At 38.0% G+C, this 115,343-nt stretch carries 100 protein-coding genes and 1 pseudogene (2 of these 101 only partly in view); 31 read left to right on the top strand and 70 right to left on the bottom strand.

Translation table 11 applies throughout. The features are described from left to right. A protein-coding gene (locus BN6556_RS11060; protein WP_066191069.1) for an APC family permease crosses the window boundary here: on the top strand, positions 1–485 show its final stretch. Its footprint begins 979 nt before the window's first position; 485 of the gene's 1,464 nt are visible here — the last part of the coding sequence; the start codon falls outside the window, past its left edge; the stop codon is at positions 483–485. 105 nt (positions 486–590) lie between these two features. On the opposite strand, the gene BN6556_RS11055 is transcribed toward BN6556_RS11060, so the two are convergent. The 5 genes from BN6556_RS11055 to BN6556_RS11035 are packed head-to-tail and all read right to left on the bottom strand — an operon-like array spanning position 591 to position 6,897. Beyond that, a complete protein-coding gene (locus tag BN6556_RS11055) occupies positions 591–1,382 on the bottom strand; it encodes a response regulator transcription factor (protein ID WP_066191067.1) in 792 nt (263 codons plus the stop codon). Then, complete coding sequence (locus BN6556_RS11050) at positions 1,375–3,072, bottom strand: sensor histidine kinase (RefSeq protein WP_078060050.1); 1,698 nt, start codon at positions 3,070–3,072, stop codon at positions 1,375–1,377. Before BN6556_RS11050 ends, BN6556_RS11055 begins: the two co-directional genes overlap by 8 nt. A gap of 41 nt (positions 3,073–3,113) precedes the next feature. Further along, entirely contained in the window at positions 3,114–4,766 is a 1,653-nt protein-coding gene (locus BN6556_RS11045; protein WP_066191059.1) for an ABC transporter permease, read from the bottom strand. Then, on the bottom strand, positions 4,756–5,847 hold the full coding sequence (locus BN6556_RS11040) for an ABC transporter ATP-binding protein (RefSeq protein WP_066191055.1): 1,092 nt from the start codon (positions 5,845–5,847) through the stop codon (positions 4,756–4,758). Before BN6556_RS11040 ends, BN6556_RS11045 begins: the two co-directional genes overlap by 11 nt. Positions 5,848–5,883: 36 nt before the next feature. Next, positions 5,884–6,897, bottom strand: coding sequence for an ABC transporter substrate-binding protein (locus BN6556_RS11035; protein ID WP_066191053.1), 1,014 nt, complete (start codon positions 6,895–6,897; stop codon positions 5,884–5,886). A 579-nt stretch (positions 6,898–7,476) separates the two neighbouring features. Here BN6556_RS11035 and BN6556_RS11030 point away from each other — a divergent pair. The 3 genes from BN6556_RS11030 (at position 7,477) to BN6556_RS11020 (ending at position 9,107) form a co-directional block, all read left to right on the top strand. Beyond that, positions 7,477–7,764 (top strand): hypothetical protein, encoded by a 288-nt coding sequence (locus BN6556_RS11030; protein ID WP_066191049.1) that lies wholly within the window; start codon positions 7,477–7,479, stop codon positions 7,762–7,764. A gap of 13 nt (positions 7,765–7,777) precedes the next feature. Continuing rightward, on the top strand, positions 7,778–8,140 hold the full coding sequence (locus BN6556_RS11025) for a DUF3021 family protein (protein WP_066191044.1): 363 nt from the start codon (positions 7,778–7,780) through the stop codon (positions 8,138–8,140). Positions 8,141–8,318: 178 nt separating this feature from the next. After that, positions 8,319–9,107, top strand: a complete 789-nt coding sequence (locus BN6556_RS11020) for a PAS domain-containing protein (RefSeq protein ID WP_066191039.1) — start codon at positions 8,319–8,321, stop codon at positions 9,105–9,107. Here the strand turns inward: BN6556_RS11020 and BN6556_RS21915 are convergent. Next, on the bottom strand, positions 9,033–9,440 hold the full coding sequence (locus tag BN6556_RS21915) for a hypothetical protein (RefSeq protein WP_148436740.1): 408 nt from the start codon (positions 9,438–9,440) through the stop codon (positions 9,033–9,035). The two genes, BN6556_RS11020 and BN6556_RS21915, sit on opposite strands and share 75 nt — an antisense overlap. Positions 9,441–9,584: 144 nt before the next feature. Here BN6556_RS21915 and BN6556_RS11015 point away from each other — a divergent pair. Further along, positions 9,585–10,758: pseudogene (locus BN6556_RS11015) on the top strand (IS256 family transposase). A 129-nt stretch (positions 10,759–10,887) separates the two neighbouring features. On the opposite strand, the gene BN6556_RS11010 reads toward BN6556_RS11015, so the two are convergent. The 5 genes from BN6556_RS11010 to BN6556_RS10990 form a co-directional block, all read right to left on the bottom strand. Continuing rightward, on the bottom strand, positions 10,888–11,100 hold the full coding sequence (locus BN6556_RS11010; RefSeq protein WP_066191032.1) for a hypothetical protein: 213 nt from the start codon (positions 11,098–11,100) through the stop codon (positions 10,888–10,890). A 29-nt stretch (positions 11,101–11,129) separates the two neighbouring features. Further along, positions 11,130–12,176 carry an ABC transporter permease gene (locus BN6556_RS11005; RefSeq protein WP_066191029.1) on the bottom strand — a complete coding sequence of 349 codons (1,047 nt, stop codon included), beginning with the start codon at positions 12,174–12,176 and terminating at the stop codon, positions 11,130–11,132. A 17-nt stretch (positions 12,177–12,193) separates the two neighbouring features. Beyond that, entirely contained in the window at positions 12,194–13,696 is a 1,503-nt protein-coding gene (locus tag BN6556_RS11000) for a sugar ABC transporter ATP-binding protein (RefSeq protein WP_066191026.1), read from the bottom strand. Positions 13,697–13,761: 65 nt separating this feature from the next. Continuing rightward, positions 13,762–14,754, bottom strand: coding sequence for an ABC transporter substrate-binding protein (locus tag BN6556_RS10995; RefSeq protein WP_235817494.1), 993 nt, complete (start codon positions 14,752–14,754; stop codon positions 13,762–13,764). A gap of 506 nt (positions 14,755–15,260) precedes the next feature. Continuing rightward, positions 15,261–16,010 carry a DUF6270 domain-containing protein gene (locus tag BN6556_RS10990; RefSeq protein ID WP_066191020.1) on the bottom strand — a complete coding sequence of 250 codons (750 nt, stop codon included), beginning with the start codon at positions 16,008–16,010 and terminating at the stop codon, positions 15,261–15,263. Between the two features lie 369 nt (positions 16,011–16,379). Here BN6556_RS10990 and BN6556_RS10985 point away from each other — a divergent pair, with 369 nt between their 5' ends. The 6 genes from BN6556_RS10985 to BN6556_RS10960 all read left to right on the top strand — a co-directional run bounded on the left by BN6556_RS10985 (position 16,380) and on the right by BN6556_RS10960 (position 23,847). After that, positions 16,380–18,305: a CDP-glycerol glycerophosphotransferase family protein gene (locus BN6556_RS10985; protein WP_235817493.1), complete on the top strand. Its 1,926-nt coding sequence runs from the start codon at positions 16,380–16,382 to the stop codon at positions 18,303–18,305. Between the two features lie 280 nt (positions 18,306–18,585). Beyond that, on the top strand, positions 18,586–19,290 hold the full coding sequence (locus BN6556_RS10980) for a FadR/GntR family transcriptional regulator (RefSeq protein WP_066191017.1): 705 nt from the start codon (positions 18,586–18,588) through the stop codon (positions 19,288–19,290). A gap of 202 nt (positions 19,291–19,492) precedes the next feature. Beyond that, positions 19,493–20,812: an ABC transporter substrate-binding protein gene (locus BN6556_RS10975; RefSeq protein WP_066191012.1), complete on the top strand. Its 1,320-nt coding sequence runs from the start codon at positions 19,493–19,495 to the stop codon at positions 20,810–20,812. A 90-nt stretch (positions 20,813–20,902) separates the two neighbouring features. Continuing rightward, a complete protein-coding gene (locus BN6556_RS10970; protein ID WP_066191009.1) occupies positions 20,903–21,796 on the top strand; it encodes a carbohydrate ABC transporter permease in 894 nt (297 codons plus the stop codon). Further along, the gene (locus tag BN6556_RS10965) at positions 21,783–22,625 is read left to right on the top strand and encodes a carbohydrate ABC transporter permease (protein ID WP_205410323.1); all 843 of its coding nucleotides are present in this window, start codon (positions 21,783–21,785) and stop codon (positions 22,623–22,625) included. The genes BN6556_RS10970 and BN6556_RS10965 overlap by 14 nt, the downstream gene beginning before the upstream one ends. A 22-nt stretch (positions 22,626–22,647) precedes the next feature. Beyond that, positions 22,648–23,847 (top strand): enolase C-terminal domain-like protein, encoded by a 1,200-nt coding sequence (locus BN6556_RS10960; RefSeq protein WP_066191006.1) that lies wholly within the window; start codon positions 22,648–22,650, stop codon positions 23,845–23,847. A gap of 270 nt (positions 23,848–24,117) precedes the next feature. On the opposite strand, the gene BN6556_RS10955 is transcribed toward BN6556_RS10960, so the two are convergent. The 7 genes from BN6556_RS10955 to BN6556_RS10925 all read right to left on the bottom strand — a co-directional run bounded on the left by BN6556_RS10955 (position 24,118) and on the right by BN6556_RS10925 (position 34,181). Beyond that, on the bottom strand, positions 24,118–26,358 hold the full coding sequence (locus tag BN6556_RS10955) for an FAD-dependent oxidoreductase (protein ID WP_066191003.1): 2,241 nt from the start codon (positions 26,356–26,358) through the stop codon (positions 24,118–24,120). Positions 26,359–26,379: 21 nt separating this feature from the next. Next, positions 26,380–27,255: a carbohydrate ABC transporter permease gene (locus BN6556_RS10950; protein WP_066191001.1), complete on the bottom strand. Its 876-nt coding sequence runs from the start codon at positions 27,253–27,255 to the stop codon at positions 26,380–26,382. Between the two features lie 14 nt (positions 27,256–27,269). After that, complete coding sequence (locus BN6556_RS10945) at positions 27,270–28,151, bottom strand: carbohydrate ABC transporter permease (protein ID WP_066190997.1); 882 nt, start codon at positions 28,149–28,151, stop codon at positions 27,270–27,272. A 47-nt stretch (positions 28,152–28,198) separates the two neighbouring features. Next, on the bottom strand, positions 28,199–29,494 hold the full coding sequence (locus BN6556_RS10940) for an ABC transporter substrate-binding protein (protein WP_066190995.1): 1,296 nt from the start codon (positions 29,492–29,494) through the stop codon (positions 28,199–28,201). A 215-nt stretch (positions 29,495–29,709) separates the two neighbouring features. Then, positions 29,710–31,164 (bottom strand): response regulator, encoded by a 1,455-nt coding sequence (locus tag BN6556_RS22105; protein WP_066190992.1) that lies wholly within the window; start codon positions 31,162–31,164, stop codon positions 29,710–29,712. Further along, entirely contained in the window at positions 31,164–32,918 is a 1,755-nt protein-coding gene (locus tag BN6556_RS10930) for a sensor histidine kinase (protein ID WP_066190986.1), read from the bottom strand. Before BN6556_RS10930 ends, BN6556_RS22105 begins: the two co-directional genes overlap by 1 nt. A 354-nt stretch (positions 32,919–33,272) precedes the next feature. Next, on the bottom strand, positions 33,273–34,181 hold the full coding sequence (locus BN6556_RS10925) for a D-alanyl-D-alanine carboxypeptidase family protein (RefSeq protein ID WP_066190983.1): 909 nt from the start codon (positions 34,179–34,181) through the stop codon (positions 33,273–33,275). 513 nt (positions 34,182–34,694) lie between these two features. On the opposite strand from BN6556_RS10925, the gene vanR reads away from it, so the two are divergent. From vanR to BN6556_RS10910, 3 genes are all read left to right on the top strand, one after another. Further along, positions 34,695–35,402: a VanR-ABDEGLN family response regulator transcription factor gene (vanR, locus tag BN6556_RS10920; RefSeq protein ID WP_066190982.1), complete on the top strand. Its 708-nt coding sequence runs from the start codon at positions 34,695–34,697 to the stop codon at positions 35,400–35,402. Next, positions 35,395–36,495 (top strand): sensor histidine kinase, encoded by a 1,101-nt coding sequence (locus BN6556_RS22835; protein WP_066190979.1) that lies wholly within the window; start codon positions 35,395–35,397, stop codon positions 36,493–36,495. The genes vanR and BN6556_RS22835 overlap by 8 nt, the downstream gene beginning before the upstream one ends. 165 nt (positions 36,496–36,660) lie before the next feature. Continuing rightward, entirely contained in the window at positions 36,661–37,281 is a 621-nt protein-coding gene (locus BN6556_RS10910; protein ID WP_066190977.1) for a YesL family protein, read from the top strand. 61 nt (positions 37,282–37,342) lie between these two features. Here the strand turns inward: BN6556_RS10910 and BN6556_RS10905 are convergent, their stop codons facing one another. The 12 genes from BN6556_RS10905 to BN6556_RS10850 form a co-directional block, all read right to left on the bottom strand. Next, positions 37,343–38,500 (bottom strand): N-acetylglucosamine-6-phosphate deacetylase, encoded by a 1,158-nt coding sequence (locus tag BN6556_RS10905; RefSeq protein ID WP_205410322.1) that lies wholly within the window; start codon positions 38,498–38,500, stop codon positions 37,343–37,345. After that, a complete protein-coding gene (locus BN6556_RS10900; RefSeq protein ID WP_066190972.1) occupies positions 38,490–39,263 on the bottom strand; it encodes a glucosamine-6-phosphate deaminase in 774 nt (257 codons plus the stop codon). The genes BN6556_RS10905 and BN6556_RS10900 overlap by 11 nt, the downstream gene beginning before the upstream one ends. Positions 39,264–39,316: 53 nt before the next feature. Then, entirely contained in the window at positions 39,317–40,177 is an 861-nt protein-coding gene (locus BN6556_RS10895) for a sugar phosphate isomerase/epimerase family protein (protein WP_235817492.1), read from the bottom strand. Between the two features lie 53 nt (positions 40,178–40,230). After that, positions 40,231–41,130 (bottom strand): Gfo/Idh/MocA family protein, encoded by a 900-nt coding sequence (locus BN6556_RS10890; protein ID WP_066190969.1) that lies wholly within the window; start codon positions 41,128–41,130, stop codon positions 40,231–40,233. A 19-nt stretch (positions 41,131–41,149) separates the two neighbouring features. Next, positions 41,150–42,199, bottom strand: a complete 1,050-nt coding sequence (locus BN6556_RS10885) for a Gfo/Idh/MocA family protein (protein WP_066190967.1) — start codon at positions 42,197–42,199, stop codon at positions 41,150–41,152. A 32-nt stretch (positions 42,200–42,231) separates the two neighbouring features. Next, a complete protein-coding gene (locus BN6556_RS10880) occupies positions 42,232–43,743 on the bottom strand; it encodes an extracellular solute-binding protein (protein WP_066190965.1) in 1,512 nt (503 codons plus the stop codon). A gap of 62 nt (positions 43,744–43,805) precedes the next feature. Beyond that, the gene (locus BN6556_RS10875; RefSeq protein ID WP_066190959.1) at positions 43,806–45,305 is read right to left on the bottom strand and encodes an extracellular solute-binding protein; all 1,500 of its coding nucleotides are present in this window, start codon (positions 45,303–45,305) and stop codon (positions 43,806–43,808) included. Positions 45,306–45,401: 96 nt separating this feature from the next. After that, complete coding sequence (locus BN6556_RS10870) at positions 45,402–46,262, bottom strand: carbohydrate ABC transporter permease (RefSeq protein ID WP_066190956.1); 861 nt, start codon at positions 46,260–46,262, stop codon at positions 45,402–45,404. Positions 46,263–46,275: 13 nt separating this feature from the next. Further along, complete coding sequence (locus tag BN6556_RS10865; protein WP_066191316.1) at positions 46,276–47,229, bottom strand: ABC transporter permease; 954 nt, start codon at positions 47,227–47,229, stop codon at positions 46,276–46,278. Positions 47,230–47,324: 95 nt separating this feature from the next. Continuing rightward, positions 47,325–48,383 carry a LacI family DNA-binding transcriptional regulator gene (locus BN6556_RS10860; RefSeq protein WP_066190954.1) on the bottom strand — a complete coding sequence of 353 codons (1,059 nt, stop codon included), beginning with the start codon at positions 48,381–48,383 and terminating at the stop codon, positions 47,325–47,327. Between the two features lie 67 nt (positions 48,384–48,450). Further along, positions 48,451–49,203: a sugar isomerase domain-containing protein gene (locus BN6556_RS10855; RefSeq protein WP_066190951.1), complete on the bottom strand. Its 753-nt coding sequence runs from the start codon at positions 49,201–49,203 to the stop codon at positions 48,451–48,453. A 23-nt stretch (positions 49,204–49,226) separates the two neighbouring features. Continuing rightward, a complete protein-coding gene (locus tag BN6556_RS10850; protein WP_066190949.1) occupies positions 49,227–51,167 on the bottom strand; it encodes an alpha/beta hydrolase family protein in 1,941 nt (646 codons plus the stop codon). A gap of 330 nt (positions 51,168–51,497) precedes the next feature. Here BN6556_RS10850 and BN6556_RS10845 point away from each other — a divergent pair, with 330 nt between their 5' ends. Continuing rightward, positions 51,498–52,700 (top strand): Gfo/Idh/MocA family protein, encoded by a 1,203-nt coding sequence (locus BN6556_RS10845; protein WP_066190946.1) that lies wholly within the window; start codon positions 51,498–51,500, stop codon positions 52,698–52,700. A 351-nt stretch (positions 52,701–53,051) separates the two neighbouring features. Further along, a complete protein-coding gene (locus tag BN6556_RS10840; protein WP_066190944.1) occupies positions 53,052–57,212 on the top strand; it encodes a heparinase II/III domain-containing protein in 4,161 nt (1,386 codons plus the stop codon). Positions 57,213–57,354: 142 nt separating this feature from the next. Here BN6556_RS10840 and BN6556_RS10835 read toward each other — a convergent pair whose 3' ends face one another. Beyond that, positions 57,355–58,401, bottom strand: coding sequence for a dihydrodipicolinate synthase family protein (locus BN6556_RS10835; RefSeq protein ID WP_066190942.1), 1,047 nt, complete (start codon positions 58,399–58,401; stop codon positions 57,355–57,357). Further along, on the bottom strand, positions 58,402–59,418 hold the full coding sequence (locus tag BN6556_RS10830; RefSeq protein WP_066190939.1) for an NAD-dependent epimerase/dehydratase family protein: 1,017 nt from the start codon (positions 59,416–59,418) through the stop codon (positions 58,402–58,404). It lies immediately after the preceding gene. A gap of 279 nt (positions 59,419–59,697) precedes the next feature. On the opposite strand from BN6556_RS10830, the gene BN6556_RS10825 reads away from it, so the two are divergent. Then, a complete protein-coding gene (locus BN6556_RS10825) occupies positions 59,698–61,053 on the top strand; it encodes a GGDEF domain-containing protein (protein ID WP_066190937.1) in 1,356 nt (451 codons plus the stop codon). A gap of 165 nt (positions 61,054–61,218) precedes the next feature. On the opposite strand, the gene BN6556_RS22655 is transcribed toward BN6556_RS10825, so the two are convergent. The 18 genes from BN6556_RS22655 to BN6556_RS10740 form a co-directional block, all read right to left on the bottom strand. After that, a complete protein-coding gene (locus tag BN6556_RS22655) occupies positions 61,219–61,344 on the bottom strand; it encodes a hypothetical protein (protein WP_262361292.1) in 126 nt (41 codons plus the stop codon). Between the two features lie 528 nt (positions 61,345–61,872). Then, positions 61,873–63,759 (bottom strand): glycoside hydrolase family 127 protein, encoded by a 1,887-nt coding sequence (locus BN6556_RS10820; RefSeq protein ID WP_262361306.1) that lies wholly within the window; start codon positions 63,757–63,759, stop codon positions 61,873–61,875. Between the two features lie 52 nt (positions 63,760–63,811). Next, positions 63,812–65,116: an ABC transporter substrate-binding protein gene (locus BN6556_RS10815; RefSeq protein ID WP_066190931.1), complete on the bottom strand. Its 1,305-nt coding sequence runs from the start codon at positions 65,114–65,116 to the stop codon at positions 63,812–63,814. A gap of 69 nt (positions 65,117–65,185) precedes the next feature. After that, complete coding sequence (locus tag BN6556_RS10810; RefSeq protein ID WP_078060047.1) at positions 65,186–66,070, bottom strand: carbohydrate ABC transporter permease; 885 nt, start codon at positions 66,068–66,070, stop codon at positions 65,186–65,188. Further along, on the bottom strand, positions 66,063–66,947 hold the full coding sequence (locus tag BN6556_RS10805; RefSeq protein WP_066190928.1) for a carbohydrate ABC transporter permease: 885 nt from the start codon (positions 66,945–66,947) through the stop codon (positions 66,063–66,065). Before BN6556_RS10805 ends, BN6556_RS10810 begins: the two co-directional genes overlap by 8 nt. 129 nt (positions 66,948–67,076) lie before the next feature. Next, the gene (locus BN6556_RS10800) at positions 67,077–68,621 is read right to left on the bottom strand and encodes a response regulator (RefSeq protein WP_066190926.1); all 1,545 of its coding nucleotides are present in this window, start codon (positions 68,619–68,621) and stop codon (positions 67,077–67,079) included. A 31-nt stretch (positions 68,622–68,652) separates the two neighbouring features. Further along, positions 68,653–70,428 carry a cache domain-containing sensor histidine kinase gene (locus BN6556_RS10795; protein ID WP_066190923.1) on the bottom strand — a complete coding sequence of 592 codons (1,776 nt, stop codon included), beginning with the start codon at positions 70,426–70,428 and terminating at the stop codon, positions 68,653–68,655. Between the two features lie 743 nt (positions 70,429–71,171). After that, a complete protein-coding gene (locus BN6556_RS10785) occupies positions 71,172–72,020 on the bottom strand; it encodes a metallophosphoesterase family protein (protein WP_066190918.1) in 849 nt (282 codons plus the stop codon). A gap of 262 nt (positions 72,021–72,282) precedes the next feature. After that, the gene (locus tag BN6556_RS21605) at positions 72,283–72,864 is read right to left on the bottom strand and encodes a four-carbon acid sugar kinase family protein (protein ID WP_078060045.1); all 582 of its coding nucleotides are present in this window, start codon (positions 72,862–72,864) and stop codon (positions 72,283–72,285) included. A gap of 508 nt (positions 72,865–73,372) precedes the next feature. Next, a complete protein-coding gene (locus tag BN6556_RS10775; protein ID WP_066191310.1) occupies positions 73,373–74,170 on the bottom strand; it encodes a BtpA/SgcQ family protein in 798 nt (265 codons plus the stop codon). A 9-nt stretch (positions 74,171–74,179) separates the two neighbouring features. Then, positions 74,180–75,160 carry an IF-2B domain-containing protein gene (locus tag BN6556_RS10770; RefSeq protein WP_066190913.1) on the bottom strand — a complete coding sequence of 327 codons (981 nt, stop codon included), beginning with the start codon at positions 75,158–75,160 and terminating at the stop codon, positions 74,180–74,182. Between the two features lie 197 nt (positions 75,161–75,357). Then, positions 75,358–76,317 (bottom strand): ribokinase, encoded by a 960-nt coding sequence (locus BN6556_RS10765; RefSeq protein ID WP_066190911.1) that lies wholly within the window; start codon positions 76,315–76,317, stop codon positions 75,358–75,360. Positions 76,318–76,383: 66 nt separating this feature from the next. Next, a complete protein-coding gene (locus BN6556_RS10760; RefSeq protein ID WP_066190909.1) occupies positions 76,384–77,184 on the bottom strand; it encodes an energy-coupling factor ABC transporter ATP-binding protein in 801 nt (266 codons plus the stop codon). After that, complete coding sequence (locus tag BN6556_RS10755; protein ID WP_066190907.1) at positions 77,175–78,035, bottom strand: energy-coupling factor ABC transporter ATP-binding protein; 861 nt, start codon at positions 78,033–78,035, stop codon at positions 77,175–77,177. Before BN6556_RS10755 ends, BN6556_RS10760 begins: the two co-directional genes overlap by 10 nt. After that, positions 78,032–78,568, bottom strand: a complete 537-nt coding sequence (locus BN6556_RS10750; protein WP_235817507.1) for an energy-coupling factor transporter transmembrane component T — start codon at positions 78,566–78,568, stop codon at positions 78,032–78,034. Before BN6556_RS10750 ends, BN6556_RS10755 begins: the two co-directional genes overlap by 4 nt. After that, positions 78,532–78,816: a hypothetical protein gene (locus BN6556_RS22520; protein WP_235817512.1), complete on the bottom strand. Its 285-nt coding sequence runs from the start codon at positions 78,814–78,816 to the stop codon at positions 78,532–78,534. The genes BN6556_RS10750 and BN6556_RS22520 overlap by 37 nt, the downstream gene beginning before the upstream one ends. A 25-nt stretch (positions 78,817–78,841) precedes the next feature. Then, positions 78,842–79,429, bottom strand: a complete 588-nt coding sequence (locus tag BN6556_RS10745; RefSeq protein WP_066190905.1) for a hypothetical protein — start codon at positions 79,427–79,429, stop codon at positions 78,842–78,844. A gap of 94 nt (positions 79,430–79,523) precedes the next feature. After that, a complete protein-coding gene (locus tag BN6556_RS10740) occupies positions 79,524–80,036 on the bottom strand; it encodes an ureidoglycolate lyase (protein ID WP_066190902.1) in 513 nt (170 codons plus the stop codon). Positions 80,037–80,377: 341 nt separating this feature from the next. On the opposite strand from BN6556_RS10740, the gene BN6556_RS10735 reads away from it, so the two are divergent. Then, on the top strand, positions 80,378–81,148 hold the full coding sequence (locus BN6556_RS10735; RefSeq protein WP_066190899.1) for a DeoR/GlpR family DNA-binding transcription regulator: 771 nt from the start codon (positions 80,378–80,380) through the stop codon (positions 81,146–81,148). A 404-nt stretch (positions 81,149–81,552) separates the two neighbouring features. Here the strand turns inward: BN6556_RS10735 and BN6556_RS10730 are convergent, their stop codons facing one another. Both BN6556_RS10730 and BN6556_RS10725 read right to left on the bottom strand, forming a co-directional pair. Continuing rightward, on the bottom strand, positions 81,553–82,869 hold the full coding sequence (locus BN6556_RS10730) for an MFS transporter (RefSeq protein WP_066190896.1): 1,317 nt from the start codon (positions 82,867–82,869) through the stop codon (positions 81,553–81,555). Positions 82,870–83,077: 208 nt separating this feature from the next. Further along, entirely contained in the window at positions 83,078–84,580 is a 1,503-nt protein-coding gene (locus tag BN6556_RS10725) for an L-fucose/L-arabinose isomerase family protein (protein WP_066190894.1), read from the bottom strand. Between the two features lie 138 nt (positions 84,581–84,718). On the opposite strand from BN6556_RS10725, the gene BN6556_RS10720 reads away from it, so the two are divergent. Both BN6556_RS10720 and BN6556_RS10715 read left to right on the top strand, forming a co-directional pair. Further along, positions 84,719–85,582: an AraC family transcriptional regulator gene (locus BN6556_RS10720; protein WP_066190891.1), complete on the top strand. Its 864-nt coding sequence runs from the start codon at positions 84,719–84,721 to the stop codon at positions 85,580–85,582. A gap of 674 nt (positions 85,583–86,256) precedes the next feature. Next, positions 86,257–87,105 carry a CvfB family protein gene (locus tag BN6556_RS10715; RefSeq protein WP_066190889.1) on the top strand — a complete coding sequence of 283 codons (849 nt, stop codon included), beginning with the start codon at positions 86,257–86,259 and terminating at the stop codon, positions 87,103–87,105. 272 nt (positions 87,106–87,377) lie between these two features. On the opposite strand, the gene BN6556_RS10710 is transcribed toward BN6556_RS10715, so the two are convergent. Together BN6556_RS10710 and BN6556_RS21600 are read right to left on the bottom strand one after the other, a co-directional pair. Further along, the gene (locus tag BN6556_RS10710) at positions 87,378–89,186 is read right to left on the bottom strand and encodes a glycoside hydrolase family 127 protein (RefSeq protein WP_078060041.1); all 1,809 of its coding nucleotides are present in this window, start codon (positions 89,184–89,186) and stop codon (positions 87,378–87,380) included. A 30-nt stretch (positions 89,187–89,216) separates the two neighbouring features. Then, positions 89,217–90,092, bottom strand: coding sequence for a LysR family transcriptional regulator (locus BN6556_RS21600; protein WP_078060040.1), 876 nt, complete (start codon positions 90,090–90,092; stop codon positions 89,217–89,219). Between the two features lie 179 nt (positions 90,093–90,271). Between BN6556_RS21600 and BN6556_RS10705 the strand changes: the two genes are divergently transcribed. The 4 genes from BN6556_RS10705 to BN6556_RS10690 all read left to right on the top strand — a co-directional run bounded on the left by BN6556_RS10705 (position 90,272) and on the right by BN6556_RS10690 (position 94,524). Beyond that, the gene (locus BN6556_RS10705; RefSeq protein ID WP_066190887.1) at positions 90,272–91,642 is read left to right on the top strand and encodes an FAD-dependent oxidoreductase; all 1,371 of its coding nucleotides are present in this window, start codon (positions 90,272–90,274) and stop codon (positions 91,640–91,642) included. A 49-nt stretch (positions 91,643–91,691) separates the two neighbouring features. Next, positions 91,692–92,705: a TRAP transporter substrate-binding protein DctP gene (gene dctP, locus BN6556_RS10700; RefSeq protein WP_066190883.1), complete on the top strand. Its 1,014-nt coding sequence runs from the start codon at positions 91,692–91,694 to the stop codon at positions 92,703–92,705. Between the two features lie 62 nt (positions 92,706–92,767). Further along, entirely contained in the window at positions 92,768–93,244 is a 477-nt protein-coding gene (locus tag BN6556_RS10695) for a TRAP transporter small permease (protein WP_161485694.1), read from the top strand. After that, complete coding sequence (locus BN6556_RS10690) at positions 93,241–94,524, top strand: TRAP transporter large permease (protein WP_066190877.1); 1,284 nt, start codon at positions 93,241–93,243, stop codon at positions 94,522–94,524. Before BN6556_RS10695 ends, BN6556_RS10690 begins: the two co-directional genes overlap by 4 nt. Before the next feature lie 95 nt (positions 94,525–94,619). On the opposite strand, the gene BN6556_RS22830 is transcribed toward BN6556_RS10690, so the two are convergent. Continuing rightward, entirely contained in the window at positions 94,620–94,988 is a 369-nt protein-coding gene (locus tag BN6556_RS22830; RefSeq protein WP_392388591.1) for a MurR/RpiR family transcriptional regulator, read from the bottom strand. Between BN6556_RS22830 and BN6556_RS22515 the strand changes: the two genes are divergently transcribed. The 4 genes from BN6556_RS22515 (at position 94,894) to BN6556_RS10670 (ending at position 97,551) form a co-directional block, all read left to right on the top strand. Then, entirely contained in the window at positions 94,894–95,130 is a 237-nt protein-coding gene (locus BN6556_RS22515; protein WP_066190873.1) for a hypothetical protein, read from the top strand. The two genes, BN6556_RS22830 and BN6556_RS22515, sit on opposite strands and share 95 nt — an antisense overlap. Before the next feature lie 267 nt (positions 95,131–95,397). Continuing rightward, a complete protein-coding gene (locus BN6556_RS10680) occupies positions 95,398–95,832 on the top strand; it encodes a YciI family protein (protein ID WP_066190868.1) in 435 nt (144 codons plus the stop codon). Next, positions 95,829–97,109 (top strand): RNA polymerase sigma factor, encoded by a 1,281-nt coding sequence (locus tag BN6556_RS10675; protein ID WP_066190865.1) that lies wholly within the window; start codon positions 95,829–95,831, stop codon positions 97,107–97,109. Before BN6556_RS10680 ends, BN6556_RS10675 begins: the two co-directional genes overlap by 4 nt. Positions 97,110–97,170: 61 nt before the next feature. Then, the gene (locus BN6556_RS10670) at positions 97,171–97,551 is read left to right on the top strand and encodes a VOC family protein (RefSeq protein WP_066190864.1); all 381 of its coding nucleotides are present in this window, start codon (positions 97,171–97,173) and stop codon (positions 97,549–97,551) included. A gap of 251 nt (positions 97,552–97,802) precedes the next feature. Here BN6556_RS10670 and BN6556_RS10665 read toward each other — a convergent pair whose 3' ends face one another. Next, positions 97,803–98,258, bottom strand: a complete 456-nt coding sequence (locus BN6556_RS10665) for a VOC family protein (RefSeq protein WP_066190863.1) — start codon at positions 98,256–98,258, stop codon at positions 97,803–97,805. A gap of 77 nt (positions 98,259–98,335) precedes the next feature. Between BN6556_RS10665 and BN6556_RS10660 the strand changes: the two genes are divergently transcribed. Continuing rightward, positions 98,336–99,244 (top strand): helix-turn-helix transcriptional regulator, encoded by a 909-nt coding sequence (locus tag BN6556_RS10660; RefSeq protein WP_066190861.1) that lies wholly within the window; start codon positions 98,336–98,338, stop codon positions 99,242–99,244. A 74-nt stretch (positions 99,245–99,318) separates the two neighbouring features. Here the strand turns inward: BN6556_RS10660 and BN6556_RS10655 are convergent, their stop codons facing one another. From BN6556_RS10655 to BN6556_RS10645, 3 genes are all read right to left on the bottom strand, one after another. Beyond that, positions 99,319–99,888, bottom strand: coding sequence for a YdeI/OmpD-associated family protein (locus tag BN6556_RS10655; RefSeq protein ID WP_066190859.1), 570 nt, complete (start codon positions 99,886–99,888; stop codon positions 99,319–99,321). A gap of 216 nt (positions 99,889–100,104) precedes the next feature. Next, complete coding sequence (locus BN6556_RS10650) at positions 100,105–101,562, bottom strand: arylsulfatase (protein WP_066190857.1); 1,458 nt, start codon at positions 101,560–101,562, stop codon at positions 100,105–100,107. A 16-nt stretch (positions 101,563–101,578) separates the two neighbouring features. Beyond that, entirely contained in the window at positions 101,579–101,890 is a 312-nt protein-coding gene (locus BN6556_RS10645; RefSeq protein WP_078060037.1) for a carbohydrate ABC transporter permease, read from the bottom strand. Positions 101,891–102,189: 299 nt separating this feature from the next. On the opposite strand from BN6556_RS10645, the gene BN6556_RS22650 reads away from it, so the two are divergent. Then, positions 102,190–102,318 (top strand): hypothetical protein, encoded by a 129-nt coding sequence (locus BN6556_RS22650; RefSeq protein WP_262361291.1) that lies wholly within the window; start codon positions 102,190–102,192, stop codon positions 102,316–102,318. A 51-nt stretch (positions 102,319–102,369) separates the two neighbouring features. Then, positions 102,370–102,768: a LacI family DNA-binding transcriptional regulator gene (locus tag BN6556_RS10640; protein ID WP_078060036.1), complete on the top strand. Its 399-nt coding sequence runs from the start codon at positions 102,370–102,372 to the stop codon at positions 102,766–102,768. Between the two features lie 106 nt (positions 102,769–102,874). Here the strand turns inward: BN6556_RS10640 and BN6556_RS10635 are convergent, their stop codons facing one another. The 11 genes from BN6556_RS10635 to BN6556_RS10585 form a co-directional block, all read right to left on the bottom strand. Continuing rightward, positions 102,875–103,849: an ROK family glucokinase gene (locus BN6556_RS10635; protein WP_066190847.1), complete on the bottom strand. Its 975-nt coding sequence runs from the start codon at positions 103,847–103,849 to the stop codon at positions 102,875–102,877. 190 nt (positions 103,850–104,039) lie between these two features. Beyond that, positions 104,040–105,413: an MFS transporter gene (locus tag BN6556_RS10630; RefSeq protein ID WP_066190843.1), complete on the bottom strand. Its 1,374-nt coding sequence runs from the start codon at positions 105,411–105,413 to the stop codon at positions 104,040–104,042. Between the two features lie 32 nt (positions 105,414–105,445). Further along, positions 105,446–106,789 carry a M20 family metallopeptidase gene (locus BN6556_RS10625; RefSeq protein ID WP_066190840.1) on the bottom strand — a complete coding sequence of 448 codons (1,344 nt, stop codon included), beginning with the start codon at positions 106,787–106,789 and terminating at the stop codon, positions 105,446–105,448. 37 nt (positions 106,790–106,826) lie between these two features. Continuing rightward, a complete protein-coding gene (locus BN6556_RS10620; protein WP_066190837.1) occupies positions 106,827–107,867 on the bottom strand; it encodes an aldose epimerase family protein in 1,041 nt (346 codons plus the stop codon). 277 nt (positions 107,868–108,144) lie between these two features. Beyond that, positions 108,145–108,876: a glucosamine-6-phosphate deaminase gene (locus BN6556_RS10615; protein ID WP_066190834.1), complete on the bottom strand. Its 732-nt coding sequence runs from the start codon at positions 108,874–108,876 to the stop codon at positions 108,145–108,147. A gap of 290 nt (positions 108,877–109,166) precedes the next feature. Then, on the bottom strand, positions 109,167–110,330 hold the full coding sequence (locus BN6556_RS10610; protein WP_066190831.1) for an ROK family protein: 1,164 nt from the start codon (positions 110,328–110,330) through the stop codon (positions 109,167–109,169). Between the two features lie 536 nt (positions 110,331–110,866). Beyond that, on the bottom strand, positions 110,867–112,219 hold the full coding sequence (locus tag BN6556_RS10605; RefSeq protein WP_066190828.1) for a M24 family metallopeptidase: 1,353 nt from the start codon (positions 112,217–112,219) through the stop codon (positions 110,867–110,869). Positions 112,220–112,244: 25 nt separating this feature from the next. Beyond that, positions 112,245–113,366, bottom strand: a complete 1,122-nt coding sequence (locus tag BN6556_RS10600) for an ABC transporter substrate-binding protein (protein ID WP_066190825.1) — start codon at positions 113,364–113,366, stop codon at positions 112,245–112,247. 18 nt (positions 113,367–113,384) lie between these two features. Next, a complete protein-coding gene (locus BN6556_RS10595; protein WP_066190823.1) occupies positions 113,385–114,170 on the bottom strand; it encodes an ABC transporter permease in 786 nt (261 codons plus the stop codon). A gap of 16 nt (positions 114,171–114,186) precedes the next feature. After that, on the bottom strand, positions 114,187–114,993 hold the full coding sequence (locus BN6556_RS10590; RefSeq protein ID WP_078060035.1) for an ABC transporter ATP-binding protein: 807 nt from the start codon (positions 114,991–114,993) through the stop codon (positions 114,187–114,189). Further along, positions 114,956–115,343, bottom strand: partial view of an amidohydrolase family protein gene (locus tag BN6556_RS10585; RefSeq protein WP_066190821.1) — the 3' portion only. Its footprint extends 881 nt past the window's final position; only the last 388 of its 1,269 coding nucleotides appear in the window; its start codon lies off the right edge, out of view — the gene reads right to left on this strand; the stop codon is at positions 114,956–114,958. The genes BN6556_RS10590 and BN6556_RS10585 overlap by 38 nt, the downstream gene beginning before the upstream one ends.

Genomic DNA, 115,343 nt, shown 5'->3' with positions numbered 1-115,343 from the left:
TCATCCCGAGCTTCTTTTCAAACCTTCACCCTAAGCATCATACGCCATACTGGGGCGTCATTTTTGCCGTCGTCATTGCCATGTTATCCCCTTGGTTTGGCCGGGAAGCCTTATTATGGGTGGTTGATATGTCATCGGTAGGTGTCACTATTGCCTATTTCTATACTTGTTATGCCACCTTTTCTTTATTCAAAATGAAAAAGGACGCCGGTTTTAATGAAAAAAGACATATAGAAGCACCAGGAAAGAAAATCGTCGCCATCCTTGGTATGATTGCAAGTGTTATTTTTCTTATATTACTACTATTCCCTGGATCACCTGCTTTCCTAGGTATTGAATCTCGAATCGCGCTTGGGGCTTGGATTGTGTTAGGGATTATCTTTTATTTGATTAAACGTAAAGACTTTAAGGATATCCCAAGAAAGGAATTGAACTATTATATTTTGGGGAGTAAGGAAGTAGAGTTGGGACAGACGGAAGATTAGTAAAGTAAGTTTCTCGGAAGCGGGTGAGCTAGGAGCCTCCCGCTTCTTTTTATAAAGCATTTACATTTTGGCTAACAATTATAAAAACGATGTCCGTTTACCGAACTATTTTGTATTGTCAAAGTATGACATGAAATCACTCGGTAAAAATTCCGTATACTTTTTAAATACATCTATAAAATAACGATAATTACTAAAACCAACTTCAGTCGCAATCATCGTAATTTTATCATCTCCCGTTTTAATACGTTCGATTGCCTTCTGAATACGATACCGATTCAAAAACTCATTAAAAGTATAACTTGTACCCTCTTTAAACTTTTTATTCAAATAAGTAGTTCCCATCCCTACCTCATCAACAAGATCATTGATACTTATTTTCTCATCGTAATACTCTTGAATATAAGTAACCATCTGTTGTACATGTTGTGATTGATCCTTCCATTCAGTCCAGATATCTACGTTTAACACGTTTTTTGTTTCGGGTGTTTTCATACTTTCCTCCATAATATGAAATTGCTTCTTATTGTCTACTTCTTTTTTAGCACGATTAATAGCTGCTTCTAATTCACGATGATCAACTGGTTTGAGCAAATACTCTCTGACACCGTATTGAATGGCCTTTTGTGCATAATTAAAATCATCATACCCTGAAAGAATAATCGTGCTAAATATATGGCTATCGTCACATTCTGCCAATAAATCAATTCCATTCTTCAATGGCATATTAACATCAAGTAATATGATATCAGGGTTTAATTCGACAATCTTTTGCAATCCTTCTTCTCCATTGGTCGCCTCACCAACTACTACACATTGGAGATTTGTCCAATCAAGGATATATCTAATACCTTCTCTAATAATGTCTTCATCTTCTACTACTAATAGTTTATACATGGAGTTCTCCCCCTTTAGAATATGGGATGGTTATCTGTACAGTTGTTCCTTCACCCAAAACACTATGGATGATAAGACCATAATCATTTCCATATTGAAGACGCACGCGCTGGTGTGTATTATATAATCCGATTCCTATTTGACTATTTCTGTCATTTTGAATCTTCCTTTGAATATCATTAAGCTTTTCAGGAGCAATTCCTCCTCCATCATCTTCCACAGTGAACACGATACATTCTCCTTTAACTACAGCCTTGATTAATATATTCAAATTAGTTTGCCTCTGATAACCATATTTAATTGCATTCTCTATAATCGGCTGTAGTAACAATTTAGGAACAAAAGCTCCTTGAATCTCCTCCGGTATATCTATTTCATAATGCAGACGATCACGAAACCTTAGTTGATGCAGTTTCAAATAGTCAATTGTATAATATAAATCTTGTTCCAGAACTACGTAATCGACGGTTTGATTAATACTATATCGTAGCAAGGAAGACAATGATAAGATAATATCTTGTGCTTTATCCACGTTACTAATCATGGTATAACGCAATGTTTCTAATACATTAAACAGAAAGTGCGGATTGAATTGACTTTGCAATATCTTCATTTCATTCACTTTTTTGATTTCTGACAGTTCTTGATTTCTTTTCACAAGAGCATTTAAGCTATCTAACATAATGTTATATTGATTCGCCAGTGTTTCAAATTCATCCCCGGTATCAATATCCACATAGGAGGTTAAATCACCCTTCTTTAATTGAGAAACGGCAACCAATAGTTTATCAATCGAGTCCACATTTTTACTCGACATCTTCTCTGCTAATATTCGAAGCAAGACAAATAAAAATAAACCTGTAATACCAATAAATAAAATATATAGGATCAGAACCACTCGGTCTGTTCCAGTATTGTTTAGGGTATAAATACGAAAAAGACCATCTTCCGTTTTTATTTGGTTCATATAATAATTTTCATTTTTTATTTGTGCTCTTGAGTTTGTTATTTTTTCTGGTTGAAATTTGTTCATCAATCCTTGAACAATTTCATTAGAAGTCACAACAATATGATTATACGTGTCAGTGACAACCACAATATCTGTCTTTTCGCCAAATATTAAACGTTGAAAATCTTCCTCATATAATTTATAAATTAAGTAACCTATTATTCGATTATTTTGTTTCACTGCTTTTCCTAAGGTTATAGAAGAGGTCTGTCCATGCGAAAAACTTGTTTTCTCTACTAAAGTTAGCAGTTTATTTGGTTCTTCACGCAAATGCGGAACGATTTGGTCCAAAATAGCATCGTTCACTTCTTCATTCGATTTATTGGTAGATGCCACAAATACATGTTGATTGTCCACCAAATAAAAACTACTTTTTACCTCCTGCTGGTTGTTGAAGTTATAGAATGCTTCGTATACAAGGTTAATATCGGAATGCGTTTGCAAACTTTCCATCACTACGGATGAAGAAATCATCCTTTCCATCTCTTCTTGGTAGGTTTTGTATACATTTTCTATCTTCTCACCGATGTGAACGCCTGATTGTTTAGCATCATATACAGCCTTTAGGTGAAAGATAACAATCGTGAATATTGTAAATAATACAATTAAAGCCAAAATAGGAATGACTGTATATTTTAGAAAAAGACTTTTCGTGGCATCCTTGAAACTTTTCTTTTTCAATATAGAGTCACTCCTTTGTTTATTTCTTATTTCTTTCGTCTTTATAAAGAAACTTCTTTCTTACCGGTTAATTTAAAGAAGATTAATAATGAAATAACCGTAATAGCAATTAATATTGTAGATAAAGCAGCAGCTACACCATAATTGCCACGAATCACCTCAGTGTATATTCCTATAGTCATTGTCTTTGTATTAACGGTATACAGTAAGATCGAGGTACTAAGCTCACTAATAATTGTAACCCAACTAAGAATGGCACCAGATATTACACCTGGTAACATCATTGGCAATGTGATTTTAAAAAATGTCTTTAAATTAGAAGCCCCAAGACTTGCCGCAGCTTCTTCTACGCTTGGATTGATCTGATGTATGATCGCTGCGCTAGAGCGAATTGTATATGGAAGCCTTCTGATTACAAAAGCAATGATAATAATCGTTGCCGTACCACTCAGAAGAAAAGGTTTGCTGTTAAAACCGAGCAACAATGCTACACCAAGGACAGAACCAGGTACTATATATGGTACCATTGAAATAATATCCAATCCATTGGTCACTGCACTACGACGTCGAACCGTCACATAGGCAATTAAGATAGCAATCAAAATGACAAAAAACAGTGCGACTAAACCTAATGTAAAAGTATGCACGATTGTATCGCCTGAACGCGTGAATGCTGTCTTAAAACTATCTAACGAATAACCTTTAACAAAGATCCTGCCCGATGTCTTTAAAAATGCAGTATATACAACGTACAGTTGCGGCAAGATGGCAAATGCTAAATAGCCATATACAAACAAATGAGCCAATACATTACGAATCCCCGTTTCTTTTTTTTCCTTAATGGGATGTAAAGCACTCATAGAGAAAGATTTCTTATTTGTAACGTATTTTTGTAACAAGAAAATGGTTAATGCTATCACAACAACAATAACACTAATTGCTGCGGCAAAACCAGAGTCACCACCCATTTCACTGGTGAATTCATTAAAAATCAATACAGGTAAAGTCTCAAATCCTTCTCCAATTAGCATCGGGGTTCCAAAGTCTGCCAAAGCACGCATGAAAACAAGTAAGGAACCAGCTAATATAGTAGGAATCATTAGTGGCATAATCACCTTCCATACCTTTTTCAAACCCGTATAACCCATACTTTCGGCAGCCTCTATCAATGAATTATCAATACTTTTAAACGCCCCCATCATAAACATATAGATCAACGGTGTTAATTGTAGCGTCAACACAATCAAAATCCCCGAGAAACCATAGATATCTGGCATAGTAATGTGGAATACATCACTTAAAAAATTGGTCACAACGCCATTTCTCCCCATCAGCAGAATCCATGCATAAGCACCAATAAAGGGAGGTGCCATGGAAGAAATAAGAATGAGTATTTGCAAAAATAGTTTCCCTTTAATTTTAAAATTCGTCATAATATAAGCTAACGGGGTTGCAATAACTAAAGAAGCTAATGTAACCGCAACAGTTACTTTCAGACTGTTGAACAAGGTGCTGTAATAATACTTCTTAGTGAAAAACTCCGTAAAATAGTCAAGCGAAAAACCTCCGTCTTTTACGATACTTTCTTTTAATAATGTAATCAATGGTAATACGAGTACTAAGGCATATAATAGAATAATAACTAATGTAATGAGACTCCATATATCTCTTTTGCTGGTCGTATTATTTTGCATAGGAATCCTCCTCCAGCACATTCCTCTCTGTTTCGTAATCGAATAGATTAATTTTTTCCTTATTCATTAATAGTTTTATCTTTGTACCAGGTTCAATCGGTTCGCCTAGAGTAGCCTCTTGTATTACCTCAACAAATTCATCATTATTTAGTTTGACCGTGTAATGAACATTTGTACCTAAAAAAACATTATGTTGAACTTCTCCTGCTATTCCTTCTTGTGTAGAGCTAATTGTGAACTCTTCTGGACGAATAGATATCTTTATTTTTTCCTTTTGAGGAATGTGATTCATTTCTAATTTATAGTCTTCTCCCATTATTAATACTTGTTTACCACCCTCTTGTTTTAGGGATCTTTCTAGGATATTAGTTCTTCCAATAAAACTCGCAACAAAAATATTGGATGGACGTTGATAGATTTCTCTTGGCGTACCTACTTGTTGAATGATGCCATTGTACATTACTGCAATTCGATCGGAAACTGCCATTGCTTCTTCCTGATCGTGCGTTACATAAACTGTCGTTATTCCTACTTTATGCTGAATTTCCTTAATAGCTTCTCGCATGTCTATGCGTAATTTGGCATCTAAATTAGAAAGTGGTTCATCCATAAGCAGCACATTTGGTTCCATTACGATAGCACGTGCCAAGGCTATTCTTTGCTGTTGACCTCCAGAGAGATTTTCTGGCATACTTTTTTTGAATTGACTTATTTGTACAACATCTAAAATTCGGTCCACTCGTTGCTCTATCTCTTCTTTCTCTATTTTCCTGTTTTTTAATCCAAATGCAACGTTATTTTTCACATTTAGATTTGGGAAAATAGCATAATTTTGAAATACCATGCCAATATTTCTATGTTGAGGAGTTATTCGGTTCATCACTCTATCATCAAAAGATATTTCACCACCTTCAATACTGTTAAAACCAGCTATCATCCTTAACAGAGTAGTCTTCCCACAACCTGATGGCCCAAGAAGGGTGAAAAACTCACCCTTCTTGATGTCCAGAGAAAGCCCCGAAATAACGGTCTTATCAGCATATTTTTTTATTATATCATTGAATTTGATGGTTACACTCACGGTCATTCTCCTTTGTTGTCTTTTTTGTGTATACGATTATTCTTGAGCACCAGTAAATACATCCTTATATTTATCAACAATTTCATTTCTGTTTTCTTCTACATATTCCTCATCTTCTTGAATCACATTAATTTCATCGAATGGCTTTTTGTAATCTGCTACCTCGACATCTTTTCCTAATGATCGAATGGTTAATTCTTGAGCAAAGGCATTTTGTGCTTTTTCTGATGTAATAAAATCAACAAAGGCCTTCGCATTATCCATATGTTTGGCATCCTTAATAATTTCCACACCTGCATCTAGGAATACAGCGCCTTCCTCCGGATAGATGACTTCAACAGGAGCACCATCTCGTACATAACTTAAAGCAGGATCTTCATAAGTAAGTCCGACGGTGTACTCTCCATCTGCCACTCCTTTATGCACAGCTCCTGATCCACTTGCGACCTTTCCATCCATGTTCCTTACTAGTTCTTCTACATAACTCCATCCTTCATCTGATGAATAATCTCCACCCATAGCCATTAGCATATTAGTAAGTTGAGCAAAGGCTGAACTCGAACTTGCAGGATCTGCTCCTGCTATTTTTCCTTTTAATTCTGGATTCAGCAAGTCTTCATATCCGTTAATTTCAATATCTCCTATCAAATCAGTATTGACGAGAATAACACTTCCATCCGCTCCATAAGGTGTCAAGAACCCATCAACATTCTGGTGGTCAGAAAGCATCTTATCGTTATTCGCTGAAGTGTACTCTTCAAATAGACCGGCTTGCCCTAACATCTGTGCTTTACTTCCACCAAACATAATGTCACCGTTAGGATTGCCTGCCTCTGTTTCAATTCGTTTCAGTAGTTCACCCGTACCTGCAGAAACAAGTTCCACCTCAATGTCTGTCTCTTGTTCAAACATCGGAATAATGGTATTAATAATGTCCTCACTATTTGGTGAATAAACGACTAATTTATTTTCATCCTCTTCCCCACTGTTACAAGCAGATAATACAATAAACAGCATCATTCCAAATAATAAATACGTTATTTTTTTCAATATTCTAACCTCCTAATTTGTGATTGATCTCAGTATAAACAGGTTTGACAACGGTTACAATGCTAAAAATAAACGACTTTGTCTAAAATCGGACGCAGCTAAAAGACAATCCACAAATCAATTTGAGATACTAAGTTACTATTTGGACTTTGCGTTAATTCGAAATAAGATTCTTTTATCTTGTAATAAAGAACTAGTATTTAGAGCAAAAATGAAAATTCTTATAGGTTTTAAATTTCATTTTATTAACCAAGCGTTTTATTATATAATAAATTAAAAACACAGCTTATAGAGAAAGTGAAGCAATGCTTATCGCTCTATTATTGATCTCCTTGGCATACGACAAAATCCAAATAAAGGATATTAGAAATCGATTTACTTTTATCATAAAAAATGATTCCTTTAGATTTATTCAAACACAAATCAAATCAAAGATATCAATTAATGTATGCAATACCCTTTTCCATCACCAAAGAAAACAAAATCAAGCATAGGTAGACCCCTCTTGTACCCATTGGTGAATCGGGATACTTCGCTAAACTGTTGATTGGACAGTTTTTGCTGCATAGGGTATTTCTCGTGATCATGTTATGTGCAACCTTGATTGTCAAACATGTTATTCCGAGTATCGTAATTGGCATCGTTCTAGGGTTAAATATGCTGGGAATGATGGCAAGTGCTCTAGAATCACTTATCGGTCATACAAACTTTTCATCTTACCTGCTAGTGAACACGATTACGCATGGCCATGATTTTAACCAATTAGAAGCAATTCTCCATGTTGCAAGCGAAGCCGTAGTAATCATCTTCTTATTGTTATTTTCTACCAATGCGATTATTTACAAAATGAAAGAAGAGTTGAAATAGGAGGTGCTGTCATATGATGATGATCCAAGCACTATTAAGGGGTGGTATACCCTTGCTAATTATGGGTGGTATTGCTTTCATTCTTTATACTCAAGGAAAAAACTCTGACGCAAAAGGTACACTGCTGGCTGCATTGATAGCATTCTTTGTTGCTGCAGCAAGTGTTATTTATCATATCGATCATTGGAGCTTATGGAAGCAATCACTTGTACACTTTTTCATCATGCTTATAACGGTCTACCCTATTCTTTTGCTAAGCGGTTGGTTTACCGTAGGTTCTGTCACAGATGCCTTAAAAATCCTGCTTATTTTTATGTTTATTGGTATATTGTTGTGGTCGTTATCCTTTTTGGCAGTGAAGATCTTTTCAAAATGAAGGAAGTAAAGAAGCAGCTCTTCATCACGAGCTGCTTCTTTACTTCCTGTTTCTCCTATTCAAGACAACTTTGATCTTATTAGACGATGTCGAAAGGGAATTACAGACATCTGATCTGGTTGCGCATGCTACAAAAATGGATTACACTATTCTTATCACTAATAAAGGGGAAATCGGGATGTCGAATATCGATAAAAAACATTTTTTATTTGAAAAAGCATTAGATTATACTAAGGTCGGCCTGATTATCACCGATCCATCATTAGATGATCATCCGATTATTTTTGTCAATAATGGTTTTACCGAAATGACTGGATACGAAGAAGAGGAAGTCATTGGACAAAACTGCCGCATCCTTCAAGGAGAGGAAACTGACCCTGACAACTTGTCCAAAATAAGACTAGCTATTAAACACAAAGAGTCTGTGACTGTACAATTATATAACTACAAAAAAGATGGAACGCCGTTTTGGAACGAACTTTCCATTGACCCCGTGTGGGTAGAAGAGGAAGGAAAATACTATTTTGTCGGGATACAACAGGATATGACAAATGAAAAAGAACAAGAGCGCTTATTAAAAGCAGCCCTGCAAGAAATGGACCAATTATCCACACCCATTGTTCCAGTAGCGGAGTCCATCGCCGTCCTTCCGCTGATTGGAACACTTCATGAAACAAGGATGGAGAAACTAACGGAAGCTATCTCCAACTACTTGATCAGCTCCAAGGATGATTATCTAATATTAGATTTATCTGGGCTATATGAAGTCGATACTTTTGTCGCCGCTTCGATTTTAAAACTCTATGATTTAACCGCTTTGATTGGAACACAACTCGTCTTAACCGGAATTCGGACAGAGCTCGCCATCAAAACAGTAGAAATCAGCGATAAATTACAATCGATGAGAACATATATGACCGTAAGAGATGCCATGTGCGCCTTGCAGCAAGAACAACAGAAGGTTTAAGGATGACATCTCGAAAATGACGGCCATTTGATGTGCGAAACTCGAAATAATGGGTGTCATCTCGGAAATGACAGCCATTTGATGTGCGAAAACTAAAATAATGGGCGTCATCTCGGAAATGACAGCCATTTGACGCACGAAAACTAAAATAATGGCCGTCATCTCGGAAATGACAGCCATTTGACGCGCGAAAACTAAAATAATGGCCGTCATCTCGGAAATGACAGCCGTTTGACGGGCGAATACTGAAATAATGGGCGTCATCTCGGAAATGACGGCCGTTTGACGGGCGAAAACTAAAATAATGGCCGTCATCTTGGAAATGACAGCCATTTGATGTGCGAATACTGAAATAATGGGCGTCATCTCGGAAATGACGGATTAAGCCCATATAATTGTGTAAAAAGGAAAAGGCCTCGTTCATTTCCTGTTATAATGTTTTTATCCCACTAAAAACTTATAAAGGAGAAATGAACGATGACCCATATCCATTTTAAACTGAATTTTGAAGAATTAAAAGAAAAAGTATTAGGATCGGATTTAGAAGATGTGATGAAATCAGCGTTAGTGATTGTGCTGAATTCGTTCATGGAGAAAGAACGGGATGACTACCTAGAGGCAGCATCTTACGAAAGAACCGAAGGGCGTAAGGACTATCGCAACGGTTACTATGAGCGCGATTATAAAGTACCTGTGGGAACCTTAAAATTACATGTTCCCCGAACGAGGAAAGGGGAATTTTCCCCATCCTTGTTTGAAAAATATACACGCTCCGATCAATCCTTGGTCTTATCGATGCTGGAAATGGTGGTGAACGGGGTATCTACTCGAAAGGTCACCAATATCATGGAAGCGCTCTGTGGAGAAGGGGTGTCTAAATCCATGGTATCGAATATCACCAAGAAATTGGATCCCCTGGTCATGGAATGGGCCAATCGCCCGTTGAATGTGAAGTATTATCCCTATATCTATACCGATGCCATGTATATCAAGGTAAGAGAGCATCATAAAGTGGTCTCTAAAGCGGTGTATATTGCGGTAGGGGGTCAACGAAGAAAAGAAACGGGAAATCATCGGGATGACAGTTCAGCATGCCGAGTCGAAGGAAAGCTGGAGCCGTTTCTTGGAAAGTTTACAATCGAGAGGTCTCCAGTCGCCCAAACTGGTTATTTCGGATGCCCATGAAGGGTTAAAACAAGCCATTCAACAACGGTTCATTGGTACGAGTTGGCAGCGTTGCACGGTCCATTTCAAACGGAATCTGTTCGATACCTTGCCGAAAAAAGGGAGAGAGGAGGCCAAGAGATGGATCAAACGTGTATTTAACGCGAGCAGTGTAGAGGAAGCGCGAGCGTTAAAAGATCAGTTTTTGAAGGCGTATGAAGATCAGCCAAGATTTACGAAAGTAGGAGAATTGTTAGAAGAAGGATTTGATGATGCGGTTCAATTTATGAACGAACCCGTTGATTATCACGTGCAGTTACGGACCACCAACAATGTGGAAAGAATCAATGGAGAAGTCCGAAGAAGAGAACGAGTGATTCGCATATTTCCTAACACTCAATCCGCTTTTCGGTTAATTGGGGCCGTCCTCATGGATATCGAAGAACAATTAGACCGAGGCAATCGAATATACTTGAAAGGTACCTAAAAGCCCGCCAGCGTCGGCGCGAAAATGTGTGGAGGAAGGAGGGGGTACCCCCTCCTTCCTCCACACATTCACCATACCCTAACCGGATAAAAACATGTAAATGTATTTTACACAATAATATGGACTTGACTAAATGACGGCCGTTTGACGGGCGAAAACTAAAATAATGGCCGTCATCTTGGAAATGACGGCCGTTTGATGTGCGAATACTGAAATAATGGCCGTCATCTTGGAAATGACGGCCGTTTGATGTGCGAATACTGAAATAATGGGCGTCATCTTGGAAATGACGACCACTTCATGAGTGAAAACCAATACCATTGTCGGCATATCACCAACCATACTTGGCGGGCTTCTTTATATTCGTTCGATCATGCCGACTGTTCCTTCCTTTGCAATAGCACAGCACCGATCACAATTGCACCTTTAAAGGCATCGCGCAGCAATGGTGGGACGCCGAAGAGATTTAATAAATTATTCAATACGGCGATAATCAACATCCCATATACCGTACCTAAAATAAACCCTCTTCCTCCCATCATGCTTGTTCCACCGACAACTGCTGCAGCAATGGCATCCATCTCCATCCCGCGCCCTGAACCAGCAAAATCCATGGAGCCAATACGAGATACTTGAATGATTGCTGCAATACCGACTAACATTCCCGATAAGGCATAAACACGGAATTTCACTTTTTTCACATTAATACCAGATAGCCTTGCCGCCCTTTCGTTCGATCCAACGGCAATAATCTGGCGGCCAAATGTTGTCTTTTTTGAAATAAAATACATAATTGCCGCAATGATGATCCAATAAAGGATAGGCATAATCATCAAGTCACCGATCTTGAAATTAGAAATTTGCAAGAACTCGCTCGGTACTCGTGGAGAAGCCCCTTGCATCACATGCTGTGTCACACTACGAAACACCATCATTGCACCTAATGTGGCAATAAAAGGAGGAACCATCCCTCGCGTTACCGATACCCCAATCAGGGATCCCAATAAATAACCAAACACCATTACCAACAAAATAGTGAGTATGATAGCTGGCCAGCCCGTTATCCCGATACTGCTCAAGAGACCATTGGCTCCTGCATCCAGCAAGGTCATAGCAAACGCCCCGGTGGCAACAAGCGTTGCACCAACGGCTAAATCAATCCCGCCCGTCATAATGACAAAGGTCATCCCTAGTGCCACGATAGCAATACTGGCATTATTGCGGAGTATATTAATCCAATTGTTTGTCCAAGATTGAAACCAATCGCCAAACGTGGGATAATCAAAACCTAAAACAATCGTCTGCAGAATCACCATCACCACTAATGCGATAAAAATACTAAACAGAGGATTATTCTTCCAATGTTTTTTAAACCAATGCAGAAAATGGGTAACGCTATTTGTCGTTTGTTCTACCATAGGAATCACGCCCTTCCTTACTGTGAAATAGAAACAGTAGTCTCTCCACCAGTTGCCAGTTCCATAATCGATTGTTCCTTCATTTCTTTTCCATGCAATTCCCCTTGCAAATTGCCATGGTACATGACATATGTCCGGTTGCATAAACGCAGAATTTCATTAGCCTCGCTGGATAAAATAACAATCGCTATTCCCTCATCAGCTAAGTGCAAAATAATATCATAAATATCCTCTTTTGCCCCAACGTCCACTCCCTGTGTCGGGTTATCGAGAATTAATACCTTGGGACCTGTGGCCAGCCACTTTGCTAGCACCACCTTTTGTTGATTTCCACCTGATAGATTCGTAATATTATTAGCGTAATCTTCCATACGGATATTTAATTGTTGTTGCAGCTCCGCCAAGTTCGCTTTATGTACAGCTTGTTGAATGATGCCCCATTTAGCATATTTCTTCCAGGAAGCAATAGCGGCATTCTCTAAGATATTCATATCCTTAATAATCGCATTTTCTTTACGATTTCTTGGCAGATAAGCAATGCCTTGTTCAATAGCGGCCATCGTTGAACGAATTTTTACTGACTTCCCATAAAGATACAGCTGTCCGGAAGACAAAGGATAAGCACCAAAAATCGCTTGAAACAGTTCACTCCTGCCATCTCCTAAGAGACCAGTAAAACCAACAATCTCTCCTTGATGAAGCGAAAAGGAAATATCAGAAAAGTGCTCTTCTGACGTTAATTCCACTGCTCGTAGTACCTCTTCTCCCCGCTCTCTATCTCGAACCAACTTGTCAGTCCGCACTTCATGACCCACCATAAAACGGGCAAGATCTTTTGTCGTCACATCTGCTACTTGCCCTTGAGAAACCACTTCACCATCACGCAGTACAGAATACTGGTCACAAATCTCCATTACTTCTTGCAATTTATGCGAAATAAAAATGATACCTACCTTTTGTTCCTTTAATCGTTTCATCATCGCAAAGACACGTTCAATCTCGGTATCAGTTAACGACGCAGTGGGCTCATCCATGATAATCACCGAGGCGTCCATTACAACTGCCCGGCAGATCTCAATGATTTGCTTATAGGATGAATCCAGATGTTTTACCAATGTACGTGGATTTAAGTTCACTTGCATTCGCTCAAAGATCTTCTGCGTTTCTTGAATCATTTGCTGATGCGGAACCTTGCGGAAACTGCTTTTATAATAGCGCTCTAAAAAGATATTCTCATAGATGGGCAGATCATTAATCAGGTTTAACTCCTGATGAATAAAGGAAATCCCCCTGTTGATTGGCTGCGCTGGATCATGAAAGTCCACCTCTTCACCATCTAGGAAAATACCTCCACGATCCGGCTGATGGACACCGCCCAAAATATTCATAAGCGTTGATTTACCTGCACCATTTTCCCCTAGAAGGGCACAGATCTCTCCCTCCTTAATCGTGAGTGATACATCTTTGAGCACATGATTCGCACCAAATGATTTCTGAATATTCTTCAACTCGACAAGCATGTTACACCTCCAGTGAAACATATAGATGCGAGGGAGTACCACAACAAGCAGCACCCCCTAATCTCTTAATATGGTGAATCCGAATCTAAAAACTCTTCATAGTTATCCCGATCGACCACGGTTGTCGGAATAATCGTTTCTTGCTCCACTTCTTCTCCATTGAGTACATCCAGAGCGACATCCACCGCATCTTTTACCATAGCAGGACTATATAAAGCCGATTGAATCCAAATATCCTCATTTTCCGGCATCATTTCAAAATACTCCTGCATGCCACCTCCGCCAGTAACCACTTGGATATCCGTTCTTCCTGCTTCTTCAATTGCTTGTAACACCCCGACAGACGTTTCGTCATCCAACGAATAAACGGCATCAATTTGATCCACGGATGTTAAAATATCGGCAAAATCGGTTAGCCCTGCTTCACGCGTGAATTCTGTCGCATAAGTCATCACATTCATATCTGGAGCAATATCCGCGATGGTTTCTTCAAACCCTTTGGTACGCAGCTCCGATACAGAGCCTGAGGATGGCACTTCAAGCACCACCACATTCCCGGTTTCGCCAATTTTATCTACAATATAATTGGCCCCTTGAATTCCCATGTCCTCATTGTCACCTGATACACGATAGACGCCATCTGCATCGATCACAATATCAAAGTTGACAACCGTCATACCATTGTCAATCGCATTCTGGATCGGTACATCCATCCCTTCCCACTGCGGAAAAGCAACAATCGCATCAGCTCCCCAAGTCGTCAAGTCATCAAGCTGAGAGGTCATTTCCTCTGCATTACCACTTGTTTGTATCTGATAATCAACTTGATCGGATAGCTCTTCCACCCTGTCCTCCGCATGATAAGCAACAGCGCCGACCCATCCATGAGTTACCTCTGGAGCTAAAATACCAATCTTATACTTTTCCTCACTGCTCCCTTCCTCACCACCACTGGCTCCATCGGCATCTGCACCCGTTGAATCGTCACTGCCACACGCGGCTAATACGAACATCAATAATGCCAACATAGCTAACCAAAGAACATGCTTTTTCATCATGAACCCCTCCTTGTAAAGTAAAATGAAACGGATAATAACGAGCTGTAAACATATCAGGATGTTATCGACCATTACAACGTAGCAATGTAAGGCGCTTAGCAGTGAATGATTTCTCTATTAATAGCTATTCGTATACCCCCCTTGCTAATGCCCCCTTTCAGTGATAATATCTCTGTTTCTTGTCATTTGTGTTAGGGGTTACTTATTATATGGAGTAACCCTAATCAAATAGAACAATACCACTAAATGAAAGCGTTTTCTATACTCTAATGCATAAGTCCTAAAAAGTCAACAGATCTACCGTTATTCACGTCAGTTTGAACCATTTTTTTAAGGGAAGTTCAAATACTCGACAAAAGTAACATAGGAAAATTTCCCGTTGGGGGAGTCAGTATTCAAAGATTGGGACTATTGGTGTTTTCGAATACAATGATGTGCTGCTACTGAGGTAGATAGACGGTGACTTGATGAATTTGCACCGTCTATCATTTTTCTGTTGCTATTTGCTATATCTGCTTATCTTTTTTCTTGCGATTGATGTCTTCTAGTTGATTTACCATTTCCTGATAGTAATTTCTTTCATAATGCATTGGCCCCAGCCCCCACTTGTGTTCTTCCCAAGCTCGATAGCTCCCTTGAGGCAAACCAATCGTATGGATATTCTCAAAGTGACTTTCAAAGAAATGATAATAATGATCGAGTAACTGATTAATAGATTGATAAATTTTGGTCTTACGATCATCAAATTTCTGTACTTTTCCTGCGTTGTCTACATACTCCTCGGCAAAATATGCCTTATGTAAAATAACCTGATCCGCATGATAATATGATTTCAATTTCTCAATAAAAGCCAAACAAGCAGCATCCCAGTCCTCTATCGTTTCTGTTTTCTTCACTTCGTATCCGCCTAATAGATTTTTCAAACCAGCAGTAAGGAAATAGTTGGAGCGCGTCACATACGAGAACCCAATTTTATACAATGCAAATCGCTCATCAATGAAATCAATGATTAAATCGTGGGCTCGATGCTTCCATAACTGCTCAAAATAATCCTTGTTTATATCGGTATACACTACTCGATCTTTAAAATTTGAACCTGTCGATATATATTTCCAGTCTACCGAATAAGGTTTAGACATCATACTTTGCACAGAAGATCTCGCTTGATAATAATCCACACTATAGTTATGGTCTTCTACCAGACCAAAAATATCCCTTGATACACAACTTCCGAAAATATTATAAGTCTTCAACATACATCATCCCCTCTCCATCTATCACGCCACTAACAACCGCAAGAAGACCGCTATAGATAGTCTCGCTTTATCATACCTAAAACAACAGCGGTATTATACAGGTCCATAGAATGATTTTTAACATTTACATTGCTTTCTGTGAAGATAGATACATTCTAAGTTTCTTTTATATATGGTAATCAAATCCATCCCGGGTCTTATCCCCTGTTAAATCACCTTTATTTTGTGATAAATACCATTAATTGATAGAAATAAATGAATAGTTTCACGCATTGTCGGAAAAAATACTCTTATGTATGATGGGAGATTATAGAAGAAATACAACTAACATATGCATCTTAGTTCAATGTAGCAAAGGAGATTAACACCTTGGAACCCATTGTAAAAAAACGAGGAAAACAATTATTTTTAAAGGACGGTTTTGGTGATTTCAATCAGATTTCCTTGATGAACGGAAAACGACGGATGCCCTTCAAAAAGTTTTATGTGTATCAACATGATGAGATCGTAGTCTATCCTAACCGAGTCGATCACCATATTAAAATTCTCGAGAAACATCCGAATCCATTATTAAAAAATACTTTTGTGGTTCTATACTTGGATCCCATAGGCAGACTTTCCTTTATGATCATGAAAAGACATCGCTCTTTACCTGATGAAAAGGTATTGGAAAAGGCAGAATCAACACCGCCTCACCGTGTTTTCACTTGTGGTTTATTAGCCAATCTTTTTATCATTGGTGCCATCCGCTTTCGCTATGCCAATATGTCCGAAGTCAACATAGCCATTGGGTATGATAAGGCATTAGACTATGATTTTAAGTATTTTCTACCTCGATTCATCCGAAAAAAATTAGCTGAAAATACAAATAAATTGGTGCTTTTATCACAATTAGGTTTTTGTCGGATTAAATTATCTGAGGTTCTGCGAAAATATCAGGACAGCAGTGAAATCAATAATCCTATGTATATTAAATCGCTAACCTTGGATGGTTTAAGCTATTACTACCCCCTAAAATTCAATGGTTACGATAGATACGATAAAAATCATTATATATACAGCTCCAGAAGATATACATTAGAAAGACATCAAATACAATCTTTTCTTCGCAAGTCGATCACAGGGCAGTTGGTACTTGTGATCAGTGATTACTTAAACAAGGCGATACCAATCAAAGAGAAAGTAGCAAAATGGCTCTCTGTATTCGGCCAAAAAAGAAGCAGAGATATCTATTTTGAGAAATTTGCAAGTGGGGCCAGCGAGTCTGCCTTTGAGGTATTCCAATATGCGAAATCACAACATGACAACAAAGCAGTGTTTGTACTAGACAAATCACACGAACAATTTCAGACATTACAATCCCATTATGGCAAAGATAGTGTAGTAGCACACAATTCGGTGAAAGCTTTCTATGCCATCTTTCATGCGGATAAACTAATTTCTTCTGATCTGCCTACCCATATACTGAGAAATTTATATGACAACAGCAGACAGCTAAAAAAAGTGATTTTACAAAGCGATAAAAAAATCTTTTTGCAGCATGGGATCTCTCTTGCCACCAATGTATTTGAACGAGGCTACTATAATAGAAAGGTTCCCATTGCTCCTGATTATATTGTCACCAATTCCGACTTGGAAAGTTCCTACTTTATCCAATATCCGAAATATGAACCGAGCCAACTGATACAAAAAGGAACACCTAACTTGGATTTATATGTTCAAGAGCGCAAACAAGAAAAGCAGGAGATCAGTTTCTTATTAACCTGGAGACCTTGGGATGTGACGGGAAAAATCGAAGAAAATTCTTATATTGATCGTTATCTGCAGTTTTTTCAAATGATACAAACCCATGATTTTTATCAAGAGATTCCTGTTAATCTCATCTTACACCCGAAGGCCAAGTTATTAATTGAAAATCAATTTGCGGATGTCTATGCCTCGATTGAGAAATTCATTTACGAAGGAGATATTAAAGACGCCCTGTTACGATCTAAGGTCGTTATTACCGATTATTCCTCTATTTGTTATTATGCCTTCGCTGGCGGCAGTAATATTATCTATTTCTGGGGCGACAAAGCATTAGCCGAGCAGGAATATGGAGCGCCAAACATCTTGCAAGAAGAGAATTGTTTTGGTGATGTGGTCTACCATGTAGACGAACAGCTTCATCATGCCATCTTAACCAATTATCACCGAGAACAGCCCGATCAATATGTGCAAAACTATGCTGAATTGGTGGAATATACGGATGGGGATAATACGAAGAATGTGTATAGGGCGATTCAGGCTATTTGATAAGCATTTGAAATGGTTAACAGGTGAAGTTCATGCAATATATTTGCTTCATCTGTTGACATTTGGTTTATCCTATTTTTTAGGCAATTTATAGATATAAACTTATACTCATTACACACTGTGACATTTATTATAAATACTAGAACTAAATAGACTATTTTAACAATAGAAGCGATAAAAGAAAACGCATGCAAAAAAACTATTGACTTCTATCTTTTACGATGATACTATACAAATTAACTTGTATGACAACTTACAGCGAAAGTGCAGTTGATTAATAATGGATATCAAATCAATTAAAAAAACAAACATCGTGGAAGAAGTGTTCCAACAAATCATACAACAAATTCAAAATGGTGAATGGCAAGTTGGCGATAAACTACCTTCCGAAAACCAGCTATGTGAAATGTTCAGTGTTAGTCGAATTAGTGTTAGAAGTGCTATGCAAAAACTGAGACAAATGGGAATCATTACGACTAAACAAGGACAAGGGTCCTTTGTCTCAGGAATCAATCATGCAGAAATGATAAGCAACGCTATGCCAACTATGGATATAAGCGAAAAAGAATTGTTAGATATTCTCGAATTCCGTGAGATTATTGAGTTTAAATGTATTGACCTAGCTACCGAAAGAGCAACAGATGAAGATATAAAGGAATTAGAATTGGCCCTTGAAAAAATGCTTAATAATAAAGACGATTATAAGCGATACACTCAGGCGGACTTCGAGTTCCATTTAACGGTTGCCAAAGCTTCCAAGAATCAATTTTTATATGCCGTTATGAAAAACACAAAGGCTTACTACTATTATCTCGAAGAGTTAAACAGAGTATTTGGTGTAGATCATAAGACACTCGAAGGAGATTCTATTGATGGTCATATAGAACAGCTTAATTGTATAAAGAATAGAGATCCTGAAGGGGTTAAAAATATACTTAGAAAAAGCATGGCTCAAAATTTAAGAGATTACAGAGCTTCTAAGTAAGCTTTGTTTTTTATATAACTTGTATGACAACTTACAAGTTTGATTATTTATTTAAAGGGGGTGATGATAATGGCTGTTGAATATGTTATTTAAATAATTTTATTGTTCCTATTACGGTTTTTCAATTATTAATATTTGATTTTTACTGCTTAAACTTGTAAGACAACATATAAGTTATACCACTTTCAAGGAGGTTATTTTAATGAAGGTTACTAAAATGAATACAAGTATTTTAATCATATTTCTTTGTACGCTAATCTTATCGGCTTGTAATACAAATAATGAAAGCGCTAACTCTACAGAAGAGAATGATGGTAAGACTGTTTTGGAATTTATGTCTGTTTCTCAAACAGAACAACCTGATGGTGAGAATGAATTAACATTAGCGGAAGAATACATGGAAGAAAATCCTGATATTGAAATAAGATTTACATCCGTCCCTATGAATGACCTTTTTGCAAAATTAACTACTTTGGCTACTAGTAATGATTTACCAGATGCATTTAGTATGACACCTGAATTCTTACATACTGCGGATGATATGGGAATGCTAGCCAATTTATCAGAATTATATGATGACGAATATTTGGATGGTTTCATACCAAATATTCGAGAAGAAGTTTCTATTGATGGCGACATGAAGATGCAGCCTTGGGTAGCAAACCCTGTTTCTTTAATCTACCGAGGAGATTGGTTTGAGGAAGAAGGGATAGAAGCACCCAAAACATGGGATGAATTTATTGAAGCAGCCGAGACATTCACGAAAGACACTAATGACGATGGAGAAATCGACCAATGGGGCTTTGGAATGATTGGAACAAATAATGGCTCTGGTGCCAGCCGATTTGTGACTGTACTTCGATCATTTGGGGCTAAAGAAGTAAGACAAGATGAGAATGGCGAGTGGATAACCGACTTAAATACACCTGAATCTCAAGAAGCCTTTCAGCTTTATGGTGATTTAGTAAATGAATATGGCGTTGTCCCTCCTGGTCCAACTGAAACTGGTTTTCCTGAAGCAGCTAGCATGATGGCGAATAATCAAACAGCAATGCTGATCTCCGGTCCTAATGCGTTGGGTGGTATATATTCAGAAAACCCTGATCTAGAAGGAAAACTATATAGTGTGCCATTACCTAAATCAGAAAGCGGTGAGAACGTATCTACAAATGGATTATTTGGCTATGCTATATCCGAACAAAGCGAACATAAAGAGGAAATAGCTGATTATCTAAAATTTATTGTATCTAAAGAAAAAGCCTTGTGGTGGAATGGTGAAAGTGGACGATTACCTACTCGAACAGAATTAGAAGACCATGAACAACTACAAACCAAAGAAATGGCAGGGTTTGCAGAAGCTATTCAATATGCCTTTCCAATTCCAAGAATCAGTTCATACAATCAATTTTACGACATTGTTGGCTCAACCTATCAAAACATTATTGCTAATGGTGAAGATGTAGAGACTGCAACAGAAAATGCAGAAACGCGAGCAAATGAAATCATAAATCAGGCTGAATAAAAAACTTATATTTATTAAAGGGAGATTCTCCATTTCCAGAAAAGACAATCTCCCTTTATATCATTTCTTATCAAGTAAAGGGTGATTGTTATGCACAAAAATAACCTTAGAAACCTCATTCAAGGCGAACAATGGAGTGGCTATGGTTTCACATTTCCATCGCTCGTTGTTCTATTATTATTGGTCACGTACCCACTGCTTTATGGTACATATATCAGTTTCTTTGATACAAATTTAGTGAACAAATGGGATTTTATAGGTATAGAAAATTATACTCGTATCTTCTCTAACATGGAATTTCTCAGAAGTATTGGACTAACACTACTTTATTCTATTTTAGTTATTGCTGGACATTTTATTGTTGGGATCGCATTCGGATTAATTCTGAATATGAAATTACGAGGCATTTTATTGTTTAGAGCATTATTGATTGTACCTTGGTTACTTCCTGAAGTAGTAGTTGCCTTGCTTTGGAAATGGTTATTCAATCCTGTATACGGATTATTTAATCATTACTTAATGCTATTCAACATTACCTCTGAACCCATTTCTTGGCTAGGTCAAGAAACAGCAGCCTTTACTGCAATTGTCCTAGTAAGTATTTGGAAAGGTTACCCGCTTATTATGATGATGGTACTGGCAGGTCTTCAGTCTATTTCTCAAGAACAATATGAAGCTGCAAAAATCGATGGTGCAAACTTGTTTCAAAGCTTTCGATATATTACGATTCCTGGGCTTATGCCCGTATTGCTTGTATCACTGATTTTGGATACTGTTTGGTGGTTCAAGCACTTCACCATGATCTGGATTCTTACTCAAGGCGGACCGGGGGCTGCAACCAATATCATTAGTATCGATATTTTCAAACAGGCTTTTGAGTTCTTTAATTTTGGAAGGGCATCAGCCATGGCTGTCATTGTGTTTTTTATATGTCTCTTTATTGGATTAACCTATAGGAGGATTTTAGGCGATGATGACAATTAATAGAAAAAAAACATTATTTAATAGTTGTATGTACTTATTGCTTATCCTAGCCTCGTTAACTGTATTAATTCCAACGTTGTGGATGCTGTCAACGGCTCTAAAACCTGAAGGGGAAGTAATGGTCTCTCCTCCTCAGTGGATTCCCGATAATATTACAATATCAGCTTTTATCAATGTATGGAAAAACTACCCTTTTGCACAATATTTTTATAATAGCATCATTATTGTTGGAGTCTCTACTTTCGTCTCTTTACTTTTTTCTTCATTAGCTGGATATGGTGCTTCAAGATTCCGTTTTCGTGGCAGGGGATCATTTCTTACTTTTTTATTGATCACGCAAATGTTTCCTTCTATTATGCTTTTAATCCCTTTCTATCAGGTATTGAATTCACTGAATTTGATTGATACGCATATGGGGTTGATTCTTGTGTATGTTTCATTCAGTATACCATTCTGTACCTGGATGATGGTGGGATTCTTCCAAAGTATTCCGAAAGAATTGGATGAAGCTGCCAGAATTGATGGATGTGGACGCATTCGTACTTTTGTACAAATCATACTACCACTATCCCTACCAGGACTAGCTTCTACAGCTATTTATTCATTTTTATTAGGATGGAATGAATATATGTTTGCTTTGATTTTAACAAATTCTGACGCTATGCGAACACTACCTGTCGGAATAGCTGAATTAAATGGATTCTATAAAATTATGTGGAATGAGTTAATGGCAGCTTCTTTTCTATCAAGTATTCCATTACTCATCTTGTTTATCTTTATGCAAAAATATTTTATCAGTAGTTTAACAGCTGGATCCGTTAAACAATAAAATTAGAATAGGAGCTACAGATATGGATATTACAATAAAAGACGTCAAAACAATACTCACAGCACCACAAGGAGTGAATCTCGTTGTAGTGAAAATCTATACTTCAGAACCAGAAATATATGGACTAGGATGTGCAACATTTACGCAAAGACACCTAAACGTTGCCTTAGCAGTTGAAAAATACCTTAAACCATTTTTAATAGGGAAAGATGTACAACGAATTGAAGATATATGGCAAACAGCAATGGTTAGCGGTTATTGGAGAAATGGGCCTGAATTTAACAATGCCGTGTCAGGAGTTGATATGGCATTATGGGATATTAAAGGAAAGATAGCAGGTCTCCCTGTATATCAGCTGCTTGGCGGAAAATGTAGGGAAGCTGCCATCGTATATAAACACGCTGAGGGTGATTCAAAAGAAGAAGTAGCCGAAAATGTGCAGCGATTTATGGATGAAGGTTACCAGTACATACGTTGCCAAGTAGGAGGATATGGTGGCGGGAAATCTAAAATTAATACGCCAATCAACGCCCTCCCAGGTGCCTACTTTGAACCGAAGACATATATGAGAAATGTAGTCGATATGTTTGAATACTTACGTAACAAATTCGGCTGGGATATTGATTTTATCCATGATGTTCATGAACGTCTATCACCGACTGAAGCCATGCAATTCGCCAAGAGACTAGAACCTTATCAACTTTACTATTTAGAGGATGCTCTTCCTCCTGAACAGATTAGTTGGTTTGAACAAATCAGGCAACACTCCTCCACTCCAATAGCGATGGGAGAATTATTTAATAACCCTAACGAATGGCTCTCCCTTATTTCTAATCGTATGATTGATTTTATTAGAGTACATGTTAGTCAAATTGGAGGGATAACACCTGCAAAAAAACTGTCTATTATAAGTGAGGCATTTGGTGTTCGTACAGCTTGGCATGGTCCACATGATGTATCGCCGGTTGGTCATGCAGCAAACATTCATCTCGACGTCAGTTCCATGGCCTTCGGTATTCAGGAATGGCAAGGATTTGATGATTTGATTCATGAAATGTTCCCAGGTAGCCCTGTGGAGAAAAATGGTTATGTTTACCCTAACGATTTGCCGGGTCTTGGAATTGATATTAATGAAGAACTTGCAAAGAAATATCCTTGTGATAGTAAGATACCGGATTGGACTTTAGCCCGGTTGTTTGATGGAAGTCCGGCGAGACCTTAAAAAGCAAAGCAAACAGACAATCGCTACTAAACATGATAGTGATTGTCTGTTCTCTATGCTGGATTAAGATACTTAAATGGAAACCTCTATCCTCTTCCGATTCCGAAAAAACACCATCTCTTGAAAACCAATTCCTCTCAAACGCTGACGCACAGCTTCCCAATCATCCCCTACCCGTTCTGGATTATAATTTGATTCCTTTTTTCAAAAGCCGTTATTTTTCTTTGTGAAAAAAAGGAGTAACCCCAATAACAAGTTACTCCTCCTCACTTAGCCGTACACTCGAACCTCTACAACCTCTGCATGCGGACTTCCATTGGTTTCATGAATAACAAGCCTGCATTGAGACGTTTTATCAGTGTGATTCAGATAATGTACCTGTTTCCGTTTACGATTATGATCTACCTCAACTACCGTTCTCCATTTCTGATCTACCAGCACTTGAACCTCATAATTTTTCACTAGTTCAGGGATAATATCGAATGGTGTACGATGATGGTGCAAGTTAATAAGATCCTCGTTTACATCATCATTCCAAGTGAGGTGAATTTCACGTATCGATACCTCACGATCCCACTTCAATGTCAGCCATTCCTCTGTTTTGTTCATCACATCTGACTTCCAAAGGTTTGGTCCACGATAAGGGCGTTGCAATCCATTTGTTACTTTAGCAGGCGCATAAGCAGCTGTTTTCCCTTGGACTTGGAAACAAAATGGCTTCCTCACACAATTTTTCATGGACCACTTGGTAATAGAGCTTTTCTCATTTTCAAAGAGTCCCGTTGTTTTCGCGTCACCAACATCCTCAAAAGATAATACTCCTGTAACAGGTTGATCTGAACGATGCAACGCTACATCTGGATTTTCTTTTACAATCACAAATGCATTTTGTCGCTCAGACGGATGCCAATGAATATCCACTGACACCCACTCAGCCTCCCCTGGCTTTACTTCGATCGTCTTCTTGTCGATCATATGATGTGGGATATAATTTTGCGGCTTACCAGTATCCCATAACTCAATCGTTAATTCAGTTGACTTCTTAGCAGTAACTTTCAGTTCGATGCCTTCCATTTGCAATTCAACAGGAAATAAAAATGCAACATCTTTCTCTAGTTGATATGTTTCCGCAGCATGGGTTACCTGTATCGTCTCACACGTGCTAGAAGCCGTAATTTCTGCTTGTCTAGCCAAATCTTCTGTTTGCTCATTTTTTATCCCGATTACAGAAGCATCTTGTTTTAATAGCGTTTGTTGCAGCTCTTTGATATAGTGATCGTGTATTTCACGAGGTGTCATCCTCTTCTCCACTGCATAAGCGGCTCCCGTACCAGCCGCTTCTCCTATTACCGCACATGTAGCCATTACTCTCGTCGATCCAAAAGCAACGTGAGAGGCACTAATATTTCGACCAGCAAACAACAAATTATCCACATTTTTCGAATAAAGCGACCGAAAAGGAATATGATAGATACCGTCTGCTTGTAAATGCTTGGAACCGCTAGTCTCTGCATACATACCAGCTGGCGGGTGTAGATCAATAGACCATCCGCCAAACGCAACTCGATCAGCAAATTCAACTTGCTCCACAATGTCATTTTGCGTCAGGGTATAATCTCCTACGAAACGCCGGTATTCTCGTTTACCTGGGATCGCTCCAACCCACTCCAATGTCATATTTTCCGCCTCAAATTTACCGGAATTCTTAATATAATCCCAAATTCCATAAATAACCGACCACAGTTCATCTCTAATTCTAGCATCCTCGTGAACTGTATCTAATTCACCTCCCCATTCAATCCACCAATAATAACAGCCAGAATCGCCGCTCCTAATGATTCTTCGCTCAGGAATCGATGTAGTAGTGATATCTTTTGCAAAACTAGGAGCTACATATTTCACAGGATGCCCTTCATCCCTTGTGTAAAAGAGAATCGTACTTCCTAGTGTAATCTCATCACTTTGATCAGGCGCCCACGCTTCATTGTATTCAGACTTAGCTTCCCTGCCAATACGATAGGTGGCTCTCGCTAAAAAGCCAATTAAACCATCGCCAGTACAATCAAGATAAACCGGACTTTCAAATCGAATATGTCTTTCTGACCCCATCATCCAACCCGTTACGGAATGAATCGTTCGGCTATCTTCTTTTCCACTTGATTCAATCTCTCGCACATCGGTATTCAGAAACAATTCAATATTGGATTCTGCTTTCACCTTTTCTAAAATAATTAGATCCCACATATAGGGATTACCATCGGGATTACGGTATTGATTTTCGACAAACATCTCCCCCATAATTCCCGTTTCTCTGGCATAGCGATTCACGCCGTGCTTTGTTGCACCAACTACCCAAACCCTTACTTCACTGCTGGAATTCCCGCCTAAGACAGGCCGATTCTGTATCAGAGCTACCTTTTTCCCTAGTCTAGCTGCTGCCACGGCTGCACATACACCTGCAAGTCCTCCGCCAACTACCGTAATATCCTTTTTTACGATTTCGTATTTCATTTATTTGCACCTCTATTCTCTTTATCCTTTCACTGCAGAACTAGCTACACTTTGAATGATATACTTCTGCCCAATGAAAAAGATAATAATCATTGGTATGATCGCTGCTGAAGCTGCTGCCATCATACCGTTATAGTCAATAGAAAATTCATGGACAAAGTTTTGTAAGCCGAGTGGAACGGTAAATAACTGCTCACTGATCAAGAACACCAATGCATCCTCATAATTATTCCAGTTCCATGAAAAATCAATAATCGCAAACGTCACAATCGCAGGCTTAGCCAGAGGTAGAAATATTTGAAAAAAGATTCGAAAATGACCTGCCCCATCGATAAAAGCTGACTCTGATATTTCCTTAGGAACTCCTAAGAAAAACTGCCTTAGGTAAAAAACACCAAAAATCGTGACAAAAGATGGCAAGATTAAAGCCCAATGTGTATTATAAATCCCTGCCCAGTCAAACATGATAAACTTTGGTACGAACAAGACTTGTGGCGGCACCATCATCATCGATAAATATAAGAAAAACAACAGGTCTCTTCCTTTAAAGGAAATACGCGCAAATCCATAAGCAGCTAGTGACCCAATAATAATGGCACCACCCGTGCCTATTACAGCTACCTTAAGCGAATTAAAATAGTAGTGAGCAAAATTATTATCTACCCATACTTTGATATGATGCTCAAAACTTGGACTGTCTGGTATCCATTGAATCGGAAAAACAAATACCTCTGATGGTGATTTTAACGATGTACTTAACATCCAAATAAAGGGTAATATCATAAAGATAGCCAAGATAGCCATAATAATAGTGGTTACAATTTTTTTGATATTCATTTTAGATAACCCACTTCTTACTTCCGTTCGGTCTAATGCTTTTGCTCGAGATATCGACATATTCCTTGACTCCTTTACTGATAGTACACCCATTTCTTTTGGATATACCATTGAATTAATGTCACAATCAGGATAATGATAAATAATACAACGGCAATTGCGGAAGCATACCCTAGTTCATAATACCGAAAGGCATTCTGATATACATATAAGGCAAGTACATTCGTACTATCACCAGGGCCTCCACCTGTTAAGGCATGAATTAGCCCGAAGTTCTTAAAGGTATTGATAAAACCAATAATCAATAGAAAGAAAGTGATAGGGCTAACCAATGGAAAGGTAATAAACAAATTGATATGCCAAAACTTAGCTCCATCCACTCTGGCCGCTTCCTCTAATTCTGCCGGCACATTCTGTAACGCTGCCAAAAATATAATCACATTGAAGCCTAGGATAAACCAAACCGACATTAAATTAATCGCATGCATGGCTGTATCTCCAGCCGCTAACCAACTTGGTGGATTACTTATTCCTATCGCCCTTAATGTTTCATTAATCGGGCCATTGCTAGGATTCATAAGCAACATCCAGACAAAAGCTATCGCAATACTACTTGTAATATACGGTAGAAAGAACATAGCCCTTAATGTATTGCGCATATATACCATCCGATTTAATATAACTGCCACGATAAATGCCAACCCAACCGAAACAGGTACATGCAACAGATAAATTCCGGTATTCTTAATTGTAGTGAAAAACAAACTATCCTCCAGCATGTCCATAAAATTAGATATGCCGATAAATTCTGTATTGATTCCGCTTGGACCACTCCAGTTGGTAAATGCTAATACCACAGAAAATAGCAAAGGAAATGCAAAAAATATCGTCACACCTATGACACTAGGTAATATAAAGAGATAACCAATCAGCCTTTGCCTCTTCATCCATCCCATAACCACGCACTCCTTGTTTGTTGTGTTGATTAGTGATCAGTCGAAAATTATTCCTCTAGATATTGGTTATGTCGATCCACTAGATTCTCAATCGTCTGATCCAAATCTTGTTCATCAATAAAATATCGTTCCAATTCTTGATTGAGTAAGTCATCTACTTGCAATGGCAATACCTCTGCTATAACCCCAGGTTGATCAAACATTCTTTCTAAAGAAGCAATATCATAGGTGTCTTCTACCCCTTCCACCATATCGGCAATAGCCTGATCTATCGGTGCGTCCTTAGAAGATGGTATTCTTCCCCCACTTGCTTGATGAATCATCCCTTCATCGGCATACCATTTAATAAATTCCCATGCCTCTTCTGGATAATCTGTATGGGAAGCAATCGATATCGCATCTCCCAATCCATGAGCGATTTGACTACCACCTTCAAAATTCGGAAATGGCGCAAAGGCAATTTCAAAGTCTCGTGGATACTCCTCTAAATCATTTGACATTCTCAAAATTCCTTCAAAAGCGCTCAATATAGCCACTTCTCCATTTAAAAACATTTGATCAGCGGCGGCTCCCGTTGCAATTTGTTCCCCTAGCGGCATCATCGATTGATCATTATGCATCATCTCATGCATGATGTTTAATCCTTCTGCTACATTGACTTGATCAAAATTCGATTGACCGTTGGCATTGACATATCCTTCATCAATTAAGGCACTCGCAACATACGTGTGAGTACTCGGATCAAACTGACTGTATCCTAATCGTGTATCCGTTGTTAATTCTGCCGCATATTCCCTTAATTCTTCCCAACTCCACTCTTCCGGTATTGGTAATCCCGCTTCATCTAACGCCGTTTTATTAAGGAAGATGAAATTGGCATTTTGCTTGGTTGGTACCGCATAATAAGAATCATTCACCAGCCAGCGTTGTGCCTCTTCTCCCATTTTCTCCTCAATATCGTAATCATCAAATTGACTTAGATCTAAGACAAACTCTGATTCGACCCGATCTTGTAAATAGTTTGGAACATAAGACATAAACAGATCGACACTATCCCCTGTCTGTAATGCTGTATTCAACTTTAAGTTTCCATCATCATCATTGACAAACCTCGTATACTCCACTTTGACATCTTCATTTTCTTCATTCCACTGATCAACTACCGCTTGCGGTCCAGCATCAGCCGGTACCCCTCCCCAAAAATGCAGCACAATCTCTCCATCCTCTGAAGCGCTTCCATTTTCAGTCTCACTAGAATTACAACCAACTAAAAAGACACACAAACTAAACAATAATACATACATGCCTTTCGCATACAGACGCCCCTTGCTTTTCCCCTTCATTTGAACCCCTCCCTAATATAAATGACACCTTTATCTTAGCACGCCTTATTTATTTTCTTAATGAACAAATCTGTTCAAAAATGAATCATATCTTTGGATTCATCGAGGCGATCCTGATCAAGTAACTTCTTCTAGTGACTGCTAACCCCCGCTTATTATGAATAGCTTTCATTGCGTAAAAAGAAAGCCACAGTACCTGAGAACACTGGGCTTTCTTACTTTACAGCTATAGTCTTTTGACAAGGAATTTGTTTTCGGAAATTCTTTGGGGTAGACTCTGTAATCCTTTTAAAGATTTTAATAAAATAATTGTCATTCAAAAAGCCTACTTGCTCTGCAATCTCTGAAATACTCATGGTTGTTTCTTTTAATAATTTCTTTGCTTGCTCAATTCGCACCGTATGAATATACTGTATCAATGAATCCCCTGTCTCTTTTTTAAACAACGCACTCAGATAATTCTCATCTATGGAAACCTTCACAGCCAACGAACGTACAGATAACTCTTCCGCATAATGATCATGGATATACTGTAGAATCATTTGAACGATGGGATGATTGGAATATAGTGCATATCCATCCTGTGCTTGCTTATCCCAAAAAGCTAATATATTCTGCTTGAAAATGTCTAATAGTTCATCCTGTGTGTTGCACCTTATATAACTTTCACGATGATCTGATTCTCCTGCTAATCTAGCCACCATGCTATCAAGATTGATCACTAAACCTTTCGCTACAGGCATACTCATCCCCGCTTTTATCCTTTTACAAGCAGCCTGTTCTACTCTTTGTTCCAAGTTATCTCTGTTTAAATTCACAAAACCATGCATCACCTCATGTTCTATCGCTGCTTTTTCTGACTGTTCCAACTCTTTTGTTGTAGTCAAGGCAGAAAAGGACTGGGTCCAATGTCGGTTTATTTGTTGCAACATATCTTTACAGGCAAGCACTATTTCACTATTTCGTACAACAGCTGACTTCCATATAATATACTCTTGCAAATGACCTAATGCCAACTTACTATCATCACTTGACCAATAAAAAATCGTTGTCATGCCAATATCATGAACTAGATACGTTAGCACCTGCTGTCGTGAATGCAGGAATAAGGATTTCAAATATGCCTCATCTTCTAATTTTTCTTCACCATGATGTATGGTAATGATCTGCAAATAAAACCTATCCAATAATGAGAAAGTATCGATTAAAGATAATGGTACTTGATAATTTCTGACTTGATTCCATAAACTCACAAGGTTTTCTTCCATTTTTTTATTGTTTTTTAAATGCTGATGAATCAGCTCTTTTTCTATCTTTCCCAGTGTCTCTTTTAACGATGGGACATTCATGGATAATTTAAGGATATAATTGGCTGCCCCAAGCTCGATTGCCTTTTGCACATGCTCAAAATCATTCAAGCAGGTCAGCATAACAAATAAACTAGTAAAACCCCTTTCTCTGGATTCTTGCAGCAAATCCACGCCATTCATCATTGGCATTAAAATATCAGATATGACCAAGTCTGGTTCCTGCTGCTCCATCAATGCGAGTGCTTCTTTACCATTACTCGCTTCCCCAATAATAGTAAATCCTAAATCTTCCCACTTAATAAGCTCCCTAAATGTCTCTCTCACAAAAACTTCATCCTCTACCAAAATAACGGTCCACATTAGTGATCCTTCCCTTCTTGATAAGGTTTGGTCATTAATAACGGTATACATAATGTCACTTTCGTACCTTTTGAAGATGAATCTATCGTAAGATCTGCTTCCTCTTTAAACAGTAAGCGCAGTCGCTCTTCTAAATTCTTCAATCCTACGCCAGTTCCTCTTGAATTATTCTTTTTGGCTTCTTCAAATCCAATACCATCATCGCTGATTTCTATGAACAAATGCTTAGCTAATGTATAAATATTAATAGAAATATTCCCTTTATTCACCTCTGGAAAAGCATGATAGATCGTATTCTCCACAATTGGCTGCAAACTAAATTTTAGCACTAACGCATGTTGGACATCTTCTTCTATATAATAGTGAACTTTATATTTTCCTTTATATCGATAATTTTGTATATAGATATAAGAGTTCAATAAATCTATTTCTTCATATAATTTAATCAATTCAATCTCATTAGCTAGGCTCTTCTCTAATATTTTGCCTAAACTAACACAGATTTCCTCGATGTCTTTACTGTCTTCCTTCAATGCAATCCATTTAATGGTATTTAATGTATTGTTCAAAAAATGAGGATTAACCTGAGATAATAACATTTTGTACTTCATTGCTTCCTTTTGTCTCTCTTCTATTTTTAATTCTTCTGTCGATGTCTCTAAATCTCTCATCATCTTGTTAAAATGCTGCACTAATTCTTTTAGCTCTCCGGAATAATCCGCTTCTGCTAGTTCAGTAGACAAATCTCCCTGCGTTACAGTCGCCATTTTTGATTGCAAGTGTTTTAGTGGTGCTGTAAATTTGGTGGAAATCAAGAGTGTAATGGAGATAAAGATCACCATAAAAATGGTAAATGGTACATAATAATTTCTTTCCACAGAGTGAATATTATTATACATAACATCTAACGGTTGTAGGCTAACCATATACCAATCCATATTGTCTAAATAATTATAGCTCACAAAATAAGGGGCATTCTCTGTAAAATAATAATCTTCCTTGTTTGATCTGGATAAAACGGTATCAACGGTATCCATCAGGATGTCTATATTATCTTCTGATTGCAAAATAATCTCTCCATCACCTTCCATAATAAAATACGCTTGATCCTCTGGCAGACCTGACAATAAAGTATTAAACCATTCGGAAAAGTCAATACTGATTCGAACAACTCCAATAGTCTCTCTCTGATTGCCTGATATTTCAGCAAATAAAGTTAAGAAATATTCACTCTTGGATATATCACTATGCACATAGTTGTCATCTGTTATACTCCAGTAATAGCTCGCCTCTTGTTGCATTAACTCGTTATACCATGGTTCCTTGACTAAATCATTAAATTTGTTCGATATTCTTGGTGCAAAGGAAGTATAGACATTTTCTTTATTATCTAAAATGGTATAATAAATCGAAGGACTGGATAGAAAAAAGCTATTGCTGATACTCTCAAATTTCGTATTGATCATTTGATGTCGATCAATAATCGAGTATTCTTCGGGATTCTTTAAAATATTGGTAATCGTCGAATCCTGTCTTAGTAACGTGAGTGATCGAAAAGTCATCCCCATCAAATCTTCCAGTGTCTGATTCATCGCATGTACCTGATTATTAGACTGCTGAATCACATTTTCCTTTAAAACCTTTTCAAAGTTCCAAAAATTATATACATTCAATAATACAAAGGGCAGCAGAATAAACACTAAAAAAGATACAATCAATTTATTTTTCAAAGTCGCGGGAACGAATTTTCTCATGTTAATTTCAGCTCCCCCTTAAGTAAATAGTTAATTCCTATATAGCTATCATTATATAAGATATCACACATAATGAGAACGCTTTCTTTTGATTATTACAGATATGTGTGATGAAATCTAAGATTTGTTCTATTTTGTTGTGTGCTAATCTCGCTTTCTTCCTATGTGCGAATGAAACGTTGTAGCTTCTTTTACTAAGTTAGGCAATCACACCTCGCATTCTCGTGCTTGGTAAATCGATAAAATCACGATTCCACATGCAAAAACGGTCCATCATTCACAGATGAGTGATGGACCGTTATATACCTTATATATTTAATAATTCCAATAAAAAGTTACGCATGTTTATTTTCACTACTCACTAGATTTAATTTCATTATACAACTTCAGCGTATCCGCTATTTGATCATTATTTGGATGACTAATGTCTTTGAAGGGAGCTCCCATGACGACAATGATATATTCACGATTATCTACCACCCCAAGTGTTGCCCAGTTTTGTCCAGCTTCTTCTGTTGTTCCTGACTTTCCACCAATAATTTCAAAACCGTTTTGTTCACCTTTATCAAGGGATGAAAGAACAGTCGATTCTAACATGATTCCATCAGGATGGGCTGTCGTCGATGTTGTCTGATACGTCTCTTTTGTAAAAATCGCCTTAAAATCTTCATTATCTAGTGCATAATCCAAAAGCTTGGCCATGTCAGCAGTTGTCGTATATTGCTCTTTATGATCGAGCCCCTCTGGATTAGTAAAATGTGTGTTATTCAATCCTAATTCATCCGCTTTAGCATTCATCATTTGAACAAAGTCATCCACACTTCCTGCCACATGAATAGCTAAAGAGTTTGCTGCTTCAGCACCTGAAGGTAAGATAGTTCCATATAATAGATCCCGATAGGTGACGGATTCCCCAGCAGAAAAACCTGCCATCGAAGCATTATTTGTAAACATTTCACTTTGCGTTTCTGTGTCTATAGGGGCAGGAGCAGATAAATCATTAATATTCTCAAGTGCTAGAATCACTGTCATGATTTTTGTGAGCGAGGCAGGGTATGCCTTAGACTGAGCATTCTTTTCATGAATCACATCTCCTGTCTCTCTATCGATCACATACATATATTGACTTGCGTATTCTTGGTTACTAAAATAAGGAAAATCTTTTTTGAAATCTAAGTTTGTTTTAGCTCCCACATTAAATGCGATGACCACTACAACCGTAATGACCAGCACTATTTTTATCATCGTTAAAAACTTTCTCATACTACCGACGCTTCCTTTCATTAACCTCTTCACTTCATTATTTGTATGGGGCCATACCAGACCTTGAATGCAATCCCACTTCTAATCCATCAACACATCTCCAATGAGTTCTGAATCGCTAGCTGCTATCAAACCTTGTACTTTCATCATACTAAAAGAAAGCATTTGGTTTATTTGTTTTCCTTCAAGAAACTCATAAGATTTTATGAATAAATTCTTACGAAATTCCTACGAAGCACTTGGTAATATGGTGATTTATTTAATAGCTTCGTTTACCCAGGTCTCCACTGTTTTCATACCACAAGCGATACTAGTTGTATGGTTTATCCTATAGGAGATATTCTAAGAAGTACATATAATAATTGCGTAACACAAAATCAAAACATGTAAAATGCTTGAAAAGATATTTTTCCACTGCTAATGTGAAAGAGTATGGGTTGATATCGAGGCCCCATGTCAAATCACACACTACTATGAGAAGTGTTTTGCATTGAACAATGAAGGGGTGAGAAAATGACAACAAACGTTTTAGTTGTAGAGGATGAAATGGAAATTGCAAATTTAATTGAAGTATACCTGACGAATGAAGGCTTAAACGTTCATCGGTATTCTAACGGAAAAGAGGCATTAAAAAGTATCCAAACGACTGCTTTTGATTTAGCTTTACTGGATATTATGCTGCCAGAAATAGATGGTTTTACGCTCTGCCAACGCATCAGAGAAAACTATCATTACCCTGTTATCATGCTTACTGCAAAAATAGAAGATATCGATAAAATTACCGGGCTAACACTTGGTGCGGACGATTACATGACGAAACCCTTTAACCCCTTGGAGCTGACCGCCCGGGTAAAAGCTCAATTAAGAAGGTACAAGCGATATAACCATACCGAAGAAAATGAAAATATAGAGTCAACTAATCCAGAGTTTTACGATTTCGCCGGATTGTATATCAATAAAGACAATCATAAATGTTTCCTGTATGGTAAAGAACTGTCCCTCACACCTCTTGAGTTTTCCATCCTATGGTACTTGTGTGAAAATAAAGGGAAGGTTGTTTCATCTGAAGAGCTATTCGAAGCCGTTTGGGGAGAAAATTACTTGGATAATAATAACACGGTAATGGCTCATATTGGCCGTTTACGAGAAAAAATGAACGAGAAAGCCAGAAATCCAAAATTTATTAAAACAGTGTGGGGAGTTGGCTACACCATTGAGTAATCAATATTCAAGCTATTCAGGAAATGACTTGAAAAGAGCCATCATTTATAAATTCCTTTTAATGGTGCTTTTGTTCACTGTCGTCTTAGTGCTCACTTTTTTATTTGCGGACTTTGTTCTATCCATGTTCACTTGGCAAGCGGACAATGCTTTATATCGTTTGCTTCTTTTTCCGAAAAATAATCCTATTTTGGTCCTTTCTTTTTGTTGGATGATCGGATTTATCATCATTGTTTTCATCAGTTGGAAAAAGATTATTTATTATTTTGATACCATTATAGCAGCAAGTAATCAATTGGCTTCCTCGAATGAGGACCTCATTACATTACCGCGGGAATTGAAGCAGGTGGAAGATCAAATGAACCAAATTAAACAAAGCGCCATTCGCAATGACAGATTAGCAAAGGAAGCGGAACAAAGAAAGAACGACCTAATCGTCTATCTTGCCCATGATCTAAAAACACCACTTACTTCCGTCATTGGTTATTTAACCTTGCTTCATGATGAACAAGAGATATCAAACAAGTTACGCCAAAAATATACGTCCATTTCATTAGATAAAGCTATTCGTTTAGAAGATTTAATTAATGAATTTTTCGAAATTACTCGTTTTAACTTAAGCAAACAAAGCCTTGAGTTAAGTCAAGTGGATATCATTCGAATGTTGGAGCAAATAACCTTTGAATTCCAACCGCTGCTTTCTGAAAAAAACCTATCCTTTCAGCTCATCTCACCTGATAAGCTTGATATCAAATGTGATGTGGGCAAAATGGAGCGCGTGTTTGATAATATTATCCGAAATGCCGTTAGCTATAGCTTCCCTGACAGTGCGATCACCATCGAAATCAAGGAGGAAGGCGAGGGCGTTCGCATTCGCTTTGAAAATGAAGGATATACCATCCCAGAAGAAAAAGTAAACCGAATTTTCGAGCAATTTTACCGCTTAGATTCCTCACGTGGCACCAATACAGGTGGAGCTGGCCTGGGACTTGCTATTGCAAAAGAAATTGTGGAACTCCATCAGGGAACTATTTCTGTGTCAAGCTCAGATGATCAAGTGGTATTTGACATCTATCTTCCAACTCTTTCATAAGAATGTTGCAAGAAATGCGGAAAGAAAAACACTTTTTAGCTTGGTACGATGGATCTAACAAGTTAGGGAGTGTTTTTTTACGATGTACCTATGCAACTCCTTCTATAAATCCCCCCGTTTTTATGTTACATTATAGATATAAAACTAAAAATCGGGTGAAAATTTATGAAACTAATAGATAACAAATTTTATGGATATTTAGAAATTTTCGCTAACTATTTTCTTCTTAATATACTTTGGGTATTGGCATGCTTACCCATTATAACCTTTTTCCCTGCCACCTCTGCGATGTATAGCGTTATTAGATGCTGGAAATTAAAAGATGATACTGGCGTTTTTGTCTTATTTATCAAGTATTTCAAGGAGAATTTTAAACAAAGTTTTTCGATTGGGATAATTTGGTTTGTTATTACCATCATTCTTTATGTCGACTTTCTATTCATGAGACAATCAGAATTCAGCTCGTTTCTATTCATTCCCTTACTTATTATTGGTTTATTATTTGCTTTTACATCGATCTATGTATTTCCGATCATCTCACACTACAATATTTCAACCAAAACGATTATTAAAAGTTCCTTTTTTATCTCCATGACTTACTTCCCTATGACCATATTAAATCTTATTCTTTTAGCTCTAATAGCTGCTGCATTATATTATTATCCGATAACGTCATTAATTCTTTTCAGCTTTGCAGCCTTTGTTAATTTTTCTATTTGTCATATCGTTTTTACAAAGAACAGCAAGTTGCATGAGCAAAGTGCCCTGCAACAAACCACAGAATAAGTGACATCCTACAAAAAAAGCTGTCTGCTCAACATTCCCATGAACAGACAGCGTGCTAATTTTAATAAGCAGTATACACTTGTTTTCCCAATTTATATGTTTGTACGATGTTGACTGCACTATTCTCCCGCTTGAAAGTAACTAGATCGGCAGGCGCTCCTGCCTCAAGGCCGGCCTTCGTTGGAAATTTCATAAACGAAGCAGGACGCGTGGAAGCCATCTCCCAAGCTTCTTCTATCGAACATAACTCACTATTTACAAGATGCGCGATGCCGTCTTTTAACATTTTTACAGAACCAGCCAATAATTTCGGATTTTCTTTCATATGCAGTTTACCTTCGGGTGACAGCACAACCTTGCCACCAATATGGGTATCATACTCGCCTGGCTCTAAGCCACTGAGATATACAGCATCGCTGACTAACATGCTTGAAGATTTTTTGGCACGTATGGCGACGCTTAGAAAAGATTCCGGGAGATGGAATCCATCCCCAATCAAACAGACTGATAGATGATCATTAGCCAATTGCTCCCAAATATAGTTTGGATGACGCGGCAGCATAAGGTGTGCTCCATTTCCCAAATGCGTGGACATGGTCGCTCCTGCTTCTACTGCTTCTTGTATTTGCTTTGGCGTTGCCGCAGTATGACCAAGCGATACGGTAACATTATTTTCAACACATTTCGTGATGAAGGAAACAGACTCCAGCCATTCAGGCGAAATGGTGATGATTTTAATTCTGCCCTGTGCCGCTTCTTGCCATCGTTGGAAAAGCGACCAGTCAGGAGCCTTTACATAAGCCGTACTATGAGCACCCCTGGGACCATCTTCAGGAGAAATAAAGGGTCCTTCTACATGGATGCCGGCCACACATTCTGCGACGAAACGATCGTTTTCACAGGCTTTGGCAATCACCTGCACGGCATGTTCAATAGCTTCATCATGATTGGTGATGATGGTAGGAAAGAAGGAAGTAACCCCCTCTTTCCACAGTAAGTTCGTAACCTGCTTGATGGTTTCTTCGGTGATTGGCAATGTATTAAAATCATAGCCTTGATAACCATTAATCTGTAAATCAACGAGACCTGGTGCGATATAGGGCAAATTCACCTTCTGACTCGATAATGGCTGAATATCTCTAATCTTACTTCCTTCAATGGTTACGGAAATTTGCTCTCCTGTAGCATAATGAATTCCTTCTAGCGATTCATTCATCATAAGCATCCTTATCTACATAAAGAGTACAAGCAGGATGACGACGTAAGATGGAAGCCGGGTTTTTCTCTGAAATAGGCCCTTTTAATGTTTGTTGGACGGCATTCTTCTTCGTCGCTCCCGGAACAATGCAATATAAATGACAGCCAGACATCAACGCTGGAATCGTCAAGGTCAATGCATGAGTGGGGACATCCTCTAATTTGGGAAAACAACTGTCATTGACCTGTTGTTGTCGGGATACTTCATCCAGCTGCACCTTTTTTATGAATGCAGGATCATGAAAATCGGCTACGGGAGGATCGTTAAATGCAATGTGACCATTCTCGCCAATCCCTAAACAGACGATGTCAATGGGAGCTTCTCGTAATCGCTCACTATAAATGCGACATTCCTTGTTTATATCATTGACGCCATTGATCAAATGAACCGCTCCCGGCTTGACGCTGTCAAACAATCGATCACACAAAAACGCACTGAATGATTGTTCTTCCCTAGGCTGTAAACCAATATATTCATCCATATGAAATACAGTCACCCGCTGCCAATCTATTCCGGAAGCATTCCTTAATGTCTCCAAAAATTCATTTTGAGACGGGGCAGAAGCAAATATCATCCGAATCGTTTCCTTCCCTCTTAATAAAGATTTCATTTTTTCGATAACATCTGCCGCTGCTGCCAATCCCATGTCTTTCCGCTTTTCATATACTCTTACGGTTAAACTTTCCACCTTTTCTTCTTTACTTGGCTGTATTTTTAGTTTCAATTTTTAAGAATACTCCCTTCTTCAAGTTTTGTTAGTCATCATTAAGAAGATGTTTACTTTTCTGCAGTCTGTAGTAGCTGATGTAAGCCATCTAACGTTAATTGGGTGCCATCCATTTTTGTTCCGTTTTCTGGAACATAATGCGTCTCTATCGTGAATAAGCCTTGATAACCATCTCTTTCAAGAGCTTGTAACTGTTCGACATAAGAGACATTACCCTCACCAATGGGAACACACCTCGGCTCGTTATCAGTTTTCATGTAAGCGTCTTTTAAATGGATATGACCAATTAATCCTTTCACCGCTTCATATCCCTGGGGAAATGCAGGTTTGCCCCCATGTTCTTCATTTCCTGGATCCCAAAGAGCTTGGAGGTTAACCGAATTTACCTTTTGTACCATGCTGCTTACTTCAGAAGCATAACCGCCATTGCAGGCCCCTTCATTTTCCAATAATAATATTATGTTCTCTTTTTCAGCTAGATTAGCTGCTCGTTTTAAATGACCAACGATTTCTTCTTCATATTTGTCAGGATCTTGTTCTCTCCAGAATGAGAAGATGCGAATTTTATCTGTTTTTAACTGTTTAGCTATTTCAAAGACGCGATTTAGTTTCTGAAAATGGGCTTCCACACTTTCTTCATCTTGCCCAAATGTATCCCCTGTAGCAACTGTTCTAGAAGGATCAAGCGCACACTTGAATACGGGGGATGATATACAGGAAACAAATAATCCTCGCTGTTCTACTTCTTGAAGTAGCCGTTTGACTTCATCATCCGAAAAATCAATGATATTTTTACCATTTACCCGTCGTGCTTCTACATGTTTGAGTCCTTTTTCTTGCGACCAATTTAAGGCCTTTGTGATATCAGATGATACTTCATCTGTAATGACACCCAATCTATCCAAAATCAATGATTTCCCCTCCTGTTTCTATCACTGCGTTAGTCATCTTGATAAGTCTCGCTTTACAATTCTACTGTTTTACCTGTTGCACGGCTTTCATTTGCTGCTTCTAGAAATCTAGTAATTTCCAGCGTTTCTTCGCTATCAATTGCTGATTTCCCGGTTAATACAAATGGTATGATTTTCTCTAAAAGAGAGGCATAGTAGGGCTTACCACCTGATGAGGCGTTGACAAATGCTGTTCCTTCCTCACTATGGATCGCCGCGCCAAAAGTATTATTTCCCTTTCGATTCCCACGTAAGCTACCAATACGACCATCTCCCCATTCTCCCAGTATCACATCATGATCTTCATTTTTGGTCACAGTAACTCTTTCACACCCTGTACCAAATGTACGATAAAGCATTTCAGCCGTATGAATGCCATACCAGAACAAACCATGATTAGGTTCAATAGCCAGTGGCCCATAACAGTCCATGCCTATGATGGTTTTTCCTTCTAACTTTTCGAGCGCAGCAGATAAATCCTCTGCAAATCGGATAGCAGAGCAACTCATAATAGGTGTCTGATGCTGATCGGCTAACTGAATAATTTCCTTAGCTTCCTTGAAAGAGGTCGTAAACGGCTTATCAATAAATACAGGTTTTTGATAAGAAACAATTTGTCGGAATTGCTGCAGATGTACCCGACCATCTACTGATTCCAAGAAGATCGCATCACACTTTTCCGCGACTTGCTCCGGAGAACTTACGATTTCAACATGGTAATCGTCTCGAAGTTCGTTCGTAAATTTTTCTACACGCGAGGAGCTCAATTCCATATCTGGTGAGCCTCCAGGAAAGGCAACGACGACCTTTCCTCCCGGCACATGATATTCATTCGCTGTATCATTTAGTAATTTGGTAAAAGCAACCACATGGGATGTATCTAAACCGACCATGCCAATTCTAATAAAATCCATGTATTTATTCCTCCTGTAATTAAAGCTGAAATTGATTGACAGTACTTAGCTGAACCTCTTTACCTGTTCGAGCCGATTCATAGATCGCCAAAAGCAAGTCCACGGCTTTGCGTGCTTCTTCGCCAGATACTAATGGTTCACGGTCTTCTTTGATTGCCTGAATCATGTCATCGACAAAAATATAGTGCCCCTTATTCGAGATAGCTTTCGGGTCATTGCTTCCCCCTTCTGTATTACTCGCTTGAGGCATTTCTTCCTCTTTTCCACTAAATTTCCATTGTTTAAAACCGGAATCTGCAAAAATAATCGAACCATTTTCACCATGAAGTTCAAATCTGGTTTCTTGACCTGGATACACCGAAGTGGTTCCCTGGATAACACCAAATGCGCCATTTTTATATTTGACGGCAATCACAGCGGTATCCTCTACTTCGATATTTCGAACTAAAGGAGCAGTATAGGCAAAAACTGATTCCACCTCGCCCATCATCCATTGAATCAGATCGACGCCATGGATGCCTTGATTCATTAACGCTCCACCGCCGTCTATTTCCCAAGTGCCTCTCCAGCCAGCACTCTCATAATATTCTGGACTACGGTAGTATTTTAAATACGCATCCCCAAGCACCATTTTCCCAAGCTTCCCTTCTTGGATAGCTTTTTTCGTTTTAATAGCTGCATCTAATGTCCTCCGCTGATAAACAGCACCTAATTTAACACGATGAGACCGGCATGCCTCAATCATTTTCGACATGTTTTTGCTCGTAATGTCTAACGGTTTCTCACACAATACATGAATGCCATGCTGAGCAGCCGCTATGGTTGCATCTGCATGATAGCCGCTCGGTACACAAATGGATACGATATCAATCGCTTCTTGTTTAAACATCTTATCATAATCGGTATATATTTTTTTTACATCAAAGTCATTAGCTAATTTTTCCGCCTTTTCCTGTTCAATATCACAGATAGCCACTAGATCTGCCTCTGGATGTGCGGTTATCGCTTTTGCATGAGAGGCTGAAATCACTCCAGCCCCTACAATTGCTATCTTTTTTTTATTAAACATATGGTCCACCTCTTCTTATAAATAATTACGTTCTAGTTCAACTCTACTTCCTGCATGCGTTGATATGCCTCTGCGTGGATGTCAACTAGATCTTGAACACCTAAGTTTTCCATCTCTTGTACATAATCATCCCACTCCGCTAAATCACGGTCCCCAATAATAAATTTTGCGATTTCTTCATCTCTATGCTTCATAATGGATTCTCCTTGAATAGCGATGGTTTCCTGCTCTTCCGAAGTAAAAGCTGGTTTAGGAACGATTGGTGCATCATATTGCGGGCTTTCTTCGTATGCTTGCTTCACTTCATCACTAAACAACTCCATATGTGCGTCGTAATCGAACCAGGAGTAAGTTGCATACGTAGATAATCCTGTGTCATTACGGAGATCTGCAACACTTCCATAGTCTTCTATCCAGTTTTTCTCTCCATTCTCTTCCGTATAGGTTTCCCCTTCGGCACCCCAGCTTAATGCATCTCGACCTTCTTCAGAAAAAGTCCAGTCAAGGTATTGAATAATAGTGTTAATATGTTCAGAAGTGACGGCCACCGAGTAACCAGAGTCGTTTTCATGTGCAGAGAACGCTATTTGGTCCTCTCCAGGAAAACCAGCAGGCGGCGGCATATTGATTAATGTGTAATCTGGATTGGTTTCCCGATTAGCCAGGTTAAACTCATCTATCCTCCCGATATAGTCGTGAGTAATAAAGGATGTATCCGTGGACATTAATTCCTGCCACTGAGCGGTATCGGTTGATAAAAAGTCAGAAGGGATTAATCCTTCACTATAAAACTTATTAAAATATTCCACTAATGCGCGGAAATTATCTTCGATAGGACCATAACGCCATTCGTCTTGCACTTCATCGTAATAATAGCTGTAGCTGGTGCCAAAATTAGGAGCAAAGCTTTCTAATTTATCTGCACCATTACGAAAGCCTAGCGGATAGCTATCAGGATAAATCGACTTTAGCTCTTGTAAAACCGTATATAATTCATCCCAATTCTGCGGTACTTCTAAACCATTCTCTTCAAAAATGTCTTGCCGGTACATATACAGCATACGGTTCGTTTCTCCCATGCCTTCATTTGGTGTCATGAACATTTTCCCATCATGAGAAAGAACAGCCCTTGCCTCTTCAGGAAATTCTTCCATCCATGCTTGTAAATGAGGCATATCATCAATATATTCAAGCAGATCGACTAGAGCCCCATCTTCTCCATAACTGTTGGCTGTTGATGAAGTTGTACGTATTAAATCCGGTAGATCTCCAGAGGCAACAACAAGATTTAATGACTCATCATAAGGATCTGCGGCAATCGTTAAATCGATATCCATATTGCCCCCTTCCTCCATTAAGTCAAATACCATCCAGTCTGCATCCGTTGGCCAACTCGGATGTTCGTTTGTATAGAATTCAATCGTTTGCCTTTCCTCACTGGAATTGCCATCCGAGGAAGACGATTCTGACGATTCATTAGAACATGCCGCCACAATAATTAAAACGAACACAATCATCGTAAAACGAGACATCATCTTTTTCATTAGTTATTCCCCTTCCAATAATTAGAAAATCATTTCCTTTCAACCATGAAACAAGTAGATTTTCATTCCAACTCTGCTTCTTGCATTCTGAGGTATGCTGCTTCATGTATATCTAGCATTTCTTGCAAACCAAGCTCTTGTATCTCTTCCACATAAGCGTCCCATTCACTTAAATCTCGATCACCAACAATAAATTTAGAGATTTGTTCATCTCGGTGCTTCGATATCGCTTCTCCTTGAATGGCCAGTGCTTCTTGTTCATCCTCTGAAAAGGCTAAAACTGGAACAATCGGTGCATCGTATTGAGGATCTTCTTCATAGGCCGTTTTTACCTCTTCACTGAATAGACTCATATGGGAATCGTAATCAAACCAAGAATAGGTAGCATATAACGATAGACCTGTTTCTGAACGAAGCTCCGACGGACTAGAATAATCTTCTATCCAAGCCTTCTCCCCATTTTCTTCCGTGTAGGTTTCCCCTTCAATCCCCCAGCTCAATGCATCCCTTCCTTCTTCCGAAAAGGTCCAGTCAATGAACTGAACAGTCGTATCTATATGATCTGAATCTACTGCGATAGAATATCCCCTCTGTTGCGTGTGTGATGAGTAGTCTCGTTGTTCGCCTCCAGGTAAACCAGCTGGTGGCGGCATATTAACTATTGTAAAATCTGGATTTTCTTCGCGATTCGCGACATTAAACGTATCGATCCTGGAAATATAATCTTGTGTAATAAATGATGTGTCGGTAGACATTAATTCCTGCCATTGAGCCGTGTCAGTTGATAAGAAATCAGAAGGTATTAAATCTTCCTGATAAAACGTATGAAGATACTCCACCAGTTCGCGGTAGTTGTCTTCGATAGGTCCGTAGCGCCATTCTTCATTTTGCTCGTCATAATAGTACTCCCAATCGGTTCCGAAGTTTGCAGCGAAATTTCGAATCTTATCTATCCCATTACGGAACCCAAGTGGATAGCTTTCTGGATAGATTTCTTTTAGCTCTTGTAACACGCTATGAAGCTCCTCCCAATTACCAGGCACCTCTAAACCATGTTCTTCAAAAATATCCTGCCGGTACAACCAAAGCATTCGATTCGTTTCGCCAATACCATGATTAGGCGAAACATACATTTTTCCATCATGAGAAAGCGCGGCTCTAGCTGCCTCTGGAAATTGATCCATCCATTCCTGCAAATGGGGCATTTCATCGATATGATCCAATAGATTGACTAAAGCTCCCTGTGCACCATATCTATTACCTATTGTATAATTAGGCATCCCAATTAAATCAGGTAACTCTCCAGAAGCAATGACAAGATTCAATGATTCATCGTAAGGATCTGCAGCAATCGTAATATCCATCTCCATTTTGCCGCCTTCTTCCATCAACTCCCATACCAGCCATTCTTCATTTGTCGGCCAACTCGGGTGTTCATTGGTATAAAATTCGATCGTTGGCCAATCTTCCTCTGAATCGGTAGTAGAAGAATCTGAAGAACAAGCTGCCATGAACCCTAATACAAAACCCATTATAATCATGAAAGAAATTGCTTTTTTCATCAGTTAAGCTCCTTTAACTTTTGAACTAACTTTCTGCATACTCAACGCCTGCCCTTTCCTATCGTCAAATCTTCAACCTCTCTTAAAACGCTTTCTTTATTCTTTTAAGGACCCGATCATCACTCCTTTGACAAAATATTTTTGAAGGAATGGATAAAGTAACAGGATGGGGAGTGTAGAGACTAGAATAGTTGCATATTGAATCGATTCCTGAACTACTACAGCATCCCCACCGGATACCTCAGCCATTTGTTCAACAAGGACTAGATTTCTCAGAATAACCTGTAAAGGATACAGTGCGTCATCCCTTAGATACAACAAGGGAAGCATAAAGTTGTTCCAGATCCCTACAGCATAGAATAATCCAATCGTTGCCATTACCGGTTTCGATAATGGTAAAACAATACGAAGGAATATACCCAGATCATTTAAACCATCGATTTTAGCAGATTCCTCTAATTCTTCTGGTATCGTCGCGGAAAAAAAGGTCCTCATAATAATTAAGTTCCAAGTAATTACCGCCTGAGGCAGTACCATAGCCCAAACGGTATCCAATAATCCCAAATATCTAACAACTAAGAATGTTGGGATCATTCCTCCGCCAAATAAGATCGTGAACACAATCATCAGCATAAAACCTTTACGAAAAATCAACGTTTTCTTAGATAGTGCATAGGCTCCCATCGCTGTCACAATAAGCGAAATGGCAGTTCCTAAGCTGACATATATAATCGTATTAAGGTATCCTGAGCCAATTCGAGGATCCCCCAATACATGTTCATAATTCTTTAACGTCCATTCCTTTGGTATTAAATTGACATCTCCTCTCATCACATGCACATCACCGCTTAACGAGACAGCAATCATATGCAGAAACGGATAAATCGTCACAAATGCAACACCTAGCAAAAGAATAGAGTTTATCACTATAAACGGAGTAATTTTTGCTTTTCCCAAAACCAACGCCCCCTTACCATAGACTTTCTTGTCCAAATCGTTTAGAAAGATAATTCACACCGAATAAGAAGATAAAGCTGATCACACCTAAGAATAGCCCAATAGCTGTTGCATAACTGTAATTCCCTTGAACAAGTCCAACTCGATACACATAGGTAGAGATGATATCGGCCGTTTCATACGTTACTGGATTGTATAACAAGAACACCTTTTCAAAGCCAATTTCTAACACCTTTCCAATATTTAAAATCCCTACTATAAAGATGGCTGGTCTTATTCCTGGTAACGTGATATGCCATAATTTCCTAAAACGCCCGGCACCATCAATATCTGCTGCTTCATACAATTGCGGGCTAATGGACGTTAAAGCGGCTAAATAGATAATGGCATCCCACCCCATGTGCTGCCATATCTCCGATGTTATAAATATCGAACGAAACATTTCTGGCATAATCATCCAATTAAGTGGCTCGACCCCTATATACGAAATCAACCGATTGATAATGCCAGAAGGAGAAAGAAAGACGACAACCATACTCGCTACCACGACATTTGATATAAAATGTGGTAAATAACTGAGCGTTTGAACAAATCGCTTGAAAAACATATTTTTCACTTCATTTAATAAAAGCGCAAATATGATAGGAATGGGAAATCCAAAAAGGAAACTATATAAACCTAGTAAAAATGTGTTTCGCAATAAATTATAGAAATCTGGATTGTTGAAAAACGTTTGAAAATATTTTAACCCCACCCAATCGCTTTCTAACACACCTGTAAATAAATTGTAATCCTTAAAGGCAATAACAACCCCAAACATTGGTACGTAATGGAATATCAAGTAATAAATTAATACAGGCGCAAATAATATTAAGAGATATTTGCTTTCGTTCAATCTTTTACGGAACGTTTTACTCTTTTTGTTTGTTTTATTACCGGAAGACTTCTTTTTTGGTTTGGTTCCCATTTTCGTTCCCTCTTGTTCTAACGGCTCTAAATTCTCCATTCAATGGTACCTCCTTTTTTCATTAATTGGCAGCAGTAACCGATTACCATGACCATTCAACGATTTAATAATGAATCTTCTAAGTGGAGTACAGAGCTGCGATCGACTATTCTCGGTTGTAACATAATATCTACATTTTCCACTGTTTTTTCATCTAATTGATCTAGCAGCATATTACATGCTAATTTACCCATTTCGTAATCTGGCTGTTGAATGGTAGTTAACGGTGGTGTAATCATTTCTGAAAACTCAATGTTATCAAACCCCATAACAGAAATTTGCTCAGGGATCTTTATGCCTTGTTTGATCAATTCATTCATCACACCAAATGCTGTCATATCATTACAAACGAAAATTGCAGTTGGTAAATCCGTCCCTTTTAATAAATTTTGTGTTAACTCGATGCCATTTTTAAATTCATAATTTCTTTCAAATTCCTCATATTCTCTTGAAGCAATTTGGATCCATGATTTATCCACCCCAAGACCATACTGATTTAATGCATGGAGATAGCCCTCATAGACACTTTTCCGACTTGGACGGGTCAATGGAGCACTTATTAAAGCAATTTTTTGATGGCCGCTCTTTATTAAATGTTCTGTCGCCATAAATCCACCTTTTTGATAGTCAAAGTGAATTTGACTACTATCCAAACCATCTATTGTTTGATCAAAGGCTACAATATTTAAACCCTTATCTATTAAAGCTCCAAGCAGTTTCTTATCAGGAGAAATAGATGAAACAATTAATCCTTTTACTTGTTTTTCAAATAACGTTTTTAAATATTCCTCTTCCAATTGCGGACTGCGATGAGAGTTACATAGAAAAACATGATATCCCCTACTCCTGGCAACATCCTCAATCCCTAGCATAATAGAGGAGTAGAAAGGATTTGTTATCGATGGAATAATGACACCAATCGTCATGCTATTATTAGTCTTTAGTTGTCTGCCAATCACATTGGGAATATAATTTACTTCTTCCGCAACTTTTCTGATTTTGTCCCTTAACTCTGGTCTAACAGGATAACCATTGTTGCTTAAGACACGAGAAACGGTTGCGGTAGATGTATCTGCTTTTTTTGCTATATCATATATTGTCGGATGTTTTTTCACTATTTCCTCACCTTTTAGTAATCGATTTCTATTTCTTAATCAATTTGTCGATATCTATCCTCTCCCACTACAACTTCTTAATGATTCCTTTAAATTTGTGAATATACTTCTGATTCCATTCATCTCCTCCTGGAATATTACTGCTTTTCCAGATTGGCGGTTGTAGATTGTCACGGACTAACATCTGGGTAGCCTCCATACAAATCGCATTCATAATGAATGCGTTTACAAATGTGGAAATAGCCCCCACTTTTTGCTCTAGACCTTCAATTTGTATAACAGCATCTCCTTCCTTTACTTTGGAATCAATGGTGAGATCCGTTAGCTCAAATAGGTTGTATTTAGATGGGTGTCTTGCAGGATGATCAACAGGTGTATGTTCCGCGTGCTGAACAGAACAAATCCCAATAGTTCGCACTCCCCGCTCCTTTGCTTCAAGTGCAGCACCTATTGCTGCGGAGTTGATTCCATAAGCATTAATAATAATCAACAGGTCACCTTCGTCTAAATGGTTATCATTAATGACCATTCTTCCATATCCAGGCATTCGTTCCATCGCCGATGACCGTAACGCACCATTACTGAGCAATGTTCCCTCATCGAGAATCGCGTTAGCATGCATTAACCCTCCTGCTCGATAGAAAATTTCCTGTGAGGCAAGATTAGAATGTCCGCCTGGGCCAAACACATAAAATATCTTATCCTGCTTGATTTGTTCTGTGACCCACTGAGCTGAGTTCAAGATATTTTCCTTTTCCGTTCTTAGGATTTCTGATAAAAATTGGTTGATTTCTTCTTGGTATTTTACGGTTAATTCCATCGTCATCCTCCTTTTTATGAAATCTATAAGATGTTAAAACCTGCTAACTCTTGGACTCGCCATGCCCCACCTGGTTCGCCAAGTTTTTTATGAACCGCTTCCGACCAACGATAACTTTTCGGCCGATTCCCAAGAAAAATTAATTTGGTCGGCCAAATAAGTCCTGCCACCTGAGGTAAATCTGTGTGTCGTAGTGCATTAATCATTTCAATTAAGTGATCATTGCCATTTGGATTACTTGGTATATCTTGTGAAGCGGGAGGATCTTTTAAAATAACGGCATATATCCTTTGATCAAGCAATGCGGCATAAAGGGCTGGAACCGTCATATCCTTTTCGGCTGCAATAACAATCTTATCGGGATGCACTTCAGGCATGGACCTTAGAGCTTGGACCCCTCGTAATACATCCCAAACTCGTAAAGAGGCGACGGTTCTTCCTGTCAGAGCTAAAGATCTACGTACATTCCAATTGATTTCGGGGCCCCAGGCACTTTCACCAACTCCTCTTACCTCCAACATTGCCTGCAGCCACGAAGACGGTAAATCATGAATCATCGGTATGTGATGAAACTTAAACCCATCTACCCCTCCAGGTGACTGTAAATAGATAGCAGTCGGTGAATGAGAAACCTGCATATCCTCTCCTTGCAAAAACCCCGTAATCCTCCAGCTATACTCAGAAATAATGGAAAACGTGTGGTGCCAACTATCTTCGTTCGTAAAATATTTTTGCTTAGTTTCCATAGCCAGCGGAATAGAATAGTTAGGAAATGCAGCAAAACTCTCTTGCTTTAGTTTCTGAATGACGTTTTCTTTAACCGCTGTAAGCTCTTGAGGCGTTGTAATCGATGGCTGTTGGCTTAATGCAATCAACCACTCTTGAACCGATGTTGATTCATCATTTGCTGGTTGCTTGCCTTGATAGACAAGCAACTCTTCCTCGCCCTCCCTTTTCCCATCAATATCACTAACTGGATGATGTCCCTCCCCTTTTAAATGTTGAAGGAACCATGAGAAAGCGGCCTTTCGAGAGGCGGAACTATAAGAATGGTGTGCATGAAAGTCAAATAACTGAATTTTCTCCTTGCAACCCAAATCACAATATAGCGCTTTCAATTTTTCATAAACGAACTGAACCGAGTCTATGGTATAATTTCTGTCTCGATCCGGAGATATAATTAACATCGGACGCGGAGCCATCAAGGCATAAGATTCAATAAGTGACCAGCCATATGGATTATTTGGAAAAATACAATCACAATGTGTATCTATCGTTCTTTCTCTTACCTGTGAAGCAATCGTACCAGTACCACTCGATGCGGCTGCTGCCTTAATTCGATCATCACAACAAGCAGTCCACCAGCTAATAGCTCCCCCACCAGAATGTCCAGTGATGCCGATTTTATCCGGGTCTACTTCCTGTCGTTCTGTCAGTAAATCGATACCCCTTACTGCATTCCAAACCTCGGTTGCCGCAGGTGTATAACCTTTGCTAATCCATTGAAATTGACCGTGTGCATAGGTCCCATGGTGCATTCCTTGCACCTCTCCGAATTGGATTGTATCAATAATCAACGTAACAAACCCAAGTTGAGCGAATTTCCTAGGATGATCTTGGTAATTTATTTTTTGTGAAAGACTGTGACCACAAAGGTATATAAGGGCTGGGGCAGGAACTTCTACATCATTGGGCACATATAAATGAGCCGTTACATACAAGCCAGGTAAACTTTCATAATATATTTTTTCAATTCGGTGTGTATCACTTTGCAGTGTGCCAGTTATTGTTACATTTAATGGTGTCCTCGGTTTATTAAAAAACGTATCGATCCCAAGCATTTTCTTAAATTGTCTTTGTTTACTTTTTTTCCATAAGAAGTATTCGCTGTCTGAAGAAAAAGAAGGTAACGGACGCTCTGTGATTTCTCCTGCCACTTGATTCAAATAGCTCCTTATGTACACTAGTTATCTCCCCCTTTCGGATACCAATATATTTCCAAATTTCAGATTTCTATATTTGGTAACTATAAATTTACTCGAATCCTATATAAATGACAAGTCTTTAAAGTGTCCATTAATGGGGATAGCGATTTTATTTTTTTGGAAACCGAGAGCACTAGCCATACAATCGCTTCATTTACTCGAAACTTATAACAAGTAACAACTCTATACAACAACCCCTTTTAACGCCCAATCAAAAACATTAAACTGAACTTATAGTCTATTTAAAGACTTGTCATCACCGGCACCTCCCATTATACTGTTCATATATTTTCCAGATACATCACAAAAATGAAGGAGGAGAGCATCATTAAATCAAACGTATCCATTGTTTTAATTGGAATCGGAGGATATGGCGACCTCTATGTCAGCCATCTGCTGGATTCCTCAGAAGCGTCTATTGTGGGAGTAGTGGATATAAACCCGCAAAAAAGCAAGAACTACCAAACGATCATCGAACGGCAGATTCCTGTTTTTTCATCCATAGAGACATTCTATGAAAATTGGAGTGCTGACCTTGCCATTATCTCTACACCGATTCATCTTCATGCCGATCAGACGTGCTATGCGTTGACACATGGCAGCCATGTGCTTTGTGAAAAACCAATGTGTACAACGGTGGAAGATGCTGAAAGAATGATTGCTACCCGAAATGCGAGTAACAAATTTTTAGCGATTGGTTTTAATTGGTCATTTCAGCCATCGATTCAAGCATTAAAGCACGATATTCAAAATGGTCTTTACGGAAAACCCAAAAGACTGAAAACGATCGCGCTTTGGCCGCGAACAGGCAGTTATTTTGAGCGCGCACCATGGGCCGGTCGAAAATATGGTAATAATGGAGAGCTGATCATAGATAGTGTAGCCAGCAATGCCTGTGCACATTATCTTCATCACATGTTTTACCTCTTAGGTGCCACAACCGAAGAGAGTGCACATTTGCAGCAAGTCACTGCCGAACTTTATCGAGCGAATCCAATTGAAAACTTCGATACGTGTGCAGTCAAAACAATAATAGATGAGGGTGTGGAAGTACTGTATTATGCGACACACGCTGTTCCGGAGACATTTGGCCCCCATTTCACATTTGAATTTGAACATGCCACCATAAGCTATACACAAGAAGAAGGCTCCAATGGCGTTGTTGCTCACTTTCATGATGGAAACAAAAAAACCTATAAAGATCCAAGAACCGAAGACCCTTTGCACAAATTATCGATATGTATCGAAGCCGCTAAATCAGGAAAGCAAGTTATTTATTGTGGTCCAGAGGCCGCCTACGCCCATACATTATGTATTAATAGCATGCACCATTCTATGCCTGAGATTATTCATTTCCCTGATACACTTATTCAACATGACCAGCAAAAAGATCTTACTTGGGTGGAGGGATTATCTGAAACACTCATGAAATGTTTTGAAGAATCGCGCATGCCAAGTGAATATCAACTAGATTGGGCAAAGGAAGGAAAAGTGATTACTTTATCAAACTAGTTTCAAATGGATGAGATAACACCATGACTTCATTGCACCGAAAACTTACAGGAGGAAACGATTATTAACAAGGACTGTTTTGCAATACATGCCATCAGACGTTAATAGTGACCTCCTTATTATCTTTTTTTGTTCCAAATGAAAAGAGAAATATCCTCCCCCTTTCACAGAAATCTCCATTACTAATATATAAGTAAATCTATTTTTAGACTTTTTATAGACTCCGATTTCAAGACATTGTTAGCAACTACAGCGAAACGATCGAAAAGATTACGGTTACTATGGCTGTCGTACTTCCCAGTTAGAGCGCATATGTTTTTAGCAACATTACCATAAGGAGGAGAAAATAACATGTGGAGAAAAACGTGGATCTTGTGTTTCGGATTGTTTGTACTACTTAACTTTTTGCCTGAACTAACCTCGCCTGGTGTCTCAAATCATCAGATAACTGCTGCCGAGACTGCTCCAGCTACCGAACCTGTTATTGATCATAACCATAACCGTTGGGCCGTCGTTCCAGAAGTAGAAACAGAGATCGCTATTGACGGTGATCTAACAGAGGATATCTGGGAGAAAGCAGTCGAGTTAGAGGGATTTGTCACCGTATTCGATAATGAAAAGGTCGAAAAAGACACAGAAGCCCTGCTTGGCTATGATTCCGACAACCTTTACGTTGGTTTGACCTACACAGATGAGGAGGCAAGTGAGTCATTAGCTAATGTCGAGATTTTGATTCGACCTTCTCCAGATCAAGAAACCTTTTTCACGATAACCATTCCGGTCCATGAACCTAATTTACCTATTACAAATGATTGGGGGCCAGGAGGTGAAGAGGCAGCTGATTATGATTACGAGGTCATTACGGAAGAGGGATCCATGACGGCAGAGGTTGCTATCCCCATCTCCTCTCTTAATGTGGACGAGCTGCACGTTGGAGATGAATGGCAACTCAATATCATCCATCAGCATGAGATCAATACGGAACCCATGAGTTCTTGGATTCCCATCCGGACATCCAGTTATAACCAAACAGATACAAGCACTTCCACTAGCTACACCATCGATGTTTCTGAAGAAGGACGGCTGGGCAGTATCTTTTTTAATCAATTGCCAGAACAATGGTCACCGGAATCCTATAACTCTATTTGGAATCCACAGGAGTTGAAACTAGAATATAAAGCCTTTACCGAGAAAGAATTGTCCTTTAAAGGGGCAGGGATCAACCCTATTCATGATGATATTGCGCTAACTTGGCGCTCTCCATCTGGCGAACAAGTGGAACTAGACGATGTGAATATGGAAAAGGTAAAAGACCGCATGGTTGTATCCTTTGAGCACCCAGAACCACATGAAAATGGATTGTACCACTTATCTGTTAGTCTGGATCAGAAGCGCAATAAACCTGAAGCCATGTTCACCATGCTAGCTTTTGATCGAAACCAGATGATGGATGCAGGAGAAGCATTATACGATCACGTCCCATATGATGGGGAAAAGACCATGGTAGAATGGGAACCTGCGACAGAAGAAGTCCAGCAACTCTTGGATATCATCCCCGAACGAGTTGGTTTTCGATTTACTGGATTACCGGATCAGCCTCAACTGCATCCAGATAGAAATTTCAGCTGGGATATCGATCAACCAGATATCATCAGCTCCAATCACAGTGATAAAACGTATCCAAATGAAGAATATCCAGAAGATCAAGCCTTAACCGTAACCAATAAAAAAGGAAAAACCGTTGAATATCCCTATTATGAAGATGAAAATGGCAGGAAATATTTCTTAAGCGCCCACAAATGGTGGCTGCAACGAAACTATGCCCTAGGACAGATGTCGAAAATTGCTTCCGAAGATCCGCTGGGAGCCGCAAGACTATTGCAACGCTTTGCAGAAGTATATGAGGGTTATATACCAGTCAGTGATCATGTATGGCAAAACTTTCCGGTAGAAGTCTCATCTGGACCTCCCTATCCTTGGTGGGGTGGTGTATGGAACCGCTGGTCAGCCTCTGAACTGTGGGATCTACGCAATTTATTCAATGCTTACGCCACCGTCAAACAGACTAATGCATTGGAGTTATTAAGTGACGAAGCAGGAGAAGATGTTGATCAAAAGATTGTAGAAGCGATGTTTAAACCATCCGTAGAGTTTGCTCGGACGTTCCCGATTATTAATCATAATATGGATTATACCAAATGGGTCGGTCTGGGTGACATGTCAAAAGCCATTAATGATCCTTCCTATATTCACGAGGGAGTAGAATTATTAGAAGACTATACAACCAACGAATATTTATTTGATGGCTTTTATAAAGAAACGACCTTGTCTTACCATAACCAGTCCACCAATGGCATCAATCGAGCCATCGATGCCTTTCAGGGATGGAGCGACCCACAAGGATATACTTCACCTCGTTCAGGGACGCGATTTGACGATTTAGATATGCGAGAGGCATTCCCTGCCTTGGGTAAATCGCAGGAAATTCCACAGATGCTGATTTATCCAGACGGGAAATACCTTCCTACTCAAGATACATGGGCAAACGAGGTGTCCGGAAATCCTAATTTAACCGATGGCTCCTTTTTACTGCCAGCGTCTGGATATGCTCGACTCCAAAGGGGGACCCCAGATGAAGAGGAAGAAAGTACCGGCATTACTTATTTATTTCCTGGGTTGGACATTGTCGATCAGACGACAGAGGATCGATTATTTGCAGATAGCGGAACCGTACAGTTTGAAGCGGAAAGCGAAGGAAATCAGATTACCTTTGTCTTTGAAGTCCCCGAAACGGATACGTACCGTGTAGATCTGAAACCCTTTAAGGCGGCAAGTTATGGGTTATATGAAATCTTGATGAACAATAAAACTATCACAGAACTGGATTTCTTTAATACAGGATCCGGACCAGGTGATATGGAAACATTGGCAACACTAGAGCTAGAGAAAGGTACACATGAAATTACCTTTAAAACGATTGGCAAATCTGATGAAGCAACCAATTATAAAATGGGTGTCATAGAGCTAGTTCTTTTGAATGAAGAAGCCCAGCAAGAGGATGACGGCGAAGAAGGCAATCCTGCTCAACCATCCCAGCTATACATGAATTTTGATCCAAAGTATGGACATAATCATTTTGACCCACTTAATTTAAATCTTTATGCAAAAGGGCAAGAACTATTGCCGGATATTGGCTATAGTTATACCTTTTACCGCCGCTGGGCGACATCAACCATGGGACACAACACAGTAGTGGTAGACAGCAAAGACATGACCACTTCTGGCGAGGCTGAGCACGGAGGAAATATCGAGCTCTTCGCCCCTATCAGCGACCAGCTACAAGTGATGCGTGCCCATCAGGAAAAGGCGTATCCAGGAACGGATGAATACAGCAGAGAACCTTGGTTTATCGGATTCCCTGATGGAGAGGATGGCTATGTATTGGATTTGTTCCGTGTCTCCGGCGGAAATCGTCACGAATATACCTTACAAGGAGATGCCAACCGCGATGCTCACTTTGATACCGACATGGAACTAACCGAATATGGCGATTACCTCCTGCCTGAAGGAACAGAAGTCACTCTTCCCGAAACGGCATACGACACAGGTTATGCAGAAGGACATTATTATGGCTATATTTATCTTCAAAACGTCATGGAAGCCGCACTGGAAGATGAGCAATATCAATTAACATTAACAACCGAAGAGAATGAAGAAGAACAAGCAAAAATGAAAATTACCGGTCTCTTGGAATCTGGAGAAAATGAATTGTATTTAGCTGAATCACCGTCCCTCCGTTCCACTCGATTACATGGCACAAGTATGGATACCAATGATGAAGCAGTAAAATACCATATGCCTAAATTCGTTTTAAGAAGAGACGGAGAAAACCTAAGCAGTCAATTTATTACGTTAATGGAGCCTTACCAACATGACGAGGAACCACGGATTGACCATATAGAGAAATTAGAAATAAAGGATGCTCATCCGGGTGATATTGCCGTTGCGGTTACTCACGGGGAGACAACCGATATTATTCTCAGTTCCCCTCACCACCCAGAAGAACCACTGGTTGTGGATGATACCACCATGACAGGAAAGATGGGAATGATTCGTTTACAAAATGGGGAAGTTACCGACATGTACCTGATTGGCGGCAGTCTGTTAGAAAAAGGAACCGAACAATTGACTGGCAATGAAACGATCAAGGGGACGCTGACCAATGTAATGCGTCAAGCCAAGCAAGACAGCTATGACGCATTTGTAACAGACACCAATATACCGGAGGATACACGAGGCAGTCATATGGTTATCACACACCCAGACGGTAAAACACATGGTTACGAAATCAAAGAGATTATGAAAGAAAACGATCAAACGATCATTCAAACCAATGGAATGGACCCAGGTTTCAGCATCCATAGTGATGGATCCTCAGAAATGAACTTCTATCCATTTAAGACATGGGACGGAGAACACACCTTTCAAATAGAAACATTCAGTACTAAATAACATGAAGCAGAGCTCTTTTCTTTCGGAAAGGGCTCTTTCACTTTTGACCAAAAAATGTCCACTGCAGACATTGTAAAACGCCGCAATGGACTAGAAAGACTCTTTCTTTTTTATTTCTGTAATGAAAATAAGTGCCAAAACCCTAGTCGAGCCATTTCGATAGATTTGCTTGGATAAAGGTATCATCATTCAAATGGGGATAACTTCGGTACACACGATCGATTTCGTCTGCCTGGTGAGGACTTAACTGTTCCTTTTCAAGCAAACACCAATTGCCCTTAAGCAGCCCTTGTCTGGTTAGCACTTCATTTATCCCCGCAATACAGCCTTTAAATTGATTGCTTGCATCAAAGAAGGCCGCATTCGCATCCGTAATCTCCTGCCCCAATGTTAAAAGCTCACTAGGAATATGGTCTTTACTTTGCGCATGTTTCATTTCCGCAAACATTTCCACCACACGCTTGGTCCACACCGACCAATGACCAAGTAACCCACCGACGATTTTCTTGGTGACTTGCCTATCCCCCACCCTTATTTGATACGTAGTTAACAAGTCATTCACGATGTTATCATCATTTCCCGTATATAAAGCAATCTCTTTATTTCGCGCAGAATTGCACACAGCTCGAACGACGTCAAAGGATTGATATCGATTAAATGGAGCAATTTTAATCGCATGCACATTGTCTATGTCAGCAAAGCGTTTCCAGAAATCATAGGAAAAGACCCTGCCTCCGACCGATGGCTGCAAATAAAATCCGAAGACCGGTATGATTTCTGCAACCTTTTCCGCTCGATAAAGAAGTTCATCTTCTGAAAGATCTTGCAAGCTTCCCATGCTCAATAAACCTAAGTCATAGCCAATATGTTTACTAAACTCCGCTTCACGGACAGCCTGCTCAACCGGCCCACAAATACCCGCGATTTTAATGAAATTCTTGGAGGCTCGCTCCATCTCTTCCATTGCCATCACTAATACCTTTTCAAATAATTGAAAAGCTGGATCCCTAATTTCAAATTGTGTCGTATGAACCCCTACCGCCAAGCCTCCTGCCCCTGCATCGATATAATATCTGGTAAGTGCACGCTGACTTCTCTCATCCAGCCTTCTATCACTAGTCAAGGCAAGCGGATGGGCAGGAATAACCGTTCCTTCATGAATATGCTGTTTCACGGCATGATCAAGCATTTAAAATGCCCCTTCCCGTTCTTGAAAATGTGTAGGTTTATTATGTGTAACACCATCGTGGCTTAACCAGTCAGCAATCATCGTGATCATTTGTTGAATAGAAACTTTAGGATAGCCAAATAATTCATGGGCTTTGGACGCATTATTCAATAACGCTTTTGAATCTTCGACATGGATGAATTGAGGTTCTTTATCAAACCGTTTGCCAAATTCATTGGCTAACCATCGGATCGATAATGTCTCAGGTCCTGTAATATTTAAAATCTTTGGCGGGGAATCGGTATGTAACAAGGAACGAATAGCATACTCATTCGCATCCCCTTGCCAAATAACATTCACATTACCCATCGTTAAATCAATCTCTCTGCCTTCATACACTTGTTTCGCTATCTCCAGTAATACACCATAACGCAAATCAATCGCATAATTCAGTCGAAAAATGAGCAAAGGTGTCTGATGTTTATGTGAAAAATACGTGAGCACACGCTCTCTTCCCAAACAGGATTGAGCATATTCGCCAACTGGATTCACCGGGGTATCCTCTGAGCAATTACTACTCAGTACATTGGTAAACGGATAGACATTTCCTGTAGAAAATGCTACTATTCGTGAATGTTTAAATTTCTCTGCTACTCTTCCTGGAAGATAGGCGTTCATAGCCCAAGTAAAATGTTCATTTCCCACGGTTCCAAACTTATTACCAGCCATATAAATCACATTTTTGACATTGGGAAGTGCGGCAAGCTCCATGTCATCTAATAAATCGGCCGCAATGGTTTCCACACCCAGTGCCTCTAGCTCTTCCCTTAAGTTTCCTGATGAAAATCGCGACACACCGATAACTCTTTTATTCAATCCGCCGTGATCTATAGCCCTTTTGGTCATTCTTGCTAAAGTCGGTCCCATTTTCCCACCAACTCCCAGAATTAAAATATCCCCATCCAAAGATCGTAAATCATCCATTAGTGCCTGTGATGGTATTGTCAGAAAATCATCCAATTCAGCAATCGTTTTCATTTGACCACTCCTTTTCCTATTTTCAAGTCTTATTATGATTTTCGAGATAAAATTCAGATGCCTGTATATTTTTATTGTATGGAGACCACTTTTAAAAGACAAGTCTTTAAACAGTCTTTAAGTATGCCATTTACGATGACTCGAAGCTGTGCATTCACCATCAATTATTCTGTAACCTAATCGTTTTGACAAATGGATGTTTACAACGTATGATAATGACAATAAAGAAAACAGACATGTCCATACTTGTGTCGATAAAGACCTAAGGAGGGTAATTCAATGAATTTGAAAGCGGTTACTATGAATCCAGAGATTACGATTGGAGTTATTACACCCGATGCCCTTGTCGAACAAATCAAGGAAACTTTGAAAGCTTTCCCAAACTTCAAGCCTATTTTTTATATTATTAATCCTGATACCGTTCTGGCTGAGGCAATGAATGATTTAGAACAAGACGCAGATGTATTGATGTTTATGGAATACCACCAATATCACTTAGCCAAACAATTGACGGACTTCTCCATTCCGGTACACCTTGTGCCACTGATGGGAACCGGGCTTTACCGATCATTATTTCTTATAAAAAACAGCCATGGATTGAAAAAATTGTCCGTCGATACGGTTGAAAAAAAATATGTGGAACAAATACTATTTGAATTAGAAGAGACAGATTATCAGCTAACGGTATTCCATAACCATTCCAAGAGTATGCTAATTACTGATATCATTGACTTTCACAGAGCAAATCATCAAGAGAACGGCACCGTGGCTATTACTGGCATCCAAGAAGTTTCCATCCGGTTGACAGAACTGAATATACCAAACGAATGGGTCACTCCGACACAACAGGATATGATCGTCTCTTTAGAACGGGCACTTCTGGCTACAACCACGCGAAGGAACAAGGAATCACAAATCGTTTTCGGATTAATTGACATTGATAACTTTAAAAAAATAATTGAAAGATACCCTTCCGAGCATGATGTGCAATTATTGAAATTACAAATACAGCAAATGCTGCTGAATTACACCAAACAGCTCGACGGTCATTTAATTAATATTGGCAGTGAAGAGTACTCTTTTATTACCACTCGAGGTATTTTCGAACGGGAAACGAGGGGATATAAGTTTATTCCATTGCTGAACGAAACCAAAAGTGAAATCGGCATCACCCTAAGCATCGGAGTCGGTTTTGGCAGTACGGCCGCAGAAGCTGGCAGTCATGCTCGCTTTGCCATGCGCCAATCAAAGGAGCTTGGTGGAAATGTTTGTTACATTGTACGTGAGGATCGCAGTGTGCTTGGCCCTGTTGACATTACCACCGATACGCACTACGAACGCTATGATCTATCCATAACAGACGCAGAGCTGCTCGAAAAAGCAGAAAAATCCGGTATGTCCGCAACCTATATGACCAAGTTGATGGCACGCGTTGCCAAATACAATAAATATGATTACACCGCCCAGGAATTAGCTTCCACACTGGATATAACTATTCGGAGCGCCCATCGTATCCTACTTAAATGGATGGACGGCGAACTGGTTGACATTGTAGGAGAAGAAAAGGTAACGCATAAGGGACGGCCTCGTCGTATATATAGGTTAAGTTTTATTATTGATGCGGAGAAGGCGTAAAATCCTCAAAGAAAAAGACTTATATTACCCAAAATGAGGAAGCAGTTCCTTTTATTAAAAATAATATGGATAAGTTTCTTCGATTCTAGTTAAAACGCTTATTGGCAATCTTAATGATGAGAAAGAAGCTATCGTCTATTTACGATAATGGAAGCTCCATGAAATTTAAATCAGATCTTCTAGCTTACCACTGCATTCGATGATCAGATCTTTGTATTTTTTGATGATAACCTTTAAGATAGGATTAATATCTTTTGTTTGTGAGGCGAATGATGGAGTATGAAATTTCATGTTCGCGAATACACCTTAATAATACGCAAGATATCGATATTCAAACATTGCGTATTACACCCAATTGATTTACAATTCGTTTTATTGCTAAGCATAAATCAAAAAGGGATATTTGGGAGCAAGAGAAACATTCAATTTGAAACAACTACTGATTTTTCAACGCGGTGCTAACCCTATGCAAACATGTAATACCCAAGGGGTTAGCACCTTGTTACAATAGTGGTTTTATCGAAGGTTAGCAATTGGTTTTACTATTTTATTAATAGAAATATTTAGGTTAGCACTTTTGATAGTCTATTGCCTTGGTTGGGAAGGCTTTCTGATGTGTGCTGTCGCATCCTTTATGGGTGCGTGGATTGAAATACTGGTATCACATGGTGTCGGTGTGCTTGCCTGCGTCGCATCCTTTATGGGTGCGTGGATTGAAATTTGTCTTGGTACCGGCGCACTGCCTTCACTAGTCAACGAAAAACTGGGTTAGCCTCACAAACATAACCCAGTCACTTCTATAATAAACTTATCTATTTTTCAAAGCTTAATAAATGGCACCTCCGTCATTCTTAAATTGGTACATCCATAAGGTAAAAGCTTAACTTGCTTCACTTCACTCATTGGCTTTCTACCTGCTGGGGTTCTAGTAACTACCCCATCTTTTTGGGGCCAATCAATTTCTACTACCTTTGCCGAAGCTTCAAGTGGTGGTTCAGCAGGATTAAAAGGCATATCCGCCACCTGATGGAATTGAAAGTCTATCTCCTTATCCACATAAGCATAATTCCATGGTGAAACAGGAGTCACTTCATAATCGCAATGTGGATAAACGCGTAATGTCTCGTTCTCACCATAGTCTATTTTGTTCCACTCTTCTTCAATGGCTATCGATAATAAGAGTGGCCCTCTTCTAACTGCGATCATCTCCTCTGGCCTATTTATAAATTCCGACTCATAGTATAAGATCACATCGATCGTTTCTCCATCTGTCCATACCTTAGATATATGATAGTATTCCCCACTCTTTGCCTGCTTTCCATTTATCGTTGCACTTGAACAAAAGGCCGGGACCCTAATATCTATATCAAAGGCACAAGGCCGCTCCACCTGAACGGTGAACTGCATAGTGTTACGAAAAGGATAGTCTGTTTCAAGGTCGATCTTTACCTTTTGATCATTGATAGTGGTTTCTACCTCTGCAGGTGCAAATGCAGTACAAGCGATCCCTTTTTTTGTTTTCATAAAAGTGGATAAGGCAAACTTAGGCCAGGCTTGGTTAAAATTAGCAGTGCAACACCCAAAATGAGGTTCTAACCCAAATATATGAGCCTCTCCATTATTCGTTCGAAATGGCTGTTTTCCTTCTTCAATTCTGCTACACTCCACCTGATTGACCATCTGATCATACTGATGAGACCACATATCTGGGCTAATTGCTGCAGGCAAAGCATTATAAGCGATATACTCTAGTTGGTCTGACCACTTTACATCACCAGTTACTTGAATAAGATTCTCTAGCGAATACATAAACTCTGCTACTGCACATAGTTCGGTTCCTTGGGTAGGACTGTTTCCCGACAGACACTCATCTCCTGTAAATATACCCGTGGCCGTGCCATGGAAAGTTAATAATTGCTCAAGCATTTTATCTGCAAATTGCTGATCAGTCTCTTGTTTACTTATTCTGCTAAACAAAGCTAATGATTTCACTGCCATTGCTTGATTTACTACATGACTCATTTGGCTCCAATGTCCAGAGGAATTGGGCTTTTCATAAGGCCAGTCTTCATATAAAGAGGCATAGTCAAACCCCTGTGCCTTTAATTTAACGGCTAGCTGAAGCAACCATTCTTCTTGTTTCCTTTCATAGAGCCAATATAGAGGGATTAGCATTTCGAACCACCTGGTAGAAGCCCAATCAAAGATAGTAAATTGATCAATATGCTTGTCGAAATTCACCATCGCTCGATGAACAACCTCTTCTACTCTTTCATCCTTACTACAATCATGGTAAACTACCAACACTTTTAATAGTAGAAATAAGGCCCACATATCATATTGGCCTCTCTTTTCTTTAGGACATGGGCAAATCCAGCCATCTTCTTCTTGTCCGTCTATAATAGCATCCATATACTTTTTGGCACGCGATTTCATATCTTCATCATCTAATAAATAAGCTAGAGGAATAAAACCATCTAACCAATAAGGCACCCGCTCCCATCCCTCTTTATCTCCACCAATCCATTTACTGTCTTTAATATCTGGCCAAAACTTGTCTAAATGACCACTAAGTCCTTCCGCTTGAATCTGAAGCTGGCGTAATAGCCAGCCCTTGGGTTTTATCTCGTTAGTCGTTAATGGCTGAAACGTTAGTTCCGCAATCGGTTTTGTCTTCATTTTGTTATCCCACCTTTTGTCCTTCATCACTCTAGAAATAGAGTGCACAGAGATTTGCATGCCCTGTACACTCCAATCATTATTGATTCGCTTCCTGCAACAACCCCTCTAATATTGGAGACAATTCATCAGCTGCCTTATCTGCTTCTAATTCATCTAACCCCACCAAATCAAACTTCTTCATCGATTCATTCATCACTTCTTGCCAGTTATTCGTAAAAGGAACTTCTTTTGAATAATCTACAGATTGGAACCATACTTCTTTTTCTTCTGCATTTAATGGATTAAACATATCACTTTCTCGTTCCTCAGCTACTGATTTTAATGTTGGTATGCCGCCTAAGCCGTGATCCACCAGAATATTTTCAGCTTCTTCGCTCATAAAGAACTCAATAGCTTGCCATGCCTCTTCTACATGGTCAGAACCTTTATAAACTACATATTTGTCGATAAAATTAGGTGTAACAGCTTCTCCATTTGTACTTCTTGGAATCGGCGCAACTCCCCATTCAAATGAATCAATCTCTGCAAAGGAAGGCATCATCCACTGCCCCTCTGCAATCATGCCCAATCTTCCTGTTTTAAACAATTGATCGGTAGGCATAGTTTCTGTTTCTGCTGGTGTTGGGGAAATTCCTGACTGGATAAAACTTTGCAGAAATGTTAAAGCTTCTTTTGATTCGTCTGTATTCACCATCGATTCTGTCATTTCTTCATTAATTAATCCACCATTATTAGACCATAAATATTGAATAGATCGTTCAGGATTAAAACCTACATAGGCTCCGTACTGTTTATTTGCTCCCGATCCTTGTGTCATTTTTTCTGCCGCTTCTTTAAATTGATCCCAAGTCCAAGCCTCTCCCCAATCTGCCGGTGGATACTCAATTCCAGCTTCATCAAATAAGGTTTTATTATAATACATTGCCATGGTATATACACCAATCGGTGCACCATATATATTGCCATCTGTATACTCCGTAAAAATAGAATCAAAATAATCATCTTTATTTAACGATTCTACAAATGGTGATAAGTCTTCTAATTGTCCCTTAGAAGAATACATTGGCATATAGGCTACTCCAATTCTTCCAATATCAGGCGGATCTCCAGCAGCTATTTGAGCTGTCATTTTTTGATTATACTCATCCCAGCTCCCTGGTAATCGTTCTAATTTTACATGGATATCTGATTGCGATTCATTAAAGGCATCCACAATCCCTTGCCACCCTGGCATCTCCTCAGTACCTGCTACAATGGACATTCGTAACTCTACTTTATCGCCACCCCCATTATCTCCCTCTGAATTGGCATCGTTGGAGCACCCAGCTATTAGCAAAACAATAGACACTATCAACATATTCAAAAATGTAATCCTTTTCATTTTAACCCTCCTTCTATTCATTTTCAAATTTCTATTTATTCATGCGGACTTCTGAATACTTACAATAAACTACCCTTTTATGCCGCTTAATGTAATCCCCTCAATAAAGTATCTTTGTGCAAATAAATAAATAATTAATACAGGAATAAGGGATATAGCAGAGGCTGCCATCAATACTGTCCAATCTGTGGTGTAAAGCCCTTGGAAAGAAGCAATAATTAACGGAATAGTAAACTTCGACTCATCATCCAAATAAATAAGTGGTGCCAAGAAATTATTCCAATTTGCCATAAAAGTAAAAATACCTAAAGCAGCAAGGGCTGGTTTACAATTTGGCAGAACTATCTTCCAATAAATCTTCCATGTATTCAATCCATCAATTCTAGCCGCATCTTCTAGTTCTGTTGGAAATGTACTCATAAATTGCCGAAGCAGAAATACGCCGAAGGCATTGGTTAGAATCGGTGGTATAATAAGCGGGAGATGTGTATTCACCCAGCCAATTTCTTTGAATAACATAAACATAGGAATCAGGGTTATTTGTCCAGGTATCATCATCGTTGCTAACAACACCACAAATAGAAAGTTCTTCCCAACGAAATTCATTTTGGCAAATGCATAACCCGCCATGGAACAGCTTATTAAAGTGCCTGCTGTCACTAATCCCGTAATTTTCAAGCTATTCCAGTAAGCCAAGCCAAAGGGTAAAGCGGACCAAGCCCTGCTGTAATTATCAAACTCAAAAGGATTTGGAATGAGACGAGGCGGATATTCAAATACAGCACCTTGTCCCTTTAATGAGGTAGAAATCATCCATAGAAAAGGAACAAGCATAACCAGTGCACCTGCAATTAACACAATATAGATAAAACCTTTCATCATATATTGCCCCATACTTTTTCCGTTTTCTTGTGTGTCAGACCTTTTGGAACGACTTAATGTCATACTAGGCATCGTAATTCACCCACTTTGAAAATTTAAATTGTAACAGTGTGAAAACTAAGATGATAACAAATAGGATAAAGGCTATCGCAGAAGCTTCTCCCATTTGAAAAAATTGAAATGCCTTGTCATAGATGTGCAATACAAAGACATTGCTTGCATCTGCTGGACCTCCTTTTGTCATCATATAAGGTTCGTTAAATATTTGAAACGAGTTAATCAGTAACATAACAAGGACAAAGAATATCGTTGGGGACAATAACGGAAAGGTTATTTTCCAGAATTTTTGCCAAGCATTTGCCCCATCGATGATAGCGGCTTCATAAAGTTGCTTGGATATGCCTTGCAAACCTGCTAGAAATAAGATCATATTATACCCTATCCCTTGCCATATCGTCATGAAAGCAATAGACGGTAGAGCCCATTTTAAACTAGATAACCAACCTGGTCCTTCAATCCCAATGAACCCTAAGCTTGAATTAATCAAACCAAAATCAGGATTATACATCCATGTCCACACTAGTGCTACTGCGACAGATGAAGTGACAACAGGCATAAAATACGCCGTTCGTAGGATGACTTTTCCCTTGATGTTTTGATTAAGCATCAGAGCTATGATTAAAGAACCGATCATCGTTAAAGGGATATTAATCAACGCAAAAACCGAGGTATTCCTTACTACTTTCCAAAAGACAGAGTCCGATAATTGCTTTGTATAATTTTCTAAACCTAACCATGTAGGTGTTGAACCAATGTCCCAATCCGTAAAACTAATAGCGAATGCAAAGATAATAGGACCGATAATAAATAATGTAAGCCCTATCATTTGTGGCCCTATAAAAAGATATGCCCACATATTTTCGCGTGCCCTTCTGCTAAAATTAAACATATGCTAACCTCCTTTTTGTGAAAATTGTGATCACAAGGTTAGTGTAATGTACTTTTGAGATATCGACAATGTAGCGATGATTAGGTTTTGTTTGTTCATATTAAAAACCTCCAAACACTTTAGAGGTTTTTAATCACTTATCGTAATTTCCAACTGATTGCGGTATTGTTTGGGGGTTAATCCACTATTTCGTTTAAACATTTGACTGAAGTATCTCCCATTTACATATCCAACTTGCTCAGCAATTTCATATATTTTTAATCGAGGATTTTCTAATAATTCTTTTGCCACTTGATATCGATAACTCACTAAATACTCACTGAAAGTTTCACCTGTTTCCTGTTTGAAAAGGACACTCAGGTAGCTTGGATTAATACTTAAATCGACCGCTACATTTTTTAGCGTAAGATCACAATCATATCTCTCTGCAATCATCTTTTTTGCTCTTTCAATGATATAATTTTTCTCTTTTATTTCTCGTTCATTCACTTTTGCAAAGCATTGCATCACTTGTTGATAAAACCATTCCTGCACAGCGCTTGGATTTGGAAAAGATAATGAGTTTGACTCATATTTAATTAATAAACTGTTGGTAATCTTCACTAATAAACTATTAACATAATTATTTAATTCCTTAAACATCATATGCTCAAAATAGACAGTAAGCTGATCAAATGACTTCTTTACTTCTTCCTTTCGCCCTAACTTTATCGCACTCACCAGGGATAACTCTAATTCAAACGGGATAATGGAAGGGTCTTTGTCAAAATCAAGAATATCATGATAATGAATAATTAATTGATCAGGCTTCGAATAATGAACGGCCTTTTTACTTTGATGATAAGATAAAGAGGCTTCTGCCATTAACGAAAGCTGCCCACCAACTCCCGCTTTCCAAAAGAATTGATGATTTTGTGCACATTTAATCCTTAATGCATGGAGTTTTTCTTTTAAACTATCCCAATCCAAGAATTCCTCTTTTTCACCTACTACTAATAATAGTATCTCATCTTGCGCATCCGGAAGAACGATGATTTCTAACCCCCTCGAGAAAAGGTTTTTGGTCAACTCCTCTAAAATTTTCACACGTTGCCCCAATGATAGTGGTTTATTTTGAACGATCGTAATCACAACAATATCGGTCTCTGAACCCCACTCATCTTTATGTGAAATATCTATATTTCCGATATGTCCCCCATACAATAAATTTCGAAAGGCCTTTTCTGTAATCCATTTATTATAATGATTCAATGAATCATGTAAATCTTGTTTCTCTTGTTTTTCTTGCTTCTGTTCTATCAAAAGAGATTCTGCCTTCTTTAACACTTTTATAATGTCCTCAGCTTTCGTAGGTTTTAAAATGTAATCAAGGGCACCGTTTCTTAATGCTTGTTGGGCGTATTCAAACTCAGGATATCCTGTGAGTAATATAACCATACTTTCAGGATGCAATTCTTTACTCTTTTGTAAAAGGGTTAAGCCATCCATTTTCGGCATGCGAATGTCTGAAATAATTAAGTCAGGCTGATACTGTTTGATAAGCATGAGACCCTCTTCACCGTTTGTCGCCTCCCCGACTAATTGCCAATTCCCATCCAAGTTTTCAATGACCTTCTTCAATCCTGTCCGAACCATATATTCATCATCAACTAGTAGCAATTTATGACTGTACAAATGATTTCACTCCTTCTCGTAGCTCCGTTTCTTACAAATTCTTGTTTTGAAAATAAAGAGGTAACCTAATAGTAACCTTGGTTCCTTCACCTAGCCGGCTTTCTATATTGATACCATAAGTGGAACCAAAGGTAAGTTTAATCCGTTCGTCTACATTATGCAGCCCAATACCATCATTGATTTGCTGTTCCTTTTGAAAAGACTCGATTTGTGTTTTCGCGATACCGATGCCATTATCCTCCACTATCAAGATTAGATTTCCTTGTTCCTCTCGGATGGATATAACTATCCTTCCTTTTCCATCCCTTTCTTCAAGCCCATGATGGACAGCATTTTCTACAATTGGTTGTAACATCAGTTTAAGCACCTTGGCATGTTCAAGTCTTTCCTCCATATGAAATTCAAAATCTATACTGTCTCCTGTCCTAGCAGATTGTAAATTAATATAGTTTTGCATGTTGTCAACTTCTTGTTTCAGTAAGACAAGTGAACTTTCATTACCAATGCTGTAGCGAAGCATACTAGATAGGGATACAATCAACCCCCCGATTTTCTCCTCCCCTTTTACATATAACATCCAATACAAAGTATCCAATGTATTATAAAGAAAATGAGGATTAATCTGAGCTTGCAGGGCTTTTAATTCTGCTTGTTTTTCTTTCATTTCTCGCTCATATACCTGTTTAATCAATTCATTAATCTTGTAAATCATTCGATTAAAACTATTGCTTATCGATTGAATCTCTCTATTTTGTTTTAAATTCACACGTACCGAAAAATCGCCTTTCTCTACTGTTTTCATGGTAGTTATCAATTCCATCAAAGGATCGGTTACACTCTTCGTTATTTTAGACGATAAAAAAATGGTCAGGATCACCCAGACGATAACGATGATTAGGAGGATTCTTTGAACTTCCCATAATCCTTCTGTGATTTCATCAGCTGGGACTAAACCCACTACACTCCAGCCCGTTTCCTCTGATTGATCGAATGCAATAAAATAATCCGTACTGCCAATTTTCTCAATCACACTATCCGTATTTTCCTGGTATCTATCTGATACGTTTTCGAATATTTTTTCATCTAATTTCGTTCCTATACTTCCTCTCAACTGACTAGTAAGGATTGTTCCCGTTTGGTCCAAAATGAATGTACTTCCAGTCTGACCCATCTCTAATTCTGCTATTAAATCAAAGATTAAATTTTCTGATATGGTAAATGATAAATAGCCAATTGGTTCAGTAGAGGGACCTAATACATTCTTGATAGCACGACGCCCTACAACCAAATTTTTCTGAAGTGAAGAAGGGTTTGCATTTGCATAGCTCCATATTACCTTACCCTTATACTGATCCAACTGGTCTATCTTATCAGGCGATAACTGTAACTCATTTGGCTTATTTTCAGTAGTAACCAAAAGACTGCCATCATTAAGATAGATGGAGGCAGATGTTATATTACTATTATCTATAATGAAACGCGTCAGCACTTTTCTTAAATCTTCTCTTGTACTATAATCGGCAGCTTGAATATTTTGTGGGTTTAAACTTTCTTGTATTTCATTGTTCGTTAATACCGGAATAGAATCTTCAGCAAATTGTTTTAGCTTGGAATCAATCTCCTGATTGGTCTGTTGTAATATTTGAGTTACATATTTTGAAGCATTTTGATTGATTATTTGGGAACTCTTCATATACATCACAACAGATATGAATATAACTGGTATGATAGCAATACAAATAAAACTAATAAGTAGAATAGATTTCAAACTGGTGTTATTATTTTTTTGTAAACGTTTCGATTTCATATGTCCTCCCCGTTGTGCAAAATCGTTTACTTAATAAAAGCATCCCCCCCTCAACTAGATAGCGCTTTCAAAAATGTATAGCTATTTCCTTTTTACTTAACAGTAATCACCTTCTTCATAACATATCAGCTGTTTTACATTCGATAAAAAAAGACAGCCCTTTTAAGAACTGTTATGTTACTTTAGTTATAAGGGACAGGTGAATTATAATTATTATATATGACCTTCATAAGAAAGCAAGCTAGTTTTATATATTGTATAATAAAGGAAAAAATCGGGTGAGAAATTATAATAATAGGAGTGGGGAGGCGGGCGAATAACGAATGTATAAAAATGAATGAGAGAGAATTTATTTCGAAGTTTACCTAAGCATGCAGGAAAGACTTTTTGTCCCTGCATGCTTTTTAAGATTTTTAATATTTACTAGTTTACGCAACCCATCATACTATTGTTTAATAATCATCTCATAAATTTATTCTCAATCTTTATAAACCAACTCCATTTCCTTCACTTCCTCATTGTTTGATAGTAATCTAAATAACTCAGAAAACCTTTTCTTATTTATTCCATCAACATGAATATTTATCCTCCGTAACTCAGGTGTCTCGTTGGTAACAGAATATTTATGAATATGAATATCCTGGGAACTTATTTGTTCCATAAAATCTGGTATATTCTGTTCTTTCAAGCACAAAATTCGACACACCATATCCTTATTCTTTCGACGAATAGATTTACTAAATTTATTTAGGACTACCAGACTGATTAATCTGTAATTCAATTACTCTTCCACCACGTGGCAGATCACCATAGCAGTTAAAACCTGTAATCCTTCCAAAGCATAACTTTATTCCATGGTAACTCCCTTCGAAATCATTATCATGATCATGCCCGCAGAACACACCTTTCACTTGTTTGTTTAATAGTAAAGAGGTAAATAAGCCTGTATTTACTGCTGGCGAAGAGACTTCTTCATATTTATAACCGTATGCTTTACCATTTTTCCAGGCTTCATGATATTCAGGGAGTGGAATATGGAGGAATAAAAGATCTTCTGTTGCTTGCTTTTTCTCCTGTTGATAAAGGGCTGATACATCATAAAACCAATTTACTTGTTTGGGATGAACAAATTCATAAGTACCAATTTCAAGTGGATCATTGGCACCACTATCTACTATATAAAGGACATGCGCTAGATCTCCGTTTTGCTCCCTTATTTCCACACAATAAGATTCTCGGTCTTCCACAATGAAACTATGTTTCTTTTCAACGGCATGTAATAGTTTACGTTCTAATATTCTTAAGTCAGATCTAGTAATTCCTTCTTCGGTATCATGGTTACCATATGTGACTGCAATCGGTTTCTCTATACTATTAAATACTTCAATTAGCTCATGAAAACTCTTTTCAGGATCGGTTACACCCTCAGACCAGATTAAATCTCCTGTCACCACAATTAAATCAGGATCGATTTCTTTAACTGTAGACTTGATCAGATCAAATGTTTTCTGGTCATCTGCATTTAAAGGGGTTTCCCCTATGTGTAAATCAGTTAATTGTAAAACTTTAAAGCTATCTTTATTTTTTAACATCACTATTAACCTCCATCTATTGTAGTTTATAACCATGCGTATATTTATCGTATGGAATAAATTGTGTACCTGCAATAGGTCTTGTAACAATTTTTGTCTTGATGGTAGGGGATAGGTTGTACAGTGATTCTTATACTTTTGACGTTAGATAGTTAACCACAAATAGGACAGGAAATTGACTGATAAGTAAAAACAGTTTTATGGAGGTAGGAGGCTAGAGAGTATGAAATAGTACCTATCACATTTACTTTTTATAAGCTTGTTATTCTGAAATAATATGCGCTAAATCTGCACAACCGGCGATAAAGGTTAAACGACCTTTGGTTTGTAATGTTTTCACAATAGATTCTAAATGGCTCAAGCTATCACAATCATAAACATTCACTAGATTTTTCCCTTGACCTTGTACTAAATAGCTGTATACTTCATTCTTACCAATCAACTGTGCAGGAACTTGATAATCTTGATTTATAATATCTATGACATGGCTTGAAGATAATCGAGATAAGTCATTTTTAAAGATAGAATGCTGTAGCAATTGTCCATTTATATAATGAGTTCCATCAATTGTTTTTCGATTAACAGATGGATATGCTGGAACAAAGGCTAATGTTTCTTGCAATACATCAATTCCTGCTTTAAGCGTGGCAGATATATTCCCTCTCAAACCAGAATCCGTTTTCAAAAAGATTAAATCAAATTGATCGGCATGTTTTTCTAGTATATTTGCTACTTTGTTATAAGCTATTTGTGGATTGTCGTGACGACTATTTGAGTTAATTATGACAACCTCAGAGTAGGAATTAATGCTTTCTTCTATCCCTAAATAGACCGTGGTAGATATTTTTTTTTAGAAAATTGAACACCTGAATCTAGCGCTCCTGTTAAATCATCTGCAATTAATAATGTCTTCATTTTGTCTCATCTCCAACTGCTGGAATTATTTTGCGCTGCACAATGTAGTTAAATTATAAGGAGAAATCCATCAGAGATACATAAAATTTTGTGCTCTTTATCTGGAATTTTGTATAATAATGTCGAAATAATCTGGAAGGGGATATGAAGAAATTAATCATCTATAGAGATAGATTTTATATAATGTCTACATTTATATGGAAATACACACTGAACTAAGTCTACTCTTTATTTCCCTAATACAAAAAGTAACAATTAGCCCTTTTTGACAGGATAATTGTTACTTTTTTTGATATGCTCAATGAATCAATTAAAATTGTAGCAATGCAAGCAATGAGTTCTTTCAACATCGGCTCAAGATAAATTCTATTAACACTTATGGTTTTCCGACTTTTTTGCCGTGCATTTATAAAAATATCAAACTAAGCTCTCTTAACCTACACCCTACTCACTACTTCTCTTGCACGCTTGACTTCATCCATAAATATCTTGGCGCGTTCAGGGTCTATTGGATTTTTCATGTCTCCATTTTTAATCCATGTTGCAACACATACACCATCATATTGTTGCAAAAGCTCATATACATTCTCTCCTGTTGCGCCTCCACCTAAAAAGATTGGTGTGTCTTTCACTTTCGTTCTTGCCTGTTTGACTAAGTCTAAGCTTTCACTCGGGTTTTTACCAGCAATAAATAAGCCATCTGCAAATGCCTCATGCACTGATTCCCAAGCAGCATCTTGAATAGGCTTTTTACCTAACGGCACTCCATGTACTTCATATACATCAGCAAATACAGGAATATTGCTTTTAATTCTTTTTCTAAGTTCATTAATTTCTACACATTGTGCTTCTAGTAGCCCGGCACTTGTTACTTCCACACCAGTAAATAAATGTTCTACTCTTACAAAGTCTGCTCCAATCGCATCTGCCACCGATAAACCTGCTACGCCATCCCAATTCATTAATACACCTAATATTTGATTAGGGAATTCTCTTTTTATCGCTTCCCCTATTCTAGTCATATACGCAATAGCCTCTGGTGAAGAGAATTGCTTGATAGGCATATCATTCATATTTTGCAGCACGATACCGTCAAAACCATTTTCCAACACCATTTCGGTTTCCTTTAATGTTTGGTCGATAATCTCAGCTATTTTTTTATTGGTATGTCGGTAACTACCTGGTAAAGGATCAGGTTGTACCATGGATAAAGCTACACCATTCGAATGTATCATACTCAATTGTTATTCCCCCTTCAAACGATCATGGAATCTCTTACTGCTTTCAAATAATTGATTAGCAGGAATGATTCCTTCTTCCGTAATAATTGCGGTTATATATTTCGATTCAACGCCTAGTAGTTCTGGACAATCAAAATCGATTTTACTTTTTATATTCTTATCCCAATCGGAAGCTAATTCTTCTGTTAAATCATTAATCTTTAATTCTTTTTTATATCCATACATCGCTCTAATATCCATTTTTATCATCGGTGTCAGCACATATAATGGGATATTAAATTCTTTACATACTAACCCGACGATATCTGAACCGGTCGTATTAAAGGCTGTTCCATCTGGATAAAATGTCTCAGCACCAAAAAAGGCGCCATCACAATTCTTTAAATAATACATAATCGCTGCATCTGGTATAAACTTAATACGATGACCAGCGTCTTGACAGGTTTGTACAAATGGATAACCACCATTAATTATTCTACTTTCTGGTATAATGACTGTATAAGTTTTATTCTCTTTTTCTAAGTTTTGAAGCCATTTATTTACCGTACTTGAATAATCAAAAACCAAGATTGTTTTCATAGATGAGGCAACTTTAGTCCCGTATTTCACTACTTTATCTATTGCTTGTTGTGATTGCATAAGATAATCGTTCTTCTTTTGGATAATAATTCTTGTCGCTTCTTCCCTATCTAAATTTCTAACTTCCTCAATATTTTTGATCATAATATTAATCGCATTACTAATCGCCTGACTTGCTGAGCCTCTCGTCTCAATAAAGAATTGAGAAATAGTTAAGATCCTATCTATTACACTTTGCACGGATAAATTATTTTTCTTTCCATTCCATGCAATAGACTCAATCATATCGCCTATCATACTTATATGCTTACTAGCTCCCAATACTCTTTGAAAAACGATATCATCAAATGCTTGAATACTTTGTTCATCATCTAACACGTTTCTAGCTTCATCTACTTCTATCATACTTATATTCATTCCTTTCCGTATGCGTCGAGCACAAAAATATGATGAAAGCTTGCACTCCGTATTTCCTATGGTTACTTAATGATCGGAAACCTTATAAGTGAGGCAGGCGTTCCAAATCTGGTTGCCCCACACCCTAGTACTCTTTTCTTTTATGCTTTTTTTGCTAGTAAAGCGCTCTATTCAAAAACTTTGTATTATCCCATAAAATTGAGTTCATTCCAATCGAGTTCATTTGAATGAATAGATTCCTTGTACTCCTCTAGAGAAGGCAAAGATGTGATCGCTCCTTGTTTCATCACAGAAAGAGCAGCTATATTTACTGCATGTTTTACCGCTATATCTAAATCACCGCTCCTGATCCATAAAAAAGATACCGCTCCTACAAAACAGTCTCCAGCCCCCGTTGTATCTACTACATTTACTTTTGGAGCAGAATAGTGTTTGACTACCTCTCCTGTCTTAAAAACGGCACCTTCCCCACCCAAAGTTATGACAATATTGTCGATTCCTATATTAGAAATGATTTCTAGAGCTTTCTTAGCCGAATCAACAGAGTTTACATCCATTCCTGCTAAAAAAGAAGACTCTGGTTCATTAACCACTAATAAATCAACCAATTTTAGAATTTCAGCATCAATTTCTACAATTGGGGCTAAATTGAGAATGATTTTTTTTCCAAGATTAGAAGCGGTTTGAATAATGTGTTCTCCTACTTGTTTATCCATCTCCAGCTGAAGAACCGCCCCTTCTGATCGCTTCAATTTTTCTAACGATTGCGTAACGTCTTCTTCGGTTATCACTGCATTTGCACCTTTGTAGGTAACAATGGAATTATGACCAGCTTGATCCACACTTACCATTGCAATGCCCGTTTGAATACCTGATGAAATCAATACGTTATCATCATCGACGCCAGCTAGAGCAAGTTCATTCTTCATCACTTCTCCAATATGATCATCCCCTACTCGACCAACCATTGCCGTTTTTGCTTTTAATTTAGCCGCTGTAATCACCTGATTTGCTGCTTTTCCACCTGGACCGATATTAAAAGAACTAGAGGCAACCGTTTCACCAGGTTCCGGTAATTTGTCCACGTAACCAACATAATCCATATTCAAGCTTCCATAAACAATCAAGTCATATTTATTTTCCATTTTTTTCATTCCCTTTTGCGTATAAGATAAGGTATTTATACTAGCAACTTCCAGTAGGAAAAATCTCTATGATTGAGTAAGGTATTCAAGTAACTCATGTCTATATAAGATCTTTTTATCACTACCTATACCTTCTGCTAATTCACCTATTTGAGGTTTGCTAATATTAGATTCTGCCACAATGTCATTATTCCAAAAAATATTCCTTGCTGAATCATCGGCAATAATACGCTTGTTAGCCATCGCTATCACTCTTGAAAAGTTATCAGCGACAAATTCCATATCATGCGTAATGGTAATCACACTTCTTCCTTCCTCCTGCAATATGTTCAACAATTCGGCAAGCCGTTGTATACCATTAATATCTTGTCCAGCAGTCGGCTCGTCCAAGATTAAATAAGGCGTGTCCAATGCGACAAAGACAGCGATAGTGACGAACTTTCTAATGGAATATGGAATATCAAAGGGCTTCATATCCAAATATTTTTGTATCCCTGTTAATCCAGCTGCACGTTCCACTCGACTATTAATCTCTTCATCTGTTAGATTGGAGTGTTTAAAGGAATATTTCAATTCCGCCTTAACCGTGTTATTAAAGATTTGATCATCCGGGTTTTGAAAAATATAACCTACGTGTTTAGAAATTTGAGCAACCGTCTTCTCTTTAGTATTAATACCATCTACTAATACATCTCCTGTGGTGGGCTTATGCAGACCATTCAACAACTTTACTGCCGTTGTTTTACCTGCGCCATTTTGCCCAACAATTGCCACTCGCTCCCCTTTTGCAATAGTGAAATTAAGTTCTTCATTTGCAACATATCCATTAGGATAAGCAAATGAAACATTTTTAACTTCTATTGACATATCTTTTCACTACCTTTTTTCAAAATTTGATCCATCGCCTGTGATTTAGTGATAGCAAAGGTTCCGAAGGGTTGTCCCTGCTCTTTCATATCATTACTGAGCAACGCAATTTGCGGAATATTAACGCCCTTATTTAATAAATCCACATCAGAGAAAACCTCACTCGCTGTTCCACTTGTAATTAATTCTCCTTGTTTAATAACCAACACTTCATCTGCATATTCAGCTATTAGATCAATTTTGTGTTCAACGAGAAGAATCGTTTTTCCTTGTTCTTTTAACAAATGAATAATCTCAAAGATATCTGACGTACCTTTAGGATCTAACTGCGAAGTGGGTTCATCTATCACAAGAATATCCGTCCCCATTGCAATAATGGAAGCAAACGCAACCCTTTGACGTTGTCCGCCAGAAAGCTTATTGGGATTATTTTTAATCAAGTGCTCTATTTTTAGTTGCTTAACAACTTTGGTGACTCTTTCAATGATTTCTTCTCTGTCCACACCTAAATTTTCTAATCCTAATGCTATTTCTTCAAAAACGGTCTCTTTTATTCCACTGATTTGAGTGAAAGGATTCTGAAAAATATACCCAATGGTTGAAGCCAACGCACTGCTTTCCCATTCGCGAATCTCTTTCCCTTTAATAAAAACTTCTCCTGTCAAATCCCCTCCATAAAAACTAGGAATAAGACCTTTCATTAAATCACAAAATGTTGTTTTTCCACCGCCATTTTCACCGATAATGCCATATAACTTACCTTCTTCAAAATGGTAATTAATACTTTTTAACGCGTCTTCTTCCGCAAGTGGATATCGATAAGATACGTTTTTCAATTCCATATAACTCATAATGTTATCCCCCAAATAATGAGACCTAGAATAAGAATGTCCACTAGTATCACCATTACTTTCTCAACAACTGGTGTAGGACGAAGAAATCGCAAATGCGTATTAGGATTGGTAGATGAAAATGCTCTAGCATCCATAGCAATTGACTTTTCTTCTGCTCCAGAAATCGCCCCCAAGAATAGCGGGCTTAAGACGGGAACAAAAGCTTTGATTCGTACAAATACATTACCTTCTGTCTCTATTCCTCTTGACCTCTGAGAATCCATAATCACTTTCATTTTATCCTTTAAATCGATAATTAACTGTAACGATGATAAAATCATAAAGCTGATATTGTGCGGTACACCGACTTTTTCCAAGGAGTATGTTAAATCTTCTGCTTTTATCGTAACTGTGCAAAGAACCAGTATTCCACATACGACTAACATAATCGTTGCATATTGAATGCCTAAATCGATTCCTTCCTGTGTAATATTAATAATGGCATATTGAAATATCATATTTTCACCTGGCCAAAAGATGGCACGAACAATGAAGAAAAAAGACCAATGACCAAACCAAGCTTCAGAAATGGACCAATAAAATTTTTGAAACGACCTGAAGCAATCGCTAACATAACAAACACGAGCGTGATACCAACATTCACTTGCCAATGTTGAAAGAATAATGTAACCAACCCTAAAGCCACATAGATATTCATTTTGTTCAAAGGATTTACATTCAAAAGCCAATTATTACTTAATTGTGGACTCCTATAAGAATTTATAAATGTCTCGTCCATCTTGCATTCCTCCTGAACAGGCATTTTATTTTTTGTAAGCATTTAAAAAGACATTACCGTTTGGAAGCTTAACAAGTGTTTTCTGTGGTATATTCCTAATGATTAAATAAGCCACCAAAGCAGTAGGAGCCTTATCAATAATATCTACAGACATATTTGATATAAAAGCACTAGCCCATACTGGCACTCCAGATCCCATCAAAATTCCTCCGAATACACCTGTTCCACTGACACCAAATCCATTAAATAAGAAATAAGAAATCAAGCTTCCTGATATTCCAACAAGCATTCCCATGATTGCTCCAGCTCCAATAGTTTTTGGAATGGTAGTAAAAAACCCCTTTTTACCCAAGTATCCCGCTAAAAACCCCATTAACATAAAATTAATGACGTAAAATAAAGATTGTGGATTCGTAATCGAGATACTCAAACAAGTAAGCAAACCAACAATGATACCCGGGATAGGTCCAGCAATAGCTCCGATCGTAAATGTTCCTATCGTATCTAAAAATAGAGGCAATTTAAGTAATACGGCAATTTGACCACCAACAAAATTGACAGCAACACCTATCGGAATTAAAAATATTAGTAAACCCATGTTTCGATTCTTCATAACACCTATTCCTCCCTTTATAAAGTTATGATTGCATGGCATTTCGTGTTGTAAAATGTGAAGAGAGGCTGGATACCTCTCTTGTATTCGACTGTTAAAATTTCATTTCTACCGTCTTTCCATCCATAAAAGGAACCCAAGGATTCACCATTTCATCCCCAAATTTATCTGGTTTCTTTTCAATCGCAAATAGATACGTACAATCTTTATTGGCTGGATAAGCAGGACTATGCCAAACTCCTTTATTAATGACTATGCCTTGTCCAGGTTTAATCCGAAAACATTGAACGGTCGCGACATCAGGCTCTTCATCTGGATCATTTATATCCTGACAAATAGCTACAGGTTGTATTATTTCATTATCTAAAGCAATTAATAACTCTTCCCTGCTGACATGACGTTCCATGGAATCTACTAACAGTTCCCGTTCTTTGGTATTAACTAATCCCATTCCGATAGGTTCTGAAACATCCAACATCGCAATGTAATTCCAACAATCCCAACCATCCCCTGTTTTGGGTGGGGGTGTGTTTGGAATCTCAATGACCTTTCCGAATCTTTCAAATTCAGCAGAATTAATATCTTTCACCATTGAATAATTAGACATATATGCCACTCCTTATAAATAATAATTTCTTTTAATTAGCTCAAGGAATAAAACGCTTACTTAATATGCAATAACCGTTTGCTTTTTCATCTTCTTCATTCATAAACGTTACCTCTATGCACAAAAAACTAATAAAGCCATTTTAAAGACATATACAATCAACCTCCTTTTTTTGAAGCTTTATACTATTTATTATTCATTATAGTAAAGTATATTTTCGTTTATGTCAATATATTATTTTTTAAATAAACATAAACGAACAATTTAAAACATAATTGTTGTGAATATCTTTATTAATAGCTATAATGATAATAAGATCGAGTATTCTGGGAGGAATCTTAATGTTACGAGAAGAGAGATTAAAAGAAATAGAAAGAATATTACATGAAAAAGGAAGAGTGGAAGTAAGCAATTTATCAAGAATGTTTAATGTGACAGAAATGACAGTCCGAAGGGATTTAGACGAATTAGCCACTAAACAAATCGCTATCAGGTCACATGGAGGAGCCATCATACACTCGGATAAAATACTCGCTGAACGCCCCTATGAATTAAGAATATTAATGAATCGAGAAAAAAAAGAAAAAATTGCCGAAGCCGGACTCTCTTTTATTAGTGATGGAAATAAAATATTCATTGATTCCAGTACTACTGGTTATTGCCTTGCCCATTCCATCCCAAACGAAAAAAGACTATTAATTGTTACTGGTACATTATCCACAGCTGTTGAATTAAACAACCGACCAAACTTGCAAGTCGTGTTTATTGGTGGTGACTTAGAAAAAGAGACTGGTACAAGTAAAGGGCATTTTGCCGAATTAATGATCAACTCAATGAATTTTGACGTTGCCTTTATCGGCGTCCCCAAAATAACACCTAATGGCATTCTAACTACCTCTAGCGTTGATGAACTAATGATTAAAAAATCCGTAATTAAAAAAGCTAAAAAAGTGATTGTATTAGTAGATAGCTCCAAAGTAGGCGAGCCAGATTTCTTAGAGTTATGTCATGTAAGTGAAATCGATACGGTGATTACTAATAATGATATAGACGAGGAATTCTTGAACACTTGTAAGGAAGAGAATGTGGAAGTGATTTTGACGGATAGCTGAATGCATATTTTAGTATCCTAAAAGAACATGTTCCACAATAAATGAATAGCTGTTAATAGAAGCCTATAGATACAAACTTCGATTGTTACATAATATGACATCGTTTTAGATTAAACTTAAAAATCCCTTGTGTATTTCCCATGGAATAAATAATAAGCATGAAAGACTAGCAGAATCATTCAAGAGAGAGTCGTCTAAGTTCCTAATCTCCAATACTAAAAAGAATGACACCGCCACTTCCGCAACCAAATGTCATTCTTTTTAGACTTGTTCTATTTTAAATCCGACTGTAAAGAATGCTACGATTCCAAATACAAATCAATAATATTGTTCGGCCTCTCCCACCAACATACGTTCATCATCCATTATTCAAATAAATCTACCTAATACTCGCGGATGATTTATTATGATTGTGATCCCGTATCCTTAAGAACTACAGCTCCATAACGTTCTTCTTCAATCTCATTTAGAGACCTCCCACGTGTATTAGGCGCCATCATTATACCTATTATGGCATGGATAATGAGCACAGTAGTCATCACGATACCAGCGATTTTAAAACCTAAAGTTGCCATTATAGTAGGCAAAACAAAAGACCAAATAGCGATACTTGCTCGAACAATAAAGAACATCAATCCTTGTGCAGTTGCTCGGTAACGGGTAGGAAATAGTTCACTCGTCCATAGTGCATAGAAAGCCTGAGCTCCAATCCCCGCTGCCGCCCCCCATAAAACAACAAAAATAATGAGTGTCGGCCATGTCATTGGCATGAATGTTAATACAATCCACGCAATAATGCCAGCTACCGCTCCAATACTAAATATTAGTTTTCTACTATATTTATCTCCCAACTTCATAAAAATAAAGTATGTGGTTAAAACAGTAAACATCCAAAGAAACGCTTGAAGTAAATTTGCCTGCATAGTGCTTAAACCACCAATATTCTCATAAATATAAGGCATAAAATACCCCATAGCTCCTGCTGTTAAACTCCAGAAAAGATAAATTCCTAAAGTCAAAAATAAAGCTTGACGATTTGGCTTTAGAGTAAAAAGTTCCTTAATTGAATTTTTTCGCATTACTCCTCTTAATTTTTCAGCCTTTTCTTCCGTTTTTTGTTGTTCCCATAGTTTCGATTCCCTTAAGCCTCGACGAATATACAGTGCTATACCTGCAATAATGAATAAATGAACAAAAATCAGTCGTGATCCCAACAATTCTAAAGGAGCTAATATTACTGCCAACGTAAAGGTAATCATTGGTCCAATTGACCATGCAAGTTGCGTCGTACCAACATGGGCGGCGCGCTTGTGTGTAGGGGATTCTTCCGCTATATAAGTCCATGAAACTGGCACACCAGCTCCAACTGCTATACCTGTTATAATAGTACCTATTAAAAGCATCGGAAAATTAATGGAAGCAGCAATTAAAAGCACACCAAACATATAGACCATTAAATCATAACTGAATATTACTCTTCTCCCAAATTTATCGGTTAATGGTCCTCCAATTAGTGCACCAATTGCTGCACCAAGAGCATTTGCACTAAGAGCACTAAGTAATCCTACCCCGATATTATCAAATCCTAAATACGCTTGCCACATTGTTAAACTACTGGCAGCGGCTATAATGGAACCAGCTTCAATATAATTTGCCATTGCAATAGCGACAGTAGCTTTCCAACCAGTTACATTCTTGGCAGCAAATATTTTCTTTTCCATTGTAAGTCCTCCTTGTATACCATAATGAGTCTAACCGAGCTTTATACACATGGACTTCTTATGCTTTTTCAGATAATACTATTCCTCTTTTATTAACATAGAAAAAGCACTCCCTACTTTATTAAACACTTGAATATGTCATATATTTTCTTCTTTAATATTTTGCAAGCGCTGTCATATATATTATTAAATTTTCTCTCCCAACGTTTTAAATCTTAACTGTTGGAATCCCCAATATAAGACCTACTTTTTTAAATAAATCAGCATTTTTTCCAATTGACATTGCACAGTGATGTATCGGAGCTTCTTCAAACCATTTCTCATAATACGTGTCTGGAGCCATACCAAATTTCACTTGTGTCTGGGTATTTCCTATTTTCATTGTCTCACCATCGGTGGCTTCTCCTTCACTAATAATTAACTTTAATCGACCTTCAACGGTCTGAGTCAGACCCAGTGTGGTAATTGGTCCAGTTTTAACCTTGGCCTCTACAGAAACACCACTTCCTTGTTTTCCATGATAAAGACCTAGACCTCTTAAAATAGGTTTACCATTTGATATTTCTAAATGAAAAGGACCATCATGTCCTAATAAAATGGTGTCATTTACGTAATCTGTAGTCACTATCTCGCAAAAACTTCCACCTACCCCAAGGATGTCACAAATTTTCATCGCAACGTTTGTCTTTAAATCACCCTCTCCCGCAGCAGGAACACTCTGAGCAGTAAGTAAAGAATTCCCTAAAATAAATCCACTTTGCAACTTTTCATATTCACTGTCAGGAGTACCGTGATAGTAATAGGTTAATCCATCTAATCCTCTATCTTTCACCAATTTTTCTTGGGCTGCTGCTACATGATAAGACCAATTTAAATCCTCTTCAGTTGGTTTCCTTGCCAGCTTCTCTGAAGGAGAGTCTTCACTAATTGAAAACATGTCCAAAACTTGCTTTTCTTTATATTGCATTTCTTTATCCGTTATCGTCAACATTCTTTCGTTTAAGTCGCACATCTCTAGAATATCTACTTGTATACCTGTTTGCGCCTGTATCATCGTAAAGTCACTATACAAGTCTAGCATTCCATTATAGGTATTTCCTAAAAATCCAAATTTAGCATTGCTCAACACATCCTTTACATGTGCAGCTTGAATCCATTCTTTGATTTCTTTCCACGCTCGAATAGCCTGCTGGTGATGATTGGTTACTTCATTCGTCATTGAGATCTCCGGCGATCGATCAAGACCCAGCAAACCGCTAATTACTTTATATTCCAAGCCCGCTCGATTAAACACATTGGAAAATTCAGGGATAGGGCAAGCTCCGCAATGTGCTAACCATTCTCCTGTATTGGTTTCATCGTAATTTAATTGATCAGCAGGCTGAAGATTCAAGATAATTATGGTTGCATGTGAGCGCTGATGAACTGGCAATACGACAGAACTAGTCGCATAAGTTGCCGCATGAATAAAAATCACATCCACATTATGTTTGTTAAAGTAAGTGCCAGCTTCCCTCCCTTTCTCTTCTGAATCTATTAATCCAAAATGAAAGATTTCCCCCCACTCACTCATTCTGTTGGCAATAAATTCACCATAACTTATTAGTCTTTCTTTCAAACCGGGGAACTGATCCCAATATGCATTCAAACCAGTGGAATAAAGTCCAATCTTTGGTTTATCATATTTTCTTAATGCACTTATTTCAGACATCATCATCCTCCTATTCGTTCGATATATCAAAATTGTACACGATTACATTTTTAACATCATCGATTTATATTGTGAAAAAATAATAGTATATTGGTATAATTGATTTTAATTAAAAATAACAAATAGGGAGGAATTACTTTGGTCGCCTGGATAGATGATGGTTCATTTGATTGGACCGAGGATTCGATAAGATTAACATTAAATCCATCTAAACATACAATTGATTCTTATTTATATATACAAGAAATTGGTCATTTTAAAGCCTATTCTTCTTATTACACGGAGAGACATAACCTCGAATCTTATTTGATTATTTTTACGTTACAAGGGGAAGGGAAGCTATTATATCAAAACCAAGAATACATTTTAGACCAGCATTCATTATGTTTTATTGATTGTAAAAATCATCAATACTATCAAACCAGTAAAGAACTATGGCAGTTCTATTGGGTGCATATCAATGGGAAGCAGATTAAAAATTATTATTCAGACTTTTCACAAGATAAGAATATCTGTTTTAAAGTAAGAGATGATACAGCAAAAAACATTATTCAGACAATGTTAAATTTACAAAATAATAAAACTAGAACTTTAGAAATAATAATAGCAAGAGAAATTATTAATCTTCTCACATTATTATTAGTAGAGAAAATGCGATTAAAATATAATGATGAAACCAAGATACCTGCTTATATTTTCGATATTCAGTCCTATTTTGAGAAAAATTACAAAAATAAAATTACACTTGATGATCTTTCTAAAGAATTTAGACTAAACAAATATCAAATTGCAAAAACGTTTAAAAATTCTGTAGGCATTTCACCTATTGAGTATTTAATTGAAACAAGAATCGGCAAAGCAAAGGATTTATTAAAATACACTAATTTATCAATAAATGAAATCGCCTATGAAATCGGAATAGATAATGTGACGCATTTTATAAACTTATTTAAAAAAAGGGTGGGGATGACACCCTTAAAATTCAGAACTAGTTGGAAGTGAGACGGGTTCGATTATTTTCTAGAAAACTTACCATCAGCCACTTCAAACTGCAAATACAAGCAATACATTTATTAGGTTATCTCCTTTTAAAATAACTACGCCGATCAAGAATAAGTTAGATAAAGAAAGAGACATTATAGCTGGCATTAACTTACCTGGGTTATTTACTGGTATGATGGAGACTTATATCGCTCAGTCTTATTTAATTAACACGTTCTACTCCACTAATATCCATCCTAATTTATACAGAATAGTTTTAAATAAAAAAGTAACGACTTTGGTAAATAGAGCAACTTCTATATCATTTATGTGTACCCAAAGGAACTCCTCCTTGACATCCCTCTCCATATATGAGATGATAACAAAGTTAACAAACTAAAGTAACAAATAAGTGTAGCTGGTATTCTACTCATATTTTTGAAAATACTTATTCACACTGGCGCGACTAAGGGGTCGCAAGGACGTAAGAGCAGGTAGGGCTTACGTTGCTTAAGTTAGAAAATCCCAGTGGGATAATTACCGCGGTAAAGTGAAATTCTATTAATAAAATTTCCCACCCGAATGATTCGGGATATAAATAAAATCATAAATCTTATGTGTTGCTTTATCAATCAAAGGGGTACTCTTATCGCAAGAGTACCCCTTTTCCAATACATATGAAAGAAGGTCTTACTATGAATGAGCACATAGGTACCATCCAAACACTAGAGGTACTACGACAAATCGATACTGGTTATGTTTTAGAAAACGACATCCTCCTGCACCATAATGAAACGGACGCAGAACTTGAGGCTGAACAATCTGTTGATGTTTTTCTTTATCAGGATAAAAAAGGACAGACCGTGGCAACGACACAATTACCAACGATTCAAATCGATAGGTATGGCTGGGCTGAAGTAGTAGAAGTCCTGCCACACCTAGGTGTATTTGTGAACATTGGTATTGCAAAAGAAATCCTTGTATCAAAAGATGATTTGCCATTGTTCGAAAACGTCTGGCCCATCATTGGTGATAAACTTTACGTTTCATTAGGCAAAGACCGGAAAGGACGCCTTCTTGCCCTCCCTGCAACAGAAAGCATTCTCTCAAGAATATTTGAGTTAGCACCCGATGACCTATTGAATGCGACCATCCATGGCCGCATCTATCGCACAGATAGAGAAGGTGCTGCATGTATAACGGATGAGGGATACCGTGGATTCATCCATCACACGGAACGAAAAGAAGAGCCACGTTTAGGTGAACGAGTGCAAGGCCGTGTTATTGAAGTGAAACCTGATGGCACAGTAAATGTATCTCTCCGACCATTAAAAAAATACAGCATGGGTGAAGATGCCGATATGATATTGGCGCGACTAGAGAAAAGCGATGGCGTGATTCCGTTTTCCGACAAAAGTGACCCTGAAGATATCCGTGACACATTTCACATCAGTAAAGCAGCATTCAAACGTGCTCTTGGTAAACTGATGAAAGAGAAGAAAGTAGAACAGCTTGACGGGAAAACTTACTTGAAGGCAAAGTAAGACTATTTCTTATTTGGCCCCTACAATTTCTTTCACATATAATGCACATGCTATTTCGGTCCATCATCCATAATAAATGATTGACCGATTTTTGTATCTAATACTCAAAAAGTATATAAAACCAACACTTCACTAAACTGTTCTTGTGAGACATAGAAGTGTTAGCTATTTCTTTTAAAAAGTTTTCCATTACATATAATAAAATGTCACTTTAATCCAAGCTGTAGATAGATTCTCGATCCCTAAAACTCATTTTACTCTTCGCTTCACCACTACCTCCCATACAACTTCTCCCCTTCCACACAAGGCAACCAAACCTTCATAGAACCCGCCTCTCGGTTATCCCAAGCATAATAAGGAATAGCGCTGAAGGATACTCCTGAATTCTTATTTATCCCCTTCAACAAAACGCCCCCATTTAACCATTCCAACTTATCCTCTAGTACGTAACTAGTATCTTCCTGAACGGCGATGTTCTCGACAGGCAGCTGATTATCCGTCTGTTCTACGCAATATACCAACGGTCCTCTCTGGAGTGCTATTTTTCCAACATTCTCTTTCACTAAAGGATGTGCCTTCATTGTTTCTACAGGCATATCAAAATAGATCGTTAGCTTATCTCCGTTCTGCCAATGACGATTTAATGAAATATAGCCTTTCTCCATGACATAATCATCCACTAGCTGATCATTGTAAAATAACTTCAAGGTCCTACACCAGCCCGGAACACGGATATTTAGGCTTATGTCACATGGTTGTTGTGTTTCTATACTAATTTCCACTTTTTCATCCCATGGATAACTCGTTTTCTGATGTAAACGGAGGGATCCTTCTGGTAATGGAATGGTGCTTTTACTTTCCATAAATAGATTCACCCAAACCTCCTTCTCTGCGTATGTATAAACATACTGACCGATTGAAGGAATAAACCGAGATATTTGCGTTGGACAACAAGAGGTATCAAACCATGCCACACGATGATGACTGCCATCTGATTCTAGTGGATTTTCATAGAAAAATGTATCCCCCGACAAAGAATAGCCAGCTAGTGCTCCGTTATACATCGCTCTTTCCAGCACATCTATATATATACTATCACCGTGTAATAAATGCATGCGGTGATTCCAAAATACCATCCCAACAGACGCACACGTTTCGCAATAAGCGCTTTCATTTGGTAAGTCATAATCTTCCGTAAAACCTTCATTATGCCGAGATGGTCCAATTCCACCTGTAATATACATGTTCCGATCGACAATACTATGCCATACAGCATCCATACTGCGTAAATAATCCGAATCTTTCGTTACTTTTGCCACATCGGCCATAGCGGTGTATAAGTACATAGCCCTTACCGCATGTCCCTTGACCTCTGTTATTTCCCGCACTGGCTTATCATCCTGACAATAAGCCGGTCCCCAATCTTCCCGATCCCAAATAGCACCTTCTCCGTAACCATGCCCTCTTTGTTCCAATAGCCAGTATGCTAACTTCCAATATCGGTCTTCTTCTGTTAATTGATACAGTCTCACTAGCGCCAACTCAATCTCTGGATGGCCTGGTACCCAATTCCGTTTCCCTGGACCAAACGTGTGATCATAATGATCCGCTAATTTACACGCCACATCTAACAGTTTACTTTTTCCTGTTGCTTGGTAGTAAGCAACCGCCGCCTCTATGAGATGTCCACCACAATACATTTCATGCTTATCCATATCCGTCCAGCGCTGGTCTTGATGATTTAAAATGAAATAGCATAATAAGTAACCATCTTCTTGCTGCGCTGCGGCGATTTCATCCACTATTTGGTCTACTTTCTGTTCAAGCTGTTCATCGGGATGATTCATTAAGGAATAAGACGCACCTTCTAACACCTTATATACATCCGAATCATTAAAAAAGATCCCCTCAAATTCCCCACTCTCATGACCAGCAGCTTTTGAAAAATTAGCTATTCTGCCTGTACTTTCACACTTTTCTATACAAGCCTGTAAGGTAATATCCTTAAAGGTCTGTAGTCTGGGCTGCCAAAAAGGATCGGTTATTTTTACTTGTGTAAAGGGTAACGCTTGTTTTTGCATGGGTATCAACACCTTCCTGTTTTTATGGAGCTACTTCAACAAACTTTTACAAATATTAATCAATTCTTTGGCTGACTCTGGTAAGTATCGGGAATTATTATAAAGCAGGTAAATATTTCTTTTAGGAGATGGTTTGCTAAGCGGATATGCATGAAGTTCTCTCCTAAATGGGGAAAATGAAATGTAATTCTTCGGTACAATGGTCATGCCAAGTCCTTTATCTACCAATGAAAGGGCCGTTTGAAAGTGTTCTACTTCAAATTTGACGTTAGGTTGTATCGCTACTTTCGCAAACGTATCCAAAATTTCATGATCTGTTTGATGCCCAGGAGGAGTTAAAATTAAGGGGAGCTTGCCAAGAGTCTCCAGATCAATTGGATAATCATCACGTGGTTGATTGGTGACAAGTACCCACTCCTCTTGGTACAGAAAATCACTCTGGATAAAATCAAGATTCGGTTGATAACTAGAAATGCAAAAATGTGTTTCAAAATTTTCTAATGATTCAATGATTTGTTCAGGAATGAGAATTTCGTGAAGACGATACGTTTGCTCTGGATACTCTTGCAGATGTTTACTAATCATAGTAGGAATCCAATATTTCACCGATTCTATCATCCCTATTTGAATTTGACCGGTTCCATGGGAATGGAAATCAGGAACTTCTTTTATTAGTGCTTCATGTTGGTTCAATAAGTTCTTTGCTGATTTATACAATCGCAATCCAGAATCCGTCAATATAATACTGCGTTTCGTTCTTTCAAACACCTTGAAGCCAATTTCTTCTTCCAGCATTTGAATCGCGTTGGTTAAAGAAGGTTGTGAAATTCTTAATTGATTTGCTGCTTTTGTAAAGTTCCCTACTTCAGCCAGTACAACGAAATAAGATAATTTTCTAAAGTCCATAATTGCCTCCTTATAGTCTCTATCTATTATTATATAGATTTTTAGTATTTCTATCTACTTTTTATCTATTCTATAATTGGCACAAGCAGAAACCATATAACGATCCCTTTGGTCATGGGTTCGAAGCATATTCTGCACAACATGGAAGCGATTACTAATAAAAGAAAGGAGTCAACAACATGAATCAAACAAAAAAACTTCAACAATATGACGTGGTTGTAGTAGGTGGAGGACCAGGAGGCATACCAGCAGCACTAGCTTCTGCGCGAGAAGGCATGCGTACTTTACTAGTAGAACGAAATCCTTTTCTTGGAGGGGTGGCTTCTACGGGACTACCTTTACTAGCCTTTTACGACAGAGAAGGCACACAAGTTGTAGGAGGGATAGGAGACGAGATTATCCAGGAACTTGAGAAAATAGGCGGTAGTTTAGGTGGGCACATTCCTTGTCCATTGCATAATTCGATTACACCCGTTAACCCCTTCTTATTCCGGAATGTCGTAGGAGAAATGTGCAAAAACGAAGGGATCGAACTATTTCTCTCCACAGAACTTCAAGAGGTTAGAGTGGATAATGGAAAAGTATCAAGCGTACAACTTCATTCAAGAGGCTGGACATATGATGTGGATTGCAAGGCGTTGATTGATGCAACAGGGGATGGAATGGCAGCCTATCTAGCAGGAGCTGAATATAGTGTGGGGAGTAAACAGTCTAACCATATTCAACCCGTTTCTTTGGTTTTTAGTATAGGAAATGTAGATTTAGATGAAATGCTAGATTATATCCAAGCAAACCCTGATACATTTAAAACGCCAGATACGTATGGCAGTGGCATGCAATATTCCATTGAGGATTTTACAGAAGCCGCCTCTTTTTATTTTACAGGTTTCGGAGAATTGATAGAAGAAGCCAAAAGAAATGGTGATTTCGATATTCCAAGAGATCGCATCATTCTGGCAAAACAGCCGAATAAAAACGAAGTGGTGGTAAATGCAACAAGAATCAATGATATTGATCCGACAGATCCAGAGAGTTTAAATCTAGCAGAAATCGAAGGACATAAACAAGTATTGACGCTGTTGAAATTCTTCCAAAAATATTGTCCAGGTTTTAAAGACGCCTTCTTGGCTAACACAGCAAACGGCGTATACGCACGAGAAAGCAGGAGAATTACTGGAATAAAAACGATGACACAAGCGAATATAGATGAACTATCCATTCCGGAAGATTCTATTGCACTTGCTGGTTATAATATTGATATTCACTCTGGAAAATCGATAAAGTTTATGCCTTCTAAACATGCGGTCGGCATACCATACGGCTGCCTCGTGTCACGAAATATTGAGGGACTGTTAGCTAGTGGTCGCTGCATTTCGGTAGAACCCTACCCTTTTGGTCTGATTAGAGCCATGTCAACCTGCCTGGCTATTGGAGAAGCTGCAGGTACCGCTGCCTCATTAGCTATCAAAAATAATATTCCATTGAAAGAGGTGGACGTTGATAGACTAAGAAACGAACTAAGGAACAACGGTGCGATTGTATCAAAATAAAAACGATGTTGAACTCCCACCTTAGATTGCGAAAGGAGCTAAGAGAAGGATGGCACCAATAATCAAGCAGATGATAGGTATGGTTGTCCTAGTTATACTCATTACTGGATGTGGTATGGGAAGTAGTGCTGAAGAAGAAACAGCAGAACCTATCGAAGTACAATTTGGTCATACACTATCTATCAATTCGCCTTGGCAAGAAGGAGCAGAACATTTTGCTGAGATTGTTGAAGAAGAAACAGATGGCAAATATGAAGTTAATATTTTTCCTAGTGGCCAGATAGCTTCTGGTAATCAACGAAAGGCCATTGAAATGCTACGGCAAGGTAGTTATGACGTGGATATTACTTCCTCTTTAGTTTGGTCTAGCTTTGATGAACAATTGAATATTACGGCTATGCCTTGGTTGTTAACGTCATGGGAAGAAGCGCAGGAAACCATTGATGGCAAAGGCGGAGAAATGTTATTAGATATTTTAGAAGGCAATGGTGTCACACCTGCAAGCATCGGCATCACTGGTTTTAGACAAATGCTTAATAATGAACACCAAATAGAAACCCCTGAAGATTTGGAAAATTTGGATATGCGAATACCCAACACCCCTGTCTATTTTGATATATATAACCACTATGGAGCCAACGCCCTTGACATGGACTTTACCGAAGCATTTGCAGGGATTCAACAAGGCGCGATTGATGGGATGGAGGCGGTAGAAGAGGTCGTTTTAACAGGTAGTTTTTACGAGATTCTTGACTACATGTCCGTCAATAATTATAGTATTGATTTTTTCTTCTTATCTTTCAGTAATGATTTTTATGATCAATTACCAGAAGAAGATAAACAAATATTTCTAGAGGCAGGGAGAGAAGCTACTGAATATATAACGGATTATTCAGCAGAAGCTAATGTTGAGGCCTTAGAAGAACTAAAAAATGAACTGGATGTATATGAAGCCTCCGAGGAAGAAATAGCAGCTTTTAAAGATTCGGCACTCCCGATTTATGATATGTACAGGAACGATTTTAGTGCGGAATTACGTGACGCTTTTAACTATCCAGATTGAATAAAGTCATCCAACCGCTTCTAACTAGACCGACTATTTTCTAAGAAGGGATGCAAACTGACATGAAATTCTTAAATCATATAGAAGAATATTTACTTGCCATCTGTCTGTTATCAATGGTAATCATCAACTTTGCTGACGTATTTTTAAGATCTTTATTCCACTCCTCCCTATCCTTTTCAGGAGAGCTGCTGATGATATTGTTTGTGTGGGTGGTATTGTTAGGCGTGGCAATAGGCTATAAACAAGTGAAACATATCAGTCTGCCGATTGTCTTCGATGTTCTTTCTGTCTTCTATAAAAAAATCTTGATTGTTTTCTCTGGCATCGTTACGTTTGTTTTTATCATGTCATTGGTGATTAGTGGGTATCAAATGATCGCACAACAAATTCTATTTTCACAAAAGACAGCTGTTCTTCAAATGCCGGAGTGGATTGCCGGAGTTTCTATTCCTATCGGCTCCCTATTCATTCTTGTTCGTTTGATTCAATCAACCGTAGGACAAATTTCTGAGGTTAAGGAAGTGAGGCAGAAATGATATTAGCGATTATTTTACTAGGCTCTTTCTTCTTGTTAATCTTTTTAAATGTACCGATCGCCGTTTCCTTAGGAGCAGCATCGCTATTAGGTCTTATATACAGCGGGGTATCGTTTGATATTCTCGCCCCAACGGTTTATTCGGCAATTACTAAGTATTCACTCCTTGCTATTCCTTTTTTCATACTAGCAGGACTGTTAATGGAGAAAGTAGGTATTACTCGAAGACTTATCTATTTTGCTCAAACCGTATTAGGCGGTATGCGAGGCGGGCTTGCTTACACAGTCATTGTGGTAGCATTAGTCTTTGCTGCTATATCAGGTTCTGGTCCAGCAACAGTGGCTGCCCTCGGTACTATTCTCATACCAGCTATGTTAGCACAAGGATATGACAGAGGGATGGTAGGGGGATTGTTAAGTTCTACGAGTAGTATCGGCATTATTATCCCGCCTTCTGTCGCCTTTATTGTTTATTCCTCATTGGCATCCGTCTCCGTGTCTGAGATTTTCTTAGCGGGGATTATTCCAGGATTGCTTTTAGGTATTGCGTTTATTATTTGTAGTTATTTCTTTATCAGAAAAAATGATAATATCGAAGTTCCAAGGGCCTACTCGGCCAAAGAAAAATTCAAAGCATTTACCGATGCGTTCTGGGGATTATTAGCACCAGTCATTATATTAGGTGGTATTTACAGTGGTATTTTTACCCCAACAGAAGCGGCAGGAGTTGCGGTTGTTTATGCTTTAATTGTTGGAATTTTCATTTATAAGGAACTTTCTTTCAAAAAACTATTCGATGTATTAGTCGATTCATCCGTAACAACAGCAACCGTCATGTATATAGTAGCTAGTGCTACAATTTTTACGTGGTTACTAACCACTTCCTTATTAGCCGCTGACATGGCTGCATTCATTACATCGATAAGTTCGAATGTTATTCTCATGCTACTTTTATTTAACCTGATCTTTTTAATCGCAGGGTTTTTCTTAGACACTATTTCTGCTTACTACATCCTGACTCCCGTCATGTTTCCGGTTATTGCAGAAATGAACATTGATCCGATCCATTTTGGTGTATTCATCACCATCAATCTAGCAATTGGCCAATTTACTCCCCCTGTTGGTGTGAATCTATTTGTCGCCTCGAATGTTGGTGATATTCCACTACAGGAAATCGTTATGAAGGTTATACCTTATATTTTGGTATCTATTATCGTGCTGCTGATTGTGACCTTCTTCCCTCAGTTGTCACTGTGGCTGCCTTCTTTGATGTTTGAGTAGTATGGATGGTAGACTATTTGTGAGTAGCTTCAGTAGTGTGGCTTTAAAAACTATAAAAACAACCAAAGTGTGTAGTAATGGCTTTGGTTGTTTCCTCATGTTTTATAACTAATAAAGAATCTAACGATAGAATATATCATAAAAAAAGAGCACCGTAACTCAACCGAACTTTCCAATAAAAATTCTTCTACAACAATGTGGGCTATAACGATAGTTGGATTGAATCTAAGTCTAAAGGAATGTTTTTGAAGTCTAAGCTCTGGACTCTTTATTGCTTCATCTTGAATTTCAAATAAAATCACTAATGTAGACCGTGCGGATACATCATATCCTTCACAAGAGGCTTTTTGTACAGTAGTACTTATACCGATGTCTACTAAGTCAAATAATGGACTACCCGGGTTATTTGTTATTGCAACACTCTTTACATTTAAATACGAAAATTTATCCGCTGCCTTAACCAATGTATTGGTGTTTCCACTAGAAGAAATAAAAATAACTAAATCATTCATACCAATCCAATTGCTCATTAATATAAAGGAACTAGAAGAAAAGAATGAACAATTAAAAGATCAAGTTCAAAAATTACATGGCAAGCTATTTTAGCGTTATTGTATATCTCAGATCTAATATAGCGTTCGGATTAGTGTGAACTTTCGCTATGGGTATGTGTTAAAATAAACTTATGAAGTATAATTTACGAGATCGATTTTCAACAATCGGGCTATTTTGTGGAATAAGATTTCATTTAAAAAAATTTATCTGATGTGTCGATTTTGTCGTGTCCCATTCGTTGTCTAAATAGAGGCGGGAAAAAAGGCAAAATAACCTAGGAAACCCGTCTCCAAATATTAAATTTGGGAGGAATAACAAATGCGATTCATGATGATTGTCAAAGCCACTAAAGATTCCGAGGCAGGAGTAATGCCTAGCCAAGCTCTTGTTAACGCAATGATGAAGTATAACGAAGAACTGGTGAATGCAGGGGTACTTGTGGCCGGGGATGGGCTCCACCCAAGCACGGAAGGTATTCGCATCTCTTATCCTGATTCCGGGAAGAAACCGCAAGTGACGGATGGTCCTTTCACGGAGGCGAAAGAACTGATCGCTGGATTCCACATCATCGAGGTGAAATCCAAAGAAGAAGCTCTCGAATGGGCGCTTCGCATGCCGGACCCACATGGTTACGGAGAAGGAGAAATCGAACTTCGTCAAATCTTCGAGGCGCCGGAGCTCACACAGGATCAGGAGACATTGGCAAAGGATGCTGAACTGCGCGAAGCTGTGGAGGGACGAGAGAAACCGTGACAACCCATGACCCCCATCGTACGATCGATGCCATCTGGAGAATTGAATCTGCTAAAATCATTGCAGGATTGGCGCGGATCGTTGGTGATGTCGGGATGGCTGAGGATCTTGCACAGGATGCGCTAGTCATTGCGCTTAAAAGCTGGCCGGAATCAGGGATACCGGAAAATCCTGGCGCATGGTTGATGAAGACCTCAAAACGTCGTGCAATCGATCAGCTTCGTAGAAATAGGACGCGACGGAATAAGTATGAACAGCTTGGCCGTGAAGTTGATTCCTATCATGAACCTGACTTCGATGCTGCCATTGACAATGATGTCAACGATGATCTTCTCCGCCTTATTTTTACCACGTGTCATCCAATTCTTTCTCAGAAAGCGCGCGTTGCACTCACGCTGCGTTTGCTCGGAGGGCTGACGACAAAGGAAATTGCGAGTGCTTTTCTCGTCCCCGAGCCGACCATCGCACAGCGTATTGTCCGGGCCAAACGAACGCTTAGAGAGGCGCATGTCCCATTCGAATCCCCAGAAAGTGCTGAGCTCCCGGCACGACTCTCTTCGGTGCTGGAAGTCGTCTACTTCATGTTCAACGAGGGGTATGCCGCGTCTTCCGGAGAGGACTGGATACGTCCCAGATTATGTGAGGAGGCATTGCGCCTCGGTCGGGTATTGGCAGAACTCGCTCCTGGAGCGTCGGAGACCCACGGTCTTGCGGCGCTTATGGAAATTCAATCGTCACGACTTAAGGCGCGGATCAGCCCTTCCGGAGAGCCTATACTTCTTAGGGATCAAAACCGAGCGCTTTGGGATCAACTTCTTATCCGGCGGGGACTTGCTGCGATTGAGCGCGCTGAGCGTCTTGACGAAACACTGGGTCCGTATTCACTGCAGGCGAAGATTGCTGCGTGTCACGCAACATCCTCTTCCGCATCAGAGACAGACTGGGTACGAATATCTGCCCTTTATGATGCCCTCTCTCAAGTGGCTCCATCACCTGTTGTGGAGTTGAATCGCGCGGTTGCGCTTTCCAGGGCGTTCGGTCCAGAAGTTGGTCTTGAAATCGTTGATGGATTGAAGTCAGAACCATCATTGAAGGATTATCATCTGCTACCGAGCGTGCGAGGCGATATTCTCTTTAAACTTGGCCGTTTAATCGAAGCACACGATGAATTCCAACGTGCGGCAACACTCACGGGAAATGCCCGTGAGCGTGAGTTGTTATTCAAACGAGCTGCAGAATGTGATGATGACCAGCCAAAGAGCGATGACAGCGAGTGAATATTTTATTGGGTATTAAGGGAGGCAATTAAAATATTTTAAAAATTGAGGAGGAAGATGAATGATTAACAAAGTAGGTCAAATTATGTTGTACGTCAATAATCAGGATGAAGCAGTGAAATTCTGGACAGAAAAGATAAGGTTCCATGTCAAATCTGATGAAACTGAAGGAGACATGAGATGGATTGAAATTGCGCCAACAAAGGAGGCTGAAACAAGTTTAATCCTTCACGACAAGCAATTCATTGCCAACATGGAGCCTGAAATGAATCTTGACACCCCTTCATTAATGTTTTTTACAAAAAATCTCGATCAGTTACATGACGACTTATCAAGTAAAAATATCACCGTCGGGGAAATTGAAAACATGCCGGCAGGTCGGGTTTTTAACTTTTCCGACCACGAACAAAATTATTTTGCAGTCATGGAAAAGAGTAAATAACGATCCATTTTATTTCATTTTAATGCATCTTAAACGGGCGCAATTGTTGAATAAGGACTGCGCCTCAATCGGGCCATATTGTTGAACAACAACCGTCATCCCTACTTCTAAATGAAAGTTTCAAACTAAAATAGAAATAAAACAAGCCCTGAAATTACCAAACATAAAGGTACTTCAGGGTCTTTTAATATTGTATTAGTGTGGGTGTATCGTAAAAATGTTGACGGAACACCCACTCTGATAATTCAAATTTAATCTACAAAACCATCTAGAAATTTACTCGCATCACTATTGAATTTCCACATTACACCGAATTTGTCGATTAACATTCCAAAACTTGCTGACCATGGAGTAGAAGATAGGGGCATGATCACAGTACCACCTTCAGAAAGCCCTTCAAAACATTGTTTATTCATTTCTGAATCAGCATCAATAATACTGATTAAGACGGTATTCCCTGTTGTGATTTCGCCTGCCGCAGCTTGCATAAAAGGCGGAACATCAGAGATCATTAAAATATTCCCTGAAAACTCAATACGAGATTCCATAATCATGTTTTGTTCTTTTACCGTTAATGGGGCATTTGGATCTTGACCAAAAGCACCAAATCTCACCATTTTTACATTTGTTGCTTGTAATGCCTGTTCATAAAAGGTTAACGCTTCTTCTGCTCTTCCACCAAATTGTAGATAGGATATTGCTTTCATAACTTAATTCCTCCTTTTCATATTTGAAGTATAATAGAACATAGGCGACAGCATTATGTCGTATATAGGAGGGAAATATGAAAAAAATTGAACGACTTATCTCGATAGTGATGATATTGTTACAAAAAGAAGTTGTTTCTGCATCAGAATTTAGTCGACTTTTTAATGTATCGAAACGAACGATTCAACGTGATATGGAAGCATTAAGTTATGCAAACATCCCAATTTATGCGGAATATGGTGCTGAAGGGGGATATGCGTTAATGGAAGGGTATAAATTCGATAAACGATTACTAAATCACAAGGATATTGAAAATATACTCATAGCTTTAGGTGGCTTTGAGGGACTGATTACGAATCAAGAGATTCAAACGACTATTCAAAAAATCAAAGGAATGGCTAGCAAAGATATTTTTCCAAAACTTGATTTATCTTTTTATGATTGGGTTGGAAGAAGTAAGATTAAGGAAGAAATTTTATTTATCAAGAAGGCAATTGAGAATAATTGGTTATTAAAGTTTGAGTATGTAGACCAAAAAGGAAACATAACTTATAGAGTCGTAGAACCCTATAGGTTACATTTAAGTGAAATGCATTGGTATCTTATTGGTTATAGTTTAGAACGGGAAGACTATCGAACGTTTAAATTGACGAGGATAATAAATATCCAAAAAGACGGTTTTTTTGTCCCAAGGTCTGAAAAGGAATTTAAGGATGAAAAAAAACACGATGTACAACAAAACTTGGTTAGTGTACAACTATCGATAGATGTTGCTGTAAGAGATCAATTTATCGAGAGATACGGAAAAAATGCCGTTACAAAAGTGACTACAAGTAGTTACCTTGCGACAATTGAATTGCCTGAGAATCAATTTGCCTACCAGTTTATAGCCGGATTCGGTAATAAAGTTAAAATTATGAAGCCAAAAGGTTTCGTTTCTAACTATTTGAACTTTTTAAAGGAAGCAATGAAGCTTTACAAATAAAATGTTTATAGGTCAGCTTTGGAGATTCATGATGGATATCAAAAATTCTAAAATTCAATTCCCATATCCTTTCCTCAATAATTGATTAAGCGACCATTATCATTCCACTGACCATACATTTTATTTTCTCTTGTATTTTCAATAAACTTATATAGCCTTTTATTAAAAATATCGGGTTCATTCCTATAACTTTGTATTGTATCAATTCTAATCCTGCTATATAGTTCAGGAAAGTTAATGAAGTTCTGGTATAATTGTTCGTCTTCTTTTAGAAGCGTTTCAATATCTTTATCTATAGTAAAAGATTCTGGTCGCATATCGGGGAGAATTTTCAGTCCTTCCTCTTTCATCAAGCCTAATTTATCTAATCTCTTTACCTTTTCTTTATTTAATTCTGTCCAATTACTTGTTTTCTTTCTTGGAGAAAGCCTTTGAGCCAATTCAGTATCTGATATTTTTTTCTTTATACCATCAATCCAACCAAAGCATAATGCTTCCTCAACTGCATCTAGATACTGGATGGCTTCAGTTTGTTCACTCATGCTTACTATTACCCAACAAAACCTTGCTGTATTCGAATTTTCCTCAAGCCAATCTCTCAATTCCTGCCTCGTCTTAACTCTAATCAAATTCTTAATTTCCATTTTTGAACATATCCTTTCTCATTCAATAGGAGTGGTTTCGCACATAGAAAAAATGAACGCCTTCAAATAAGTGAAAATAAATGTTTATGGTCTAAAAAAACAGGAATCGTAGCCATACTCCTACTTCACCTACATATTACACCATTTTCCTTTTTCTTGCTTGCATGATTTTTCCTTGATGTGAGAGACATCATTGATCACCATGATGTCTCTCACCTACCTCTCTATTCTTGCTTGATAATGAGGCGAGGTTAAAAAAGGCCTGCCTTGTTGACATACTAGCTCGCCATTCTCCGTCAATCCCTTATCTCTTTTCTCCAAAATGTGAACCAATCGCTTTCGCCATTCTCTTAAGGTAACTTGAGCCTCATCCACTTCTGATAAATCAACTAATTCATAAGGGTCGTCATCAAGGTTGAAAAGCTGCTCCTCCCCTATTCTTGGGAACCAAATATACTTCATGCTTCCATCTGTTAGATATTGCATCTCCTGCTCTTCGGCATAACACGTGCTGTGTTCACCATGCACATACTCCCGCCCATTGGTTTGCTCGCCCTTCATTAACGACAGTAAGCTTTGCCCATCCACACTCTCGGGCACTTCTAATGACAACGTCTCCAATATGGTAGGCATAATATCCTGAAGCAGGACAGGTTCACTTACTGATTTTTCAATAGCCCCTGCTTGTCTAGGTAATTTAATCATTAGCGGAATATGAGCAGACCCCTCATAGGCATAGGTTTTTCGCCACATATTGTGATCACCTAGCATATCGCCATGGTCGGAAAGAAAAATAATCATCGTATTGTCAAAGAGGTTCTTTTCCTTAAGATAAGTTAGTAGTCTGCCAATCTGGTGATCGATATGATGAATGGAACCATAATAGCCAGCTCTTGCTCGATGAATATCACGCTCACTTCGCACACCCCGCCATGCATCCGGATTCATAGCCTCTTCTTTTACATCATGTCTCGAAGCCCAACTGCCCACTTTTGCTTTGGGTATCGCGTCGTTGTTTGCATATAAATCAAAATAATATGCTGGTGCATCATAAGGAGAATGCGGTCGCGCGAAAGATGTTTTCAGGAAAAAAGGCTTGCTGGGGTCACGACGCTGTTCGAGAAAATGGATCGATTCATTAATGGTCCAATTCGTAGGATGTAAGAACTCCGGCGCATGGTAGGGCCTGGCCATCCATGAATTCCAGCCAATACCGTGATCCGTAATGCCATAATCTCCTGTTTTATGTTTATCAAACCACTGTTTATAATCCGAGCGAAAGCCAGGGTCAAATTCTCTTCCTGATTCATCCAGCACTGTCTGATGGAAGCCATTTAAGGATCGCTGTGGATCAAAATGCATTTTCCCAATACCCTGCGTATGATAACCCGCGTTGGCTAGTTCACCAGGTAAGGTATGAGAAAAGTTGACACCCATCGGTCCTTGTCCCATCCCCATTCCTAAAATTCCTGTGTTCCATGGATCCATACCGGTTAGCAGGGAAGCTCTTGCCGGCACACAAGATGGACTAGGTGTGTAAGCATTTTCAAAAATCGTCCCTTGTGACGCCAGCCAATCCAAATTCGGTGTCTCGATCACTTCATTACCATAACAGCCCAGCGCATCCCATCTTTGTTGATCGGTCATGATTAGTACAACATTCGGTTGATTCATTGTTCTACTCCTTTCACTAGCCTTTTACTCCTGTTAAAGCGATACCTTCAATAAAATGTCTTTGTAGAATTAAATACAATATAATCAAAGGCAAAATCGATATAACCGCCCCAGCCATCATCAAAGAATAATTGGTATTATACTCCCCAACAAAACTAGAAATAGCAATAGACACCACTTGTAAATCAGATGAACTCGTCATAATTAACGGCCACAAGAAATCATTCCAAGACGCTACTGCGACGAAAATGGCCAAGGAAACTAAACCAGGTATCGTTAAAGGCATATATATACTCCAGTATATTCTAGGATAGGAACAGCCGTCCATATGTAAAAGGCCTGTTCATAAATGTTGTACACCAAAAACTCGTCCTCTCACTTCAATCATAGACCATCATAAAAATCGAAGAATATGCACAATCGTTTAGTTGGCATCTCAATATGTTGCGCCCCCTGTTATCTTTATATCTGCCCCTCTTTCCTTTAACTTCAACATTTTAAAAGTATTTTTCAACATTATAAAGGTATTATGATCCATATAAAATGTGTTCTTTACATTATAAAGATACTGTAAATGCTTTGAATTATAACGAAAATGTCGTAAAATGAAACGAAGAGGTGAAAAAAATGTACGCTGAGTTATTAAAATTAATTGAAGGTGGAGTAAATAATGACAATCAAAAAGTAATTAACTACTCCAATAAACTTGCAGAAATATTAAAAAATGAAGTCAAATTAATATTTCAAACAAAATAAATCGTATTCTAACTGCTAATAACACTAGATTGAGTTCATTAGATAGTTTAACTGCCAAACCAAGGTCTTGGTCAATCTATCAAGCCAAATCACTTGTCATTGGGAAAACCAACAGCAGAGGATGCCGAAAAAATGGTTCACAAGATGTTAAACTCTCCTGATCGCCCTAGAGCTATTTTTGCATATTCTGATATCATGGCGCTCGGTGTTTTGCAAGCCGCAAAACAGTTAAAATTACGTGTTCCCGAAGATGTTGCTGTGATGGGATTTGATGACATTGAAGTATCAGAATATGTTGGACTTTCTACAGTAAGCCAATCTCTTCTTGAATCAGGGAGAATAGCTGCAGACCTCTTAATAGATATGATTCAAGAGCCTAATCGTCCTCACCAAAAGATAAGTTTATATCCTAAAATAATTGAAAGAGACACTACGAGTGGAATTTTATGAAGCTAAACAGTCGAAAGAAACAATCCATCTTTCGACTGTTCTGTCATACACAAATAAAATAATGTACCACTCGTTCCATACTTTACTCAAAATAGAACAAAAAATACTAAATCAAAATATGTGTATCTGTTTTATTCAAAACAATATAGGCTGCTCCTATAATTCCAGCATCATTACCTAATTTCGCAAGTAACACCTCGCATTGATTACCAATGCGAGGTAATGCATATTTTGTAAAATTCTCTTTCAACATATCTAGCAAGAAATCACCAGCTTTAGAAAGTCCGCCACCAATCAAGATTCTGGAGGGATTGATGACAGAGGCAGAATAAGCAAGTGCCTGTCCTAATATATCTAAAGCTCTTTTTATTATTTTGTAGCTAACTTCTTCTCCTTTTTTCGCTATATCAAAAACGTCTTTTGCTTCAAGATCGTGTTTCTGTTGTTTCATTCTAGCAAGTTGTGAATTGGGATTTCTTTGTATATACTCTTCTGCTACTCTTACAATGCCTGATGCGGAAGCTATCGTATCTAAACAGCCGACTCTTCCACAGTTACATAAATATCCTTGTTGATCTACTATTACATGTCCTATCTCCCCAGCTGTACCATTACATCCATTTAAGATCTTACCATTGGCTATCACTCCACTACCAACTCCAGTGCCTAAAGTTACTGCAATTAAATTTTCAGCACTTTCGCCTGCTCCTAACCAATTTTCTCCTAATGCCGCTAAGTTAGCATCATTTTCTACAAAAATAGGTAAATCTGTTTTCTCACGAAATTTCTCTTTGAGATCAAACATTTCCCATCCCAAATTAACAGCTTCATATACTAACCCTGCTTTGTTATCAACAAAACCTGGTGCGCCTATTCCTATACCTATTACATTATCTTGTTCCATATTCATTTTTGATAACTGTTTCAAGATCGAATCCCATACATTGTCTATTATATGGATACTATTATTACTTTTGTCAGAATTCACTTCCCATTTTTTTATAATCTGACCAAAGTGGCTGATCACCCCAATCTTTACTGTGGTACCTCCTATATCTATTGCAATGATAATGTTTTTCACATGCTTTCCACTCCTATTTTAATTATTCTCATGGTTTCCAGCTTAGTAATTTGAAAGCCAAAACAGGATGTAACAGTAAATTCTGTAAAAACGAACAATGCTTTAAGCCAGTGATAAGTAATCAGCTAATATTAATAATGATATTGCCTATAGTGGCAAAGCCTTAATTAAATAACTAGGTAAAGTCCATTTATATTGTTTTTCGCATTTGCAGTTCTTTAAAGATCTTCGGATATTCCTTATCCAACTTGTAAAAATACAGCAATACAAATAGAATAACGTAAGTGATAATAGGTAGATAGATAAAGAGACTATTAATCGCGAACAGGGCTGAATCCGCTTGCATTTCTTGTCCACCAATATAACCACCCCAGCCTAATATCCAGCCAACAAATGCTGAGCCAATTCCTACACCAACTTTAGTTCCCATGCTGCCACCACTATATACCAGCCCTTCTCGTCTTACACCTGTTTTCCATTCACCATATTCTACTGTATCGGGTAATAACGCAAATATACTTCCGAAAATTGGAGTCCTCCCGATACCTCTTAAAATTACTCCAATCATAACAACAGTTAAGTTTGTTGGATCCATTAAAATGACGAGTGAACCTAAAAGAAATATACCTGTGCCCCACATCATTGATTTACGTTTCCCAATTTTTTTAATCATAGGGGCAACAAAAGGCATCAATAATAAAGGAGGAATATAAATAGACATCGTTAACGTTCCTACCAATAAAGGATCACCTAAGATATACTGGGCAAAGTACACAGTACCCCCACTGTATAATGCGTCATTCACGTAATAAGCAATAAAGATGAAGAAAGTAATAACCCAGTATTTATTTTTAAATAATGCTTTAAAACCTACTATAAATGAATCATTATTTTCTTCTTTATTATCTTGATATATACTAGAAGCTCTTTCTTTCGTTGTCTTAAACGTAATGATATACATAATAACAGCTACGACGGCGAATACAGAATAACCAGCAATCCATGCTGATTGTCCGCCACCAAATAAATTGACGACAGGTAAGGTCAACGTGCTTACAACAATCACACCTATACTTGCGAAAAACATTCTGTAAACATTTAATACTCCTCGTTCATCTTGATCCGATGTGATAAGAGTGTTTAAAGTTCCATATGGAATAACTACCGCAGTATAAAGTAATATGAGCAGATTATAAGTAATTGCGATATAGATTACTTTTCCCATCGTACCTACATCTGGGACAGCAAAAAGAGCGACCATTAACCCTGCAAATGGAATAGACAACCAAAGTACCCACGGTCTTGCCTTTCCATGTTTAGATTTAGTTTTATCAACTATCCCTCCCATTGCAATATCCGATATACCATCTAAAAACCTAGAACAGAGTATAATAGTCCCTATAATACCTGCAGCAACACCAATTACATCTGTATAAAAATAAACAATAAACATACTCATTGAAGCCCACGCAAGATTAGTAGCTAAATCCCCTAAACCAAAACCAATTTTTTCTGTAATCCCAACTTTCGCATTTGATTGATTTGATTTTCCTGATTGGCTCATTACTTAATCCCCTCTCATTACAATAATATGTTTTATTTTTCATTACACCAATCTAGACATGTTGCTGCGATCATTTTTGTTGCCGTTATAATATCTGCTACATCTACTTTTTCATTTGTTATATGGGCAAACATTTGATTTCCAGGTCCAAAATTCACAGTGGGTATCCCACCTAATCGATCTAACCATCCTGTATCTGTATGAAAACCTGAGCCAAATGTTTTTAATGCAGGACGAAATGGTTTAGTAGACTTCTTAAATACATCTACGAATTTGTGATCCTCCGGCACCTCTGAACAATCAGCCTCCAACACCCAGTCAATCTTAGGTGGTGTTTCATGCAACCAATCATCAGATTCCGCCACCCTTTTGATAAATTCTTCAAATTCTTTTCTCACGGTAGTTCCTAAACCATTTTCATCTGACTCATGCGGTAATACTTGAATATTAAAAGATAATTTACAAAAATCAGGATAACTGGAACGATGATGCCCTGCTTCAATCATCGATACTTTTATTTGACAGGATTCAGTCAATAATGGATGATTTTTATCTGGCCTGCCTGCCCAGTCCTTATTTAACTCATCAATGGCATTCATCACATACCGCGCCTTATCAATGGCATCTACTGCACCATTATCGGACCAATGAGGTTGCGTAACTTCTAAATGACCTGTTCGACCTTCGATAATCAAATCACCCCATATAATTCCACGACACAATAAACTTAAATCAAGGTTTGTAGGTTCTGTCATAATACCAGCATCAATCTTTATGTTATGTTTGTGAATATAATCGGCCGTCGCAAGAAAACCAGTTCCACCTGCTTCTTCACCTACAGAACTCGAAAACCAAAGGTCGCCATCTAATTCAACCCCACTCTCAACTATTGCTTCTAAAGCCATCAACATAGAACCCACTCCGCTCAACATATCCACAGAACCTCGACCATACAATGTTCCATCTTCAATTACTGCATCAAACGGTGGATGTATCCATTCAGATTCATCATCTGCTGCTACAACATCAGAATGCCCAGTGAGGATAAGTGAACTTCCTTTATCAGATTGTTTACCAGGTAGACAAGCTAATATATTTGGTCTATTTTCCCAAGGAAGTTCATCTGTGAATCCGGTTACAAAACCAGGTAAATCCCTATATTTCTCTAACTTATCAAGCTCTACATCGAATTGATCTATTTGCATATTTTCAATTTTATTTAATCTGTCTATGATAATTTGTTGACATTCTCTTTCATTGGTATCGTCATTATAAGCTGGATTTACCGATTTCGTCTTAATTAAGCTTCTAACCAGTTCTACGATTTCATCTCTTTTTTCATCAATTTTCGCAAATACTTTTTCCTTTTGTTGCATGTTTATCCTCCTTTTTTTTCTTGAATTATTACATCACTTATTTATCTGTAATACTAAATTTATAAGATGTACGTTTTTGATATGGATCATTTGCATTTAAAAGGATATTGGGAAAGTCATCGAATTCTAAAGATGCAGGAGATGATTGTGTTTCAAAAGTCACTCCTAAATATTTTTCAGATTTTCTTTCTGTAAGTTCCAAGGTGTCATCAAGATTATTCCCCGTATATAGCACTACACCAGGTTGATCTGTCTCAATCGTCATTATTCTACCACTGTTTGGCTCTTTAACAATCACACTATTTCTCTTTTGATGATCAAGCAAAAAATAATGATCATATCCATTTTTGGCATATTGGTTTTGTTTTTGTGGAGTCTCAATACCTGCTTTCAAAGCTTGTTCGTCACGGAAATCAAATGTTGTGTTATCTACTTTTATTTTATTCCCAGTTGGAATGAGCTCTTCATCAAGCTCAACAAAATAGCTACTGTTTAATCTTACAAGATGGTTATTAATTGATCGTTTAAGATTTCCATTTAAATTAAAATAAGAGTGATTGGTTAATGTTAGTATCGTATCCTCATCGGAAATAGCATAGTAATCTATAATCAATTCACCGTCGTTATTCAGCTTGTAGGTTACAGTTATTTTTATATTTCCTGGATACCCACCAGACATGTTAGAATCATTATGCTGAAGCTCTACTCCCACTTCAGAATCTGTCTTAAATGTTTGTGTTTTCCATATCATCTGATGAAGTCCATTTACTCCTCCATGAAGGTGGTGATTAGATTCATTAGCGTCCAAAATATAAGTTTTGCCTCCAAGTTCAAATTTGGAGTTTGCTATTCTACCTGCCACCCTTCCTACTGTTGCACCAAAGTAATTAGGGTCATTTTTATATTTTTTATAATCAGCATAACTTAACACAATATTCTCCAGCTTACCATCCTTATCCGGAACGGTAATATTAGTGATTCTTGCTCCATAATTCAGGATATCAATAGAAATATTCTGATCATTTTTCAACGTTATTAATTTCCAAGTATCATCTATTGCATTTGTTTCAACATGCACTATTATCACTCCATGTTTGCTTAATTTTTTTCATCCATACACTCGGACTCATCTCATTGGCTGCAACGTTTTTTTAGTTGAATTTTTCCACACCCTTCATTTATGACAAGAAATACTACTGCATGTTTTTATCCATTCCTCAATCGAACAATCACCTCTTTCACAGTTATAATTAGAACTATTTTACATTTTATAGAAAACAACTCTTCATTAGCTACTAAAACATTATCAAAACAATGATAGTTAATGATTAGTCATCTACTGTGTTTCCACTATTCTATTTATTTTCTAATAAAGATGCTGCCTCTTCATCTATAATAAAAGTTACATTCGGATGTGCTCTTAAAATAGAAGCAGGACAGTTTTCAGATATAGGACCTTCTAATGCCTCTTTAACTGCCTGAGCTTTCCGTTCACCAGATGATGCTACCAAAATATGTTTAGCTTCCATGATGTCAGCTAATCCAAGGGTTAACATTTGTGTTGGTGCTGTTTCTTTTGTTAGGTTATGGTAACCTATTGTGCTGTTAATAGTGGATTCATCACTATCAGCTAAAAATAGTCGCGAGTCGAATGGTGTACCTGGTTCATTTGCCCCTAAATGACCATTTACCCCTAAACCTAAGATTTGCAGATCTCGTGGATATTTCGCAAGTACAGCATTATAGCGATTTATTTCATCATCAAAATAAGTTAAACTTCCATCTAACAGTTCAATAATTCGTGGCTGCGTTTTGATTAAATCATAAAATTTTTGGTGCATATAAGTATAGACAGTGAAAGAAACTTCCCTTGCTGCAATGTATTCGTCTAGGTTCATCATTACCGTATTTTCAATCGACAATTCACCCTCATTCACCGCCTTTACTAGTAATTCAAATAAACCATCATAACTAGCCCCAGTGGTTGTATTAATAATAGGATTATCATTTTGTTGTATTGTACTTTCTACTACATCAAACGCTTTTTGAGAAAGCTCTTGATAATCTTTCACTTGAATAATTTCCATATTATCACCTCATTATTAGTTTTAATTAAACTTAGTTTAATTAAAAGATGAAAAAATGGGCAAATAAACTATTTTTTACCTATATTTCTGATTCATCACCCTTAATTATTAACACAAGTTTAATAATTAGAAGTATAGCACCCTATTCCACGGAGTGCAATACCTTTGTTAAATTTTCTAACCATTTATCTAAGTTTTTAAGAACAAAAAAGTGAGGTATCTAAGCTACTGTAGCTACCCCACTATTTTTTAGTCATGAATTATTCAACTAATTATAAAAAATAATTACATTACACTTCATCGTTTGAGAATCTTAAAAATTCATTCAGTACTAGTGCACTTGCACCAATAACTCCACTATCTCTCCCAATCTCAGGATACACTATATGAAAAGAATGGTTTAAAGGAGCCCAAATATACTTATTTACTTCTGTTTCTATATCTTGTACTAAGGAAGGAAATTCCTGTATCATTGGACCAGCAATCAATACGGCTTCCGGGTTATAAATGCATATAACATTAGAGATAGCAAGTCCTAAATAAGATTGCGCTCGATTTATTAATCTTTTGGCCCAATCTTCTTTTCTGTTAAAGGCAGCGAAAATTTCTTGTATTGGCAATTGAGCCTGCTTCTCTAATTCAGAGGAGCACACAAAAGTTTGCAGACAGCCTAGACGACCACAGTCACACATAGCTCCATTAGGATCAACTATCATATGACCTATTTCTCCTAATGTATTACGGTGACCACGTAACATTTCACCATTTAACATAGCTGCACCACCTACACCACTGCCTATATAAATGCATACTGAGTCATTGTAGTCTTTCATACTACCATATAAACTTTCTGCCAATAATACTGTCCTTACATGATTATCTACATAAATGATGAAATCTAATTTTTTTTCTAAATAACCTTTAATATCAATGTTCTCCCAATGAAATTGAGGAACTCTCAATGCTCTCCCATCTGGCCAGGTAATAAGACCTGGTATACTAATGCCAATAGCTATTATTTTCTTATTAATATTGCTATCCATCTGTTTTAAAAGAGCTTCAATTTCCTGTCCTAATTGATCTAGCAACATGTAAGGCTCTTGATCTGCAGCAAATGGAAATTGTTTTTTTCTTATTACGTCACCCGTTAAGGTCACGATAGCAATTTGAATACCGTTGATATCCAATTCTACCCCTATAATAAATGATCCCGTTGGGTTTATTTCTAATAGTGTTGCCCTTCGACCTACTTCACCCCCAGTTTGTCCCACCTCAATTACTAATTCATCAGCAATTAAATTCCTTACTATTTTACCTACACCTGTATTACTCATCTTCGTCAACTTTGCAAGCTGGGATCTTGAAATTCTTTTATATTTTTGAATTAAACTTAGTAATAGAAAATAATGATACTTTCGCACACGGCCTTGGTCATACCTTAAATTCAATGTCATTTTACCCTCCCTAATTATATGGCATTAAAACTGTTCTATCATTGTATGTCAGATTTTCCATGTTTCTCATCAATCCAGTATATTCTACATGATTAATAAAAGTAATTACAAACACAATAAGAGATCTTATTATTAGGATACCTTAATTCATTGTTATTGATCTACTTTTTTTGTTTCTATTTTAATTTTTGGAATGATTTTATTGTCAAAATAGGTTTAGAACAGATTATTTCTAGCTTCATTTACACAAAACATCTTTTATTTTAAAGAGGGTACATCAAAATTTATAATTAGGATTAATGAAGGAATATAGTAAGGAAACTAACTTGAGAACAGAGTGTACAAAGGTTTATAAGATAATAAGATTCTACAGATAAAAAAAGACCACTGAAAACCAATTTAAAGAATCAATTTTTCAGTGATCCCAAATAACAATGACTTTCTTTTTCAAGAGAAACACTGATCTCTCTAGAACAATCACTTTATATTAAAATTACATCTTTATAAATACTAGAGATGATCATTACTGATACCCTTTACACCACCACCAAAACCTTATCCGGTGTTAACCAAAACGGACTAAAGTATGCGCAATTATTAGATAATGGTAGTAAATCATCATGGATTGGAATGCCAATTTCCTCTCTAATAAACTGTTGCCTTCTTTGAATACGCTCCCATAAAGCAGGGTATTTTTCTTTGATTTCTGCACGTAACTCCTCGTCCGCGAAAAATACACTGTCCTCACAATTCAGACCAATGCCATCTGGCAAAGGAGTTGGAATAATGTCACATTGGAAAGCCATACCAGAGGCAATTTTCTCTTTTGAACCAGGCTTCATAATGGTATTCATCCATTCATCTGTACTTACTTGATGTCCTGGGTTTAAAGCTGGCTTCAACCCTGCTTGATCAAGGATAGAGACTATCTCATTCCAAATTTCTCCACCCGTTGCACCAATAGTTGTCTTTTGATACCAAGCAGCAATTGCTTTAAAATAAGGCTTCGCTAAATCATTTAAATACTTATCATTTTGCTTATCGATAACCCCTGCTCGACAGCTTAATCCTCCCCAGTAACCAACTCCTGTTGTGACTCCATCACCAAACTCGATTGCTTTGGAGGAAGGACTGGATAAGCCAATAATTTGTTCTTTACTAGCTGAAAACATCACATGAGCTGTTAATATTTCTCCTGCAAATTGCATATTGGATACAGCTTCATGTTCTGTCATACCAACTTCTACGTTTCGCACTATTTGATCGACTGCATTAGAAGACCGGGCAGCTCCCCATTCGAAGTACGCTAGATTCTCTGCTTCATTATAAACACGCATACCTTTCGTAGGATGCAATAGTAATTCTGTTACATCGACTAATACTGTATTCACAAGATTTTGCAGGCAATCAACTATGAAAGCCGGGATAAATAGATTTGAAGATGACGGAATCTTTTCATTTTCCTCGAAATACTTCCAACCACAAACTCCTACTTTATCCGCAGCTGTCATACCAATATCTTTTAAGATATGATCCAATCGTGGCGCTTGCGTACGATCTTGTCCCAACAGCCCAAAGGATTGGTACAACACTACCTCGGCGTTTATTTTATTTACAGGTGCGTAATCTACACATTCATTTCCTAATAATAAATATTTCTTTTGGTTCGGACCTAATAATAGTAAAGCTTCTTCAAACCTTGGATCAAAGGCAGATAAATAATGAATATTGGCGAAATGTTCTCGATCTGCATAAACTACAAGCCAATCACATCCTGCCTTAGCGTAAAATTCGCGACATCTCGTCTCATAGATTTCTGATGGTACATCTGGTAATACCTCTTCTAAACCAAATTCAGGTAGATTCACTTCTTTTAACTCTATTTGCATATGTTTGTCTCCCTTTCTATTAATTTTATTCTGATAGTAACTCGACCGTATAATGCAATGATTCTAAATTCGTTATACTTCCTTCCTCTACTCTTCCTTCCGCTTCCATAATACCTACAACTCGTTCAAAACGATCTCGCCAATAAAAATCACCATTTTCATCTAGGACTTCGTTTTGATAAAACTCTTTGCTGCTTGGAAAATACTCCATGTTATTCCAAACATCCTTTAGTTCTTCCACCGTTATCTCTGTACCAACATCCTTCATACGCTCTACAATAATTGGAAAGGCCTCATTCGGATTTTCCTCAATATAGTGAAAGGTCTTAAAAATGGCCTGAAGAAAACGCAGCGATAAATCATGATTATTTTCTACCCATGATTGGTGGGCGGCAAAGCCATTATGAGAAATGGTATATGGTAACGTAGTCTGGTCAATTAAAGTAGCATATCCCTCTTTTTGCACAGCTAAACGTTGTGGAATACCGCTAATCATGACATCAATAGATTCAGATAATAATGCTGGTGGCAAATCTTCTTGGGACATATCAATAATTTCATAATCATCTGACTCTAATCCAACATAATCTAACATGGATATGAAACTGGTGTATTCGCTTACACTTGTGTTTAATCCAATCCTCATTCCTTTCACTTGCTCTAAAGTCTCTCGCATCGCTTCCTCTTGATCTAGCCCTTCCTCAAGGAATTGATCATATGTCTGCCAATCATACCTATCATCATCGTACATGAGCCCTGCACCTGCAAAATAGAATATCGGAAAAGCAAGCGTCGTTTCTACTCCATTAGAATTCTGTAACACTACATCGGAATCACCTGCTGTAGCAACATCTACTTGCTCCCCTACTAATAAATCATTTCCTCCTGCCCAATCTGTTTCTTGAATCTCAAGCTCAATACCTTCTTCTTCAAAAAATCCCTGCTCTATGCCTACATGAATCGAATAAACATCCTGGAAAGGACTTAATGCTACACTAATTGTTTCTAACTCATCTGATTGTTGCCCTCCATTCTCTGTCGTCGCTTGTCCACCGGTATCGTCATTATTAGCTTCACTCCCACATGCTGCTAATATAATTAACAAAATTGGCACCATTAACATTTCCACTATTTTCATTTTATTCATTACATGCTCTCCTCCCTTTTAAGCTCTTTCCGTCCAGCGTGTAATATAATTTAAAGACTTTCGAATCGCAGCATCTACTAATGCAGATAACAACCCAAACATGACGACTCCAAGAAATATCACATCGGTGTTAAACATCTTACGAGCCTGCAATATTCGATACCCCATTCCAGCCTGAGCTCCCATAAACTCTGCTGCCACTACCAATGTAAATGAAATCGCAATACACACCCGAATAGGTCCTATTAACGATGGGATAATACTAGGCAAAATAATTTTTCGGAAAATATTTGCCTTATTTGCCCCAAGCGTTTGCCCTGCCTTCACGTAAATAGGTGGAACATTACGAATGGATTCTATCGTATTAATCACGATAATAAAGAAAACGCCTAGTGTTACTAAAAGAAATTTGCCCAATTCACCGATTCCAAACCACATTAAGAAGAAAGGAATCATCGCAATGACTGGAACGGGGCGCCCACTTTCAATTAATGGGTTGAGAAAGTAATAAATCTTCTCGCTGAAACAAACCATCACTCCTACAACTATCCCTAAGACAACACCTGTCACTAACCCCGTCACCACACGAAACATCGTATAAAGTACATCATTTCCTATTAATGCACTTGTCGATAAAGCTGCCTCAAAAACCATACTTGGTGATGGAAAAATCACTGGTCGAACGAGTCCCAAACCATCCTCTGTCACCGTAAACCAGGCAATGAATACTAGCAATACAGACAAAATACTTAAATAACCACCTTGAGAAAATACTAACCTCTTATCTTCTAGCTTTTTTGACACTGCTTACACCTGCTTTCTATGCTTCTTGTTTTAAAATGGCTCGAATTTGTTTTCGGTATTCGATAAAGGAAGGAGAAGTTTTAATAGATAAATCTCGATCTTTTGCAAAATCAGGTGTGTATACAGAGTGAATTTTACCTGGTCTAGGTGTCATCACTACTACTCGATCACCTAAATACAACGCCTCTTCTAAATCATGCGTAATAAAAATGATCGTTCGTGGTGCTTTCAACCACAACTTCCTCAGTTCTTCTTGTAAGTATTCCTTCGTCATAATATCTAAAGGCCCAAATGGTTCATCTAACAATAATACTTTTGGGTTAGCGGCATAAGCGCGAGCGATATCGACTCTTTTTTTCATACCGCCTGAAAGTTGTTTTGGCCAGGCATGACGAAAATCTGTTAAGCCTACTAGATCCATATAGTATTCTGCTTTTTGCTTAATCTCCTGTTTTGATTTATTTTGCATGGCCAGACTAAAGCCAATGTTATCTTCCACCGTCATCCAAGGAAAGACAGCGTCATCTTGAAACACTACCGCTCGTTCTGGACTTGGTTTATTTACGACCTTTCCTTCTACTTCTATCTTTCCTGATGTTGGGTGCAGCATACCAGCAATTGCATTCAGCAGTGTCGTTTTTCCACACCCTGATGGCCCCATGACACAAAGAAATTCATTTTTTTCCACCTCTAAATTCACTTCATGCAATGCTTTAACCGTTTTCATTTTCGTATGAAATTCAAGGGAAACATCCTCTAGTGAAATCAGTGTTTCCAAGCTTTCTTCAAGATTGTGATTCGTTATCGCTTGAATAGATTGCACGCTTATTCCCCCTATCTTTTTTAACTACTTCACCATCTTTCATCACAAAATCAACAAACTGTAACCTTGAAATATCTTCGATGGGATCTCCTTCCACAGCAATAATATCCGCATATTTTCCTTTTTCAATGGTTCCTACCTTATCTCCTAAACCAATCACATCAGCAGCTAATTTCGTTCCTGCTACAATGGCCTGCTCAGGTGTCATACCCAGTTCTACAACCAACTCCCATTCCTTCGCCGCTTGATCTTGCGGATGCGTAGGATAACCAATTAAATCCGTTCCTAACACAAAATGAACGCCTGCTTCCAATCCTTTACAAAAACTTTCTTTCATGGCTTGATAATGT

It is taken from the genome of Gracilibacillus timonensis, assembly GCF_900086715.1.
GTDB classification, from domain to species: domain Bacteria; phylum Bacillota; class Bacilli; order Bacillales; family Amphibacillaceae; genus Gracilibacillus; species Gracilibacillus timonensis.
This window is presented reverse-complemented; position numbering and strand designations above follow the sequence as displayed.

What these genes read in the sequence shown, in the direction of transcription:
- BN6556_RS11055 (WP_066191067.1), bottom strand. Translation starts at nt 1,382, where the DNA reads ATGTATAAACTATTAGTAGTAGAAGATGAAGACATTATTAGAGAAGGT.
- BN6556_RS11045 (WP_066191059.1), bottom strand. Translation starts at nt 4,766, where the DNA reads ATGCAAAATAATACGACCAGCAAAAGAGATATATGGAGTCTCATTACA.
- BN6556_RS11025 (WP_066191044.1), top strand. Translation starts at nt 7,778, where the DNA reads ATGATGATGATCCAAGCACTATTAAGGGGTGGTATACCCTTGCTAATT.
- BN6556_RS11020 (WP_066191039.1), top strand. Translation starts at nt 8,319, where the DNA reads ATGTCGAATATCGATAAAAAACATTTTTTATTTGAAAAAGCATTAGAT.
- BN6556_RS21915 (WP_148436740.1), bottom strand. Translation starts at nt 9,440, where the DNA reads ATGGCTGTCATTTCCAAGATGACGGCCATTATTTTAGTTTTCGCCCGT.
- BN6556_RS11010 (WP_066191032.1), bottom strand. Translation starts at nt 11,100, where the DNA reads ATGGTTGGTGATATGCCGACAATGGTATTGGTTTTCACTCATGAAGTG.
- BN6556_RS11005 (WP_066191029.1), bottom strand. Translation starts at nt 12,176, where the DNA reads ATGGTAGAACAAACGACAAATAGCGTTACCCATTTTCTGCATTGGTTT.
- BN6556_RS11000 (WP_066191026.1), bottom strand. Translation starts at nt 13,696, where the DNA reads ATGCTTGTCGAGTTGAAGAATATTCAGAAATCATTTGGTGCGAATCAT.
- BN6556_RS10995 (WP_235817494.1), bottom strand. Translation starts at nt 14,754, where the DNA reads ATGATGAAAAAGCATGTTCTTTGGTTAGCTATGTTGGCATTATTGATG.
- BN6556_RS10990 (WP_066191020.1), bottom strand. Translation starts at nt 16,010, where the DNA reads ATGTTGAAGACTTATAATATTTTCGGAAGTTGTGTATCAAGGGATATT.
- BN6556_RS10980 (WP_066191017.1), top strand. Translation starts at nt 18,586, where the DNA reads ATGGATATCAAATCAATTAAAAAAACAAACATCGTGGAAGAAGTGTTC.
- BN6556_RS10975 (WP_066191012.1), top strand. Translation starts at nt 19,493, where the DNA reads ATGAAGGTTACTAAAATGAATACAAGTATTTTAATCATATTTCTTTGT.
- BN6556_RS10970 (WP_066191009.1), top strand. Translation starts at nt 20,903, where the DNA reads ATGCACAAAAATAACCTTAGAAACCTCATTCAAGGCGAACAATGGAGT.
- BN6556_RS10965 (WP_205410323.1), top strand. Translation starts at nt 21,783, where the DNA reads ATGATGACAATTAATAGAAAAAAAACATTATTTAATAGTTGTATGTAC.
- BN6556_RS10960 (WP_066191006.1), top strand. Translation starts at nt 22,648, where the DNA reads ATGGATATTACAATAAAAGACGTCAAAACAATACTCACAGCACCACAA.
- BN6556_RS10955 (WP_066191003.1), bottom strand. Translation starts at nt 26,358, where the DNA reads ATGAAATACGAAATCGTAAAAAAGGATATTACGGTAGTTGGCGGAGGA.
- BN6556_RS10950 (WP_066191001.1), bottom strand. Translation starts at nt 27,255, where the DNA reads ATGTCGATATCTCGAGCAAAAGCATTAGACCGAACGGAAGTAAGAAGT.
- BN6556_RS10945 (WP_066190997.1), bottom strand. Translation starts at nt 28,151, where the DNA reads ATGGGATGGATGAAGAGGCAAAGGCTGATTGGTTATCTCTTTATATTA.
- BN6556_RS10940 (WP_066190995.1), bottom strand. Translation starts at nt 29,494, where the DNA reads ATGAAGGGGAAAAGCAAGGGGCGTCTGTATGCGAAAGGCATGTATGTA.
- BN6556_RS22105 (WP_066190992.1), bottom strand. Translation starts at nt 31,164, where the DNA reads ATGTGGACCGTTATTTTGGTAGAGGATGAAGTTTTTGTGAGAGAGACA.
- BN6556_RS10930 (WP_066190986.1), bottom strand. Translation starts at nt 32,918, where the DNA reads ATGAGAAAATTCGTTCCCGCGACTTTGAAAAATAAATTGATTGTATCT.
- BN6556_RS10925 (WP_066190983.1), bottom strand. Translation starts at nt 34,181, where the DNA reads ATGAGAAAGTTTTTAACGATGATAAAAATAGTGCTGGTCATTACGGTT.
- vanR (WP_066190982.1), top strand. Translation starts at nt 34,695, where the DNA reads ATGACAACAAACGTTTTAGTTGTAGAGGATGAAATGGAAATTGCAAAT.
- BN6556_RS10910 (WP_066190977.1), top strand. Translation starts at nt 36,661, where the DNA reads ATGAAACTAATAGATAACAAATTTTATGGATATTTAGAAATTTTCGCT.
- BN6556_RS10905 (WP_205410322.1), bottom strand. Translation starts at nt 38,500, where the DNA reads ATGATGAATGAATCGCTAGAAGGAATTCATTATGCTACAGGAGAGCAA.
- BN6556_RS10890 (WP_066190969.1), bottom strand. Translation starts at nt 41,130, where the DNA reads ATGGATTTTATTAGAATTGGCATGGTCGGTTTAGATACATCCCATGTG.
- BN6556_RS10885 (WP_066190967.1), bottom strand. Translation starts at nt 42,199, where the DNA reads ATGTTTAATAAAAAAAAGATAGCAATTGTAGGGGCTGGAGTGATTTCA.
- BN6556_RS10880 (WP_066190965.1), bottom strand. Translation starts at nt 43,743, where the DNA reads ATGAAAAAGATGATGTCTCGTTTTACGATGATTGTGTTCGTTTTAATT.
- BN6556_RS10875 (WP_066190959.1), bottom strand. Translation starts at nt 45,305, where the DNA reads ATGAAAAAAGCAATTTCTTTCATGATTATAATGGGTTTTGTATTAGGG.
- BN6556_RS10865 (WP_066191316.1), bottom strand. Translation starts at nt 47,229, where the DNA reads ATGGGAACCAAACCAAAAAAGAAGTCTTCCGGTAATAAAACAAACAAA.
- BN6556_RS10855 (WP_066190951.1), bottom strand. Translation starts at nt 49,203, where the DNA reads ATGGAATTAACCGTAAAATACCAAGAAGAAATCAACCAATTTTTATCA.
- BN6556_RS10845 (WP_066190946.1), top strand. Translation starts at nt 51,498, where the DNA reads ATGAAGGAGGAGAGCATCATTAAATCAAACGTATCCATTGTTTTAATT.
- BN6556_RS10840 (WP_066190944.1), top strand. Translation starts at nt 53,052, where the DNA reads ATGTGGAGAAAAACGTGGATCTTGTGTTTCGGATTGTTTGTACTACTT.
- BN6556_RS10835 (WP_066190942.1), bottom strand. Translation starts at nt 58,401, where the DNA reads ATGCTTGATCATGCCGTGAAACAGCATATTCATGAAGGAACGGTTATT.
- BN6556_RS10830 (WP_066190939.1), bottom strand. Translation starts at nt 59,418, where the DNA reads ATGAAAACGATTGCTGAATTGGATGATTTTCTGACAATACCATCACAG.
- BN6556_RS10825 (WP_066190937.1), top strand. Translation starts at nt 59,698, where the DNA reads ATGAATTTGAAAGCGGTTACTATGAATCCAGAGATTACGATTGGAGTT.
- BN6556_RS22655 (WP_262361292.1), bottom strand. Translation starts at nt 61,344, where the DNA reads ATGAAATTTCATACTCCATCATTCGCCTCACAAACAAAAGATATTAAT.
- BN6556_RS10820 (WP_262361306.1), bottom strand. Translation starts at nt 63,759, where the DNA reads ATGAAGGACAAAAGGTGGGATAACAAAATGAAGACAAAACCGATTGCG.
- BN6556_RS10815 (WP_066190931.1), bottom strand. Translation starts at nt 65,116, where the DNA reads ATGAAAAGGATTACATTTTTGAATATGTTGATAGTGTCTATTGTTTTG.
- BN6556_RS10810 (WP_078060047.1), bottom strand. Translation starts at nt 66,070, where the DNA reads ATGCCTAGTATGACATTAAGTCGTTCCAAAAGGTCTGACACACAAGAA.
- BN6556_RS10805 (WP_066190928.1), bottom strand. Translation starts at nt 66,947, where the DNA reads ATGTTTAATTTTAGCAGAAGGGCACGCGAAAATATGTGGGCATATCTT.
- BN6556_RS10795 (WP_066190923.1), bottom strand. Translation starts at nt 70,428, where the DNA reads ATGAAATCGAAACGTTTACAAAAAAATAATAACACCAGTTTGAAATCT.
- BN6556_RS10785 (WP_066190918.1), bottom strand. Translation starts at nt 72,020, where the DNA reads ATGTTAAAAAATAAAGATAGCTTTAAAGTTTTACAATTAACTGATTTA.
- BN6556_RS10775 (WP_066191310.1), bottom strand. Translation starts at nt 74,170, where the DNA reads ATGATACATTCGAATGGTGTAGCTTTATCCATGGTACAACCTGATCCT.
- BN6556_RS10770 (WP_066190913.1), bottom strand. Translation starts at nt 75,160, where the DNA reads ATGATAGAAGTAGATGAAGCTAGAAACGTGTTAGATGATGAACAAAGT.
- BN6556_RS10765 (WP_066190911.1), bottom strand. Translation starts at nt 76,317, where the DNA reads ATGGAAAATAAATATGACTTGATTGTTTATGGAAGCTTGAATATGGAT.
- BN6556_RS10760 (WP_066190909.1), bottom strand. Translation starts at nt 77,184, where the DNA reads ATGTCAATAGAAGTTAAAAATGTTTCATTTGCTTATCCTAATGGATAT.
- BN6556_RS10755 (WP_066190907.1), bottom strand. Translation starts at nt 78,035, where the DNA reads ATGAGTTATATGGAATTGAAAAACGTATCTTATCGATATCCACTTGCG.
- BN6556_RS22520 (WP_235817512.1), bottom strand. Translation starts at nt 78,816, where the DNA reads ATGGACGAGACATTTATAAATTCTTATAGGAGTCCACAATTAAGTAAT.
- BN6556_RS10745 (WP_066190905.1), bottom strand. Translation starts at nt 79,429, where the DNA reads ATGAAGAATCGAAACATGGGTTTACTAATATTTTTAATTCCGATAGGT.
- BN6556_RS10740 (WP_066190902.1), bottom strand. Translation starts at nt 80,036, where the DNA reads ATGTCTAATTATTCAATGGTGAAAGATATTAATTCTGCTGAATTTGAA.
- BN6556_RS10735 (WP_066190899.1), top strand. Translation starts at nt 80,378, where the DNA reads ATGTTACGAGAAGAGAGATTAAAAGAAATAGAAAGAATATTACATGAA.
- BN6556_RS10730 (WP_066190896.1), bottom strand. Translation starts at nt 82,869, where the DNA reads ATGGAAAAGAAAATATTTGCTGCCAAGAATGTAACTGGTTGGAAAGCT.
- BN6556_RS10725 (WP_066190894.1), bottom strand. Translation starts at nt 84,580, where the DNA reads ATGTCTGAAATAAGTGCATTAAGAAAATATGATAAACCAAAGATTGGA.
- BN6556_RS10715 (WP_066190889.1), top strand. Translation starts at nt 86,257, where the DNA reads ATGAATGAGCACATAGGTACCATCCAAACACTAGAGGTACTACGACAA.
- BN6556_RS10710 (WP_078060041.1), bottom strand. Translation starts at nt 89,186, where the DNA reads ATGCAAAAACAAGCGTTACCCTTTACACAAGTAAAAATAACCGATCCT.
- BN6556_RS21600 (WP_078060040.1), bottom strand. Translation starts at nt 90,092, where the DNA reads ATGGACTTTAGAAAATTATCTTATTTCGTTGTACTGGCTGAAGTAGGG.
- BN6556_RS10705 (WP_066190887.1), top strand. Translation starts at nt 90,272, where the DNA reads ATGAATCAAACAAAAAAACTTCAACAATATGACGTGGTTGTAGTAGGT.
- dctP (WP_066190883.1), top strand. Translation starts at nt 91,692, where the DNA reads ATGGCACCAATAATCAAGCAGATGATAGGTATGGTTGTCCTAGTTATA.
- BN6556_RS10695 (WP_161485694.1), top strand. Translation starts at nt 92,768, where the DNA reads ATGAAATTCTTAAATCATATAGAAGAATATTTACTTGCCATCTGTCTG.
- BN6556_RS10690 (WP_066190877.1), top strand. Translation starts at nt 93,241, where the DNA reads ATGATATTAGCGATTATTTTACTAGGCTCTTTCTTCTTGTTAATCTTT.
- BN6556_RS22515 (WP_066190873.1), top strand. Translation starts at nt 94,894, where the DNA reads ATGTCTACTAAGTCAAATAATGGACTACCCGGGTTATTTGTTATTGCA.
- BN6556_RS10680 (WP_066190868.1), top strand. Translation starts at nt 95,398, where the DNA reads ATGCGATTCATGATGATTGTCAAAGCCACTAAAGATTCCGAGGCAGGA.
- BN6556_RS10670 (WP_066190864.1), top strand. Translation starts at nt 97,171, where the DNA reads ATGATTAACAAAGTAGGTCAAATTATGTTGTACGTCAATAATCAGGAT.
- BN6556_RS10665 (WP_066190863.1), bottom strand. Translation starts at nt 98,258, where the DNA reads ATGAAAGCAATATCCTATCTACAATTTGGTGGAAGAGCAGAAGAAGCG.
- BN6556_RS10660 (WP_066190861.1), top strand. Translation starts at nt 98,336, where the DNA reads ATGAAAAAAATTGAACGACTTATCTCGATAGTGATGATATTGTTACAA.
- BN6556_RS10655 (WP_066190859.1), bottom strand. Translation starts at nt 99,888, where the DNA reads ATGGAAATTAAGAATTTGATTAGAGTTAAGACGAGGCAGGAATTGAGA.
- BN6556_RS10650 (WP_066190857.1), bottom strand. Translation starts at nt 101,562, where the DNA reads ATGAATCAACCGAATGTTGTACTAATCATGACCGATCAACAAAGATGG.
- BN6556_RS10645 (WP_078060037.1), bottom strand. Translation starts at nt 101,890, where the DNA reads ATGGACGGCTGTTCCTATCCTAGAATATACTGGAGTATATATATGCCT.
- BN6556_RS22650 (WP_262361291.1), top strand. Translation starts at nt 102,190, where the DNA reads ATGTACGCTGAGTTATTAAAATTAATTGAAGGTGGAGTAAATAATGAC.
- BN6556_RS10630 (WP_066190843.1), bottom strand. Translation starts at nt 105,413, where the DNA reads ATGAGCCAATCAGGAAAATCAAATCAATCAAATGCGAAAGTTGGGATT.
- BN6556_RS10625 (WP_066190840.1), bottom strand. Translation starts at nt 106,789, where the DNA reads ATGCAACAAAAGGAAAAAGTATTTGCGAAAATTGATGAAAAAAGAGAT.
- BN6556_RS10615 (WP_066190834.1), bottom strand. Translation starts at nt 108,876, where the DNA reads ATGGAAATTATTCAAGTGAAAGATTATCAAGAGCTTTCTCAAAAAGCG.
- BN6556_RS10610 (WP_066190831.1), bottom strand. Translation starts at nt 110,330, where the DNA reads ATGACATTGAATTTAAGGTATGACCAAGGCCGTGTGCGAAAGTATCAT.
- BN6556_RS10605 (WP_066190828.1), bottom strand. Translation starts at nt 112,219, where the DNA reads ATGCAAATAGAGTTAAAAGAAGTGAATCTACCTGAATTTGGTTTAGAA.
- BN6556_RS10600 (WP_066190825.1), bottom strand. Translation starts at nt 113,366, where the DNA reads ATGAATAAAATGAAAATAGTGGAAATGTTAATGGTGCCAATTTTGTTA.